Source organism: Streptomyces sp. NPDC101191 (genome assembly GCF_044767915.1).
In the GTDB taxonomy this organism is placed as follows: Bacteria; Actinomycetota; Actinomycetes; order Streptomycetales; family Streptomycetaceae; genus Streptomyces.
This window is the reverse complement of sequence record NZ_JBIWOU010000001.1, coordinates 782012-896298: the sequence shown is the minus strand read 5'-3', so window position 1 is coordinate 896298 and position 114287 is coordinate 782012. Positions and strand designations below refer to the sequence as shown.

96 protein-coding genes and 1 riboswitch (2 of these 97 running past the window's edge) are annotated in these 114287 nt (G+C 73.4%); of the genes, 57 read left to right on the top strand and 39 right to left on the bottom strand.

Going from position 1 to position 114287, the window contains the following annotated elements:
• Nucleotides 1–11, top strand: partial view of a SigB/SigF/SigG family RNA polymerase sigma factor gene (locus ACIRQF_RS03950; protein WP_404088606.1) — the end only. 928 nt of this gene lie to the left of the window's left edge; the window shows 11 of its 939 coding nt (coding positions 929–939); the start codon falls outside the window, past its left edge; the stop codon is at nucleotides 9–11.
• Nucleotides 12–126: 115 nt separating this feature from the next.
• Here the strand turns inward: ACIRQF_RS03950 and ACIRQF_RS03945 are convergent, their stop codons facing one another.
• The 3 genes from ACIRQF_RS03945 to ACIRQF_RS03935 form a co-directional block, all read right to left on the bottom strand.
• A complete protein-coding gene (locus tag ACIRQF_RS03945) occupies nucleotides 127–627 on the bottom strand; it encodes a hypothetical protein (protein ID WP_382482899.1) in 501 nt (166 codons plus the stop codon).
• 207 nt (nucleotides 628–834) lie between these two features.
• The gene (locus tag ACIRQF_RS03940) at nucleotides 835–1413 is read right to left on the bottom strand and encodes an SRPBCC family protein (protein WP_404088602.1); all 579 of its coding nucleotides are present in this window, start codon (nucleotides 1411–1413) and stop codon (nucleotides 835–837) included.
• A 120-nt stretch (nucleotides 1414–1533) separates the two neighbouring features.
• A complete protein-coding gene (locus ACIRQF_RS03935; RefSeq protein WP_404088599.1) occupies nucleotides 1534–2922 on the bottom strand; it encodes a glycosyltransferase 87 family protein in 1389 nt (462 codons plus the stop codon).
• Nucleotides 2923–3395: 473 nt separating this feature from the next.
• Between ACIRQF_RS03935 and ACIRQF_RS03930 the strand changes: the two genes are divergently transcribed.
• Together ACIRQF_RS03930 and ACIRQF_RS03925 are read left to right on the top strand one after the other, a co-directional pair.
• On the top strand, nucleotides 3396–4550 hold the full coding sequence (locus ACIRQF_RS03930; RefSeq protein WP_404088596.1) for a molybdopterin-dependent oxidoreductase: 1155 nt from the start codon (nucleotides 3396–3398) through the stop codon (nucleotides 4548–4550).
• Between the two features lie 5 nt (nucleotides 4551–4555).
• Entirely contained in the window at nucleotides 4556–4969 is a 414-nt protein-coding gene (locus ACIRQF_RS03925) for a hypothetical protein (RefSeq protein WP_376636833.1), read from the top strand.
• Here the strand turns inward: ACIRQF_RS03925 and ACIRQF_RS03920 are convergent.
• Genes ACIRQF_RS03920 through ACIRQF_RS03910 form a run of 3 tightly spaced genes read right to left on the bottom strand, consistent with a single transcriptional unit; the run spans nucleotide 4942 to nucleotide 6943 of the window.
• The gene (locus ACIRQF_RS03920; RefSeq protein WP_404088592.1) at nucleotides 4942–5607 is read right to left on the bottom strand and encodes a class I SAM-dependent methyltransferase; all 666 of its coding nucleotides are present in this window, start codon (nucleotides 5605–5607) and stop codon (nucleotides 4942–4944) included. The two genes, ACIRQF_RS03925 and ACIRQF_RS03920, sit on opposite strands and share 28 nt — an antisense overlap.
• On the bottom strand, nucleotides 5604–6239 hold the full coding sequence (locus ACIRQF_RS03915; protein WP_404088589.1) for a DUF2064 domain-containing protein: 636 nt from the start codon (nucleotides 6237–6239) through the stop codon (nucleotides 5604–5606). The genes ACIRQF_RS03920 and ACIRQF_RS03915 overlap by 4 nt, the downstream gene beginning before the upstream one ends.
• Complete coding sequence (locus ACIRQF_RS03910; protein WP_404089514.1) at nucleotides 6236–6943, bottom strand: glycosyltransferase family 2 protein; 708 nt, start codon at nucleotides 6941–6943, stop codon at nucleotides 6236–6238. The genes ACIRQF_RS03915 and ACIRQF_RS03910 overlap by 4 nt, the downstream gene beginning before the upstream one ends.
• A 134-nt stretch (nucleotides 6944–7077) precedes the next feature.
• Between ACIRQF_RS03910 and ACIRQF_RS03905 the strand changes: the two genes are divergently transcribed.
• Together ACIRQF_RS03905 and ACIRQF_RS03900 are read left to right on the top strand one after the other, a co-directional pair.
• Entirely contained in the window at nucleotides 7078–7815 is a 738-nt protein-coding gene (locus ACIRQF_RS03905; protein WP_376636835.1) for a response regulator transcription factor, read from the top strand.
• Nucleotides 7812–8936 (top strand): sensor histidine kinase, encoded by a 1125-nt coding sequence (locus tag ACIRQF_RS03900; RefSeq protein WP_404088585.1) that lies wholly within the window; start codon nucleotides 7812–7814, stop codon nucleotides 8934–8936. Before ACIRQF_RS03905 ends, ACIRQF_RS03900 begins: the two co-directional genes overlap by 4 nt.
• Nucleotides 8937–8950: 14 nt before the next feature.
• Here the strand turns inward: ACIRQF_RS03900 and ACIRQF_RS03895 are convergent, their stop codons facing one another.
• Complete coding sequence (locus tag ACIRQF_RS03895; protein ID WP_404088582.1) at nucleotides 8951–10009, bottom strand: NAD-dependent epimerase/dehydratase family protein; 1059 nt, start codon at nucleotides 10007–10009, stop codon at nucleotides 8951–8953.
• Between the two features lie 195 nt (nucleotides 10010–10204).
• Here ACIRQF_RS03895 and ACIRQF_RS03890 point away from each other — a divergent pair, with 195 nt between their 5' ends.
• Complete coding sequence (locus ACIRQF_RS03890; protein WP_389751567.1) at nucleotides 10205–10768, top strand: DM13 domain-containing protein; 564 nt, start codon at nucleotides 10205–10207, stop codon at nucleotides 10766–10768.
• Between the two features lie 337 nt (nucleotides 10769–11105).
• Nucleotides 11106–11387 carry a hypothetical protein gene (locus tag ACIRQF_RS03885; RefSeq protein WP_376636839.1) on the top strand — a complete coding sequence of 94 codons (282 nt, stop codon included), beginning with the start codon at nucleotides 11106–11108 and terminating at the stop codon, nucleotides 11385–11387.
• 104 nt (nucleotides 11388–11491) lie between these two features.
• Here the strand turns inward: ACIRQF_RS03885 and ACIRQF_RS03880 are convergent, their stop codons facing one another.
• From ACIRQF_RS03880 to ACIRQF_RS03855, 6 genes are all read right to left on the bottom strand, one after another.
• The gene (locus tag ACIRQF_RS03880; RefSeq protein WP_404089512.1) at nucleotides 11492–12808 is read right to left on the bottom strand and encodes an amidohydrolase family protein; all 1317 of its coding nucleotides are present in this window, start codon (nucleotides 12806–12808) and stop codon (nucleotides 11492–11494) included.
• A gap of 336 nt (nucleotides 12809–13144) precedes the next feature.
• Nucleotides 13145–13846: a GntR family transcriptional regulator gene (locus tag ACIRQF_RS03875; protein ID WP_404089510.1), complete on the bottom strand. Its 702-nt coding sequence runs from the start codon at nucleotides 13844–13846 to the stop codon at nucleotides 13145–13147.
• A gap of 220 nt (nucleotides 13847–14066) precedes the next feature.
• Nucleotides 14067–14318 carry an EF-hand domain-containing protein gene (locus ACIRQF_RS03870; protein ID WP_376636841.1) on the bottom strand — a complete coding sequence of 84 codons (252 nt, stop codon included), beginning with the start codon at nucleotides 14316–14318 and terminating at the stop codon, nucleotides 14067–14069.
• Between the two features lie 236 nt (nucleotides 14319–14554).
• Nucleotides 14555–17356 (bottom strand): alpha/beta hydrolase family protein, encoded by a 2802-nt coding sequence (locus ACIRQF_RS03865; protein ID WP_404088577.1) that lies wholly within the window; start codon nucleotides 17354–17356, stop codon nucleotides 14555–14557.
• A 221-nt stretch (nucleotides 17357–17577) separates the two neighbouring features.
• On the bottom strand, nucleotides 17578–18081 hold the full coding sequence (locus ACIRQF_RS03860; protein WP_382482915.1) for an NUDIX domain-containing protein: 504 nt from the start codon (nucleotides 18079–18081) through the stop codon (nucleotides 17578–17580).
• The gene (locus ACIRQF_RS03855) at nucleotides 18078–18251 is read right to left on the bottom strand and encodes a hypothetical protein (RefSeq protein WP_404088573.1); all 174 of its coding nucleotides are present in this window, start codon (nucleotides 18249–18251) and stop codon (nucleotides 18078–18080) included. Before ACIRQF_RS03855 ends, ACIRQF_RS03860 begins: the two co-directional genes overlap by 4 nt.
• A 238-nt stretch (nucleotides 18252–18489) precedes the next feature.
• On the opposite strand from ACIRQF_RS03855, the gene ACIRQF_RS03850 reads away from it, so the two are divergent.
• Nucleotides 18490–19488 (top strand): aldo/keto reductase, encoded by a 999-nt coding sequence (locus ACIRQF_RS03850; RefSeq protein WP_404088570.1) that lies wholly within the window; start codon nucleotides 18490–18492, stop codon nucleotides 19486–19488.
• 31 nt (nucleotides 19489–19519) lie between these two features.
• Here the strand turns inward: ACIRQF_RS03850 and ACIRQF_RS03845 are convergent, their stop codons facing one another.
• Complete coding sequence (locus ACIRQF_RS03845; RefSeq protein ID WP_389751579.1) at nucleotides 19520–20005, bottom strand: VOC family protein; 486 nt, start codon at nucleotides 20003–20005, stop codon at nucleotides 19520–19522.
• Nucleotides 20006–20196: 191 nt separating this feature from the next.
• On the opposite strand from ACIRQF_RS03845, the gene ACIRQF_RS03840 reads away from it, so the two are divergent.
• From ACIRQF_RS03840 to ACIRQF_RS03830, 3 genes are all read left to right on the top strand, one after another.
• Complete coding sequence (locus ACIRQF_RS03840) at nucleotides 20197–20772, top strand: PadR family transcriptional regulator (RefSeq protein ID WP_382482921.1); 576 nt, start codon at nucleotides 20197–20199, stop codon at nucleotides 20770–20772.
• 92 nt (nucleotides 20773–20864) lie between these two features.
• Complete coding sequence (locus ACIRQF_RS03835; protein ID WP_404088566.1) at nucleotides 20865–22586, top strand: acyl-CoA dehydrogenase family protein; 1722 nt, start codon at nucleotides 20865–20867, stop codon at nucleotides 22584–22586.
• Nucleotides 22587–22710: 124 nt separating this feature from the next.
• Nucleotides 22711–24468, top strand: a complete 1758-nt coding sequence (locus ACIRQF_RS03830; protein ID WP_404088563.1) for a protein kinase — start codon at nucleotides 22711–22713, stop codon at nucleotides 24466–24468.
• Between the two features lie 105 nt (nucleotides 24469–24573).
• Here the strand turns inward: ACIRQF_RS03830 and ACIRQF_RS03825 are convergent, their stop codons facing one another.
• On the bottom strand, nucleotides 24574–26406 hold the full coding sequence (locus ACIRQF_RS03825; RefSeq protein WP_404088560.1) for a glycoside hydrolase family 15 protein: 1833 nt from the start codon (nucleotides 26404–26406) through the stop codon (nucleotides 24574–24576).
• Nucleotides 26407–26662: 256 nt separating this feature from the next.
• Between ACIRQF_RS03825 and ACIRQF_RS03820 the strand changes: the two genes are divergently transcribed.
• Nucleotides 26663–28975, top strand: a complete 2313-nt coding sequence (locus ACIRQF_RS03820; RefSeq protein ID WP_404088558.1) for an MMPL family transporter — start codon at nucleotides 26663–26665, stop codon at nucleotides 28973–28975.
• 350 nt (nucleotides 28976–29325) lie between these two features.
• Nucleotides 29326–29481, top strand: a riboswitch (cyclic di-AMP (ydaO/yuaA leader).
• Between the two features lie 4 nt (nucleotides 29482–29485).
• Nucleotides 29486–30286, top strand: a complete 801-nt coding sequence (locus tag ACIRQF_RS03815) for a transglycosylase SLT domain-containing protein (protein ID WP_376628426.1) — start codon at nucleotides 29486–29488, stop codon at nucleotides 30284–30286.
• Nucleotides 30287–30358: 72 nt separating this feature from the next.
• On the opposite strand, the gene ACIRQF_RS03810 is transcribed toward ACIRQF_RS03815, so the two are convergent.
• The 5 genes from ACIRQF_RS03810 to ACIRQF_RS03790 form a co-directional block, all read right to left on the bottom strand.
• Entirely contained in the window at nucleotides 30359–31186 is an 828-nt protein-coding gene (locus tag ACIRQF_RS03810; protein ID WP_382482925.1) for an aldo/keto reductase, read from the bottom strand.
• Nucleotides 31187–31262: 76 nt separating this feature from the next.
• Nucleotides 31263–31688, bottom strand: coding sequence for a heme-binding protein (locus tag ACIRQF_RS03805; protein WP_382482926.1), 426 nt, complete (start codon nucleotides 31686–31688; stop codon nucleotides 31263–31265).
• Nucleotides 31689–31760: 72 nt separating this feature from the next.
• Entirely contained in the window at nucleotides 31761–32996 is a 1236-nt protein-coding gene (locus ACIRQF_RS03800; RefSeq protein WP_404088553.1) for an MFS transporter, read from the bottom strand.
• 311 nt (nucleotides 32997–33307) lie between these two features.
• Nucleotides 33308–34867 (bottom strand): DUF4139 domain-containing protein, encoded by a 1560-nt coding sequence (locus ACIRQF_RS03795; RefSeq protein WP_404088550.1) that lies wholly within the window; start codon nucleotides 34865–34867, stop codon nucleotides 33308–33310.
• 7 nt (nucleotides 34868–34874) lie between these two features.
• The gene (locus ACIRQF_RS03790; protein WP_404088548.1) at nucleotides 34875–37010 is read right to left on the bottom strand and encodes a DUF4139 domain-containing protein; all 2136 of its coding nucleotides are present in this window, start codon (nucleotides 37008–37010) and stop codon (nucleotides 34875–34877) included.
• A gap of 153 nt (nucleotides 37011–37163) precedes the next feature.
• Between ACIRQF_RS03790 and recQ the strand changes: the two genes are divergently transcribed.
• A complete protein-coding gene (gene recQ / locus ACIRQF_RS03785; RefSeq protein ID WP_404088545.1) occupies nucleotides 37164–39182 on the top strand; it encodes a DNA helicase RecQ in 2019 nt (672 codons plus the stop codon).
• Between the two features lie 612 nt (nucleotides 39183–39794).
• Here recQ and ACIRQF_RS03780 read toward each other — a convergent pair.
• Entirely contained in the window at nucleotides 39795–40490 is a 696-nt protein-coding gene (locus ACIRQF_RS03780) for a type 1 glutamine amidotransferase domain-containing protein (RefSeq protein ID WP_376628413.1), read from the bottom strand.
• A gap of 699 nt (nucleotides 40491–41189) precedes the next feature.
• On the opposite strand from ACIRQF_RS03780, the gene ACIRQF_RS03775 reads away from it, so the two are divergent.
• On the top strand, nucleotides 41190–41987 hold the full coding sequence (locus ACIRQF_RS03775) for a polysaccharide deacetylase family protein (protein ID WP_389751601.1): 798 nt from the start codon (nucleotides 41190–41192) through the stop codon (nucleotides 41985–41987).
• A 3-nt stretch (nucleotides 41988–41990) separates the two neighbouring features.
• Here ACIRQF_RS03775 and ACIRQF_RS03770 read toward each other — a convergent pair whose 3' ends face one another.
• The 3 genes from ACIRQF_RS03770 to ACIRQF_RS03760 form a co-directional block, all read right to left on the bottom strand.
• Nucleotides 41991–43271, bottom strand: coding sequence for a glycosyltransferase (locus ACIRQF_RS03770; protein WP_404088541.1), 1281 nt, complete (start codon nucleotides 43269–43271; stop codon nucleotides 41991–41993).
• 141 nt (nucleotides 43272–43412) lie between these two features.
• Nucleotides 43413–43970: a YciI family protein gene (locus ACIRQF_RS03765; RefSeq protein WP_404088538.1), complete on the bottom strand. Its 558-nt coding sequence runs from the start codon at nucleotides 43968–43970 to the stop codon at nucleotides 43413–43415.
• A 157-nt stretch (nucleotides 43971–44127) separates the two neighbouring features.
• Entirely contained in the window at nucleotides 44128–44571 is a 444-nt protein-coding gene (locus ACIRQF_RS03760; protein ID WP_376628406.1) for an Lrp/AsnC family transcriptional regulator, read from the bottom strand.
• Nucleotides 44572–44672: 101 nt separating this feature from the next.
• Here ACIRQF_RS03760 and ACIRQF_RS03755 point away from each other — a divergent pair, with 101 nt between their 5' ends.
• From ACIRQF_RS03755 to ACIRQF_RS03745, 3 genes are all read left to right on the top strand, one after another.
• Entirely contained in the window at nucleotides 44673–45662 is a 990-nt protein-coding gene (locus ACIRQF_RS03755; RefSeq protein WP_404088535.1) for an SMP-30/gluconolactonase/LRE family protein, read from the top strand.
• Between the two features lie 49 nt (nucleotides 45663–45711).
• The gene (locus tag ACIRQF_RS03750; protein WP_404088532.1) at nucleotides 45712–46440 is read left to right on the top strand and encodes an aspartate/glutamate racemase family protein; all 729 of its coding nucleotides are present in this window, start codon (nucleotides 45712–45714) and stop codon (nucleotides 46438–46440) included.
• Nucleotides 46441–46642: 202 nt separating this feature from the next.
• Nucleotides 46643–47953, top strand: a complete 1311-nt coding sequence (locus tag ACIRQF_RS03745; RefSeq protein ID WP_376628401.1) for an MFS transporter — start codon at nucleotides 46643–46645, stop codon at nucleotides 47951–47953.
• Between the two features lie 10 nt (nucleotides 47954–47963).
• On the opposite strand, the gene ACIRQF_RS03740 is transcribed toward ACIRQF_RS03745, so the two are convergent.
• Nucleotides 47964–48620: a lysophospholipid acyltransferase family protein gene (locus ACIRQF_RS03740; RefSeq protein WP_382487157.1), complete on the bottom strand. Its 657-nt coding sequence runs from the start codon at nucleotides 48618–48620 to the stop codon at nucleotides 47964–47966.
• A gap of 269 nt (nucleotides 48621–48889) precedes the next feature.
• On the opposite strand from ACIRQF_RS03740, the gene ACIRQF_RS03735 reads away from it, so the two are divergent.
• Nucleotides 48890–49342: a YbhB/YbcL family Raf kinase inhibitor-like protein gene (locus ACIRQF_RS03735; protein ID WP_404088527.1), complete on the top strand. Its 453-nt coding sequence runs from the start codon at nucleotides 48890–48892 to the stop codon at nucleotides 49340–49342.
• A gap of 228 nt (nucleotides 49343–49570) precedes the next feature.
• Here the strand turns inward: ACIRQF_RS03735 and ACIRQF_RS03730 are convergent, their stop codons facing one another.
• Both ACIRQF_RS03730 and ACIRQF_RS03725 read right to left on the bottom strand, forming a co-directional pair.
• Nucleotides 49571–50680, bottom strand: a complete 1110-nt coding sequence (locus ACIRQF_RS03730; protein WP_404088524.1) for a hypothetical protein — start codon at nucleotides 50678–50680, stop codon at nucleotides 49571–49573.
• Between the two features lie 526 nt (nucleotides 50681–51206).
• Entirely contained in the window at nucleotides 51207–52205 is a 999-nt protein-coding gene (locus tag ACIRQF_RS03725) for a LacI family DNA-binding transcriptional regulator (RefSeq protein WP_404088521.1), read from the bottom strand.
• A 223-nt stretch (nucleotides 52206–52428) separates the two neighbouring features.
• Here ACIRQF_RS03725 and ACIRQF_RS03720 point away from each other — a divergent pair, with 223 nt between their 5' ends.
• The gene (locus tag ACIRQF_RS03720) at nucleotides 52429–54930 is read left to right on the top strand and encodes an RICIN domain-containing protein (RefSeq protein WP_404088518.1); all 2502 of its coding nucleotides are present in this window, start codon (nucleotides 52429–52431) and stop codon (nucleotides 54928–54930) included.
• A gap of 76 nt (nucleotides 54931–55006) precedes the next feature.
• On the opposite strand, the gene ACIRQF_RS03715 is transcribed toward ACIRQF_RS03720, so the two are convergent.
• Both ACIRQF_RS03715 and ACIRQF_RS03710 read right to left on the bottom strand, forming a co-directional pair.
• Nucleotides 55007–55873, bottom strand: a complete 867-nt coding sequence (locus ACIRQF_RS03715) for an alkaline phosphatase family protein (RefSeq protein WP_404088515.1) — start codon at nucleotides 55871–55873, stop codon at nucleotides 55007–55009.
• A gap of 68 nt (nucleotides 55874–55941) precedes the next feature.
• The gene (locus tag ACIRQF_RS03710) at nucleotides 55942–58080 is read right to left on the bottom strand and encodes an alpha-galactosidase (RefSeq protein ID WP_404088512.1); all 2139 of its coding nucleotides are present in this window, start codon (nucleotides 58078–58080) and stop codon (nucleotides 55942–55944) included.
• Nucleotides 58081–58259: 179 nt separating this feature from the next.
• On the opposite strand from ACIRQF_RS03710, the gene ACIRQF_RS03705 reads away from it, so the two are divergent.
• The 8 genes from ACIRQF_RS03705 to ACIRQF_RS03670 all read left to right on the top strand — a co-directional run bounded on the left by ACIRQF_RS03705 (nucleotide 58260) and on the right by ACIRQF_RS03670 (nucleotide 68866).
• Nucleotides 58260–59450, top strand: a complete 1191-nt coding sequence (locus ACIRQF_RS03705; protein ID WP_404088509.1) for an ROK family protein — start codon at nucleotides 58260–58262, stop codon at nucleotides 59448–59450.
• 141 nt (nucleotides 59451–59591) lie between these two features.
• On the top strand, nucleotides 59592–60875 hold the full coding sequence (locus tag ACIRQF_RS03700) for an ABC transporter substrate-binding protein (RefSeq protein ID WP_404088506.1): 1284 nt from the start codon (nucleotides 59592–59594) through the stop codon (nucleotides 60873–60875).
• Nucleotides 60872–61963: a carbohydrate ABC transporter permease gene (locus ACIRQF_RS03695; protein ID WP_404088503.1), complete on the top strand. Its 1092-nt coding sequence runs from the start codon at nucleotides 60872–60874 to the stop codon at nucleotides 61961–61963. The genes ACIRQF_RS03700 and ACIRQF_RS03695 overlap by 4 nt, the downstream gene beginning before the upstream one ends.
• A gap of 7 nt (nucleotides 61964–61970) precedes the next feature.
• Nucleotides 61971–62816 (top strand): carbohydrate ABC transporter permease, encoded by an 846-nt coding sequence (locus ACIRQF_RS03690; RefSeq protein WP_382485862.1) that lies wholly within the window; start codon nucleotides 61971–61973, stop codon nucleotides 62814–62816.
• A gap of 216 nt (nucleotides 62817–63032) precedes the next feature.
• A complete protein-coding gene (locus ACIRQF_RS03685; RefSeq protein ID WP_404089508.1) occupies nucleotides 63033–64955 on the top strand; it encodes a glycoside hydrolase family 5 protein in 1923 nt (640 codons plus the stop codon).
• A 43-nt stretch (nucleotides 64956–64998) separates the two neighbouring features.
• A complete protein-coding gene (locus ACIRQF_RS03680; protein WP_404088499.1) occupies nucleotides 64999–66759 on the top strand; it encodes a beta-galactosidase in 1761 nt (586 codons plus the stop codon).
• A gap of 208 nt (nucleotides 66760–66967) precedes the next feature.
• Entirely contained in the window at nucleotides 66968–67690 is a 723-nt protein-coding gene (locus tag ACIRQF_RS03675; protein ID WP_404088496.1) for an HAD family hydrolase, read from the top strand.
• A 249-nt stretch (nucleotides 67691–67939) separates the two neighbouring features.
• Nucleotides 67940–68866 (top strand): LLM class F420-dependent oxidoreductase, encoded by a 927-nt coding sequence (locus ACIRQF_RS03670; protein WP_404088493.1) that lies wholly within the window; start codon nucleotides 67940–67942, stop codon nucleotides 68864–68866.
• Between the two features lie 259 nt (nucleotides 68867–69125).
• On the opposite strand, the gene ACIRQF_RS03665 is transcribed toward ACIRQF_RS03670, so the two are convergent.
• Nucleotides 69126–69680, bottom strand: a complete 555-nt coding sequence (locus tag ACIRQF_RS03665) for a helix-turn-helix domain-containing protein (protein WP_404088490.1) — start codon at nucleotides 69678–69680, stop codon at nucleotides 69126–69128.
• 189 nt (nucleotides 69681–69869) lie between these two features.
• On the opposite strand from ACIRQF_RS03665, the gene ACIRQF_RS03660 reads away from it, so the two are divergent.
• Together ACIRQF_RS03660 and ACIRQF_RS03655 are read left to right on the top strand one after the other, a co-directional pair.
• A complete protein-coding gene (locus ACIRQF_RS03660) occupies nucleotides 69870–70994 on the top strand; it encodes an aryl-sulfate sulfotransferase (RefSeq protein WP_404088488.1) in 1125 nt (374 codons plus the stop codon).
• A complete protein-coding gene (locus ACIRQF_RS03655; RefSeq protein WP_382485875.1) occupies nucleotides 70991–72349 on the top strand; it encodes a uracil-xanthine permease family protein in 1359 nt (452 codons plus the stop codon). Before ACIRQF_RS03660 ends, ACIRQF_RS03655 begins: the two co-directional genes overlap by 4 nt.
• 163 nt (nucleotides 72350–72512) lie before the next feature.
• Here ACIRQF_RS03655 and ACIRQF_RS03650 read toward each other — a convergent pair whose 3' ends face one another.
• On the bottom strand, nucleotides 72513–73007 hold the full coding sequence (locus tag ACIRQF_RS03650; protein WP_404088484.1) for an Lrp/AsnC family transcriptional regulator: 495 nt from the start codon (nucleotides 73005–73007) through the stop codon (nucleotides 72513–72515).
• A 323-nt stretch (nucleotides 73008–73330) separates the two neighbouring features.
• Here ACIRQF_RS03650 and ACIRQF_RS03645 point away from each other — a divergent pair, with 323 nt between their 5' ends.
• The 4 genes from ACIRQF_RS03645 (at nucleotide 73331) to ACIRQF_RS03630 (ending at nucleotide 77054) form a co-directional block, all read left to right on the top strand.
• Entirely contained in the window at nucleotides 73331–74206 is an 876-nt protein-coding gene (locus tag ACIRQF_RS03645) for an EamA family transporter (protein WP_382485877.1), read from the top strand.
• Nucleotides 74199–75404, top strand: a complete 1206-nt coding sequence (locus ACIRQF_RS03640) for an aromatic amino acid transaminase (protein WP_382485879.1) — start codon at nucleotides 74199–74201, stop codon at nucleotides 75402–75404. The genes ACIRQF_RS03645 and ACIRQF_RS03640 overlap by 8 nt, the downstream gene beginning before the upstream one ends.
• Before the next feature lie 282 nt (nucleotides 75405–75686).
• Nucleotides 75687–76100 (top strand): VOC family protein, encoded by a 414-nt coding sequence (locus tag ACIRQF_RS03635; RefSeq protein ID WP_376628363.1) that lies wholly within the window; start codon nucleotides 75687–75689, stop codon nucleotides 76098–76100.
• Between the two features lie 255 nt (nucleotides 76101–76355).
• Nucleotides 76356–77054, top strand: coding sequence for a D-Ala-D-Ala carboxypeptidase family metallohydrolase (locus ACIRQF_RS03630; RefSeq protein ID WP_404088479.1), 699 nt, complete (start codon nucleotides 76356–76358; stop codon nucleotides 77052–77054).
• Nucleotides 77055–77124: 70 nt separating this feature from the next.
• Here the strand turns inward: ACIRQF_RS03630 and ACIRQF_RS03625 are convergent, their stop codons facing one another.
• Nucleotides 77125–78048: an NADP-dependent oxidoreductase gene (locus ACIRQF_RS03625; RefSeq protein ID WP_404088477.1), complete on the bottom strand. Its 924-nt coding sequence runs from the start codon at nucleotides 78046–78048 to the stop codon at nucleotides 77125–77127.
• 129 nt (nucleotides 78049–78177) lie between these two features.
• On the opposite strand from ACIRQF_RS03625, the gene ACIRQF_RS03620 reads away from it, so the two are divergent.
• The 5 genes from ACIRQF_RS03620 (at nucleotide 78178) to ACIRQF_RS03600 (ending at nucleotide 84238) form a co-directional block, all read left to right on the top strand.
• On the top strand, nucleotides 78178–79212 hold the full coding sequence (locus ACIRQF_RS03620; RefSeq protein WP_404088474.1) for a GlxA family transcriptional regulator: 1035 nt from the start codon (nucleotides 78178–78180) through the stop codon (nucleotides 79210–79212).
• A 197-nt stretch (nucleotides 79213–79409) separates the two neighbouring features.
• Nucleotides 79410–79997: a TetR/AcrR family transcriptional regulator gene (locus ACIRQF_RS03615; RefSeq protein ID WP_404088472.1), complete on the top strand. Its 588-nt coding sequence runs from the start codon at nucleotides 79410–79412 to the stop codon at nucleotides 79995–79997.
• Between the two features lie 255 nt (nucleotides 79998–80252).
• Nucleotides 80253–81608, top strand: a complete 1356-nt coding sequence (locus tag ACIRQF_RS03610; protein ID WP_404089506.1) for a lamin tail domain-containing protein — start codon at nucleotides 80253–80255, stop codon at nucleotides 81606–81608.
• A gap of 226 nt (nucleotides 81609–81834) precedes the next feature.
• Complete coding sequence (locus ACIRQF_RS03605; RefSeq protein WP_376628354.1) at nucleotides 81835–82512, top strand: macro domain-containing protein; 678 nt, start codon at nucleotides 81835–81837, stop codon at nucleotides 82510–82512.
• Nucleotides 82513–82582: 70 nt separating this feature from the next.
• The gene (locus ACIRQF_RS03600) at nucleotides 82583–84238 is read left to right on the top strand and encodes an ADP-ribosyltransferase domain-containing protein (protein WP_404088469.1); all 1656 of its coding nucleotides are present in this window, start codon (nucleotides 82583–82585) and stop codon (nucleotides 84236–84238) included.
• 72 nt (nucleotides 84239–84310) lie between these two features.
• Here ACIRQF_RS03600 and ACIRQF_RS03595 read toward each other — a convergent pair whose 3' ends face one another.
• Both ACIRQF_RS03595 and ACIRQF_RS03590 read right to left on the bottom strand, forming a co-directional pair.
• Complete coding sequence (locus tag ACIRQF_RS03595; RefSeq protein ID WP_382485889.1) at nucleotides 84311–84832, bottom strand: SMI1/KNR4 family protein; 522 nt, start codon at nucleotides 84830–84832, stop codon at nucleotides 84311–84313.
• 13 nt (nucleotides 84833–84845) lie between these two features.
• Nucleotides 84846–93440 carry a DNRLRE domain-containing protein gene (locus ACIRQF_RS03590; RefSeq protein WP_404088465.1) on the bottom strand — a complete coding sequence of 2865 codons (8595 nt, stop codon included), beginning with the start codon at nucleotides 93438–93440 and terminating at the stop codon, nucleotides 84846–84848.
• A gap of 283 nt (nucleotides 93441–93723) precedes the next feature.
• Between ACIRQF_RS03590 and ACIRQF_RS03585 the strand changes: the two genes are divergently transcribed.
• From ACIRQF_RS03585 to ACIRQF_RS03565, 5 genes are all read left to right on the top strand, one after another.
• Entirely contained in the window at nucleotides 93724–94254 is a 531-nt protein-coding gene (locus tag ACIRQF_RS03585) for a hypothetical protein (protein WP_404088463.1), read from the top strand.
• Nucleotides 94251–95453, top strand: coding sequence for a peptidoglycan recognition protein (locus ACIRQF_RS03580; protein WP_404088461.1), 1203 nt, complete (start codon nucleotides 94251–94253; stop codon nucleotides 95451–95453). The genes ACIRQF_RS03585 and ACIRQF_RS03580 overlap by 4 nt, the downstream gene beginning before the upstream one ends.
• Nucleotides 95454–95585: 132 nt before the next feature.
• Nucleotides 95586–96059, top strand: a complete 474-nt coding sequence (locus ACIRQF_RS03575) for a hypothetical protein (RefSeq protein ID WP_376628343.1) — start codon at nucleotides 95586–95588, stop codon at nucleotides 96057–96059.
• Between the two features lie 80 nt (nucleotides 96060–96139).
• Nucleotides 96140–96724: an RNA polymerase sigma factor gene (locus tag ACIRQF_RS03570; protein WP_404088456.1), complete on the top strand. Its 585-nt coding sequence runs from the start codon at nucleotides 96140–96142 to the stop codon at nucleotides 96722–96724.
• Nucleotides 96725–96734: 10 nt separating this feature from the next.
• Entirely contained in the window at nucleotides 96735–97418 is a 684-nt protein-coding gene (locus ACIRQF_RS03565; RefSeq protein WP_404088453.1) for a hypothetical protein, read from the top strand.
• Nucleotides 97419–97579: 161 nt separating this feature from the next.
• Here the strand turns inward: ACIRQF_RS03565 and ACIRQF_RS03560 are convergent, their stop codons facing one another.
• The 4 genes from ACIRQF_RS03560 to ACIRQF_RS03545 form a co-directional block, all read right to left on the bottom strand.
• A complete protein-coding gene (locus tag ACIRQF_RS03560; RefSeq protein ID WP_382485902.1) occupies nucleotides 97580–98368 on the bottom strand; it encodes a crotonase/enoyl-CoA hydratase family protein in 789 nt (262 codons plus the stop codon).
• Nucleotides 98369–98469: 101 nt separating this feature from the next.
• Entirely contained in the window at nucleotides 98470–99045 is a 576-nt protein-coding gene (locus ACIRQF_RS03555) for an antibiotic biosynthesis monooxygenase (RefSeq protein ID WP_376628336.1), read from the bottom strand.
• An 85-nt stretch (nucleotides 99046–99130) separates the two neighbouring features.
• A complete protein-coding gene (locus ACIRQF_RS03550; protein WP_376628334.1) occupies nucleotides 99131–99472 on the bottom strand; it encodes a GNAT family N-acetyltransferase in 342 nt (113 codons plus the stop codon).
• Nucleotides 99473–99541: 69 nt separating this feature from the next.
• Nucleotides 99542–100465 (bottom strand): pirin family protein, encoded by a 924-nt coding sequence (locus ACIRQF_RS03545; RefSeq protein WP_382485906.1) that lies wholly within the window; start codon nucleotides 100463–100465, stop codon nucleotides 99542–99544.
• Between the two features lie 87 nt (nucleotides 100466–100552).
• On the opposite strand from ACIRQF_RS03545, the gene ACIRQF_RS03540 reads away from it, so the two are divergent.
• From ACIRQF_RS03540 to ACIRQF_RS03480, 13 genes are all read left to right on the top strand, one after another.
• Complete coding sequence (locus ACIRQF_RS03540; protein ID WP_404088449.1) at nucleotides 100553–101050, top strand: carboxymuconolactone decarboxylase family protein; 498 nt, start codon at nucleotides 100553–100555, stop codon at nucleotides 101048–101050.
• A gap of 346 nt (nucleotides 101051–101396) precedes the next feature.
• Nucleotides 101397–102377, top strand: a complete 981-nt coding sequence (locus ACIRQF_RS03535) for a LysR family transcriptional regulator (RefSeq protein ID WP_404088447.1) — start codon at nucleotides 101397–101399, stop codon at nucleotides 102375–102377.
• Between the two features lie 146 nt (nucleotides 102378–102523).
• Complete coding sequence (locus ACIRQF_RS03530) at nucleotides 102524–104125, top strand: M4 family metallopeptidase (protein WP_382485485.1); 1602 nt, start codon at nucleotides 102524–102526, stop codon at nucleotides 104123–104125.
• Between the two features lie 395 nt (nucleotides 104126–104520).
• Complete coding sequence (locus tag ACIRQF_RS03525; RefSeq protein ID WP_376628327.1) at nucleotides 104521–105183, top strand: hydrolase; 663 nt, start codon at nucleotides 104521–104523, stop codon at nucleotides 105181–105183.
• 5 nt (nucleotides 105184–105188) lie between these two features.
• Nucleotides 105189–105713 carry a DoxX family protein gene (locus ACIRQF_RS03520; protein ID WP_404088445.1) on the top strand — a complete coding sequence of 175 codons (525 nt, stop codon included), beginning with the start codon at nucleotides 105189–105191 and terminating at the stop codon, nucleotides 105711–105713.
• Between the two features lie 119 nt (nucleotides 105714–105832).
• A complete protein-coding gene (locus ACIRQF_RS03515) occupies nucleotides 105833–106441 on the top strand; it encodes a Dps family protein (protein ID WP_404088443.1) in 609 nt (202 codons plus the stop codon).
• Nucleotides 106441–107868 (top strand): dihydrolipoyl dehydrogenase family protein, encoded by a 1428-nt coding sequence (locus ACIRQF_RS03510; RefSeq protein WP_376628322.1) that lies wholly within the window; start codon nucleotides 106441–106443, stop codon nucleotides 107866–107868. Before ACIRQF_RS03515 ends, ACIRQF_RS03510 begins: the two co-directional genes overlap by 1 nt.
• A gap of 148 nt (nucleotides 107869–108016) precedes the next feature.
• Nucleotides 108017–108970 (top strand): alpha/beta hydrolase, encoded by a 954-nt coding sequence (locus tag ACIRQF_RS03505; RefSeq protein WP_404088441.1) that lies wholly within the window; start codon nucleotides 108017–108019, stop codon nucleotides 108968–108970.
• Between the two features lie 17 nt (nucleotides 108971–108987).
• A complete protein-coding gene (locus ACIRQF_RS03500; protein ID WP_404089504.1) occupies nucleotides 108988–110853 on the top strand; it encodes an amidohydrolase in 1866 nt (621 codons plus the stop codon).
• Nucleotides 110854–110868: 15 nt separating this feature from the next.
• The gene (locus ACIRQF_RS03495; RefSeq protein ID WP_404088440.1) at nucleotides 110869–111603 is read left to right on the top strand and encodes a GPR1/FUN34/YaaH family transporter; all 735 of its coding nucleotides are present in this window, start codon (nucleotides 110869–110871) and stop codon (nucleotides 111601–111603) included.
• 55 nt (nucleotides 111604–111658) lie between these two features.
• Nucleotides 111659–111973: a GNAT family N-acetyltransferase gene (locus tag ACIRQF_RS03490; RefSeq protein ID WP_376628316.1), complete on the top strand. Its 315-nt coding sequence runs from the start codon at nucleotides 111659–111661 to the stop codon at nucleotides 111971–111973.
• Nucleotides 111974–112032: 59 nt separating this feature from the next.
• A complete protein-coding gene (locus ACIRQF_RS03485; RefSeq protein WP_404088438.1) occupies nucleotides 112033–112758 on the top strand; it encodes an alpha/beta fold hydrolase in 726 nt (241 codons plus the stop codon).
• Between the two features lie 337 nt (nucleotides 112759–113095).
• A complete protein-coding gene (locus ACIRQF_RS03480) occupies nucleotides 113096–113932 on the top strand; it encodes an alpha/beta fold hydrolase (protein WP_404088436.1) in 837 nt (278 codons plus the stop codon).
• 298 nt (nucleotides 113933–114230) lie between these two features.
• On the opposite strand, the gene ACIRQF_RS03475 is transcribed toward ACIRQF_RS03480, so the two are convergent.
• Nucleotides 114231–114287, bottom strand: partial view of an MFS transporter gene (locus ACIRQF_RS03475; RefSeq protein WP_404088434.1) — the 3' end only. Its footprint extends 1461 nt past the window's final position; the window shows 57 of its 1518 coding nt (coding positions 1462–1518); the start codon falls outside the window, past its right edge; it ends in the stop codon at nucleotides 114231–114233.

Below are 114287 nucleotides of genomic sequence, written 5' to 3'. Positions count from 1 at the left end.
ACGACAGCTGACCAGGCCGGCGCCGAAGACAGCCGACCAGGCGGAGACCGCACCCTTCCGGCACTCGCTCCGTGCCGGCAGGGTGCGGTCTGTCGTGAGGGTGCGGTCCGTCGTGGTGCGAGGCCGTCACGCCGCCGCTGACGGTGGTACAGCGTGCGCGCCCCGTACCGGAGCGGACTGCGTGGGCTGGTGGCGCGTCCAGGGCGCGCTCGGCGGCGCCTGCTGATGCTCGACCACGAGACGGTGGTGCTCGACCGCGAGCTCGCGGCCGTCGGCGTCGGTGAAACGGCCCGTCGCCTCGTAGACGCCGCAGTGGGCCCGTCCGACCGGCAGGCGCTCCGGGGGCAGCCGGACCTCGTAGGGACCGCCGGGCCGGAAGCCGCCGAGGACCGTCCGCGTGCTCCCGAGCACGCTGCCGCCCCACTCCCGCGTGTCCTCGAAGGCGAGGCCGTCGATCTCCCGGCCGAGCCGGAAGGTCAGGCCCAGACTCACCACCGAGCCCTCGGGGAACACCAGGGGTTCGCGCCCCTCCGTGTCACCGAGGGGCACTTCGACGCGCCCCAGCTCCTCCGTGTGCAGGCAGACGTCCAGCAGTTCGAAGTCGTTCTCGACCCGGTCGTCGTTCACGAGGGGTCACCGCCTTTCGGCGCGGGGGCGGTGCACCGGGCCGGGCTCGGCCGGCCGCGGAGGGCGCAGGGGTCTACGGCGAGTCTACGGCGACCCCGGTCCGGTGGACCGTCGCCGGAGGTACCAGGGGTGTCAGGGGTGCCGGCGGGCTTCACGAGCACGGCGGGTCTCCCCGGATCGGGCCGGTCGCCGATGCCGGGACGGGGGCTACATGTGGCCCGGAGGTACGGGACCAGGGGGCACCGCCGGGTCGGCCGCGGCATCGCCCGGGGAGGCCGGGGCCGCAGGGGGTGCCGGGGGTGCCGGAGACGCGTGCGCCGGCCGGGGAGGGGCGTCGCCGGGGCGGAGCCTGCCCCGCCAGGCGCCGGTGGCCCGGTCCCGGTCCTCCATGAACTGCTTGAACCGGTACAGGTCACCCTGCACACGGCTGTCGACCATGCCCAGCGCGGCTCCGGCCTTCTCGGCCAGGCCCTGCGGCTCGACGTCCATCGCCAGGCTCACCCGGGTGTGGTCGTCGTCGACCCGCAGGAAGGTGACCACGCCCTTCTGCCGTACGTCACCGCCCACCGTGCGCCACGCGATGCGCTCGTCGGGGAGCTGGTCGACGATCTCGGTGTCGAACTCGCGGGTCACCCCGGCGACCTTGGTGCGCCAGTGGCAGAGCCGGTCGTCGATCTGCCGGACCTCCTCCACACCGTCCATGAAGAGGGGAAAGTCCTCGAACTGCGTCCACTGGTCGTAGACCTGCCGGAGGGGAGCCTCCACCTCGACCGTGTCGTGCACCATCGCGGGTCATCTCCCTCGGTCGGCACCTTCGCCGTCGGCAGCGCGGCTACCCGCGAGCCCGTTCCGTAACCGTCACGACGAGACCCGCCGAAGCCCCGAAGAGGCGGACGCCACGGCGCGTCACCCACCGCGGACCTGGCCCCCGACCGGCGCCCCGGAGCACTCCGTACGAGGGTCGGGGCGCCCCCTGACCCACGCGCCGGCGGCGGCGGCGAGACCCGCCGTGGCGTAGGCCGCCGTCACCGACGCGCCCCCGGCCCACGTCCCCGCGAGATAGGCGACCGCCCCGGCCACGGCGACGCCCAGCCACTCCCACCGCCCGTCGAGCGCCACGAGCGCGACGAGCAGCAGGGCGTACCAGGAGTAGCCGGGCGTCAGGAGCAGGAACGCCGCCCCGGTCGTCAGCAGGGCACCCTGCCAGGGCCGTTCGGAATCCCCGCGTACCACCACCCGCACGGCCACCGCAGCCAGGCCCAGCAGCGCGGCGGGCAGCGCCCAGGCGTCCGGCAGCACGAGCCGCAGCAAGGCGTACCGGCCGCCCGCTCCGGCGTCGTCGTAGCCCTCCTCCCGCGCGTACCCGCCGAGGTAGCCCAGGACGGAGCCGTCGGACGCCAGCACGTACGGGGTGTACAGCGCCGCGACCGTGACGGCCGCGGACCCGAGGACCACCAGCGCCGTACGGGGCCGCCGCGACGCACCGGACAGCGCCCCCGGCACCAGCAGCGCCGGCAGCAGCTTCGCCGCGACGGCCAGCCCGAGCAGCACCCCGCCCGGCAGCCGTCGCCGTGCCACGGTCACCAGCGCCGCCAGGGACAGGAGCACCGCCAGGACATCGACATGGGCGTTGTTCACCCCCTCCACCGGCACGGCGGGACACCAGGCCCACCAGGCCGCCCGCCGCGGATCGCCCCGACGGCGCAGGACTCCGACCAGCAGAGCGGTGACGGCGAGGGACAGCAGGGCGCCGCCGGCCTGGAGCGCCTTGTGCCGTACGCCGGGCGGCGAGAGCCGGTCGACGAGCAGGAACCAACCCTCCGCGGCCGGCGGGTAGACGGTGTGGACCCCGGGCCGGTTGATCCGCGTGCACAGCCCGCCGCCGAGCGCGGACAGGTCGGTGCCGTGCGCACACGTGGCCCTGTCGGGGAAGAGCCAGCCGTCCCGGAGCCCGACGAGCGCGGGGTCCGCGGGCGCGTGGTCGTACGGGGAGATCCCGGCGGCCTGCACTCGCCCGTCCCACGCGTAGCGATACGAGTCCGTACTGGTCAGCGGCGGCGCCACGAGGCCGGTGAGGGTGACCAGGACCGCCCCGGCGAGCACCGACGGCACGACGGCTCGGGCCGGTACCCGGCGCAGGACCACCACGGCCACGACGAACAGCACCCAGGCCACGGCGTACGGCCCCAGGACCGCGACCCCGCGCTCCCCGCCGCGCAGCAGCGTCACGAGCGACGTGGCCAGGGCGGCGAGCAGGAACGCGGTGAGGACGACGACGCGGGTGGGGTGTGTCATGGGCGCAGCCTGGCAGCGCCCACGGGCACGCGGGGCGCGACCCGGCGGGGCGTTCGGGTTCCGTAAGGAGTCGGGCGCGGGGTGGGTGCAGCGGGGCGGCGACGGTTGTGTCCGCGCCGTCCGCGCCGTCCGCGCCGTCCGGGTTCGGTAGGGGGTCGGGCGCGGGGTGGGTGCAGCGGGGCGGCGACGGTTGTGTCCGCGCCGTCCGCGCCGTCGGCGCCGTCCGGGTTCGGTAAGGGGTCGGGCGTGGGGTGGGTGCAGCGGGGCGGCGACGGTTGTGTCCGGCCGTCCGCGCCGTCGGCGCCGTCCGCGCCGTCGGCGCCGTCCGGGTTCGGTAAGGGGTCGGGCGTGGGGTGGGTGCAGGGGGAGCGGCGACGGTTGTGTCCGGCCGTCCGCGCCGTCCGGGTTTCGTAAGGTGTCGAACGCCCCGTACGGCGCCGGGCGGCGGTGTCATGGGCGGTATGACTTCGCGTATGCCTCGGCCGCGGTTCGCGCCGCCGCCGTTCCGGCCTCCCGTCCTGTCCGGACGTCTGCACGACGCGCGCACGGCGACCGCCGTCGGACGGTGGCTGGGCGCGGCCTTCGCGGTGTGCTTCGCGACCGGGCTCGTCAGCCACTACCTGCAGCACCCGCCGGGATGGCTCGCCGACCTCCTGCCGTCCCGGCCGGTGTGGGGCTACCGGCTCAGCCAGGGCCTGCACATCGCCACCGGGCTGGCGGCGATCGTGCTGCTGCTGGTCAAACTGTGGGCGGTGTACCCGCGGCTCTTCGTGTGGCCGCCGGTCCGGTCCGTGCGGCACGCCCTCGAACGCCTCTCCGTCGCCGTCCTCGTGGCCGCCGCCGTCTTCCAGGTGTTCAGCGGACTGCTCAACATCGCCGAGTGGTACCCCTGGCCGTTCTCCTTCGTCCCGGTGCACTTCGCCGTCGCGTGGATCGCCGCCGGTTCGATCCTGCTGCACATCGCCGTCAAGGCTCCCGAGATCAGGGCCCATTGGGGACGCCGCTCGCCCGGCACGCGCGAACTGCCCGCCGAGGACGTGCGCGACCGCCGGTCCCTGCTGCTCGGCATGGGCGCCGCCGTCGGCGTGGTCACGCTGACCACGGTCGGCCAGACCCTCACCCCGCTGAAGGCACTCGACCTGCTCGCCCCACGGCACCCGGACCACGGTCCCCAGGGCCTGCCCGTGAACCGGACCGCCGCCGCGGCCGGGGTGTCCGAGCGCGGCGTGGGGGAGTGGCGGCTCGAGCTCGTCGGCCCCCGGCCCTGCACGCTCACGCTCGACGCGCTGCGCGCCCTGCCGCAGACCCACGTCCGGCTGCCGATCGCCTGCGTCGAGGGCTGGAGCGTCGCGGCCGACTGGGCCGGGATCCGCGTACGCGAGCTGATCCAGCGGGCCGGCGGCCGGCCCGGGACGGCCGCGCTGCGCGTGACCTCGCTGGAGGTGAGCGGTGCCTACCGGGTCATGGAGATGGGCGCCGACTACGCCGAGGACCCTCTCACCCTCCTCGCCCTCACCCTGAACGGGCAGACGCTCTCCCTGGACCACGGCTTCCCGGCACGCATCATCGCGCCGAACCGCCCCGGCGTCCTGCAGACCAAGTGGGTCCACCGCCTGGAGGTGCTGTGAGGAACGTGAGTGCGCTCCGGTACGCGCTCGGCGGTACCGGGCTCGTCCTGATCGGCGTCGGGGCCTGGCAGCTCGCCGACCTGCCCCACGCGCCGGCCGTGCCGGTCTGGCTGACCGGAGCGGTGGTGCTGCACGACGGTGCGATCGCGCCGCTCGTGCTCGCCGTCGGGCTGCTCGTCGCTGCCCGCCCCGCCCGCGGCGTCCTGCGGGGCGCCCTGATCGTCATGGGCAGCGTCGTCCTGGTGACGCTGCCGCTCCTCGTACGCCCGGGGGAACCCCCGAACCCGTCCGCGCTGCCTCTTCCGTACGGCCGGAACCTGGCCGTCGTCCTCGCGGCCGTGGCCGTGACGGCAGGTGCGCTCCTTCTCGTACGGAGACGCCGGGCGCGGTCTCAGCGGCGCGACGCGGACGACGCCTGACGTATCAGCGCGACGAACGGGCGCCCGTCGAGGGCCCAGTGCTCGGAGACCGCCCAGCCCGCGCGCCCCGCGTGGGCGGCCAGGGCGCGGACGCCGACGCGGGCCCACGGGAAGCGGGCGCCCCGGCCGCCGCGGCCGTCGTCCACCCGCACGGCGCACCGCTCGTCCACGTCCGCCGGCGCGCACTCGACCAGGGTCGTCCCGGTGGGCGACACGACCTGCCGCAGGCGCCGGAGCAGGGCGACGGGGTCACCGCCGATGCCGATGTTGCCGTCGATCAGCAGGGCGGTGTCCCAACGGCCCTCCGCGGGAAGCGGATCGAAGACCGACCGGCACAGGGCCGTGCCGCCGAGACCTGCGGTACGGGCCACCGCCTCCGGGCTGATGTCGATGCCCATCGCCCGCCCGCCCTGGGCGGCGAGGGCGGCGACCAGCCGCCCGGGGCCGCAGCCGATGTCGAGGACGGCACCGCGGCAGCGGTCCAGGACGGAGCGGTCGGCCCGGTCGGGTGCCTCGCACCAGCGTTCCACCTCCAGGGGCAGCAGCCAGCCGTCGTCCCGCCGCAGGAAGAGCGGCCCGCGGCCGGTCCGGAGGGCGTCGTCGTACGGATCGGCGCGCCACGCCGTCGTCGCCGTCACCGGCCGGCTCCCGCGGGAGCCGCCGTCAGCACGGAGTGCCGCTCGGCGAAGCGGGTGGCCGGCGCCTCGGCCGCCACCCGCCGCGCGTCGTCGGCGGTGTCCACGTCCCGCAGCACCGGCAGCGTGCCGACGCGCAGCCCGGCCGCGCGCAGCCGCCCCTGCTGGACGGCGCCCGTGTCGGGCCGCGACATCGGCACGCCGAGCAGCAGGGCCGGATCGGGCCGGGCGAGGCCGAGGGCCCAGAAGCCGCCGTCGGTGGCGGGGCCGAACCACGCGTCGTACGTCTCCCAGCACAGGGCCGGTGCCACCAACTCGGGTGTGAGCTGCGGGGTGTCCATGCCGACGAGCAGGGCAGGCCGTTCACGGCAGGCGGCGAAGGCCGCCGCCAGCCGTGCGTCGAGCCCGCCGGCCGCCTGCGGGACGACCTCGAAGCCGGGCGGCAGCCAGGGGCCCGGCTCGCCCTCCAGGACGAGCACGTGCCGCTCGGCGGGAACCCGCCGCACGACGGTGAGCGTGTCGGCGAGGGCGGCCTCGGCGAGGGAGGCCGCCTCCCCGGGGCTGAAGGGGGGCGTCAGGCGGGTCTTCACCCGGCCGGGCAGCGGCTGCTTCGCGATGACGAGGAGGGAGGTCACGGGCGGCCGCCGTCCTCGGGCGTGACGACGGCCGCGGGCCCCCGCGCGATCGCGGGCTCGTCGAGGACCCCGCGCATGTCGCGAACGGCCTGCCACGTCCCCTTCCAGGTGCCGGTCACCTTGGAGCGGCCGGCCCGGGGCCGGTAGGGCACGTCGACCTCCCGCACGCGCCAGCCGGTGTCGGCGGCACGGACGACCATCTGCAGCGGATATCCGCTGCGCCGGTCGGTCAGGCCGAGACCGAGGAGCGCCTCGCGCCGGGCCGCGCGCATCGGCCCCAGGTCCCGCAGCCGCAGCCCGGTACGGCGGCGCAGCAGTCGGGAGAGGGCGAGGTTGCCGACCCGGGCGTGGGCCGGCCACGCGCCGCGCCGGGTGGGGCGGCGGCGCCCGAGGACGAGGTCGGCCGAGCCGTCGGCGACGGCGCCGACCAGGCCGGGCAGCAGACCGGGGTCCAGGCTGGCGTCGCAGTCGCAGAAGCAGACGAACTCGGCGTCCGCGGCGAGGAGCCCGGCGTGGCAGGCGGCACCGAAGCCGCGCCGCGGCTCGTGCACGACGGTCGCGCCGAGCGCGGCCGCGAGGTCGGGGGAGCCGTCGGTGGAGCCGTTGTCGACGACGATCGCCCGCCAGCCGGCGGGGATGCGCGCCAGGACCCAGGGCAGGGCCTCGGCCTCGTCGAGACAGGGGAGGACGACGTCTACGGTCATGGGGATCACACGTCCCACCGTAGGAACCACGGGGCGGCCCGAGGCCCCGGAGGACCTTACGAAACGCGGACGTCGCGTTCCGTACCCCCGGCCGGCCGTGACCGCCGCTCCGTCCGGATGCGACGCTGTGCGGCATGAGCGAGAGCAGCGGCGGACCGGCGGACCCGGCCCGGATCCTGGTGGTGGACGACGACCCGACGGTCGCCGAGGTGGTCACCGGCTACCTGGAGCGGACCGGCTTCGCCGTCGAGCACGCCGCCGACGGCCACGACGCCCTGCGGCGGGCCGGGGACCGCCGGCCGGACCTGGTCGTCCTCGACCTGATGCTGCCGGGCCTGGACGGCCTGGAGGTGTGCCGGCGGCTGCGGGCCGCCGGTCCGGTGCCGGTGATCATGCTGACCGCCCGGGGTGACGAGGAGGACCGGATCACCGGCCTCGAGGTCGGCGCGGACGACTACGTGACCAAGCCGTTCAGCCCGCGCGAACTGGTGCTGCGCGTCGAGTCCGTGCTCCGCCGGAGCCGCGCCGCGGCCCCGGGACGGCCCGTCCCGGCGGTGCTGCGGGCGGGCCCGCTCGTCGTCGACCCGGAGACCCGCCGGGCCACCCGTGCGGGCGTCGAACTCGCGCTGACGCTCAGGGAGTTCGACCTCCTGACGTACTTCCTGGAGCGACCGGGCACCGCCCACACCCGGGAGGAGCTGATGCGCCGCGTGTGGGGCTGGGACTTCGGCGATCTGTCGACCGTCACGGTGCACGTACGCCGCTTGCGATCGAAGATCGAGGACGACCCGGCCCGCCCCTCGCTGATCCGGACCGTGTGGGGCGTCGGCTACCGCTTCGAGCCGGGACCGGGAGAGGACCCCACGACGTGAAGGACGTCCTGCTCATCGCCGGCTTCGCGCTCGCCGGGGCGCTGTGCGCCGCCCTTCCCGGGGCGGTCGTACTGCGCCTGGTGCGCCGCCGCTCGGTCGCCGTCTCGCTGACCGTCGTCGCGGCCGTCACCGTGACGGCCATGCTCGCCGGAACGCTCGCCGTCGCCCAGGCGATGTTCCTGTCCGCGCACGACCTGTGGGTGGTGACCGTCGTCGTCGCGATGGCCGCCCTCGTCTCGCTCGGCACCGCGCTCGTCCTCGGCCGGTGGGTGGTGGCCCGCAGCCGTGCCCTCGCCCGGGCCGCACGCGACTTCGGCGACGGCGGCAGCTTCTCGGCCCCCGACGGCACCGCCACCGCCGAACTCGCGGCCCTCACCCGCGAGCTGGCCGCCACGAGTGCCAAGCTCGACGCCTCGCGCGGCCGCGAACGCGCTCTCGAGGCGTCCCGCCGCGAGCTGGTCGCCTGGATCTCCCACGACCTGCGCACCCCGCTGGCCGGTCTGCGGGCGATGGCCGAGGCCCTGGAGGACGGCATGGCCGCCGACCCCGCCCGCTACCACCGGCAGATGCGCACCGAGGTCGAACGCCTCACCGCGATGGTCACCGACCTCTTCGAACTCTCCCGCATCCACGCCGGTGCGCTGACCCTCAGCCCGAGTCGCATGTCGGTGTACGACCTGGTCGGCGACGCCCTGAGCGGCGCCGACGCGCTCGCCCGCGAGCAGGGCGTACGCCTGGTGGGGGAGGGCGTCGAGGCCGTGCCGGTCGAGGTCGACGGCAAGGAGATGACCCGGGTCCTGGCCAACCTCCTCGTCAACGCGATCCGCCACACCCCGGCCGACGGCACCGTCGCGGTGGCCGCACGCCGCCTGGACGACGCCGTGGTGCTGTCCGTCACCGACGGCTGCGGCGGCATCCCCGACGAGGACCTGCCCCGGGTCTTCGACACCGGCTGGCGCGGTTCCGACGCCCGCACCCCGCCCGGCGCGGGCCTCGGCCTCGCCATCGTCCGCGGCATCGTCGAGGCGCACGCGGGCAGCACCCGGGTCCACAACGTCCCGGGCGGCTGCCGCTTCGACGTGACGCTCCCCGCCGCCGGGAGGTTCGTTCTCGGGGGCTGACGGCGGGGTGGGCCTCAGACCGCCGCCGAAGCCCGCTGCCCGGCCCGTGCGAACTCCGCCATGCCCTCGGCGAAGCCCACCTCCGCGCGCCAGCCGAGGTCCCGCCGCAGCCGCGCCGGGTCGGCGGTGATGTGCCGGACGTCCTCCAGGCGGAACTCGCCGGTCACGACCGGCTCGGGGCCGCCGTGCGCCCGCGCCAGCTCCGTCGCCATCTCGCCCACCGTGTGCGGGTGCCCGCTGCCCGTGTTGTAGGCGGTGAGCGCGCCGGCCGGGAAGGCGTCGACGGCCTCCAGGGCGAGGACGTTGGCCGCGGCCACGTCGCGCACGTGGACGAAGTCCCGGCGCTGGCCGCCGTCCTCGAACACGCGCGGGGCCTCGCCCCGGGCCAGCGCCGAGCGGAAGAGGGAGGCCACGCCGGCGTACGGGGTGTCGCGGGGCATGCCCGGCCCGTAGACGTTGTGGTAGCGCAGCGACACCGCCGTGCCTCCCACGGCCCGGGCCCACGCGGCGGCCAGGTGCTCCTGGGCGAGCTTGGTCGTGGCGTACACGTTGCGGGGGTCGGCCGGTGCCTCCTCGCCGACCGGACCGGGGGTGAGGTCGGCGCCGCATTCGGGGCAGCGCGGTTCGAAGCGGCCCGCGGCCAGGTCGCCGGGGCGGCGGGCGCCCGGGCGGACGAGGCCGTGCCGGGGGCAGGTGTAGCGCCCCTCCCCGTAGACGACCATCGAGCCCGCGAGCACGAGCCGACGCACCCCGGCCTCCGCCATCTGCGCGAGAAGGGTCGCCGTGCCGAGGTCGTTGCAGCCGACGTACGCCGGGGCATCGGCGAAGTCCTTGCCGAGGCCGACCATGGCGGCCTGGTGGCAGACCGCGTCGACGCCCGCCAGGACCGCCCGTACGGCGGCCGCGTCGCGCACGTCCCCGTGCGTGAAGGCGGCCGCGGACGGTTCCGGGCCGGCGGCGTGCGCGCTCGGCAGCAACGCGTCCAGGACGACGGGTTCGTGCCCCGCGGTCAGCAGGGCGGTGACGATGTGCGAGCCGATGAAGCCGGCTCCTCCGGTGACGAGTACGCGCATGAGCCGCACGCTACGGACATCCCCCGCCCCGGCGGGGCCGGCCGCGCCGCGCGTAAGACTTCCGTCATTCCCCGGGGCCCGCGAAGCGCCTCGCCGGCGCCGTAAGGGTTTCGTCATCCGGTGGCGCCTTCCGGAGGGGCCCGTCCGCGCGTTGGATGAGGCGTCGGAGCCGATACCGAGGACAAGGGGAGCACCGTGGAACGCCGCGGAAGGAAGCTGTGGGGGGCCGTCGTCGTCGCGTCGGTGGTCGTCGTGGCCGGACTGGTGTGGTTCAAGCCCTGGGCCCTGTGGATCGACGAGACGGTGCACGACGCGCTGCCCACCGGTCCTGCCGTGTCGGCCGCTCCCGCGGCCTCGTCCACGAGCGGCCCGGTCGCGAGCCCGTCCTCCGGGACACCGGCCGCCCCCACCGTCGTCGCGCGCGGCACCTTCGTCAGCCACGAGCACGCGACGACCGGCACGGTGAAGGTGGTCCGCCTCGCCGACGGAAGCCACGTGCTGCGCTTCGAGGGCCTGGACACGAGCAACGGGCCCGACCTGCGCGTCTGGTTGAGCGACGCTCCGGTCAGGGCGGGGATCGAGGGCTGGCGCGTCTTCGACGACGGCCGGCACCTGAACCTGTCCCGGCTCAAGGGCAACAGGGGCGACCAGAACTACCCCCTGCCCGCCGGCCTCGACTGGGCGGCGTATCCGAGCGTCAGCATCTGGTGCGACCGCTTCGACGTGTCCTTCGGCGCGGCCGCCCTCGCCCCCGCCTGACCTCCCGACGCCGACCGTGGAACGGGCGGGCCGGGCGCGGCCGGGCAGCCCGAAGCGCGCGGAGGGCACGGTGTGGCCGTGCCTCCCCGGCCTCACGACGTGTGGGGGTGCGATCACGAGGGCGTCTGCCTAGCCTGTTCGTACACGCCCGTCGAGGCGTCGCCGGGGCCGTCGAGGGCCCCGTTCGTCCGCCCGCCCGCGACCTGCCGGGAGATCCTCCCCGACACGCCCCGTGGAAGGATGCATGCAGCACGTTTCTCCCGATACTTGGTGAGCCGCCTGTCCCGACCTCCCCGCCGCGCGGCGGGGTCCACCGCGCGGCCGGAAGGAGATCGTCATGCTCATCAGTCACGCCTTCGAGGACGGCGTCCTGCACGTGTCGCTCCTGCGCGACCTCGACGTCACCAGCCGGGCCGCGGCGTTCCTGGAGACCGAGGCCCTCCTCCACTCGCACCGGCCACGTCTGGTCCGGGTGCAGCTCCCCACGGCCGACCCGTCGCCCGCCTCCCTCAGTGCGCTGTCGCGGGCCCGGCGGCTCTGCGAGGCGCTCGGCATCCCGCTCACCGTCGTCGGCCCCGTGCAGGCCCCGCGCCGCCCGCCGCACCCCACGGCGGCGTAGGGCGGAGCGGGCGGGGCAGCGGGTCGCTCAGTGGCGCTCCATGCCGATCGGCTCTCAGAGGGCCTCCACACAGATCGGAGGGCCTCCACGCGGATCGGGCTCGCTCAGGCGAGGAACGCGCCGTCGCGGGCCACCACGCGGCCGCCGTGCACGACCAGGTCGCGCCGCGGCATGTCCACCACGACCTGGGGCAGGCACTCGCCCCGCACGAGGACGAAGTCGGCCGGCGCGCCGGGCGTGAAGTCGGCGTGGGGGAGGTGCATGACGTCCGCGCCGCCGTGCGCGGCCACGCGGTAGCAGTCGGCGAGCTCGTCGTCGAGACGGATGTCCGTCACCCAGCCGAGGATGTGCGCGCGGTGCAGCATGTCCGCGTCGCCGAACGGGCTCCACGAGTCGCGCACCCCGTCCGAGCCGAGTCCCACGCGCACGCCGTGCTCGCGGAGCCTCGCGATCGGGAGCACGAGCGAGTCGGACGGGGCGACCGTCGTCAGCGCGATGTCGAGCTCACCCAAGTCGGCGGCGATGGAAGCGAGTTCGGCGTCCGACAGGGCGGGCAGGCAGAACACGTGGCTGACCGTGACCTTGCCCGCGAGACCCAGGGCGCGCGTGCGGTCGATGATGCCGCGCAGCGTCGTGACGCCCTTGGCGCCGCGGTCGTGCAGGTGGATGTCCAGGCCGACGCCGTGGCGCTCCGCGATGCCGAAGACGAGGTCGAGCTGCTCGTCCAGCGCCTGGTCGAAACCGATCGGGTCGATGCCGCCGATCATGTCGACGGTCCCGGTGCGCGCCGCCTCCTCCAGGAGCCGCGCCGTGCCCGGGGTGCGGATCACGCCGTGCTGGGGGAAGGCCACGATCTGGACGTCGAGTGCGTGACGCAACCGCTCGCGGGCCTCGTTCAGACCCTCCACGCCGGCCAGGCCGTAGGCCGGGGCCACGTCGGCGTGCGCCCGCATGGCCCGGGTGCCGCGGGCCACGGCGTGGGACATCAGGCCGTACGCGCGCTCCGCGACCGGGCGGCGCTGGCTGTGGAACAGCTCCACGTCCTGCGCGACGTAGTCGGCGAGGCCGCTCGCGGGCTTCCGCGACACCCAGGAGCCGCCCCAGGTCGTCTTGTCGGGGTGGATGTGCGCGTCCACGAGCGACGGCAGGGCGATCCGCCCGCCGCCTTCGACGACCTTGGCGCCCCGCGGAGCCGGTCCGTCGCTGATGCGGCCGTCGACCACCACGAGATCCTGCGTGAGCGCCGCGCCGAAGGGGCGCACCTGGCGGAAGACGACGGCCCGGGACGGGCGCTCGGCGCTGTGCGCCGCGGCGGGGGAGGGTGCGGTCCCGGCGCCGGGTGCGGCCGCCGCCTGGGCCGGCGTGGCGGACGCGGCCGTGGCGGCCGTCGTCCCGGCGAGGGCCGCCGCGCCGGCCAGCATCGTACGGCGCGACAGGGAGCCGGTGGCCGTGGCGGAGGGCGAACCGGAACAGGAGGGGGAGTGCACGGGGTCTCCTTGGGTGCGGAGGGCGGGACGAGGGAGCGGAGCGCCGGAAGGAGCCGTCGCGGGACGGCGAGCGACGTACGGGGGAGCTCCTCGATCTGGGGCCGACGACGACCGCCACTCGTTTTGTATACCAAATGCATCTGGGCTTACAAGGGTCCTGTGCCAGGCAAGGATTTTCCCCAGCGGGAGTGGAGGTCCTCCTGGGATTGGTATACAAAGAGCCCCGTGGAGGGCCGGCTCCGGCCTCGCACGGGGCTTTCGCCGAACTGCTCAGACCTCGCCGAAGAGCGTGCGCAGGGCCACCGCCCTGCTGTCGCGCACGTGCAGCAGTGTGCTCGCGGCCGCCGCCTCCGCGTCGCCGGCCGCGATGTGCCGGTGCATCTCGGTGTGCTGGGCCCGCATGTGCGCGGGCTCCGCGCGCAGCCCGAAAAGCAGCCGCAACTGCCAGCTCAGCTGCTCCATCGTCCGCGCGAGCAGCGGATTGCCGGCCATGACCACGACACCCTCGTGGAACTCCGTGTGCGCGGCCACCTCGCGCGTGCCCTCGTCCTCCTCCGCCGCCGATTCCGCCCGCCGCAGGCTCGCATCGAGACGGGCGAGCCCCTCGACCTGCCCGGCCGCCACCGCCCGTGCCGCGAGCCGCGACGCCTGTACGGCGAGCGGCTCCCACACCTCGTACAAGTGCTCCACGTCGGCGCGTTCCAGACGCCGTACGCGGACGCCGCTGTGCGGCAGCAGTTCGAGGAGCCCCTCGGCGACCAGCGCGCGCAGCGCCTCGCGCACCGGGACGCGGGACATGCTCAGCTCCTCGGCGACCTCCCGCTCGACCAGCCGCGCGCCCTGCGCGTAGCGCCGGTCGACGATCCGCTGCAGCACGGCCTCGCGGGCCTGCGCGCTGAGCGAGAGGGCGGCACCGCCCGAACGCGGTCCGTCGCCCGGCGCCGCCGGGCCGCCCGCCCCGCCGTCCCCCACCGCCGCGCCCCCGCCGTCCGCCGCCACCTGCTTCGAACTCTTCACGTCCACTTCCGTCCCTCGCCGCGCATGCCCGCCGAGAATACGTCCGCCCGCCGGCGCCCACCGCCCGACGGACGACGTGGTCCGCGGCCGGTGACCCGTACCGACGACAGCTTCGCCGTCGGAGGTCGCCGGACATGAAGGCGCGGCGCCGGCCGAGGATGTCACCGGCCCCGGCTCACCAGCCGAAGCGGCGGTTCACGAGGGTCGCGAACTCCTCGAAGCTCAGGACCCGGTCGCCGTTCTGGTCGGCCTCGTCGAACAGGGCCGAGGAGTCGTCGGCGTCGCCGACGCCCCAGACCGGTATCACGCCCCGCGCGGCGAGAGTGGGGCCCTTGGACCGGAGGGCGGCGATGACCTCGGTGCGTGTCAGGGTGCCGTCCTGGTCGAGATCGAGCGCGTCGAAGAGGATCCGGGCCTTGTCACTCATCGTCTGTCCTGTCCGCTGGGAGCTCCGGGCGCCGGACCGGCCGACGCGGTGTCGTGCGGAAGGACGCCGGGACGCCCCGCGGAGTTGCCTCCGGGTGGCCACCGGACCCGATCGCGGGTCCGGTGGCCACCGGCCGACGCTGCCGCCCTCAGCCGGGGACAGCGGTCACGCCGTTCATGCCGGTCGGCCGCGCACGACGGTCACCGCCGTCACCGGAGTCGTGACGGTCGTCCCGGTCACGGCACGTTCCGTACCGTGCCCGTGATCTCCGGGCCCTGGACCCGCTCCCAGTTTCCGTCGTAGGTGAACATCGCGGCCCGCAGCGACTCCGCCGGCTCGGCGACGGCGTCCCGCACGGTGGGCACCCGCACCTCGGTGCTCGTCCGGCCGGCGGGCACGGAGAACGCCGCGTACGCGTCGGCGACGACCGGCTGCGACAGCGGCCGGGGCGGATCGGGCACGAAGAAGAAGGTGTCCTCGACCCAGCGCCGGTCGACGTCCGCCGTCGACAGCTCCGCGCCCCCGGCGACCGGACGGAACTCGAACCCGCCCATGATGTCCGCGTCGGCGGCCGTGGACAGCGTCACCCGCCAGGTCAGGGCCTCGCCCTCGGCCACGTCGTCGGCGACGGGTGTCACGGACACCTTCGGCATCGGGTCGTCGTTCCGCGCGGTCACCCCTCCGCGGTGCGAACCGACCACGGCGCCGCGCACCGCCTTGACGAAGGCGTCGTGGGTCTCGTCGTAGCCGTAGCGGTCGTTGCCCTTCACCTCGACCGGTACGTCGATGTCCTGGCGGCCCGGGCGGACCGTGACCAGGCGGGACGTGACCTCGTCGGTGCCGGGCGTGGGCACGAACAGACGCACCTGGCCGTTGCCCTTGCCGGAGACCCGCACCGGGACGCGGTAGGTGCGGACCCCGGAGTCGCCCTCGTCGACCGTCAGCCGGCCGACGTCCACGCGGGCCAGGGCCGCGGGGCTCACCGCCGGCGTGCCGGGGCGCCAGCCCCAGGCGTCGAGGAGCCAGGCGCGGCCGGTGGCGGTGCGCGGGGTCAGTTCCAGCGCGCCGATCCGCTGGAGGTCCAGGCCGGCGCGGGCGGCGGCGGCCAGCGGTACACGGATCTCACGGGCCCAGTGCGAGGCGGTCCGCTCGGAGCCCGGCAGGCCGTCGACCCGGACCCGGCCGAGCTGCGCGCGGCGGCCCGACGCGTCGGTCACGGCGACGTCGAGGACGGTCCCGGTGCTGTTCGGCGGCACCACGAGACGCATGGCCAGGGAGGTGGCGCCGGCCAGGGACACCGGACGCGCGGAACGGACCGCGAGCGGGGTGCCCGCGCGGGTCCAGCGCATCGCGACGGCGTCGCGTCCCGGCTCGGAAGAGGTCTCCCAGTACGCGAAGTGCGGTGAGCGGCCGGGCTCTTCGGGCGACAGACAGGCCTTGGCCGCGTCCGGGTCGATCTGTGCGCACAGGCGGCCGGCCCCGGACACGGAGACCGACGGGCCGGGCAGGAAGGCGGGCGTGCGGCGAGCGCCGACGGCATGCGTGATCACCCGGGCCGGGTCGGCCGAGGGGGCGCGGCGGCCGGTGCCGTCGAGCAGCGGACGGATCCGGTCGTCACCGTCGACGAACAGCCGGGCGGCCGCCGCGATGTAGGTGGCGCCCGCGGTCTGCTGCTGCGCGGCGGTCAGCCGGGTCGGCGTGCCGGGGGAACAGACGGGGTCGGTGCCGTCCTCGGACGAGAAGTCGTCCATGGCGGGCGCCTTGGCCTGGCCCGGGGTCCACTCGCTGTTGAAGTAGTTGTGGTTGGCGCCGACCACGTAGACCGAGCTGTGCAGCGCGGCGCCCTGGCTGACGCCCCGGGTGCCGTCGGCGTAGATCTGGCCCTGGAGGTCGGAGACGTCGCCGTCACAGCCCGGCAGGAGCGTCACGGAGGGCACGTCGGGCGCCGGGTTCTGGCCGAAGATCGTGGGGCCGATGAGGACGTTGCCGCGGATCTTCCACCGGACCGGGCCGCGGTAGGCGTCCTGGTCCGCGGGCGGGGCGTAGAGGCTGTCGACCGCGGCCCGGTTGACGCCCTCGCCGCCGCGGGAGTGCCCGACGAGCAGCACGCGCGACAGGTCCGCCGCGGCGAACCGGCGTACGGCGGCCGGGGCGGTCGCGGGCTTCGCGGCCCAGTCCGCCCAGCGCGCCAGGTGCAGGCGGACCAGGGAGGAGCGGGCCTGGGCGCCGCCGTCCTCGGCCCGGTGGTCCTGGCCGTTGATGCCGTTGGCGGATATGGACAGCGTCACGTAGCCCTGGGAGGCCAGCAGCCGCTGGGCCTTGAGATAGCCCTCGTGGCTCGGTATCGGCTTCATGCCGGACGGGCACGGCCACGCGCCGTTCACGTCCTCGGTGCCCGGTGTGTAGCAGGTGCCGTGCCGGCCGTGCAGGAACAGGGCCACCGGCCGCTTCCCGGGTGCGTCGGCCGGACCCACCACGGCGGCGCGCATCTCGACGGGCTCCGCGAACCCCGGCAGCCGCACCGGCGCGAGGTCGTACGTGCCGCTCACCGTGCGGAAGCGGCCGGGCCTTCCGGGGTCCACCGGGTTCGCCGGCAGCGGGGCCTCGGCCCGCGCGGCAGGGGGTGCCGGGGGTGCCGTGCGGGCGGACCGGGCCGGGCCGGTCCCGTCCAGGTCCCGGCCGCCGGCGGTCACGCGCAGCCGTGTGCCCTCCCGGAACCGCTCGTCGCCCAGTGGCAGCCGGAAGGACCGGCCGTCCGGCTGGGGGACGGGATACCCGAGCAGCCGCCCGTCCGCCCGGAACTCGACCCGGGCGTCCCCCATGGGGACCCGCTCGTCCGCCGTCCACACCAGGTGCCGGGCGGCGCCGCTCCCGGTGATCCGCCATCCGTCGGGCATCCCGGTGTCCGTCTCCGGGGTCCCCGCGGGCGTCGCCGACGCCGGTCCCGGTGAGGGCTGGGCGTACGCCGCTCCTGGCGACGCGCCCGCCAGCGCGAGTAGCGCCACGGCGGTGGTCACGCCGCGTGTGACACGTATCAAAACGTCTTCCTCACGATCCGATTCGTCGGGGCACCACCGGGAGACCCGACATCGGACCCCCCTGGTCCCTGGCGCCCCTCTCGTTCCCGGAGGACGGTGGCGGGGACCCGGAGGTTGCGTGACCCGTCAGATGTGGCCGATCTCTGATGTGACGTCAGCGACACGTGAGGAAAGGGGAACAGGGCGGCCCCGCCGGCCCGCGGAACCGGACGGGGCCGTGACTAGCCGTCCCAGTCCCAGGTGTCGAAGTAGGCCGCCGTGCCCGTGCGGCGGGCGTCCATCACGGCGGTGAGCCGGTCGAAGTCCCGCACCGGCATGAGCTCCCGCCACTGTTCCACCGGCAGGACCCGCACCTCGTCGTGCTCCGCGGGGGAGAGCGTGATGCCGTCGATCTGGCGGTCGGTCAGCCGGCCGCCGTCGAACACGTACCCCGCCGACGCGTGCGGCCACGCGGCCCCCGGCAGCCCGAAGACCGCCGCCAGCATCCTCGGCGGGCCGGACACCACGAGCCCCGTCTCCTCCGCCGTCTCCCGCACGGCCGTCTCCCACGGGCGCTCCCCGGCCTCCGCGGTACCGCCCGCCCACTGCCAGGGGTGCTCGGGGCTGTACACGGACCGCAGGTGCAGCGGCCGGTCACGCTCGTCGGTGAAGAACACGCAGCCGAACACCGTCGCCTTCGGCAGCGACGCCGCGTACTCCTCGGTCGGCAGCCAGGTCTCGCTCACGCCGGACCCCCTCCCCGTACCTCCGGGGCGTCCCAGCCGAGCTCGGTGTACGCGGTGCCCGCGCGCACGCCCTCGATCGCGGCCCGCGTGGGGCCGACCATCGGGTCCGGCAGGCCGTCGAGCGGCCACCACCCCCATCGCGTGCACGAAGCGGAGCCGGATGCGGACACGGCACTCACCTCTCCCTCGGTTGCGGTCAGCTGACTTCTCGATGTCTTCCGGACCAACGACCGGGCGGCGCCTTTCGGCCGCACCTCTTTCGGACGATCCCTTGGCGCGACACCGCCCGTGGTGCCCGCCGGGGCCGAGGAGCGGCCGCCCGGTGGTTAGGGTCGGGCCGAGGGCCGGGCGGGCCGTCGCGCCCGCCGTCGCCCCGAACGTCACCGCCGCACCGCCGAAGGGGAAGTCATGATGCCGGCCGAGCACACCACCGGAACCGCGGCCGGCCCGTCGCCCGCGCGGTTCGGCCTCGGGACCGCCGCCGTCGGGCGCCCCGGCTACATCACCCTCGGACGCGAGCTCGACCTGCCCCCCGACCGCAGCGTCCGGGCCCTGCGCGAGCGCACGCACGCCCTGCTCGACGCCGCCTACGCCGCGGGCGTGCGGTACTTCGACACGGCACGCTCCTACGGCCGCGCCGAGGAGTTCCTCGCCGGGTGGCTCGCCGCCCGTCCCGAGGCCGCCGCCCAGGTGACGGTCGGGAGCAAGTGGGGTTACACCTACACGGCCGGCTGGCAGGTGTCCGGCGTGTCCGCGCACGAGGTCAAGGAGCACTCGGTGGCGGTGTTCGACCGTCAGATCCAGGAGACCCGGGCGCTGTTCGGCCGGAATCCCGACCTCTACCTGGTGCACTCGGTGACCCCGGACAGCCCGGCGCTCTCCGACCCCGCGCTGCACGCCCGACTGGCGGACCTGGCCGCCGAGGGCGTCCGGGTGGGTCTGTCCACCAGCGGTCCGGCGCAGGGCGACACCGTCCGTGCGGCGCTGGACGTGACGGTGGCCGGCGCGCCGCTGTTCGCGGCCGTGCAGTCCACCTGGAACCCGCTCGAACCGTCCGCGGGACCGGCGCTCGCCGAGGCGCACGCCGCGGGGTGGCGGGTCGTCGTGAAGGAGGCCATGGCCAACGGCCGGCTCGCCGACCGCAACGCCACCGGCCCCGACACCGCCGCCCTGCGTGCCGTCGCCGCCCGTGCCGGCACCGGCTGCGACGCCGTCGCCCTGGCCGCGGCGGCCGCGCAGCCCTGGGCGGACGTGGTGCTCTCGGGCGCCGCGACGGAGGAGCAGCTCGCATCGAACCTCAGGGCGGCCGCCCTCGCGCTCGGCCCGCAGGACCTGGCCGGCCTCGCCGTCCTGGCCGAGCCCGCCGACACCTACTGGCGTACGCGCGCGACCCTCGCCTGGACGTGACGAGCGTCGGGGCGCGGGCGGCGGCCCGAGGTCAACCGTCGTTCGCCGGCGGCTCCATGGACCGCAGGGCCTCCTCGGCCCGCTTCTCCATCTCCTCCTCCGACACGTCCTCGACGTGCGTGGCGATGTTCCAGCGGTGCCCGAAGGGATCCTCGAACTGGCCGGTGCGGTCGCCGTAGAACTCGTCCCTGACCGCCCGCAGCTCCCTGGAACCCCGGGCGAGCGCCTCGGCGAAGACGGCGTCCACGTCCTCGACGTACGCGTGGAGGGTGATGGGCGTGCCGCCGATCGCCTTCGGTGAGCGGAACTCCATCTCCGGGTACTCGTCGGCGAGCATGAGGACCGAGTTGCCCAGCTCCAGTTCGGCGTGGCCGATCCTCCCGCCGGGGGCGGCCATCCGCATGCGCTCCGTCGCGCCGAGCACGGAGACGTAGAAGTCGATCGCTTCCGCGGCTCCGTCGACGCAGAGGTACGGCGTGACGCGCGGATATCCCTCGGGGATGGGCCGGACGGCCATGGTTCCCGCCTTTCCTGGCATGGGCTGTGACAGCTACTGCGACCACTGATAGCCCGCACGTTCCCTCGCCCGCGGGCGCCGCGCGGCAGCCCGCCACCGGATGCCCCGAAGGGCCCCGTCCGGGGTGAGCCGCGTCTCATCGGAGCCGGTCCGCCTTGCTATGCAACTCGTTGCATAGAAGGATCGAGGGCATGGCGCTCGAACACGCGATCCTCGTCTCGCTGCTGGAGAAGCCCGGATCCGGTTACGAACTGGCCCGGCGCTTCGAGCGGTCCATCGGGTACTTCTGGACCGCCACCCACCAGCAGATCTACCGCGTGCTCAAGCGCATGGAGGGCGACGGCTGGGTGGACGCCAGGGAGGTGCCCCAGCAGGGGCGGCCCGACAAGCGGGAGTACTCCGTCGCCGACCTCGGCCGGGCGGCACTCTCCTCCTGGCTGAACGAGCCGATCGAGCCCGAGAGCGTCCGGCACGACCTCGCGGTCAAGATCCGCGGCGCCGCCTTCGACGACCCGGCCGCCCTGGTCCGCGAGGTCGAGCGGCACCGCCGGGCGCACACGGAACGTCTAGCCCACTACCTCTCCGGCGAGACCCGCGACTTCACCGGACCCGAGGCCCGCATGCCGGAGGCGCCGGACGGCGCACTCGACGCCGAGCGGGAACTCCAGCACGTCGTGCTCCGCGGCGGCATCGCGTACGAACGCATGATGATCGCCTGGCTCGACGACGTCCTCGCCACCCTCGGGCGCTTCGCCACCGGGCACTGACCCCGGCGCCCACCCCGCCGCACCCCGCACGACCACCCCCGGCCGCCGGCCGGGGCCCTCAGCCGACATCCGACAGCCGAAAGGCGGCAACCATGGCCGACCCGCTGCTCTTCAACCCGCGGACCTACGACCCCGCGCACTTCGACCCCGAGACCCGCCGGCTGCTGCGGGCCACCGTCGACTGGTTCGAGGAGCGCGGCAAGCGCCGGCTGATCGAGGACTACCGCACCCGCGCCTGGCTCGGCGACTTCCTCGCCTTCGCCGCCAAGGAAGGCCTCTTCGCCACCTTCCTCACCCCGGGCTCCGCCGCCGAGGGCCAGGGCGACAAGCGCTGGGACACCGCACGGATCGCCGCCCTCAACGAGATCCTCGGCTTCTACGGCCTTGACTACTGGTACGCCTGGCAGGTCACCATCCTCGGCGTCGGGCCGGTCTGGCAGAGCGACAACGCCGCCGCCCGTGCCCGCGCCGCCGAACTCCTGTCCCAGGGCGAGGTGTTCGCGTTCGGCCTGTCCGAGAAGACCCACGGCGCCGACATCTACTCCACCGACATGCTCCTGGAGCCGGACGGCGACGGCGGCTTCCGCGCCACCGGCTCCAAGTACTACATCGGCAACGGCAACGCGGCCGGCCTCGTCTCCGTCTTCGGCCGCCGCACCGACGTCGAGGGCCCTGACGGCTACGTCTTCTTCGCCGCCGACAGCCGCCACCCGGACTACCACCTCGTCAAGAACGTCGTCGACTCCTCGAAGTTCGTCAGCGAGTTCCGCCTGGAGGGCTACCCGGTCGCCGCCGAGGACGTCCTGCACACCGGGCGGGCCGCTTTCGACGCCGCCCTGAACACCGTCAACGTCGGCAAGTTCAACCTGTGCACCGCCTCCATCGGCATCTGCGAGCACGCGATGTACGAGGCCGTCACCCACGCCCACAACCGCGTCCTCTACGGCCGCCCCGTCACCGCCTTCCCGCACGTGCGGCGCGAGCTGACCGACGCCTACGTGCGGCTGGTCGGCATGAAGCTGTTCAGCGACCGCGCCGTCGACTACTTCCGCTCGGCGGGCCCGGACGACCGCCGCTACCTCCTCTTCAACCCGATGACGAAGATGAAGGTGACCACCGAGGGCGAGAAGGTCATCGACCTCATGTGGGACGTCATCGCCGCCAAGGGCTTCGAGAAGGACAACTACTTCGCCCAGGCCGCCGTGGAGATCCGCGGACTGCCGAAGCTGGAGGGCACGGTCCACGTCAACCTCGCGCTGATCCTCAAGTTCATGCGCAACCACCTGCTCGACCCGGTCGCCCACGAGCCCGTCCCGACCCGCCTCGACGCGGCCGACGACACCTTCCTCTTCCGGCAGGGTCCGGCCCGCGGTCTGGGCTCGGTGCGCTTCCACGACTGGCGGCCCGCCTTCGACGCGTACGCCCACCTGCCCAACGTCGCCCGCTTCCGCGAGCAGGCCGACGCCCTCTGCGCGTTCGTCACCACCGCCGCCCCGGACGAGGCGCAGAGCCGTGACCTCGACCTCCTCCTGGCCGTCGGGCAGCTCTTCGCCCTCGTCGTGCACGGGCAGCTGGTCCTGGAGCAGGCCGGCCTGACGGGTCTCGACGAGGACGTGCTCGACGAGCTGTTCGCCGTCCTCGTCCGCGACTTCTCCGCCCACGCCGTCGAACTGCACGGCAAGGACTCCGCGACCGCCCCGCAGCAGGAGTGGGCGCTCGGCGCCGTCCGCCGCCCGGTCGTCGACGAGGCCCGCACCGGGCGCGTCTGGCAGCGGGTGGAGAGCCTCTCGGGCGCCTACGAGATGCCCGCGTAGCCGGAGAGCCGTGGCCGGCGTGCGGCCCCCCGCCCGGGTCTTCGGACCCGGAGCCGGGGGCCGCACCCCCGCAGGCCACGCCCGCGCACCGGACTGTCACCCGCACCGCCTACGATGACCGCCCATGAACACGAGTGACGACGACGGCAGACCCCTGGTCGACGGACGGTTCCGCCTGATCTCCCGCCTCGGCAGCGGCGGCATGGGCACCGTCTGGCGGGCCCGCGACATCGCCCTCGACCGCGATGTCGCCCTGAAGGAGGTCCGGCCGCCCGACCCCGCCGTCGAGGAGGCCAATCCCGGATTCGCCGCGCAGCTGCGCGAGCGCGCCGTCCGCGAGGCCCGGGCCCTCGCCCGCCTGTCCAACCCGCACGTGGTGACCATCCACCACATCGTGGACCCGCTGGACGGCTCGCACCCGTGGATCGTGATGGAGCTCGTCGAGGGGCGCTCGCTCTACGAGCGCCTCGCCGAGGGCCCGATGCCCGTCCCCGAGGTCGTGACCCTCGGCCGCCAGGTCCTGTCCGCCCTGCGCGCCGCCCACGCGGCCGGCATCCAGCACCGCGACGTCAAGCCGGCCAACGTCCTGCTGCGGCCCGACGGAAGCGCGGTGCTCACGGACTTCGGCATCGCCGTGTTCGACGAGGCCACCTCCCGGCTCACCTCCAGCGGCGACCTCATCGGCTCCGCGGAGTTCATCGCCCCCGAGCGGGTGCGGGGCGAGGAGGGCAACCCGGCATCCGACCTGTGGTCGCTCGGCATGCTCCTGTACGTCGCGGCCGAGGGGCATCACCCGCTGCGCCGCGCCACCAGCCTGGCCACGGTCGTCGCGGTCCTGGACGACCCGATCCCGGCGCCCGTGCGCTCCGGGGCCCTCACCCCGGTGCTCGACCGGATCCTCGTCCGCGACCCGGCCCTGCGGCCGGACGGCGTCCGGCTGGACCAGTTGCTCGCCGAGGCGGAGACCCGGGCCGGGGCCGGACCTGACCAAGGGGTCCCGGCTGCCGGACCTGGCCAGGGGGTCCCGGCGGCGCCGGCCGACGCCGTGACGAGCGCCCCGGGCCCGTACACCCCGCCCTACGCCCACCCCGCCTACGGGCCGCCCGCCGGCTACGGGCAGCCGCCCGCGACGCCCGGTCACCCCGCGCCCGGCGGCTTCGGCCCGCCCGTACCGGCGCCGACCGTCCCCGCCGGGGCGCCACGCCCGGCCGGCGGCCGTCCGGCCCGGCGTGTCGCCGTCCTCTCGGGCTCCCTCGCCGTGGCGGCCCTCGTGGTGGTCGGTGTCGTCAACCTCCTTCCGGACGGTGGAGACAAGGGCGACGGGGCGAAGGGCGGTCCGGCGTCGACGAGCAGCAGCCGGAAGCCGGGCGGGGCGACCGGCGGCGCCACGCCGGGGACGTCCGCGCCGCCCACCCCGGCGTCGGGCGGCACCCTCCTGACACCGGCCTCGGCCCGTACCGTCATCGAGGCGTTCCGCAAGGCCGCCGGGAGCACGACGATGAAGGATCTGACGATCTACGAGGAGTACGCCCTCGCCGCCATCCCGACCCGGCCGGGTGCCAAGTCCTACGACTCGTGGGAGTACCGCGGAGGCGTCGCACGCAAACTCGGCCCCGGCGGCACCATCAACGCGGGCTTCGCCGACGACCAGCCGATGGACATGGCGGCCATGCCGTGGGACACGCTGCCGGCCCTGATCAAGCGCGGCGAGAAGGAGCTGAAGGTGGACGACCCGAACATGCGTTACGTCGTCGTCGAACGCTGGACCTTCAACGAGGACCGTCCCACGATGCGCTTCTACCTCACCAACGAGTACAGCGCGACCGGCTACCTCGCCGCCGACGACAAGGGCAAGGTCGTGTCGAGCCATCCGGCGGACTGACACCACGGCTTCCGGACCGTTCGGTCCGGGAGCCGTTCTCCTGCCGGGCGGTGCCCCGCGGTTCCGTCGTCGAGGGCATCGAGGGCATCGACGGCGTCGCCGGGCCTAGGCGGGGCTCGCGCGGTCCAGGACCTCGTCCAGGGTGGTCGCCGCCATGATGAGCGAGAGATGGGTGAACGCCTGCGGAAAGTTGCCCAGTTGTTCGCCGCTCGGGCCGATCTCCTCCGCGAACAGACCGACGTGGTTGGCGTACGTGAGCATCTTCTCGAAGGTGAACCGGGCCGGGCGCACCCGCCCGGCCCGGGCCAGCGCGTCCACGTACAGGAAGGTGCACAGGCTGAACGTGCCCTCCGCGCCCCGCAGGCCGTCGGGGGAGGCGCCGGGGTCGTAGCGGTGCACCAGGCTGTCCTGGACCAGGCCGCGTTCGATGGCGTCCAGGGTGCTCAGCCACGCCGGGTCGGTCGGGTTCAGCAGGCCCGCGCGCGGGATCAGGAGCAGGGAGGCGTCGAGGACGTCGCCGCCGAAGTACTGCACGAGGGCCTGGCGCTTCTCGCTCCAGCCGCGGTGCATGATCTGGCCGAAGATCTCGTCCCGCGCGGCGCGCCAGGCGTCCAGGGCGGCCGGCCGGCCGAACTCCTCGGCGAGCCGCAGCCCGCGGTCGAAGGCCACCCAGGACATCACCCGGCTGAAGGTGAAGTCCCGCTGCCCGCCCCGGGTCTCCCAGATCCCCTCGTCGGTGCTGTCCCAGGACGCCGCCAGCCAGTCGAGCAGACCGGACACGGCCTTCCAGCCGTGGTACGTGGGCTGCGGGTCGAGGCCGCGTCCCTGGGCGAGGGCGTACATGGCCTCCCCGTAGATGTCGAGCTGGAGCTGGTCCGCCGCCCCGTTGCCCACCCGCACCGGCGCCGAGCCCCGGTAACCCTCGAAGTCCTCCAGGATCTCCTCGGGGAGCCACGGGTCCCCGTCCACCCGGTACATGATCTGCAGCGGGCGCCCGCCCGCGGAGGGCGCGCCGGCCCGCTCGGTGACACGGTCCGTGAGCCAGCCGGTGAACGCGGCCGCCTCCTCGACGAACCCGAGGTCCAGCAGCGCCCGTACCGCGAGCGAACCGTCCCGGATCCACGTGTAGCGGTAGTCCCAGTTGCGCTCGCCGCCGACGAGCTCGGGAAGCCCGAGGGTGGCGGCGGCGATCGGGGCGCCGGTGGGCAGGTAGGTGAGGAGCTTCAGCGTGATGGCCGAGCGGTGCACCATGTCCGGCCAGCGGCCCCGGTACCGCGCGGTCCGCACCCACTCCTGCCAGAAGTCGACGGCGTCCCACAGCGCCGCCTCCACCCCCTGCTCGTCCGGGAGCGGCGGGACGGGCGCGTCCGGGCCCGCCACGGTGAACGAGGCGCCGGCCTGGCTCCCTTCGGTGAGGGTGAGGCGGCCGTGGACGTCGTAAGGACCGTCCTGCTCCAGCGGGACGTTCGTCTGGAGGAAGGCGGTGATCCCGGGGGCCCGGAACGTCGCCGTCCGCCCGTCGACGTGCGTCTCGTGCGGATTGCTGCCGAAGCCGAACCGGGGCCGGCACTCCAGGGCGAAGGTGACGTTCCCGCGGGTGCACCGCATCACCCGCAGGATGGCGTGCTCGTCGGTGGGCCGGCCGGTCCGGTCGGGAGGCATCCAGTCGATCAGCTCGCCCACGCCGTCGGCCGACAGGAACCGGGTCACCAGCAGCGCCGTGTCGGGATAGTAGAGCTGCTTGACCGTCACGTCGGAGCCGTCGACCGAGAGCCGGAAGTAGCCGCCCTTGTCGTGGTCGAGCAGCGCCGCGAAGATGCCCGGCGAGTCGAAGCGGGGCGCCGCGAACCAGTCGACCACGCCCTCGTCGGACACCAGGGCGGCGGTCTGCAGATCCCCCACCAGGCCGTGATCGGCGATGAGCGGATAGCGCTTCATGGTTCCACTATCGGCGACGCGCCGGGAAGGCGACATCGGAGGACGCCCCGCCCGTCCGCGGCGTCCCGCCCCTCCGCGGCGGCCCGGCGGGCGCGTGCCGGGGGCCCGGTCGTCGGGCGGGTGGCGGGCGGGTGGCGGGCGTCGAGATGCCGCCGCCGAGGGGAAGGCGAACAATTGACTCCAGGACCGGCACATCCGCACATCGTCGGAGCAGTGTTTCCGCTCGGGGATTTTCCTATCCGGACTCGGCGGTGCCATGAACGCAGCAAGCCCGGCCCAGGGCAGCGGATCATCAGCGCGCAAGGCCACCATCAGCCCCAAGGCGCAGAAGAGCTCTCTCTACCGGCTGGGGCGCTGGTGCGCCCGGCACTTCGTCGTCGTCATCGTCCTGTGGCTGGCGGCCGTCGCCGGACTGCAGATCGCCGACCGCGCGTTCGGCGGCCAGTATTCCGACAACTTCTCGCTCCCGGGTGTGCAGTCCACCGAGGGTCTCGACGTGCTGGAGGCGCACGACCCCGCGGCCGGCGGTTACGGCGCGCAGATCGTCCTCAACAACCCGTCCGAGGCGCTCACCCAGGACGCCTCCACGGTGAACTCGACCGTCGCGTCGCTCCAGAAGCTGCCCGACGTCATCAACGTCCAGAACCCGCTGCCGCCTCCGGGCACACCTCCGCCGACCCCGCCCCCCAACACGCCTGACACGGGCCCGCTTTCCACGGACGGCAAGACCGCGTACATCACCATCCGCTTCAGCGTTCCGCCCTCCACCCTGGGCACCGACTACCTGAACGGCGTGGACACGGCCGTAAAGCCCCTGCGCGACGCCGGCGTCACCGTCGAGTACGGCGGTTCGCTCGGCGAACTGGCCCGGCCGTCGGCCGACGACCGCACCAGCGAGGCGATCGGCTTCGCCGTCGCGATCGTGGTGCTCCTGATCGGCTTCGGCAGCATCATCGCCGCGGTCATGCCGCTGGTCACCGCCCTCATCGGAGCGATCTGCGGGCTCGCGCTGCTCGGTCTGACGGCGGCTGCCTTCACCTTCGGGACGGTCTCGCCGACCCTGGCCACCATGATCGGCCTGGGCGTCGGCATCGACTACGCCTTGTTCCTGATCACCCGTCACCGCCAGAACATCATGAACGGGCACGATCCCGCCGACTCCGCGGGCCTGGCGACGACGACGAGCGGCCGGGCGGTGCTCGTCTCCGGCTGCACCGTGATCATCGCGCTGTCCGGTCTCTGGGTCTCCGGCGTCACCTTCATCGGCAAACTCGGCCTGGCGGCCGCCTTCACGGTCGTCACCGCGGTCATCGCCGCGCTCACCCTGGTCCCGGCCATGCTCGGACTCGTGGGGCGCCGCATCGACCGCTACCACGTGCGCAAGCCCGTGGCGGAGACCGACGCGGAACCGGGCGCCACCCCGCACGGCACCTGGCACCGCTACGCCCAGCGGGTGGAGCGGCGGCCCTGGTACTTCCTGGTCGGCGGCGTGGTCGCCCTGGTGATCCTGGCCTTCCCGGTGTTCTTCATCCAGCTCGGGCACATCGGCGACGGCGCCGACCCCAAGTCGTTCACCGACCGGCGCGCCTACGACCTGATCTCCACGGCCTTCGGTCCCGGCGCCAACGGGCCGCTGACCATCGTGGTCGACCAGACCTCGGTCCCGGCGTCCGATCGTTCGGCGCTCGCGAGCAAGCTCCAGCAGTCGCTCGCCAACGTGCCCGACGCGGCCTCCGTCACCGCGCTGAAGCCCACCTCCGACGGTGACGTCCTGATCGGCACCGCCTACTCGGTCGCCTCGCCGCAGGACGAGAAGACCACCGAGCTCACCAACCACCTGGTGGACGACGTGCTGCCGGACGCGGTGGCCGGTACGGACGCGAAGACCTACGTCACCGGCACCACGGCCGCCCAGGTCGACTTCCTCGACATCGTCTCCAGCCGGCTGCCACTGATCATCGCGGTGGTGGTCGCGCTCGCCTTCCTGGTCATCCTGATCGTCTTCCGCGGGCTCCTCGTCGCCGTCAAGGCCGCCGTCCTCAACGTGCTGTCGATCGCCGCGTCCTACGGCGTCGTCGTGGCCGTGTTCCAGTGGGGCTGGGGCGGCCCGGCCCTGGGCGTCTCCGGCAAGGTGCCCATCGAGAGCTATGTGCCGATGATGATGTTCGCCATCGTCTTCGGCCTCAGCATGGACTACGAGATCTTCCTGCTGTCCCGGGTCCGCGAGGCGTGGCTGCGCACCGGCGACGCCGAGGCGAGCGTCGCCCATGCCCTGGAGATCACCGCGAGGGTCATCACCTGCGCCGCGCTGATCATGGTGAGCGTCTTCGCGGCCTTCATCGTGTCCGACAACATCGTGATCAAGATGCTCGGCCTGGGCCTCGCGGTCAGCGTCCTCATCGACGCCACCATCGTCCGGCTGCTGCTCGTTCCCGCCGTGATGACCCTGCTGGGCGCCCGCGCCTGGTGGACCCCACGCTGGCTGGACCGGATCCTCCCGCACCTCGACACCGAGGGGGAGGCGGCGCTGGAGCAGGACCAGGAGTCCGGCCACGAGCCGGCCCGGTGACCCGCGACGTGCACATTCGGACAAAGAGGTAGATGTCCTGCTATTAAGCTCCAATGCCGGAATGCTCAATGAATTCCGGCATTGGAGCTTTTCTGTGCCGGTAGCGCGCAAAGGTCGGACTGCGTGATCTGAGTCACGGCCTTTCCGGCCCGGTGAATTCTGTCGCGACGTCAGATCGGCACCCTGGGGGAGCGGTTGGCGCGGTGATGGTGAAAGGTGGGAATGATCCTTTTTCTTTTTCCGAATGATCGATTTGCTTTGATTAATTTCTGTCTTGTTTTCGCCGGAAGAATTCGCTTACGGTCACCCGGCAACCGGACGGAAACGCCGAATCCTGCCACCGACCGGGTACCGCACACACGACCACTTCAGGCAGGAGCGGGGGACCCAGGTTCTCCGCCGCTCCCGGGCTCCGGGGGCGGCTCGGGGTGAAGCCGTGCCCAGGCGCGGCCGGGCATCTCCTGCCCGAACCCGACAGCTCACCTCGCAGGCGGAGGAGAGGACCCCGCCATGCGTGGACACGCCAAGCACCGCCGTTCCAAGAAGTTCCCGCTCACCCGCGGCATCGCCGCCGTCGGCATCACCGGCAGCGCCGCACTGGCCCTGCCGCTGGCCGGAGCGACGACCGCGGGTGCGGTCACTCCGCAGGCGGCGCACACCGTCGCAGTCGAAAAGGCGACGGTCCAGGTCACGCAGGTGGCGAAGGCGTCCGGAACGGTGCGGTATTCGGTCGTCGCCGGTGACTCCCTTTCCAAGATCGCCCGGAAGTACGCGGTAAAGGGCGGCTGGAAGAAGGTCTACCAGGACAACCGGACGGCCGTCGGCGCCGACCCGGCCCTCATCCGCCCCGGCATGCGGCTGACCGTCGACGCCCGAGGCGCCGCGCTCTCGGGCGTGAAGCCCGCGGCGGCCCGGACCGCGACGACGGCGGGCGCCGCGAGCGCGGGAGCCGTGGTCCAGGCCGTGGCTCCGGCCAAGGCGACCTCGTACCCGGACAACCTCGACGGGTGGATCCGCGAGGCGCTCGACATCATGGCCAAGAAGGGCATCCCCGGCAGCTACGACGGCATCCACCGCAACATCATGCGCGAGTCGTCCGGCAACCCGCTGGCCATCAACAACTGGGACTCCAACGCCGTCGCCGGCACCCCCTCCAAGGGCCTGCTCCAGGTGATCGACCCGACCTTCCGGGCGTACCACGTCGAGGGCACGGCCGACGACCCGTACGACCCCGTCGCCAACATCGCGGCGGCCTGCAACTACGCGGCCGACCGCTACGGCTCCATCGACAACGTCTTCGGCGCCTACTGACGCCCGCGGACGCGAGGACGTGCTCCCGCAACCGGCCCCTCGGCCGGGTGCGGGAGCACGGTCGTTCCGGGCTCAGTTCAGGGTGTCCGGGTCCGGGCCGGTCCGCAGCCCCTGGTCGAGCGCGGCGACGGCCGTCATCTCGTCCGCCGAGAGGGCGAAGTCGAAGACGTCGATGTTCTCGCGGATACGCGCCGGCGTGACGGACTTGGGGATCACCACGTTGCCGAGCTGCAGGTGCCAGCGCAGCACGACCTGCGCGGTGCTCTTGCCGTACCGGGCGGCGATCTCCCGGAGCACGGGCTCCTCCAGGACGGCGCCCTGGGCGAGCGGGCTCCAGGCCTCGGTGACGATCGAGTGGCGGGCGTGCAGCTCACGGAGCGCGCGCTGCTGCAGGCCGGGGTGGAGCTCGATCTGGTTGACCGCCGGGACGAGGTCGCTGCCGTCCAGGAGCCGGTTCAGGTGCGCGGGCTGGAAGTTGGAGACGCCCGCCGTGCGCACGCGGCCGTCGGCGACGAGCTTCTCGATGGCCTTCCAGCTGTCGAGGTAGAGATCCCGGGCCGGGGCCGGCCAGTGGACGAGGTAGAGGTCCACGTGGTCGAGGCCGAGCTTGGCGAGGCTCGCGTCGAAGGCCCTGAGGGTGGCGTCGTGGCCCTGGTCGGCGTTCCACAGCTTCGTGGTGACGAACAGTTCGTCGCGGGCGAGGCCGGAGCTCGCGAGGGCCTTGCCGACGCCCGCCTCGTTGCCGTAGATCGCGGCGGTGTCGATCGAGCGGTATCCCGCCTCCAGCGCCGCGGTGACGGCGGCGGTCGTCTCCTCGTCCGGCACCTGGAAGACGCCGAAGCCGAGCCGCGGCATCTCCGTGCCGTTGTTGAGGGTGACGGTGGGGACGGAGTGGTTCATGACGTTCCTCGGATCTGTGGTGCGGGTGTCTGCGTGGGGGGTGGGGGCCCGGGGCGGTGGCCGGGCCGCGGGCGGGTCAGACGAGGGCGGCCACGGCCGCGGCGGCGAAGGCGTGGTCCTGCTCGGGGGCGCCGCCGCCCACGCCGACGGCGCCGATGAGCCGTCCGTCACGGTGGACGGGCAGGCCGCCGGCGATGAACAGCAGCGGCCGGTCGAGCGCGGTGGTGAGGCTGTGGAACGGGCCGTCGGGCTTGACCAGGTCGACCAGGTCGGCCGTGGGGGCGTTCAGCTGGAGCGCCGTGTAGGCCTTGCGGGTGCTCGTCTCGCCGGAGATGAGGACGGCGCGCTCGTCACGGCGGAAGGCCAGCAGGTGGCCGCCGGCGTCGAGCACGGTGACGCTGACCGTGACGCCCGCGGCGTCGGCGGCCCGCCGGGCGGCGGTGAGCAGGACCTCGGCGTCCTGGGAGGTCAGCGGGGCGACGGCGGCGGTGACGGTGCTCATGAGGGGTGCTCCATGCGGTCGTACGGAAGTGCGGAGGAGGGAGGGTGCAGGGGGAAGGCGCGGGCGAGGGGGTCAGTGCCCGAGGCCCGCGGGGACCTGCCGGGCGTCCGGGACGGCCGCCGAGGTCACGGAGTCCGCGGACCCGGCGACCATCCTCGACCTGCGGGTCCGCCGGTCGAGGAACGCGGCGAGGAAGGCCAGCAGCAGCGCGGAGGCGGCGAGGAGGCCGCCGACCCAGTTCGGGGACGTGTAGCCGAGGCCCGTGGCGATGACCACGCCGCCGAGCCAGGCGGCCAGGGCGTTGCCGAGGTTGAAGGCGCCGATGTTGGCCGCGGAGGCCAGCGTCGGTGCGGCGGAGGCCTGGTCGAGGACCCACTTCTGCAGCGGCGGGACGGTCGCGAAGCCGAGCGCGCCGATCAGGGTCAGCGTGATCGCCGCGAGGACCTTGTCGTGGGCGGTCGCCGTGAACAGGAACAGGACCAGGGACAGGGAGCCCAGCGCGACGAAGAGCATGGGCATCAGGGCCCGGTCGGCGAACTTCCCGCCCAGCAGGTTGCCCAGGAACATGCCGACGCCGAAGAGGACCAGCAGCCAGGTGACGGCGCCCTCGGTGTAGCCGGCGACCTCGGTCATCATCGGCGTGATGTAGGTGATGGCCGCGAAGACGCCGCCGTAGCCGAGCACGGTCATGGCCATGGCCAGCCAGACCTGGACGTTCCGGAAGGCGGCGAACTCGGCGCTGATCCTCGCGGCCGGCGGCCGTCCCGTCTCGGGGACGAGACGCGCCACGCCGAGGAGGCCGAGGACGCCGAGCGCGGCGACGAGCAGGAAGGTGACGCGCCAGCCGATCGCCTGGCCGATGTACGTGCCGCCGGGGACGCCGACGATGTTGGCGACGGTGAGGCCCATGAACATCAGGGAGATCGCGGAGGCCTTCTTCTCCGGCGCCACGAGGTCGGCGGCGACGACGGACCCGATGCCGAAGAACGCCCCGTGGGCGAGGGAGGCGACGACCCGGCCGACGAGCATCAGGCCGAAGCTCGGCGCGAACGCGGAGAGCGCGTTGCCGACGATGAACAGGCCCATGAGGAACATGAGCATCTTCTTGCGGGACACCTTCGTCCCGAGCACGGTCAGGAGCGGCGCGCCGAGGACGACGCCCAGGGCGTAGCCGGTCACCAGCCAGCCGGCGGTGGGGATCGAGACCCCGAAGTCGCCGGCCACCTGGGGCAGCACGCCCATGATGACGAACTCGGTGGTGCCGATTCCGAAGGCCCCGATGGCCAGGGCCAGGAGCGCGAGAGGCATGGGACGAACCCTTCCGGGGTGTGTTTGCGCAGAAGCCTTACGAGCGAGAACAATAGTTGCAGACGCCGGATAAATGCAAACGGAGTGAGTTGCGGAGCAGGTTAACCCTCGTTTGCAAGTAATGGGATGCGCCCTGCCCGGGGCTTGTCCATGCGGGTGTGCAGGCCCTGGGCAGGGCCAGCTAGCCCTGCTCAGCGGCCTGCTCAGGTCCGGGCTCACGGCCTGGCCTGCTCGATGCCGACCGTCCATCGGCCGACATCGAGCAGAAGCGGGAGGGGACGGGAGGGGACGGGAAGGGACGGGTAGGGCGCCTAAAGGCCGCTGACCTTCGCCGTCGCCGAGAGCTCGTAGACCAGGGTGAGCGTGCGGCGGCCGCCCGGCGGGAGGGAGACGGCCCAGGAGGCGATGCCCTCCGCGTCGACCGCGTCCGGGGCCGGGGAGCAGGCCTCGCCGCGGACGCGTACCTCCACCGCGGACACCTCGGAGACCGGGATCCGCTCCCGGACCACGACCACCCGGTCGCCCCGCTCGCCCGGCGCGGCGAACCGCGACAGGTGCAGCCGGACCGTACGGGTGACCACGGTGCGCTGGGTGAGGCCGGTGGTGTCGCGGGACTCCTCGGTCCGCCGGACCACCCGGTGGTCGTCACCACTGCCGAAGGCGAGCTCGACGGGCGCGCCGGGCGCGGTGAAGTCGAGTGTGCCCCGCCCGGTGAAGCCGCTCCCGCGCACCAGGTCCACGGGCCCCGCGAGCAGAGCGTGGCCGGACCGGTTGGCGCCCCGCACCACCTGGGTGACCAGCGGCGACAGCTCGGGGGAACAGGCGTACTCGCTGCTCACGGCCGTCGTGAAGGAGGAGACGGGCACCCGGTGCGCGCGGCCGTCCGCCGGCACGGAGACCGGCGCGGGAGCGCTCAGGACCCGCACCTCGCCGCCGTCGTCCACGCCGGGGAGCCCGAGCACCGGGGCCGGGCCGAGGTCCCCGATCTCCTCCTCGCGCAGCTCGACGTCGACCGTACGGCGCTCCGCGGCGGAGCGGTCGGTGAGCGTCAGCCGGTCCTCGGTGAGCCGCGGCGGATCGGTCGCCAGGGCCGACCGCGCCGTCGACAGCGTCAGCCGTACGTCCGACCAGTCCTCGCCCGTGTGCTGCCAGACCACCGCGTCGGTCTCCAGGGTCAAGGAGTCCCCGTCCAGCACGGCCCGGTACGCCGGCCGCCACAGCGCGCAGGGCGTGAGGTGGCTCAGTCGCAGCCCGGCGGCCCCAGCGGTCGCGCTCTCGACGGTCAGGTCGACGTACGCGAGCAGTTCGGCGGGCTCCGACTCGGCCAGCCCCCTCGCCCGCTCGACCTCGCCCAGCTCCGCCTCGAGCGCCGACAGACGGGCCTCCGCGGCGCGCAGCTCCTCGCCGTACGCGTCGCGCTCCGCGTCGACCCGGTCCAGCTCGGCCGACCAGCGCGGCGCCTCGCTCTCCCCGTGCCCGGTGCCCTCGCCGATCTCCCGCAGGAGGTCGGCGGCGAGCCGGCCGAGCAGGTCGAGACGGGTCCGCAGCCGGTCGCGCCGCCGCTTCAGGGCGGACTGCTCCTCCGTGAGCGCGTGGACGCGCCGGCGGAGCGCGGAGTCGCCGGCGGACGGGCGCGGCCCGCGCGGCGTCCAGGCACGCACGATCCGCGCGTCGAGGACGCCGGCCGCGTGTTCGGCGGTGAGTTCGGCGTGCAGGGTGCGGTCGACGGCCGTCGCGGCGACCGGACCCAGGCGCAGGCGCTGGACACCGGCCGCCAGGTCGAGCACGGTGCGGCGCTCGACGTGGGCGCGGTCCTCCAGGCAGGTGACGGCCGTGACGGGAAGGGGGATGGGCTGGGGATCCGTGGACATGGGCTCGTCAGCTCCTGCGGTTGCCGCCGGTCAGGGCCTTGCCGGCCGGGATACGGATCTCGTAGCCGCCGTCGAGGGCGGTGCTGCCGCCGGCGGGCAGCTCCACCCGCCAGACGCGCGTGCCCGGGGCGTGCTGCTCGGGTCCCTGGCCGTCCTCGGGCGTGACCCAGTCGGCCCGCTCCTCGATCCGGACGTCCGGCTCCGAGGTGACGGGCACGCGCTCGCGGACCTCGACGGTGACCGGCCGGGAGAGCCGGTTCGCGAGCTCCACGTGGACGCGGTGGTCGAGCACGGAGATGTGGTTGCGCAGCCCCGCGGTCGACTCGTACAGGTGTGTGCGCCGGGTGACCCGGATGCCCTCCGCCTGCCCGAGCCCCACCCGCCGGACCCCGCCGGGCGCGAGCGTCGGCAGCGCGGCCGTCAGCAGGAAGTCGTCGTCGACCGTGACCTCCACGGGCCCGGCGAGGAGCGCCTGGTCGGTGGCGTTGGAGACCACCAGCGTCGCGTACACGGCTGGCTCGACCGACGGCACGGACAGGTACTCGGTGCGCAGGCCGACCCGCAACTCGGCCACGGTGACCGTGTGCCAGGTGCCGTCCGACGGGATGTCGGCGGGGGCGGCGGCGTCGAACCGGTGGTCGAAGGACCCCGCCGACTCCCGTGGCCGCACGGCGTGCCCCGGCAGCGGGAGCGACGCCACCGTCTCCGCCCGGCGGCGGTGTTCCGTCGCCACCGGATCGAAGGACGCCTCGGGGAACAGCCTGCCCCGGCGGCCGCCCGGCTCGTCAGGGCCGGTCAGTACCAACCCGGCGTAGTCGAGCTCCGCCCCGCTGGGCTGCGGCGGACCCGGCGGGGGCGGCGCCACGGGCGGCGGGGCGGCGGCCGGCGCGGGTGCCGCGGCCCGGGCCTGCGGCGGCGGGGCCATGCCGGGAGCGGCGGGGGCAGCCGGTGCGCCGCCGAACGCGGGTGCCGCGGAACGGCTTCGGGTGCCGGTCGGACCGCCGGGTCGCGAACGGTAGATCTCCGGGGGCCCGCCGTACGCGCCGCCGGGCGCGGGGGGCGGGGGCGGCGGCGCGCCGTAGGCGGGAGGCGCAGTCACCGGCACGCCCGTCGTCGGCGGCGGGGGCGGTGCCGCAAGGGGGACGGGAACGGGACCGCCGGCGACGGCCCCGGGCAGCGCGGCCGGCGCGGCCGGCCGGGGACCCGCGGCGTCGTAACCGGTGAAGAGGTCGGCGAGGCCCGCCGGCGGCTCGCGCCAGCCGGACGGCGTCGCGGCCGGCTGGCGGCGGCCGATCCGCATCGAGCGGAGCTTCGGCAGGTCCGTCCGGCGCCGCAGGTCGGCGGTGGCGAGGGCGAGGCGCACCCCGGTCCAGTCCTCGCCGGTGCGCTGGGCGACGGATGCGCGGAGCACCAGACGCCCGGTGCCGTCGCCCTGGCGGTGGTCAAGGCGGTACGTGGGCACCCAGACGGCGCCCGGCACCCCGTACTCGAGCTCCAGCTCCACCTCGCCGGGGCCCTCGGACGGGCCGTCGGGGAGGTCGAGGGTCAGGACCGCCGCGACCGTCGTCCGCACGGCGTCCTGCGGCGCGTCGGTGGAGGCCCGGGCCAGCCGGTCCGCCGCGAGGTCGAGCTCGTGCCCGGTCTCGCGCAGCGTCTCCTCCAGCTCGGCCAGGCGGGTGTGCAGCGCGGTCAGCCGCTCGTCGACGAACGACGCGAGGTCCAGCCACGCGTCCACCGGGGTGCGGCGGTGCGGCTCCTCGCGCCGACGGGCCGGCGGGACCGGGGTGATGCCCTCGGTCTCCCTGATCAGGGTCGCCTGCCGGTCCCGGCGGCCCTCGGCCGCCGCGTACGCGTCACGCAGCCGGTCGACCTCACGGCGCAGCTCGTCGGGCGACTCGCCGTCGACCGGCTCGGCCCGCGTCTCCACCCGCGCCTCGGTGACGCGGACGCCGGGTACGTCGCCCAGCACGCGCGCCCGCAGGGACCCCGGGTCCAGCGAGCGCGGCAGTCCGGTCACCCGCAGCCGCCCGCCGGGCGGCAGGGTGCCCCGTGCCACCCGGCGGCAGAGCGCGCCCTGCGCGTACACCACGACCGACGCGAGGGTCGACCCCCACGTCCGTGCCGGCCCGGTCCCCGCCGTCATACGTCCCCCTGCCCCGCCCGTCGCCTTCGCGTGCTGGGCGAAGCCTATGGCCTGTCCGACCCGGCCGGAGCGGTCCCGGAAGCCGCTCGCACGGTTATCCACAGGTTCCGGCGGGCGGGCCGGGGTGTCGGTGCGGGCCGCTAGGCTTTTGGAATGACCCTCACCGACGCCTCCTCCGAGACCTCCGACGCCTTGCAGGTGCTCCGCCGCGTCTTCGGTTACGACTCCTTCCGCGGCGAGCAGGAAGCGATCATCGAGCAGGTCGTGTCGGGCGGGGACGCCCTCGTGCTGATGCCGACCGGCGGCGGCAAGTCGCTGTGCTATCAGATCCCGGCTCTGGTCAGACAGGGCACGGGCATCGTGATCTCGCCGCTGATCGCGCTCATGCAGGACCAGGTGGACGCGCTCACCGCGCTGGGCGTGCGGGCCGGCTTCCTCAATTCGACGCAGGACCCGTACGAGCGGCAGGCCGTCGAGCAGGCCTTCCTCGCCGACGAGCTCGACGTCCTCTACCTCGCCCCCGAGCGGCTGCGCACCGAAGGCACGCAGCGACTGCTCGACCGGGGCACGGTGTCGGTCTTCGCGATCGACGAGGCACACTGCGTCGCCCAGTGGGGCCACGACTTCCGGCCCGACTACCTCGGCCTCTCGATGCTGCACGAGCGCTGGCCCAAGGTGCCGCGGATCGCGTTGACCGCGACCGCCACCGAGGCCACCCGCGCCGAGATCGCCCACCGGCTGGGGCTGCAGGAGGCCCGGCAGTTCGTCGCGAGCTTCGACCGGCCCAACATCCAGTACCGCATCGCGCCCAAGGCCAACGCGCTCAAGCAGGTCCTCGACCTGATCCGCACGGAGCACGAGGGCGATGCCGGCGTCGTCTACTGCCTCTCGCGCTCCTCGGTCGAGAAGACCGCCGCCTTCCTCGTGGAGCACGGGATCGACGCCGTGCCGTACCACGCGGGCATGGACGCGGCCTCGCGGGCGGCGAACCAGGCGCGCTTCCTCCGCGAGGACGGGGTCGTGGTCGTCGCGACCATCGCCTTCGGCATGGGCATCGACAAGCCCGACGTACGCTTCGTGGCCCACCTCGACCTGCCGAAGTCGGTCGAGGGCTACTACCAGGAGACCGGCCGCGCCGGGCGTGACGGCGAGCCGGCCACGGCCTGGCTCGCGTACGGACTCCAGGACGTGGTCCAGCAGCGCAAGCTCATCGACGGCTCCGAGGGCGACGAGGCCCACCGGCGTTCGCTCGCGGCGCACCTGGACGCGATGCTCGCCCTGTGCGAGACGGTCGAATGCCGTCGCGTGCGCCTGCTCGAGTACTTCGGCCAGGCGGCCGAGCCGTGCGGCAACTGCGACACCTGCCTGACCCCGGCCGAGTCCTGGGACGGGACGGTCGCCGCGCAGAAGCTGCTGTCCACGGTGTGGCGGCTGGCCAAGGAGCGGCGCCAGAAGTTCGGCGCCGGCCAGATCATCGACATCCTGCAGGGCAAGAAGACCGCCAAGGTGATCCAGTTCGACCACGACAGCCTCTCGGTGTTCGGCGTCGGGGAGGACCTGTCCATGGCGGAGTGGCGCGGCGTCGTCCGGCAGTTGCTCGCGCAGCGGCTGCTCGCGGTGGAGGGCGACTACGGGACGCTCGTCCTGACGGACGGCAGCGGCGAGGTGCTCGGTGGCCGCCGCAGCGTCCACCTGCGCAAGGAGAAGGCACCGGCCGCCGCCTCCCGCAAGACCTCCGGCACCCGCTCCGGCAAGGGCGCCGCCCGCGTGCCGGTCGACCTGCCGACGGGCGCCGTGCCGGTCTTCGAGGCGCTGCGCGCCTGGCGGGCCGCGACGGCCCGCGAGCAGGGTGTCCCGGCGTACGTCGTCTTCCACGACGCGACCCTGCGGGAGATCGCGACCCGGCTTCCCGGCACGGTCGACGAGCTGGGCACGATCGGCGGTGTCGGCGAGGCCAAGCTGACGAAGTACGGCGAGGGCGTTCTCGCCGCCCTGGCCGAGCACACCGCCGGGGCCCCCGCCCCGGCCGCCGACGGGCCCACCGTGCCGGCCCCCGCGGCCCCGCCCGCCGAGACCGCCGCGCCCGCGCGGCGGCAGGCCGCGCCGGACGAGGAACCGCCCTTCGACCCGTTCGACCCGGAGGAGGAGCCTCCGTGGGACGACTGGGAGTGACCCGACGGGGCGAGCGGGCGGGACCGGGCGGGCGCTGACGCATCCGCCCGATGCGGCGGGAGCCGCGGGACGCGGACGGGGGCTGGCCAGGCGGACGGGGGCTGACTGAGCGGACGGGGGGCTGCCCGGGCGGACGGGGGTTGCTTGAGCGGACGGGAGCCGCCTGAGCCGACGGGGTTGCTTGAGCGGACGGGAGCCGCCTTAGCGGACGGGGGATGCCCGAGCGGACGGGAGTCGCCCGAGCCGACGGGAGCCGCCCGACCCGAGGGGAGCCGCCTGAGCGGACGGGAGCCGCCCGAGCCGACGGGAGCCGCCTGCGCCGACGGGGGATGCCCGAGCGGACGGGGGGATGCCCGAGCCGACGGGGGGATGCCCGAGCCGACGGGAGCCGCCTGCGCCGACGGGGGATGCCCGAGCGGACGGGGGCTGCCCGAGCCGACGGGAGCCGCCCGAGCCGACGGGAGCCGCCCGAGCCGACGGGGCCTGACGGACGTGCACGGTCACCCCCGTCAGTCGGCGACGTCGTCCGTCGTGGTGCGCCGTACGGCGTACCGGGCGAGGCACGCGCAGGCGGCGGCCAGGCCTTCTTCGAGCCGGTCGGCGCCCGTCGCCTCAGGCCAGCTTCTTGAGGACCTCGGCCGCGAGCGGGGCGGAGGAGGCCGGGTTCTGACCGGTGATCAGATTGCGGTCGACGACCACGTTCGGGGCCCACGGCTCGCCGGCCCTGACGTCGATGCCGGCCTCCACGAGGCGGGTCTCCAGGAGCCAGCGGGCCTTGTCGGCGAAACCGGCCTGCGTCTCCTCGGCGTTGGTGAAGGCGGCGACCCGGTATCCGGCGAAGGCGTTGGTGCCGTCCTCCGCCACGGCCGCCAGGAGGGCCGCGGGGGCGTGGCAGACGACGGCGAGCGGCCTGCCGGAGGCGAGCGCGTCGACGAGCAGCCGACCGGAGGTCGCGTCCACGGCCAGGTCCTCCATCGGGCCGTGGCCGCCGGGGTAGAGGACGGCGGCGTAGTCGTCGAGACGCACGTCCTCCAGGCGGATCGGGTTCTTAAGCTCGGTGAAGGAGTCCAGGATCGCGGCGATCCGGTCGGCGCCGTCCTGCCCGCCGTTGACCTCGGGGGCGAGGCTGCCCTGGTCCACGGTCGGCACGACGCCGCCCGGGGTGGCGACGACGACCTCGTGCCCGGCGGCCGTGAACGCCTCGTACGGGGCGGCGGCCTCCTCCGCCCAGAAGCCGGTGGGGTGCTCGGTGCCGTCGGCGAGGGTCCAGTGGTCGGTGCCGGTCATCACGAAAAGGATCTTCGACATGGGTCTCTCCAGGGAGGGACGGGCCACTCGGGGCCCGGGGGATCGAGGACGCGCACTCCGACGCTCCGCGAGCGCTGACACTTCGTACGCGGATCGTCGGTGCGGCGTTGTCCTCGAACCTAGGCGCCCCGCACAGGCCTGACCAATGGGGAAACCGATGCCTGCCATCGGCTTTCCGATGGGCCTCCGGGGAATATTGCCTCGGCGCGGCCACGACGGGAGGCCGACGGCACGGCCGCGGCGACGCGACGGCGAGGCCGCCCCCACGCACGCGTCCACCTGGGTGGCGGGGCCCCTGGATCAGCCGGCGGCCCGGGCTCGTGCCGGCCTCCTCGTCGAAGCGGCGCGCGAACGTGCGCAGGATCGTCCGCGCGTGCTCCGCCGGCCCCGTCAGGGGCAGCGGTTCGTGCAGGTGCTCCAGCGCCCAGGCGGGGTGGCCGAGAGGCGTTCGCGGGCGCCCGGGCACCGGTTGCTCGATGTGCCGAGCCTGGCCGCCGTCCCGCCACGGGGGACGACACAGGCCCGCGCCGCGTGGTGAGGCGAGCGGGAAGGTGCCTGGTGGGGACTCGTTCCGGCCGGGCCCCTTCCCCCGCGGCGCAACTCGTCTTGACCTCGTGGCCTTCGGGTGAAACCTTCCGGCCGTGTGATCCGTCCTCACCTCTGGGAGACGGTCAAGAACATACGGGGAGTGGGCATTCCATGGGGCTGAAGGGCAAGTACACCGCGCAGATAGCCGTGGTGGCCTCGGCGGTGGCACTGAGTCTGGCGGCCTGGGGAGCCGCCGCGCTGACGGACACCGAGGCCACCGCCCAGGCGGGGGACGGCGGGAAGGGGCGGACGCCCGCGTCACAGGGCACGGCGCCGGCCCAGGTGCCGCCGGTGAAGATGCCGGAGAGCATCGCGCACGCCGCCGAGGCGGGTGGGTCGGCCGTGAACATCACCATCGACGACGGCCCCGACCCGCGCTGGACGCCCAAGATGCTCGACATCCTCAAGGAGAACGACGTCAAGGCCGTGTTCTGCATGGTCGGACCGCGGGCGCAGGAGTACCCGGCGCTCGTGAAGCGGGTCGTCGCGGAGGGGCACCGGCTCTGCGACCACACCGTCACCCACGACACCACCATGGACAAGAAGTCCGTGGCCTACCAGAAGCAGCAGATCCTCGAGGCGAAGAAGATGATCGAGGACGCGGCCGGCGGCGCGAAGGTGGAGTACTACCGGGCGCCGGGCGGCGCCTTCACCCCGGACAGCCGGCGGATCGCCGCCACGTCGGGCATGCGGCCGCTGGGCTGGAACGTGGACACCAAGGACTTCGAGAGGCCGGGCACGGCCGCGATCGTGCACACCGTCAAGAGCGAGCTGTCCAACGGACCGACGATCCTCTTCCACGACGGCGGCGGCGACCGCGCCCAGTCGGTCGCGGCCCTGGAGCAGGTGCTCCCGTGGCTCAAGGAGCAGGGCCACGCCTTCAGCTTCCCCGTACGCTCGACCCCCTGAGCCTCAGCGACGCCCCCGGGGCTCGTCGCCGTCCCGCTCCAGGCCGTCGAGTGCCGCCCGTACGCGCGCCACGCCGTCCTCCTGCCGCAGCCGTGCCGCCAGGGCGGCGGCGCGCCGTCGGTACGCCGGGTCGCGGGTCGCGGCGGTCAGCGCCTCGGCGAGGGGCTGCGGCGTGGTGAGCCGGGCCAGTGGTACGGGGCCGGGCGAGACGCCGAGGGCGACGAGCCGGGCGGCCCAGAAGGACGCGTCGAACCACATCGGCAGCGGTACGGCGGGCACCCCTGCCCGCAGTCCCGCGGCCGTCGTCCCGGCGCCCCCGTGGTGCACGACGGCCGCCACGCGCGGGAACAGCAGCGCGTGCGGCACCTCGCCGATGCCCATCATGTCGTCCTCGTCGCCATCGGGCCCGCCGGCCTCCAGCCCGCTCCACCCGGCCTGGATCACGCCGCGCAGTCCGGCCGCCCGCAGCGCCCGCACGATCAACGCGCTGACCCGCTCCGGCTCGGCCACGGTCAGACTGCCGAGCCCGACGAAGACCGGGGGAGGGCCCGCGTCCAGGAAGTCACGCAGCCGCTCGGGCAGTTCGGCGCCCGGCGGGGTCCGCGACCACCAGTAGCCGTCGACGGTCAGGCCCGGGCGCCAGTCCGGCGGGCGCGGCACCACGAGCGGGCTGAAGCCGTGGTGGACCGGCCGCGCCCGTCGGGCGCCGGCCGGGCTCCGGCGGCCACCGCCACCGAGCTCGCCGCGGACCTCGCGGGCGGCCCTGGCGAAGACGAGTTCCAGCGCGGTGTCGACCGCGTGCCCCGCGAGCCGGTTGCCCGCAGCACCCAGGGACCGCGTGCCGACGACGGACGGCGGGAACGCGCGGGTGGGCGCCAGCGGTTGCAGATGGAGATCCCTGCTGGGCAGCCCCAGACCGTCGGCGACGGCACGCCCCAGCGGAGCGACGGATCCCGACAGCAGGAGCACGTCGCTCGTCCGCGCCGCCGCCACCATCCCGGGCGCGAGCTCCCCGGCCAGCCGCCGGGCCATCCTCAGCATCGTCGCCAGCCTCACGGCTCCGGTCCGAATGGTCCGGAGCCGCCGCCCGTCCTCCGAGTCCAACTCGGCCCGCGGGTCGACCGGCAGACCGAGGAAGCCGAGCCCGGCCTCGCGTACCAGCCCGGCGAACGACTCGTGGGTCACGAGCGTGACCTCGTGCCCCGCCCGCATCAGCCCGTGCCCGAGTCCGGTGAACGGGGCGACGTCCCCCCGCGAGCCCGCTGTCATCAGTACCACACGCATCGTGAGCAGTATGCCGGATCCCCACCCGGGAGCCGCGAGCCGCGGCGCGAGCCGCGCGGCGGGTCGGCCGGGTGGCGGTTCGTCCGGTGGGTCACCGGGGTCGGGTGGCCGCCCGATCGGCCGGGTGGTCCGGTGGCCCGCTCAGGTCCGGCGTCCGCCGAACTCCCAGTCGTGCACCTCGATGTCGGCGTATCGGTCCGCCGTCAGGATCGCGCGGGCCGTCCCGGCGTCGGGGGCGCCGAGCAGCGCGGCGGTGCCCAGCCAGCCGGTGCCGTCGTCGGACAGCAGGGGACCGTAGGCGATCAGCTCGACCCGGTCGTGGCCGGACGGGAGGTCGAGGTCGGCGGGCAGGCCCGCGCCGAGTCCGATGACCAGGAAGCGGTTGCCGCCGGTGCGGTCGCCGGGGAAGTCCCACATCGTGCGCCCCAGGGTGTTGCGCCAGCGGCGCAGCATGACGTCACGGTAGACGCCCGCCTGGTAGTTCGGCTCGTCGAAGGCGAACGCGCGGGCGGCGGCGAGGTCGGGCAGATCGACGATGTGCACGCTCCCGCTGGGGGTCTCGCCGTCGGGGCCGAACGTCGGGCCGCGGGCGATCAGCTCCTTCTCGAAGCGGTCCATGTAGGACCAGTGCGCTTCCAGCAGCTCGTCGCGCAGCGGCAGGGAGCCGGGCCGGTCGCGGTGATACGTGAGGAACTCCATGATCCCAGGATCTCCCCGAGGGGCGGCCGGGTCCATCGGTTTCCCCGCGAACCGGCGCCCGGCCCGGGCCGCTCGGGCGGCGATCCGGCATGATCAGGAAGCCCCGCCCGTGTGCCCAAGCCACGGCAGACGCACACCCGGGGAGTCGTCCCGCCGATCAGGCCGGGTGGGGCGAGACGGGGCGTTCGAAGAAGGTCTCCAGGACGACCGTCGCCTGGGTCCCGCTCACGCCGTCGATCGCGTAGATCCGCCGCAGCACGTCCTGGAGCTGCTCGGTGGTCGTCGTCCTGACCTTCACGAGCACCGAGGCGCTCCCGGCGATGACGTGCGCCTCGAGGATCTCGGGCAGGCCGGCGAAGTCCTCCGCGGAGTCGCCCATCCACGCGGTCGAGTCGACCATCACGTACGCCAGGACGCCACCGCCCACCGCTGCCGGATCCACCTCCACCGTCGTCCGGCGGATGACCCCGCGCTCCCGGAGTTTGCGTACCCGCTCGTGCGCCGCGCCCGCCGACAGTCCGACGGCCTGTCCGAGGGTGGCGTAGGGCTGGGTGGCGTCCCGCTGAAGCTGTGTCAGCAGCTCCCGGTCTATGTGATCCACGACTCTCCGTTCGGTGTTTCCTTGCGAAGACCGTACCTCATCCAGCAATCTCGCCATCGGGCCGAAGAGTATTCGGCTCGACGACGGGGAGGACCACGACCATGCCCACCGAACGCCCTTCGCTGTACGAGATGTTGGACGAGCGCTTCCGCACCGGCCGCTGCATGAACGGGGACGACGGACTGGAGGTGCTGCACACCGGCTGCCGTTGGGCGGAGGGCCCGGTCTATCTCCCGGCGTGGCGGCAGCTGATCTGGAGCGACATCCCCAACGACCGGATGCTGCGGTGGGACGAGGAGACGGGCGCCGTCAGCGTCTTCCGCCGCACGGCCGGCCACACCAACGGCAACACCCTCGACCGCGAAGGCCGGCTCGTCACCTGCGAGCAGGGCAACCGGCGGGTGACGAGGACCGAGCACGACGGCACGATCACGGTCCTGGCCGACCGCTGGCAGGGCAAGCGGCTGAACAGTCCGAACGACGCGACGGTGAAGTCGGACGGCTCCGTCTGGTTCTCCGACCCGGACTTCGGCATCACCAGCGACTACGAGGGCTACCGCGCCGAGAGCGAGATCGGCGCGAACAACGTCTACCGCATCGACCCGGACACCGGAGAGGTGCGCCTGGTCGCCGACGGCTTCGGGGCGCCCAACGGTCTGGTGTTCTCCGCGGACGAGAGCCGGCTGTACGTCTCCGACACCCGGGCCGGGGACGTGCGCGTCTTCGACGTCAGGGACGACGGCACGCTCTCCGAGGGCAAGGTCTTCGCGGACGCCTCCGCCCGTCCGGACGCCCGCTTCGACAACCTCCGCTTCGACGACGGCGGGCGCCTGTGGGTGGCCGCGATGAACGACGGCGTGCACTGCTACGACCCCGACGGCACGTTGATCGGACGCCTGAACGTTCCGGAGGCCGTGGCGAACATCTCCTGGGGTGGGGCCAAGCGCAACCGCCTCTTCATCGCCGCGGAGACCAGCCTCTACTCGGTGGTCATGGCCGTCACGGGCACCCACCCGACGGGCCCGGGGCACCGCCCGTGGCGCCAGGGCGTGCCGCCGCAGACCATGTCCGCACCGGCTTCGGCGCGCTGACGGCGGGCGCCCGGCGGGACGTGCGCGGGAGCGTGGCAGAGTGGGGCGCATGAAGGTCATCGGATTGATCGGCGGCATGAGCTGGGAGTCGACCGCCGTGTACTACCGGCTCCTCAACGAGGGGGTCCGCGACCGGCTGGGCGGACTGCACTCGGCCAAGTGCCTGGTCTATTCGGTCGACTTCGCGGACATCGAACGGCTCCAGGCGGCCGGCCGCTGGGACGAGGCCGGGGAGGTCCTCGCGGCCGCCGCCCGCTCGCTGGAGGCAGCCGGCGCGGAGTTGCTGCTGATCTGCACGAACACCATGCACAAGGTCGCCGACCAGGTGTCCGCGGCCGTGGACGTCCCCCTGCTGCACCTGGCCGACGCCACGGCGACGGCCGTGCGCGGGGCCGGACTGAGCCGCGTCGGGCTGCTCGGCACCGCGTTCACCATGGAGCAGGACTTCTACCGCGACCGGCTGACCGCACACGGCCTCGACGTCCTGGTGCCCCACGCGGACGACCGGGCCCTGGTCCACCGGGTGATCTACGACGAACTCTGCCTGGGCGTCATCCGGGAGGAGTCCCGCACCGCCTACCGCGCGGTCATCGACCGGCTGGTGGCCTCCGGCGCCGAGGGGGTGATCCTCGGCTGCACCGAGATCGAGCTGTTGGTCGCGCCGGAGCACAGCCCCGTGCCGGTGTTCGCCACCACCCGCCTGCACGCCGAGGCCGCGGTCGCCGCGTCGCTGGGGGCGGGCCTGAGCGGCGAGGTGCGGGTGGGGGCGGACTTGTAGCGGCGAGTGGCGGGTGGGGCCGCCCCGCCGGCAGGGGTGTGGCGGGGCCTGCCGGTACGGGTGGGGGCGACGCCTGCCGATACAGGTGGGGGCGACGCCTGCCGGTAAGAGTGGGGCGGCGCCTGCCGGTACGGGTGGGGCGAACGGTTCTCTGCTCAGCGCACGGTGCGTACGGGGCTCCGCGGGCGGGCAGAGCGTGATCATGACTGAGACGCCGGAGACCACCGCCCCTCCCACCCCCCGGGGCACCGCCCTGCCGCCCCGCAACCCCTTACGTCAGCTCCTCGCCGCCTCGGTCGGCAACGCCGTGGAATGGTACGACTGGTACGCGTACACCTTTCTCGCCGCCCACCTCGCGCGCGAGGTCTTCCCGCCCGGCACGGGCAACTCCCTGGTCCCGCTGCTCTCCACCTTCGCCGTCTTCGCGGTCGGATTCTTCATGCGCCCGGTCGGCGGGCTGCTCATGGGCGCGATCGCCGACCGGCGCGGCCGGCGTACGGCGCTCACCGCGACCATCCTCCTGATGGGAGGCAGCAGCCTCCTCGTCGGTGTCACCCCGACCTACGCCGCGGCCGGAGTCCTCGCCCCCGTCGTCCTCGTGGCCGCCCGTCTGCTCCAAGGCCTCTCGGTGGGAGGGGAGTTCGCGGCGTCGACCACCTTCCTGGTGGAGTCCGCGGGACCCGGCCGCCGCGGCCTGTTCTCCTCCTTCCAGTACGTCTCCACCTCGATCGGCCAGCTCGCCGCCTCCGGCGTGGCCGCGCTGCTCGTGGCGGAGCTCGCCGAGGACGACATGAACGCCTGGGGCTGGCGCGTACCGTTCCTCCTCGGCGCCGTCCTCAGCCTCGCCGGGTTCTGGATCCGACGCGGGGCCGAGGAGACCCGCGCCGCCCACCGCGCCGAGGAGCGCCGGCCCGGTCTCCTGGACGCGCTCCGGCACCACCCGCGGGCGTCGCTCCTGATCTGCGGCATCACCGCCGGCGGCACGCTCGCCTACTACACCTGGACTTCGTACCTGCCGACGTACGCGGAGCTCAACACCGGCATGGCGAAGGCGGACGCGCTCCTCGCGGGCACCGTATCCCTCGCGTTCTTCGCCGTCCTCCAGCCGATCGGCGGCCTGCTCTCCGACCGCTTCGGCCGCAAGCCGTCCCTCCTCTTCTTCGGCCTCGGCTTCGCCGTGCTCGTCGTCCCCCTCCTGCACGCGCTGGACGGCTCGTTCCGCTCGCTCGTCCTCGTCCAGTGCGCCGGCATGGTGCTGCTCACCGGCTTCACGTCCATCTCCGCTGCCGTGAACGCGGAGATCTTCCCGGCGCGCGTACGGGCCGCCGGCATCGGCTTCCCGTACTCGCTGACCGTCGCGCTCTTCGGCGGCACGGCTCCGTACGTCGGCACCCTGCTGAAGGAGCTGGGCCGGCCGGGACTGTTCCCCTGGTACGTGGCGGCGTTGTGCCTGCTCTCCTCGACGGTGTACCTGCGCCTGCCGGAGAGCGCCCACGAGCCCCTGGACCGCTGACCGGCGCCCACTACGCGGCGACCGGCTCCCCGAGGCTCTCTACGGCGGATCGCCATGCCGCCGTCACGGCCGAGTGCGCCTGGGCGGTCCCCGCCGCGCCGTCGCCGCTCAGCAGCACCGGCGCCCCCACGTGCACATGGAGCCCGGGCCGCCGCAGGGGCGCGGTGACGAGTCCGGCCAGCTGCTTCGCCGTGCCGCCCGACACCACGCGTCGCGCCCCCGCCTGACCGATCGGCACCACCGGCGCCCCGGTGCGCCGTGCCAGGCGCGCGATCCCGCTGCGGAACGGCCCCGGGGGCGCCTCGCCGGCGTCCCTGCGCAGCGGCAGACCGCCCTCGGCGTAGATGAGCACCAGCCGACCGGCCGCCAGCGCCTCCGCGGCGAGGTCGAGCGCCTCGGCGGCGCGAGCACTGCCGCGGTGCACCGGGATGTGCCCCTCGGCGGCGAGCGCCCGGCCCAGCCACGGAACGCGCCACAGCCCCGCCGTGGCCGCGACGACCGGCTCGACGCCGAGGCGGTGCAACGCGGCGAGGACGACGGCCGGATCGGCCAGTGAGGTGTGGTTGGCGACCACGATGCTGCCCGGGGCGAACCGGGCACACGGGTCCGTGCTCACGGTGAGCCGGCCCACGGCCGGGACCAGAGCTGCGGCGACGCTGCTGAGCACGTCATCTCTCCCCGAAGTCGGCGACGTTACGCCCTCCATGCTCGCCGCCGCCCGCCCGGCCGCCCTGAGCGGCGCTACTCAACCTCCGGCCACGCCGTACTCAGACGGGCCGCCGGTTCCCCGGGCGGGACGTCCCTCGGGGGCGGCGTGACGGGGACGACCTCGACGCCGGACCGGCGCCCCCCGGGCGGGTGCCTGCGGTTCGGCCGATCGGAGGGATTGCCGGGCGGACCGGTGCCGGCGCCGGCGGACCGGGTAGGGCGGCGGCCATGAGCCGAATCGCACTCACCAGCGGCGCCTTCGACGACCACACGGTGATCCCGGTGAAATACAGCGGCGAGGGCGAGAACGTCTCCCCGCCGCTGACCTGGTCGGGCGTGCCCGACGACGCCACGGAACTGGTGCTCCTCTGCGAGGATCCGGACGCGCCGGGGGCGACGTTCGTGCACTGGCTGGTGACCGGGATCGATCCGGGTACCGGCGGGGTCATGGAGGGACAGAAGCCCCAGGGCGGTCTGCCCTGGCCCAACGGCTTCGGGCGCGTCGGCTGGGCCGGGCCGATGCCGCCGCCCGGACACGGGCCGCACCGCTACTTCTTCCGTCTCTACGCCCTGTCCGCGCCCCTGCCCCTGCACGGGAACCCGGGCGCCGAGGACGTGCACGCCGCCCTGAAGGGCAGGGAGCTGGCGTCGGGCGTCCTGGTGGGGACGTACGAGCGCTGAGGACGGACGTGAGGGGCCGGGAGGCGTTCCGACGGGGCCCTCCCGCACCCGGACGAGGTCGTGACGCGGCCCTCACCCACCGGCACGAGGTCCTGAGGAGGCCCTCACGCACCGGCACGAGGTCCTGAGGAGGCCCTTGCGCACCGGGACGAGGTCGTGACCAGCCCCCGCACGCCCGGATGACGTCGTGACGCGCCGCCGGGCGTGGCTCTGCTCACCGCTGCCGGGTCACGGGGGCCGTGGGGACGGTGTGCCCGCGTCCGCGTACCGCAGCAGCGCGCCCACCTGCTCGGGCAGCCGCAGCTCGGGCTCCGGTACGACGACCAGCTCGGCGCCGGTGCCCACGAGGGCCCTGACCAGGGCCTCGTCGGCGGGTTCCTCGCGCGGGGCCCGTACGCCGAAGGAGACCAGTTCCGCCTCGGTGAGGGCCAGCTGGGTGGGCAGCGCCCCCACCCAGAGCCGGCGCGCGGACACCGGCGGACGGTTCAGGAGCAGCGCCGCGACCTGCCCCCGCTGCAGCGCGGCCACGACGGCGGCCAGCCCCTCCGAGACGGGACCGCCCCCGGCGCGCCGGCTGACGAAGAGGTCCACGAGCTCGCGGTCGTGCACGGCCATGCGGCCGCGGAAGACGTGGTCGAGCTGAGGCTCCAGGAGAGCGCGTCCGGTGTCGGTGGGGGTGGGGCCGCCCACGCGGACGACCCGGTTCCGCAGGCCGCGGGGCAGGCGTCGGAGGAGCACGTTGCAGGCCCACTCGTCCCCGCCCACGACGACGGCGTCGGCACGGGCGTGCCGCGCGCGTTCGTCCAGACGGTGCCCGAGCCGGACGGCGGCGCGGTGCCAGGTCGCCACCGCCACCCTGCGGCGCAGCCGCTCACCCGGGGTGACGGTGGACGCGGGCCAGGTGCCGGCCTCCGCCTCCAGGGTGACCCAGCCGTGGGTGTCGGCGGTCGGCAGGCCGCCGTAGTGGACGACCACCGCGAGGTACGGGATCTCCGGGACGTGCTGGGTGACCAGGGGCATCGCGTCCGGCAGGGTGCCGTAGCGCGCCGAGTCGTGTGCGGGCGGGCTCGGCAGCTCCCCGTCCAGGACCAGGGTGTCGTGGGCGGCGAAGACGGCCTGGCCGTGCGCCCCCGGCAGCTCCGCGTCGGAGCCGACCACCTCCTCCAGCGCGTTCAGCAGCGCCCGCCCCGCGCCCTGCCGTGACAGGCTCTCGCGCAGGCGCCGCCAGCGCAGGTCGATCGCGCGCTCGGGCCGGTCGACGTCCCGGGACGTGTCCAGATAGACGGAGACGTACGGGCCGGGCTCCGCGTAGAGGGGCTCAAGGAACGCCAGCCGCATCGCCACTCCTCGTCGGGGTCTCCCCTTCGGGTCCTCACCTTCGATGATGCGCCCTCGGCCGCGAACCCCGGCATGCGCCCGTCGCCCTCGCGATCGCCCTCGCGATCGGCCGCCGGCGTCGGTGCGGGGGTGTGCGGTGCAGGGTGTGCGGTGCGGGGTGTGCGGTGCGGGGGTGTGCCGGACGGCCGAGCCGACCGCTCGCCGAACCGCCGGGACACCGTCGGCGCCCCGGCACGGTCGGTCACGCCCGGACGACGGCCGTGGCGGGCCCTCCCTCTGCGCCCGTCGCACCCCCCGGGCTCCAGCAGGGCGTCCCGGCGGGGCCTGCGCCCTTCGATGACAGGGGCGCCCGGCACGGCCGGAGCCGTCCCCGCTCACCCTTGCGGCGCGCTTCCCGGCCCACGGACGGTCAGCCGTCACGCGGTCCGCCGGGCGCCCCGCCCACCAGGCCCGTACGGCGGTCCGGCCCGCCGCGCTTCGGCCGACGGATCCCACGGCGGCGGGTAGCACACGCCCACGCCACCGGTCACCCGGCGCGGGCCGTGCTTCCGCCGATCAGCAGCTCGGGCCGCAGGAGCCGGGGCGGCGGGGCGGGCGTGCCGGGGGAGGCGACGGCGCGGAGGGCGACCTCGACCGCCTGGCGGGCCATCTCCCTTTTGGGCAGGACGACTCCGGTGAGCGGGGAGCGGGACAGCAGGCCAGCGGGGGTCTCGTCGTGGGCCACCACGGAGAGGCCGTCGGGAACCGGGCGCCCCAGGGCCCGGGCGGCCTCGACGGCGGCGGCCGCGAGAAGATCGTGCGTGGCGAAGAGGGCCGTCGTGCCCGGGGCCGCGCGCAGGGCCTCGGTGGCGGCGGCGAAACCGCTCCTGAAGGTGGGCTCCGCGGCGAGGTGGACGGATCCGTCGGCCACGGTGATCCCGTCCTCGGCGAAGGCGCGCCGGAAGCCCGAGACACGCGCACCGTGGGCGGGGCTGGCGAGGACGGCCACGCGCTCGTGGCCGAGCGCGCGCAGATGGCGGCCGGCGAGATGGCCGCCGTGTTCGTAGTCGATGGTCACCACGGGGAATCCGGCGGGGAGTTCGGATTCCCAGGCGCACAGCACGACGGGGAAGCGGACGTCCGCCAGGAGTGGGAGATGCCCGGTAAGGCCCTGGTCGCCGGCGATGAGCAGGGCGTCCACCGAGCGGCTGGTCAGCCCGGCCAGATGGCGGCGGGCGCGCTCCCCGTCGAGGCGGGTGGTGCACAGCAGCAGGCGGTAGCCGCGCTCTTCCAGGGCGTCCTCGACCTGCTCGACCACGTCGGCGTAGAAGGGGGTCGAGACGGTCGGCACGAAGAGGCCGACGGTCCGGGTGCTGCCGGTGGCGAGCGAACGGGCCACGAGGTTGGGCACGTAGCCGAGTTCGGCGATCGCGGCACGCACCCGCGCCTCGGTGGCCGGGCGTACCGCCACCCGGCCCGAGATGACGTTGGAGACCGTCTGCTTGGTGACTCCGGCCCGCTCCGCCACATCCTGCATGGTGACCATGGCGCCCCCGTCGTGCCGTTCGCGATTGGCTGGCAACGTAACCGTGGTCCCTGGCCAGGTCAAGGCGGCTCCCGGCCGTCCGGGGCAGCCCGGAGGGAGGGATGCGGGCGGGCCCAACTCCCTTGCGCCAAGCGGGATCCGCTTGCTGCCCCCCTCTTGTTTTACCGGTCAAAAAGGCTCTAGGGTCCGTGCCACCCCGGCTCCCCCCAGCCAAGGAGTACTCGTGAACGCTCCTCGCACCAGACTGGTCGGCGTGCTCGCCGCGGCGGCCCTCGCCCTGGCGGCCGGCGGCTCCCTGGCCGCCCCTGACGCCTCCGCCGCCGCTGCCCCCACGCCCGCCGCCGTCGCACCGACCTCCGCCACCTACACCGTCACCGTCGGCGCCAAGGGCTCGTGGACCCACCCGGACGACACCCCGGCGAGCCCGTACATCGACAAGGACGGCACCTTCTACTACCAGCAGGCCCACGCGCTCTACGGAGCCGGCGACCCCCGCAAGTGGAGCTTCTTCACCGGCGGCGACCTCGACACCGCCACCCGCTCCGCCGCCATCAGCGACGCGGTCGACCCGAAGAACCCCAACGACCGCAACAACGACACCACCTGGCGCTGCAACAACAGCCCGACCGGTGTCAGCTCCACCCAGGCCCCCGCCGGCAGCGGCTACGCCCACCGCAACTACTGCGACCTCACCGGGATGTGGGTCGACCCGGACACCGGTGACTGGTACGGCCTCGTCCACAACGAGTTCACTCCGCAACCCTTCGGTGACGGTGTCCACTTCGACGGCATCGACTACGCCGTCTCCACCGACCAGGGCCGCACGTGGACCGTCAAGGACCACGTCATCACCTCGCACCACAGCACCGTGCGCGGCGACACCACGGCCTTCCCGCAGCAGACCTACCACTACGGCACGGGCGACCCGCGGCTCTTCGTCGACACCGCCTCCGGGTACTTCTACGCCTTCTACGGCTCCCGGATCGTGAACAAGGGCGGCGGCTGGGCCGCCTTCTACGGACACGTCGCCCGCGCGCCCCTCTCCGGCAAGATGGCGCCCGGCTCGTGGAAGAAGTGGTACGACGGCACCTGGACCGAGCCCGGCGTCGGCGGCCGTGAGTCCACGATGGTCCCCGTCGGGGCGGGCAGCACCACCGGCTACGTGCCGAAGGACAAGGAGTACGACCCCGCCAACGCCGGGACCGTCGGCCAGCAGGTCGCGAGCGGCCTGACGCCGCCCACCTCCCCGCTGTTCGTCATGGACATCACGTACAACGCCCACCTCGGTCTCTACCTCGGCGAGCCCCAGGCCGTGGACCAGAGTGGCAACGCCCCGCAGGAGCTGTACGCCACCGCCGACCTGACCACCCAGAAGTGGTTCCGGCTCGGCGACACCGGCAGCTACCGCAACGCCTCCTGGTACCGCTGGTTCCTCGACAGTGCCACCAGGACCGGCTCCGGGATCGTCGGCAGGAACTTCCGCTCCTACTGCTCCTTCGGCTGCTCCGGCAACTCCTCCGGCGAGTACGTCGACCTGACCGTCGACTCCGGCGCCCCGGCCGCTCCGGTCGACACCTCCACGAGCTACCGCATCACCAGCGGCGGCGGCCGGGTCCTGGCCCAGGTCGCGGGCGGCACCGCCACCACCTCCCTCGCCACCGCGACCGGGTCGGCCCTCGAAGCGTGGACCTTCTCCGCCAAGGGAGACGGCTCCTACCGCATCGCCAACGCCGCCACCGGGAACCTCCTCGGCGTCGACGCCTCCGGCCCGGGCACCCGCGCCTGGGGAACCAGGCCCACGGTCACCCCGGCGGCCGCCGGCACGGGGCAGGACTGGTTCGTCATCCGGGGCGCGTCCCCGGCCGACAACGGCCCCACGGGCACGTACAAGCTCGTCAACCGCTACAGCGGCCTCGTCGTGGGTCTCTCCTCCGACCCCGGCCGTCCCGCCGAGACCACCCCCGTCCGCAGCTGGAGCAACGCCACCGGCAACCCCGTGGGCGGCAGCCGCACCGGAGCGGAGCAGACCCTGACGCTGACCCCCACGGGCCAGGCGCCGGAAACGGTCACGGTCACCGACCCGGGCCCCCGGTCCACCACCCTGGGCAGGACCGTCTCCCTCCAGATCGCGGCCACCGACTCCCGGAACAAGCCCCTCACCTTCACCGCCACCGGTCTCCCGGCCGGACTGGGCATCAGCTCCGCGGGCCTCGTCACCGGCACGCCGACCACCGTCGGCACCTCCACCGTCACGGTCACCGCCTCCTCCGGCACCGCGACCGGCACCGTCACCTTCACCTGGTCGGTCGCGGCCGGGCTCGACGGAGTCCACACGCTCACCGTCTCCGGAAAGGCCCTCGACAACCCGAACAGCAGCAGCGCCAACGGCACCCAGCTGATCACCTGGGCCGCCAACGGCGGCGCCAACCAGAACTGGACCCTCACGCAGCAGACGGACGGTACCTACGAGCTCAGGAACGGCTCGTCCGGCAAGTGCGCCGACGTCGACGGCGGCTCCACCACCGCCGGCGCGCGGGTCATCCAGTGGACCTGCCACGGCGGCGCCAACCAGCGCTGGAACATCGTCCGGCAGGCGTCCGGCGCCTACGCGATCACCTCGGCGGCCGGCGGACTGGCGCTGACCACCGCCTCCACCGCGGGCGGCGCCCTGGTGACCCAGCAGCCCGACACCGGATCCGCCCTCCAGCGGTGGACGGTCGGCTGACCGCCCGAGCGAGGAGACGCCCGACCGGGCCCCGGGCATTCCCGCCCGGGCCCCGGAAGCGCGTCGGTCGGGCCGGTCAGACGCCGACTGTCGTGACCGCGCCGAACGGGACGCCGTCCAGGGTCCAGTGCGGGTCGGGCGCGATGCCGAGAGCGGTGTACACGTGGGCGGCGACATCGGTGTGGTGGAGGGCCGGCGGGACCTCGCCGGCGGGCAGACCGGGACCGCACGCGGCGATCCAGGCCGTGCGCTCCAGCGCGCTGCGTCCCCCGTGGCCGCCCTCGTCCCGGTGCCCGTGATCCGTCACGACGATTACCGTCCACCGCTCGTGCGGCGGACGCCGCCGCAGCGCCCCGAGCAGCCGGCCCAGGCGCCGGTCCGCGGTCTCGATCGAGCGGCGGTACTCCGCTCCGCACCCGAGGAAATGGGCGGTCTCGTCGACGGCGCCGAGGTAGACGAAGCCCGCGTGCAGCACCTCGTCGAGGCCGAGGAGGTGCTCCGCCTCGACGGTCACCCGCTCGTCGGCCTCCTCCCAGGCCTCGGGCGTGTCCGCGCGGGGGGCGACGTAGGCGAGCCGGGTGGGGGAGAGGAAGAGGGGGCCGCCCTGCTGCGCGAGGAAGAGCGGTGCCCAGGCCCCGACGGCGAAGGTCCGCCGCCCGCACTCGGCGGCGAGGCGGGTCGTGAAGTCGGGAAAGACGTCGAGGCGGTTGCCGTCGAGGCGGTTGCCCCACACCCCGTGCTTGGCGACCCCGACGCCGGTCACGACGGTCGTCCAGCAGGGACCCGACATCGTCGGCGTCCCGTCGTCCACCTCGACGGGCGCCAGAAAGCCCGCGCGGGCTGTTCCGTCGAGGTGGGGGGTGTCGAGCTCGGGCAGCAGGTCGAGGCGTACGCCGTCGATGCCGACCACCAGCACGCGGGCGGTGTCCGGGGCGATGTCCATGAGGCATCCAGGGGTGTGTCGTGGGTGGTGTGGTGCGGGGATCCAGGCGCCGGGACGCGGGGGCGCACTCAGGAGTCGACGCGCCGTAGCCTGATCAGGCTGCTGGCGTAGTCCCCGGCCGGTAGTCGCGGATCGATGCCCCGGCCGATCAGGACGGCCCCGCTGTATTCCCGCTTCAGGTCCAGGTCCACGTAGCGCGCACCGGGATCGAGGGCCGGCAGCCGGACGGGGGCGGGGTGGTGCCCGAAGCGCGTGGTGGGGCGCCGGACGAGGAGTACGTGCTCGCTGTCGTCGGGGGCCGCGTAATGGACGGCGGTCACCGGCCCCGACGGTGCGACGCGATGCTGGACGCCCCGCTGCACGAGAGGGCGGATCTCCTTGTAACGGGCCACGAGCTCGGCGGCTTCGGCGAGTTCGTCCTCCGACCAGCGCGTCAGGTCGCCGCCGAGCCCCAGCGCGCCGGCCATGGCGACGTGGAAGCGGAAGCGCAGCGGGGTGCTCCGTCCCGTGGCGGGGTTCGGGCTGTCCGTGACCCACGCGGCCATCGCCTGGGCGGGGAAGAGCTGCGAGAAGCCGTGCTGGATGTCGATCCGGTCGACCGCGTCGGTGTTGTCCGAGGTCCAGGCCTGGTCCGTACGCGCGAGCATGCCGAGGTCCACGCGCCCGCCGCCGCCCGCGCACGCCTCGATGCGCAGACCGGGATGGTCGGCGCGCAGTCGGTCCATGACGCGATGGACCGCCCTGGTGTGGTCGATCCACACCCGGTCGGGGTCGGGGCTGCCGTCCCCACTGGCTTCCGTGAAGGGACGGTTGGCATCCCACTTGAGCCAGTCCACGGCGTTCTCGCGGACCAGACGGTCGAGGGTCTCGTACGCCCAGGTCTCCACCTCGGGCCGGGCGAAGTTCAGCACCAGCTGGTTGCGGAGTTCGGTCGCGTCGAGGTGCGCGGAGTGGACCGTCCAGTCCGGATGGGTCCGGTACAACTCGCTGTCCGGGTTGACCATCTCGGGCTCCACCCAGAGTCCGAACTCCATGCCGAGACGGTGCACCTCGTCGGCGAGCGGCCGCAGGCCGCGGGGGAAGGCCTCGGGGCGCGGTGTCCAGTCGCCGAGCCCGGACCGGTCGTCGCGGCGGGTGCCGAACCAGCCGTCGTCCAGGACGAAGAGCTCCGCGCCGACCCGGGCGGCCAGGTGCGCGAGACGGATCTGGCCCGCCTCGTCGACGTCGAAGCCGGTGGCCTCCCAGGAGTTGTAGAGGACCGGCCGGTCCCGCCCGGGCTCCGGCAGTACGTGCCGGCGTACGTGCGCGTGCCAGGCGCGACTGGCTCCGCCGAACCCGTGCCGGGTGTAGAGGCCGCCGTACACGGGGGTGCGGAGGGTCTCGCCGGGCCGCAGGGTCCAGCCGATCCCCTCGTGGCCGAAGCCGCCGGTCCAGGTGGTGCGGCCGACCGGATCGCGATGGACCGTGACGCGCCAGCTCCCGCTCCAGGCGAGCGCGGTGCTCCACACCTCGCCCCGTTCCTCGTCCGCGGTGCCGTCGTCGAGGGCCAGCCAGGGGGCGGCATGGTGACCGGTGAGCCCGCGACGGCTCGTCAGGACCAGTTCGGCGACGGGCAGTCGGTCGCGCTGCAGCTGGAACTCGCTGTTCCAGCCGCCCACCAGATGGCTGAGCCGGTAGTCGGGCAGCGCGGGCGCGGTCCAGGAGGCGGAGTCGAGCCGGTTCACGGTGATCGGAGCCCGTCGGTCGGACGCCCCGTCCTCCGCCGCCCCGGCATGGGAAAGCTCCGTCCAGCGCTCGACCACGTCGCTGTCGGGCCGGACGCGGTAGCAGAGTTCCGCCCGCAGCGGGCGGCGGCGGTCCTCCAGGCGCAGGCGCAGTTCGCCGCCGTCGACGGTGTGGCCGGCGAAGTGCCACTGGGCGCCGCGGGTGCCGTCGGCGAAGCGGACCTGGAGGCCGGCGGGTCCGAAGCGGGCCCCCGTCTGGGGCGCGAGTTCGTCGGCGGCGGCGTCGGCCTCGAAGCTGCTGGCGGCGGGAGAGGGCGCCTCCGGCAGCGCGGCCAGGGCCTCGGTGTCGAGCGGTGCGCCCCAGTACACGTGCCGGGGGCTGCCGTCGGCGGCGACGCGGAGCGCGTACACGCTGTGCGCTGTGCGCAGGACCGCGAGGCCGAGGTCGGGATCGAAGCTGACGGGCGGGAGCGTGACGGGCACGGACGGATCCCCTGACGTGCGGTGAGAACAGGAGCGAATCCCGGGCGACTTGATGACCGGCTCGCTGAAGTCGCCTACCAGTGACCGGAGATGGGCACGGAGGCGGACCCGAGCGTAGGGCGGGCCCAACTCCCAAATCAATACTGGAAGAAGTTATTTATTTGCTCTACGTTGCCTCCGTGTTTCGACATCACTCCCAGCCTCTGGTCAGTGCACCCGCCGAGACCGCGGTCCTCGCGCTGCTCCTCGCCGAAGGACCGCTCAGCAGGGTGGAACTGGCCCGGCGCACGGGACTCTCCTCGACGGCCGTCACCAAGGCGGCCCGCCCCCTCATCGACGACGGCTACCTGTACGAACTGCCGCCGGAACGCACCGCGCCCGGGGCCGGCCGGCCGGTCAACCCGCTCGCGGTCGCCCCCGACCGGGAGTACTTCGTCGGGCTGAAGATCAGCGCCGACGAACTCTTCGGTGCCGTCTGCGATCTGCGGGCCGGCATCCGGGCCACCGCCGGCCGCCCGCTCGACGTCTGCACCCCGGAGGCCGTCGCCGCCCAGGTCGCCGGTCTGGTCGACGAACTCCTCGACACCGACCCCGCGTTCCGGGACCGTACGCGCCACCTCGGCGTCGCGGTCAACGGCGACGTGGACCGCGACAGCGGACGCCTCCGCCACTCCGGCCTCCTCGGCTGGCGCGACGTCCCGCTCGCCGGGCTGCTCGCCGCCTCCACCGGACTGACGGTCACCGTCGAGAACGACGTCAGGGCCCTCACCGTCGCGGAGCACTGGTTCGGCGAAGGCATCGGCACCGGCTACTTCGCGCTGGTCACCATCGGCTCCGGCATCGGCTCCGCCCTCGTGGTCAACGGGCACCTGCTCCGCGGGGCCTACGGCGTCGCGGGCGAGGTCGGGCACCTCTGCGTCGACCCGAACGGACCGCGCTGCCGCTGTGGCGCACGCGGCTGCGTCGAGGCGATCGCCTCGACCGACGTGATCCTCGCGGCGGTCCGCGAGGCCGCCGGGAACCCGCGCCTCACCTTCCCCGAGGTCGTCGAGATGGCCCGGGAGGGCCGTGTCGAAGCCCGAGAGGCCTTCGCCAGGGCCGGACAGGCCATCGGGGTCGGCATCGCCGCACTGGTGAACCTCGTCGGCCCCGAGCGGGTCGTCGTCAGCGGCGAAGGCGTCGACGCGTACGACCTGTTCAGCCGCCACATCCAGGAGGCGTACGCCGCCCACGCCTTCGGGGCGGCGTCCCGCTGCCCGCTGTCACTGCGCCCGCTGCCCTGGGAGGAATGGGCCCGCGGGGGAGCCGCCGTGGCCATCCAGGCACTCTTCCCCCAGCCCGGGGGCGCCTCCACGACCGGCGCCGGCTGACCCCCGGGGCGACCCGTCGCCCCGCGCAGCCGTCGCGCACGACTCCCCGGCCGCCGCCCTCCTCCGCCGGCAAGCACTGACGAAGGCGCCGACCAGGGAGCACATCCGCCCCGCACACACCCTCACAGAAGGACATGCGACATGAGCGCACGCAGATCCGAGCTTAGCCGACGCGGATTCCTCACCGGATCGCTGCTCGTCGCCGCAGGAACGGTCCTCACGACCGCCTGCAGCACCGACCCCACCGGCGGCTCCTCCTCCGGCGCCGGGACCACCCTCAACGTCTGGTACCACGCCTACGGCGAGGCCGGCACCCAGCAGGCCGTGCTCCGCTACGCCACCGCCTTCACCAAGGCCAACCCCGACATAGCCGTGAAGGTGACCTGGGTCCCCGGCGACTACGCCGGCAAGCTCAACGCGACCCTGCTCACCGACGCGGCCCCCGACGTCTTCGAGATCGGCGACTTCAGCGAGAGCCTCGCCCGCCGCGGCCAGATCGCCGCGCTCGACGACGTGTACGGCGCGGCCAGGAGCGACTTCAACGCCACCGCCCTCGACTCGGTCACCGTCGACGGCAAGCTCCACGGCGTCAAGATGATCGACGACGTCATGATGCTCTACTACCGCAAGAGCGCCCTGGCGAAGGCCGGCATCACCCCGCCGACGAGCTACGACGGGCTCGTCGCCGCGGCGAAGGCCCTCTCCACCGGCAAGAGCAAGGGCCTGTTCGTCGGCAACGACGGCATCGGCGACAGCCCCATCCTCGCCGTCTGGTCCAACGGCGGCGACCTCGTCACCCCCGACGGCAAGGTGGCCTTCGGGTCCCCGCGGGCGCTCGAGGCACTGACCGGCCTGAAGCGTCTGCACGACGACAAGTCGCTGCTGCTCGGATTCACCACCGACTGGTGGGACCCCGCCGCCTTCACCCAGGGCGTCGTCCCCATGCAGTGGTGCGGCCTGTGGGCCATGCCCGCCGTCTCCACCGCGCTCGGTGACGACTTCGGCGTCCTGCCGTGGCCCGCCTACCGGGCCGGCGGCACCTCCGCCGTCCGGGTCGGCGGCTGGACCAGTTGCGTCAACGCCAAGGGGCGGAACGTGGCGGCGGCGAAGAAGTTCGTGCAGTGGCTCTGGGTGCAGCAGTCCGACCTGCAGAAGGACTTCGCCGAGGGCTACGGATTCCACGTCCCGCCGCGCACCTCCGTGGCGGCCACCGCCCGGAAGCTCTCCGCCGGCCCCGCCAAGGAGACCACGGCACTGGCGGCGAAGTACGGCAAGCACAACCCGGGCACCTGGGACACCGCCGTGAGCAGCGCCTTCAGCGCGGCCGCCGCGAAGATCGCCGGCGGACAGGGCGACCCGGCCGCCCTCCTCGCCGACGCGGTGAAGAAGGCGCAGAGCGAGATCGACAAGCAGCTCGGCCGATGAGCCCGACGAACCCGGCGAGGCCGGCGACCGACCCCACGCCTACGCCCGGGCGCGGCGGGCGTGCCGAACACGCAGGGCGCCCCGCGGACATCCCGCGGGGCGCCGCCCGCGCGGCCCGTACGACCCGCGCGGCCCGTACGACCCCCGCCGACCGGGCCCGCGCCGACCGGGCCCGTGCCGGCGGGCACCGGGTGGGGCGGTCCGGCCGCATCGCGTTCGTCGTGCTCACCGCGCCGATCGTGATCGGACTCGGCATCTTCAAGTACGTCGCGATCGGCTGGAGCTTCCTGCTCAGCCTCAGCGACGCGCGCGGCACCATCGCCCTCGGTCACTGGGTCGGACTCGACAACTACCGCACCCTCCTGTCCGACCAGGCCTTCCGGGACTCGCTGCTCCAGATCCTGCTCTTCACCGTCTTCATCGTGCCGGTCACCTTCGCCGCCTCCCTCGGGCTCGCGCTGCTCGTGCACCGGATCCGGCGCGGCCGGGCCCTGCTCCGCACCACCTTCCTCGTCCCGGCGGCCGTCTCGTACGTCGCGGCCTCCCTGCTGTGGAAGATGTGCCTGTTCAACGGCCTGCCGGCGGGCCTCGCCAACATGATCGGCGGCTGGTTCGGCGCGGAGCCGGTGGCCTGGCTGCAGTCCACCTCGCCGCCGCTCTACTGGGTCGTCCTGGTCACCCTGCGCCTGTGGCTCCAGGTCGGCTTCTACATGGTGCTCTTCCTGGCCGGACTCCAGGCCGTCCCGAAGGAGCTGTACGAGGCCGCCGCCCTCGACGGCGCCACGGGCCGGCGCCTGCTCACCGGGATCACGCTGCCCATGCTGCGCAACACCTCCGTCGCCGTCCTGATGCTGCTGTTCATCGCCGCCTTCCAGGCCTTCGACGAGTTCTACAACCTGTTCAACAGCGGCCTCTCCGGCACCGGCACCGCACCCGTCCAGACCCCACTGGTCCACCTCTACAACACCGCCATGGGCAGCCAGAACTACGGCCTCGGCTCCGCCGGAGCCTTCGTGCTCACCGCCCTCGTCGTCGGAGTGACCCTGCTCCAGGGACGGTTCACCGGATTCGGCAGGAGCGGAGAATGAGAAGCGCATGATCACCCTGCCCGGACTCACCCGAGCCGCGCGGCTCCTCCTCCGCGGCCTGCTCGTCGGCCTCCTGACCACGGCCTTCCTGACGCCCTTCTACCTGATGTTGCGCAACTCCCTCATGGACGCCCGGAGCCTGACGGCGCCGGAGTGGACGTGGTGGCCGTCGACCCCGCACTTCGAGAACTTCTCCGCGCTCTTCGACGACCCGGCCGTCGCCATGGGGCAGGCCCTCGGCAACTCGCTGTTGATCGCAGCCGTCACCGCGCCCGTCTCCACGCTCCTGGCCTCGGCTGCCGGCTACGCCCTGGCCAGGATCCCGGTGCCCGGGCGCGGGGTGCTGCTCGCCCTGATCGTGGCCACGCTGATGATCCCCGGCTCGGTCACGTTCGTACCGACCTTCGTCGTGGTCGGCTCGATGGGCGGCGTCAACACGCTGTGGGGCATCATCGTGCCCGGCCTCTTCAACCCGTTCGCGGTCCTGCTCTTCCGCAACTTCTACCTGCAGTTCCCGAGCGAGATCGAGGACGCCGCACGGCTCGACGGCCTCGGCTGGCTCGGCCTCTACCGCCGGATCGCCCTGCCGAGCTCCGGAGCGATGCTGGCCTCGCTCGGCGCGCTGTCCTTCATCGACAGTTGGAACTCCTTCCTGTGGCCGCTGGTCATCGGCCAGGACCCGTCCGCCTGGACCGCGCAGATCGCGTTGTCCACCTTCCTCACCTCGCAGACCATCAACCTGCCGGGCCTCTTCGCCGGCGCCGTCGTCACCGTCACGCCCCTGGTCGTCATGTTCCTCGTCGCCCAGCGCTACATCGTCGAGGGCATCGCCACCAGCGGCCTCAAGGGCTGACCCCGTACCGCACCCGCCCGACGTCCCACCCGCACCGCACCACACCACGTCCCGCCGCACCGCCCGACGTCCCGCCGCATCGCACCACGGCCCACCCGCACCCGCCCGACGTCCCACCCGCACCGCACCACACCACGTCCCACCGCACCACACCACGTCCCACCGCACGGCAGGTACCCGTTCCCTCATCCGCAAGGAGCCCCCGTGACACCTCGTATGACCGTGCTCCGACGCGCGGCAGCGGCCCTCGCCGCGTCGTCCGCGCTCCTCATCGGCAGTCTCACCCCCACCGCGACCGCGGCCGACCCGGCGCCGCCGCCCCAGGTCCTCACCGGCGCGCAGCTCGCGGCCTCCTGGACCGCCCCGCTCTCCACCCGGGGCCGGTACGTCGTCGACGCCGACGGCAACCGCTTCAAGCTCAAGTCCGGTAACTGGGCCGGCGCCCAGGGCACCTGGCAGGGCAGCGGCGACACCGGCGACGTGGCCAACCACCAGGCGCGCCAGAACTCGCACAACCTCCCGCTCGGCCTGGACCGCAAGCCGATCGACCGGATCCTGGCCGACTTCCACGCCATGGGCCTCAACAGCATCCGGCTGCCGTTCGCCAACGCGCTGGTCCACGACACGAGCATCGTCCCGGACTCCGCCGTCGCCGCCAACCCGCAGCTCAGGGGCAGGACCCCGCTGCAGGTGTTCGACGCCGTCGTCGGGGCCCTGACCGCGGACGGCTTCGCCGTCATCCTCAACAACCACACCACCAGCTACCGCTTCTGCTGCGGGCTGGACGGCAACGAGCGCTGGAACAGCGGGCAGTCGACGCAGGCGTGGATCGACGACTGGGTCTTCCTCGTCAAGCGCTACCAGGCCGACAAGCGGGTCGTCGGATCCGACCTGCGCAACGAGGTCCGCCGCGACACCTGGAACGACCCCAACTGGGGCTGGGGCAACGACCACGACCTCAACAAGGCGCTGGAAGAGGCCGGCAACAGGATCCTGCAGACCGATCCCGACATGCTGGTCATCATGGAGGGCATCAACTGGCAGGGCATCCCGACCGACCTGACCAGCCACGGCCGACCGACGCTCACTCCGGTCGCCACCCTCTCCAACACCCTCGTCCGCTCCGACAAGCTCGTCTACTCGGCGCACTTCTACGGCTACACCGGCCCGAACCACACCGGCGCCACCGGCACGGGCGAGACCCACGACCCGCGCTACGAGGAGTTCACCCCCGAACAGCTCGCCCGGGTCGTCGACGACCAGGCCCTGTTCGTCACGCGGTCCGGACAGCATTTCACCGCGCCCGTGTGGATCAGCGAGTTCGGCGCCGCCGGCCGCGGGGACGCCGACACCCCGGAACGCGCCTGGTTCGGCAACTTCACCGACATCATGGTCAGGAACGACACCGACTTCGCGATCTGGCCGCTCGTCGGCTGGACCGACGCCAACGGCACGCCGCAGGACAACTGGGCCATGGTCAACTACGCCGCCGACGGCACCCGGCTCGGCGTCATGGACGCCGGCGACTGGCGCGCCACCGACTGGTACAAGCTCGTCAACGCCCCGGGCAGGAGCGGACAGGTCGCCCCGACACCGCGCTGGAACATGCTCAACCTCGACCACGCCGACTACAACGTCTCCGCCGCCATGCTGGCGAAGCCGGACTGGTCGCCCGGCAACCGCAAGGGCAACTGCCCCGACACCCAGCGCCTGGTCGGCCTCGGCCGCAGCGACAGCCGCGGCCTCTGCACCGACGCCGGACAGCCCGCGAAGGGCGCCGGCGCCTGGACCGTGGTCACCGACGAGCGGTACGTCACCGGCGGCGACTGGGCCGGTGGCTACAACAAGCTCCAGTGCCCGGACCGGACCTTCGCCGTCGGCTACAGCGTCAACGGCAACGCCATGTCCGCCCTCCTCTGCGCCCCGGCGGCGACCGCCCTGCCCACCACCGGCCGCGTCCTCTGGTTCGACCACGGCGACAACCGGCCCGCCACCGGCGGCTCGAACGCCAGCGACTGGGCCCCCGGCTACTACAAGGGCCAGTGCGCCGACCACGAGTACCTCGCCGGCGTCGCCTACACCTGGAAGTGGCTGCACTACGGCGTCCCGGACGCCGTGCTCTGCCGCTCCCTCGTCTGACCCCCGCCACCCGCACCCGCACGCACCCTAGGAGCACCCCGGCATGCCCCGACTGGAGATCGCCGAGGACGGATTCCGCCTCGACGACCACCCGTTCCGCATCATCTCGGGCGGACTGCACTACTTCCGCGTCCACCCCGGACACTGGGCCGATCGGCTCCGCAAGGCGCGGCTGCTGGGACTCAACACGGTCGAGACCTACGTCCCCTGGAACCTCCACGCCCCCCGGCCCGGTGTCTTCCGGCTGGACGGAGGTCTCGACCTGCCCCGCTTCCTGGAACTCGCCGCGGCCGAGGGCCTGCACGTCCTCCTGCGGCCCGGCCCGTACATCTGCGCCGAATGGGAGGGCGGCGGCCTGCCCTCGTGGCTGCTCACCGAGGAGGGCATCGAACTGCGCAGCAGCGACCCGCGCTTCCTGGCCGCCGTCGACGGCTATCTCGCCGCCCTCCTTCCGCCGCTGAAGCCGTACCTGGGCGACGCCGGCGGGCCGGTCCTCGCGGTCCAGCTGGAGAACGAGTACGGGGCCCACGGCGACGACGCCGGCTACCTCGCCGACCTCGCCGGTCTGCTGCGCGCCCACGGCGTGGGCGTCCCCCTCTTCACCTGCGACCAGCCCGCCGACCTCGCCCGCGGCGGCCTGGACGGCGTGCTGCGCACCGTGAACCTCGGCAGCCGCGTCGCGGCGGGCCTCGACGCGCTGCGCACGGTCCAGCCGACCGGTCCGCTGATGTGCTCGGAGTTCTGGATCGGCTGGTTCGACCGCTGGGGCGGCATCCACACCACCCGCGACGCCGCCGACGCGGCGGCCGACCTGGACCGCCTGCTCGCCGCCGGGGCCTCCGTCAACATCTACATGTTCCACGGCGGCACCAACTTCGGCCTCACCAACGGAGCCAACGACAAGGGCACCTACCGCCCCACCGTCACCTCCTACGACTACGACGCCCTCCTCGACGAGGCCGGCGACCCCACCCCCAAGTACACCGCGTTCCGCGAGGTCATCGCCCGCCACGCGCCCGTCCCGGGCGAGCCCCTGCCCGCCGCCGCACCCAAGGCGGCTTACGGCCCCGTGCCCCTCACCCACACGGCCGGCCTCCTCGACCAGGCCGACGCGCTCGCAACCCCGGTGACAGCGGCCGACCGCCCGCTGACCCTGGAGGAACTCGGCCGGCCCTTCGGCTTCGTCCTCTACGACACCGACCTGCCGACGCCCGGCCCGGCCCTCCTGCACGCCGAGCGGGTCCACGACCGCGCCCAGGTGTTCGTCGACGGCCGGCCCGTCGGCGTCCTGGAACGCGAGAACCACGAGCACGCCCTCGCCTTCACCGTCCCGCGCCCGGGCGCCCGGCTGACCGTCCTCGTGGAGAACCAGGGCCGGGTGAACTACGGACCCGGGCTGTACGACCGCAAGGGACTGCTGGGCCGCACCACGGTCAACGGGCAGCCACCGGCCGCCTGGCGGAGCCGCGCCCTGCCGCTCGACAGCCTGGACCCGCTCGTCCTCCACCCCGCCGCGGAACCGGCGCGGCCGCCGGTGGGACCGGCGTTCCACAGCGGCACCTTCCCCGTCGACGAGCCCGCCGACACCTTCCTCCACCTCGACGGCTGGACCAAGGGCCTGGCCTGGATCAACGGCTTCCCGCTGGGCCGCTACTGGTCCCGTGGCCCCCAGACCGCCCTGTACGTCCCCGGGCCCGTCCTCCTCCCCGGCACCAACACGATCACGGTCCTCGAACTCCACGCGGCCGCCACCGCCGAGGTCCACCTCCGCGCCACGCCCTCCCTCGGCCCCACCGAGGAATGACCGACGGCCGACCGAGGACCGCCCCTCCGATCGCCCGCCCCGCCCGCCCGTTCCGCCCATTCCATTCGCCCGCCCGCCCGCCCGGCCCGTCCGCCCGCCCCGTCCGCCCGCCCGTCCCGCAGCCCAGCCACCACCCGGCCGGCCTTAACTCCGTCGCCCCGCACGGGCGATGGGACGGGCGTGGTCGACCGACCCCCAGGGAGCCCCCATGCCCGACGCACTCCAGGCCGTCCTCTTCGACATGGACGGGACACTCGTCGACACGGAGCGCCTCTGGCTCCGGGCGGTCGAGGAGGAGGCGCGTGCACTCTGCCTCGACCTGACGGACGCGGACCTCCCGCACGTCGTCGGCCGGGCCATCGAGGACACGGCCGCCCACCTGGTCGCGCGCACGGGCGGCCGCGCCGGGCCGGCCGCGACGGGTGCCTCCCTGGAGAACCGTTTCACGCACCTCGTCCGCGGTGCGGTGACGCCCCTTCCGGGAGCCGAGGCCCTGCTCCGCGCGCTCGCCTCGGCGGGCGTGCCCACCGCCCTGGTCTCGGCCTCGCCCCGCCCCGTGGTGGACATCGTCCTGTCCGTCCTCGGCGGCCACCGCTTCACGGCCACGGTCGCCGCCGGTGAGACCCTCCGCACCAAGCCCTTCCCCGACCCCTACGAGGCGGCCCTGGCCGCCCTGGGCGTCGCCCCGGCCGCCTGCGTGGCCGTCGAGGACAGCCCGGCGGGCATCGCCTCGGCGGAGGCCGCGCGGTGCGCGGTCCTGGCCGTCCCCTCGCTCACCGCCGTCCGGCCGGCACCACGCCGGACGGTGGTCGGGAGTCTGCTGGACGTGGACGTCGCCCTCCTCCGGGGTCTGGCGGCAGAGAGGTCGGCCGGCCCGGACCGGCCGCGCGCCGGGCGGGTGAGCGACGAGCGGGCCGGGGGAGAGGGGTAGGCCGTGCGCGTCGGCCCAGGCATCCGGATCCGTCCGGAGTGACGGGCGCGCGGTGCGCGGCGGAACCCTGCCGGGGGGAGGGCAGCGGGGCGGAGCGCGTGATCGTGTCCGCAGGGCCCTCTGGGAGACGCCGGGTCCTGCCGGCGGACGGCGCCGTGATCAACGAGCTGCTGAACAAGGGCCGTCCGTGACACGTGTTGTTCACACGGGAGAGGAATGCCGGTACCGGGGAGCCCTGTTGCGGCGTACATGACTCTCGGAGTAACGCTCAGCTCGACCTCCCGGCAGCTCCCCGTCGACACCACCGTACGGCTCGCCCGCGAGGCGCGGGACGCGGGTCTGCACTCCGCGTGGTTCGGTCAGTCCTTCGCGTACGACTCGCCGTCGCTGGCCGCGATCGTCGGGCGCGAGGTGCCGGACCTGCACGTCGGGACCTCGGCGATCCCCGTCTTCGGCCGCCATCCGCTGCTCGTCTCCAGCCAGGCCCAGACGGCCCAGGCCGCCACGGGCGGCCGCTACCACCTCGGGCTCGCCCTCGGCACCCCGCATCTCACCGAGACCGCGTTCGGCCTCCCTTACCGGCGGCCGATCGGTCTGCTCCGGGAGTTCCTCATGGCTCTGCGGCCCCTCCTGGAGACGGGCGAGGCCGATTTCCACGGCGAGCTGCTGACGGCCACGACGCCGTACCCGGCGGCCGTCCCGGGGGCGCAGCCACCGGTGCCGGTGCTGGTCGCCGCCATGGGGCCGCAGGCCCTGCGGGTCAGCGGCGAACTCGCCGACGGCATCCTGCCGTTCCTGGCCGGACCGCGGGCGCTCGCGGAGCACATCGTCCCGGCCGTGACCGCCGCCGCGGAGTCGGCGGGCCGCCCGGAGCCGCGGATCGTGGCCCTGGTGCCCGGCGCGGTCACGTCCGACGCCGAGGGGGTGCGGCGGCGGGCCGCCGAGGCGCTGGAACTCTACGAGCGCATTCCCTCCTACCGGCGCGCCCTCGACCTGTCGGGCGCGGACCGGGCCGCGGACCTGGCCGTCCTCGGCGACGAGGAGACCGTCGCCGCCGAGGTGCGGCGCTACCGTGACGCGGGGGCGACCGAGGTGGTGTTCACCGCGACGGACCTGAGCGGCGAGGAGGACCGGCGCCGGACGTGGAAGCTGCTCGGCGAACTGTCCGGCGGCTGACCGGACGCACCCCCACGGTCGGGCCGTTGACGGGGCGCACCCCATCGGTCGCACTCCCACCGGACGGAACCCCGACCGGTCGCGCCGTTGCTCGGACGCACCCCTGACCGGACGTGCCGTTGCTGGGACGCACCCCCCACCGGCCGCACCCCTGACCGGCGCGCGGCGTCCGGTCGCGGCCGGTGTCCGGACGGCCTGCGTGAAACACGGGGCCGTGGCGCCCGGCGCTGCGGCGAGTGCCCGCGGCCTTGGCGGGGTGTCAGGACCCCAGCACCTCCACATGGTCGCCGATCGCGACCACCAGCACGCGCGAGCCCGCTTCGGTGGTGCGCCAGCGGTGCCGGACGCCGCCCGACAGGAGCAGGGTGTCCCCGCGTCCCAGCCGGTGCACCCGGCCGTCGGCCTCCACCTCCACGGAGCCGTCCGCCACGTACATCAGTTCGTCGTTGCGGTGCCGGAACTCGCGGTCCGCCTCGTGCTCGCCCACGAACTCCAGCGCGTGCAGCTGATGACGGCCGCGCACCACCGGCCGCACGCGCGCCTTCCGGTCGAGGCCGCTGTCGTCGCCGGACCGCACCACGTCGACCGTGCGGGTCTCGTCCGAGGCCGCGAGCAGCTGGACCGCCGTCGTGCCGAGGGCGTCCGCGATCCGCTGCAACGACCGCATGCTAGGGCGGGCCCGGTCGTTCTCGATCTGGCTCAGGAACGGCGAGGAGAGCCCGCTGCGCTCCGCCACCTCGGCGAGCGTCAGGTCGAGCGCCCGGCGCCTGCGGCGTACGGCGGCTCCCACCCGGGGTGTGTTCGCGGCATCCATGGATCGTCCCGTCCTCCCCGCCCCACGGCACCGTACTCCCTGGTCGGCGGCGCCTGACGGCACCCTACGCGGCGTACGGCGGCGACCCCGAGCCGGTTTCGTACTCCTGACACACGCTCGTCACACAACGCCTCTACCGTCAAAGTCGGTTGCTCTCATCAAAGAAAGTTTGAAGCGAGGAGTTCCGATATGTCCCCGATCGACCAGAATTCACGCCGCCGACGCCCCACCGGGCTCATCGCGGTCGACGAGACCGCCGCCTTCCCCGGCTACACCCTCTTCGCGCCGCTCACCGGCACCGGCGAGGTCTACCTCGTCGACCTCCACGGCCGCACCGCGCACCGGTGGAACCTGCCGTACCGACCCGGCCGCCACGCCCGGCTGCTCGGCGACGGCACCCTCGCCTACAACGGCGTCCTCCCGGGGGAGCGGGCCCTCTTCCCGATGTGGCACAAGTACCGGGGTGGCGTCATGCTCCACGCCGCCCCCGACGGGACCGTGCTCCGGGAACACCGCGACCCCCTCCAGCACCACGACGCCCACCATCTCGACGACGGCCGCATCCTCTACACCGCCCTGGAGGCCCTCACCGGGTCCGAGGCCGCGGCCGTGCGGGGCGGGGTGCCCGGGTCCGAGGCCGCGGATGGTGTCGTCTGGGCCGACACCATCAGGGAGGTCGGTCCGGACGGTGAACTCCTGTGGTCCTGGCGCGCCGCGGAGCACCTCGACCGCGCGTCCTTCCCCCTGCACGAGGCGTACGCCCGTGAGCACTGGCCCCTGATCAACAGCGTGACTCCGCTGCGGGACGGCAACATCCTGGCCAGTCTGCGCAGCGTCTCGGCCGTCGTCGTCATCAGCCGCCGCACCGGCGAGATCCTGTGGCGCAGCGGTCCCGGCACCGTCAGCCAGCAGCACGCGCCCACCGAACTGGACGACGGACGCCTGCTGGTCTTCGACAACGGCGTCTTCCGGCCCGGCAACGACGTGCCGTACTCCCGGGTCGTCGAGATCGACCGGACCACCGGCGCCGTCGTGTGGGAGTACCACGACCCGGCCCGAGAGTTCTTCTTCGCCCCCTTCATGGGCTCCGCGCAGCGTCTGCCGAACGGCAACACCCTCGTCACCGACTCCCCGTCCGGGCGCCTCTTCGAAGTGACCGAGGACGGCTACCTGTGCTGGGAGTACGTCGTCCCGTACTTCGCCGGCTACGCGGAGAGCGAGGTCCGGGGGCTCTTCCCGTCCCAGCCCAACGCCGTCTTCCGGTCCTACCGTTACGCCGCGTCCGACATCCCGTGGCTGGAGGCCACGTCATGACGTCCACCCCCGCCGGCCCGCCCGTCACCACTCCCGGCGCCGGGACCGACCCCGCCCCCTCGGGCGAGGCCGTCGACGCGCGGGTGCCGCTGCGCCGGCTCGCCCCGCTGGCGGCCCAGCACGTCCTGGCGATGATCGCCGCCCCGGTCTCCACCGTCTTCCTCGTCGCCGGCACCCTGCGGATGCCGCCCGGCGCCACCGCCTCGCTGCTCAGCGCCGTCCTGCTGCTGTGCGGCGCGGGCGCCCTGCTGCAGTCCCTCGGCGTGTGGCGGATCGGTGGTCGCCTGCCGTTCGTCATGCTCCCCGGCGGCGCCGCGACCGCGCTGTTCCTCCAGATCGCGCAGGAACACGGGGCGCCGACCGCGACCGGCGCCGTCCTCCTCGCGGCGGCGCTGCTGCTCGCCGTGCTGCCGCTCTACGCCCGCGTCGTCCGGTTCTTCCCGCCCCTGGTCATGGGCGTGACGGTGCTGCTCATCGGGATCGCGATGATCCGGGTCGCCGCCCGGCTCGTCACCGGACCGGACGGTGCCGGAGAGCCGCGCGCGGTGCTTCTGGCCGCGCTCACGGTCGCCGCCACCGTCGCGGCGTACGTGCTGCTGCGCGGCGTCTGGCGCCAGACCTCCGTCCTCCTCGGGATGGCGGCGGGAACCGTCGTGGCGGTGACCACGGGGCTCGGCGCCTTCACCCCGGTGGCGGGCGGCGGCTTCGCCCTCCCCGCCCTGCTGCCCTTCGGGACACCCCGGTTCGACCTGGTGGCGGCCCTTCCGCTGCTGGTGTTCAGCCTCACGACACTGGCCGAGATCACCGGACAGACCGTGCTCAACAGCGAGACCGTCGGCCGGACGCCCGCTCCTGAACGGGACGTTCCGCGCGTCGCCCGTGCCGACGCGCTCGTCTCCCTGGCAGGCGGTCTCTTCGGTACGTCCCTGATGGTCACCAGCGCCGAGAACATCGGCATCGGCCGGCTCACCGGAGTCCGCAGCCGCTTCGTGACCGCCGGGGCGGGAGCCCTCCTGGTCGCCCTCGGTCTGGCCACGCCGGTCTCCCGGGCGCTGGCCGGTCTGCCCGAGGCCGTCGTGGGCGGCTCGTCGCTCGTCGTCTACGCCGTCATCGCCGTGATGGGCGTGGAGATGCTCCGCCGCGCCGACCTGTCCGGCACGGGGACGGGGAACCTGACCGCCGCCCTCGCGCTCACCGCGGGATTGCTGCCCCTGCTCACGCCGGACCTGTACGCGGGGTTCCCCGCCTGGGCCCGCACGATCCTGGGCAGCGGCGTCGTCGCCGGCACCCTGACGGCGGTCCTCCTCACCGCGCTCCTCGGCCGGTTCGGTCCCAGGAGACGCGCGGAGGAGTGACCCCGGCCCACCCCGGCCCACCCCGGTCGCCCGCGCGGGCAGGACGAGGGCGATCGTACGGTAGGGGCCGTGGGCAGATGCCCGGTGTCGCGACGGACGTGACCCGGTTGCCGTGGGGTGAACCGCGGAAGTCGGGCCCGGTCCGCGGCCGCGGTGGGCGCCCTCAGCTCCCGGCGCCGCCCGCCCGCGACCGGGGCGCCACGCCCGGGCGCGGGTAGACCCGTGACTGCTTCACGCTGCCGAAGGCGAAGCTGGACTCGATCGAGGCGATGCCCGGGATCGCGTGGATCCGGGTGCGGACGAAGACCTCGTAGGCCTCCAGGCTCTCGATGACGACCCTGAGCAGGTAGTCGCTGCTGCCGGCCATCAGATAGCAGTCCTGGATGTGGTCGATGAGCCCGACGTGCTGTTCGAAGACGTTGACCGCCTCGGCCGTGTGGCGCTCCAGGCGGATCCGTACGAAGACGGTGATCGGCAGGCCGAAGGCGACCTGGTCGACGGTGGCCGTGTAGCCGCCGATCAGACCCTGCTCCTCCAGCCGGCGCACCCGGCGCAGGCAGGGGGAGGGGGACAGGCTGATCCGGTCGGCCAGGTCCTGGTTCGACAGACGTCCGTCCGCCTGCAGCTCGTGGATGATCCGGAAATCCACGGCGTCCATCGGCTACCCCGGTCGTTCTCGGCGATTCTTGGCAGATTCTGCCCCCACGCTATGCCTGGAGGGCAGAACTGGCAATCGCCTGCCCCGCCGAAAGCCCTAGCGTTGCTTCCCGGGGGCACAACCGCGTACCGGTTCCGCCCCGACGACTTCGGGACGGTTCGAGCGGGAGGAACGGGGCGGTGGCCGCAACACGATCGGTGGGGGCGCTAACGGTGGGGACACCGGCCCCCGTCCTACCGCCCACGACCGGGCACGACGGGGACTCCGCTCCCGGGAAGCCCGGAGCCGGACCGCTCCGGAGACTCTCCCCGCAGACCGTGGGCATGGTCGCGCTGGTGCTGACCGTGGGCATCTGGGCCGCGTTCGCGCTCAGCGCCCGCGCCCTGAGCGCCTCCACCCTGCTGCCGGCCGATGCCGCGCTGCTGCGGTTCGGGGTGCCCCTCGTGGTCCTGGCCCCCGCCCTGTGGCGGCGACGGCGCCGGCTGGCCGCGGTCCGGCCCGGCCCCGCCGCCAAGATCATCTGCGGTGCCGGGGTGCCGTTCTTCCTCGCCGCCATGTACGGCGGCTCCCTGACCTCGGCGGCGTTCGTCGGGGCGATCGTGCCCGGCATGGTCCCGCTCTTCGTCTCCGCCCTCGTGGTCGCGGGCGGCAAGAGCGCGCCGCGGGGCACGCAGGCGGCCGGCCTGGCCCTGATCGTGGCCGGTGTCGTGGCCCTGGTGTGGCGCTACACGGCCGCCCTGGACGCGGACGTCCTGCTCGGCACCGGAACGCTGCTCGTCGCCAGTGGCCTCTGGGCCCTCTACACGGTGGGCCTGCGGGAGGTGGACCTCGACCCCGTCGGCTCCATCGGACTCCTCTGCCTGCCCTCCTTCGTCGTCATCGCCCTCCTCGCCCTCACCGGAGTCCTGCCCACCGGCCTCGCCCACGCCGCCGGCTCCGACATCGCGCTCTTCCTCGTCGTCCAGGGGCTCGGCGTCGGCCTGTGCGCCGGGCTGCTGTACGCCTTCGCGATCCGCCGGCTCGGCCCGGAGCGCAGCTCCGTCGTCGGCAGCCTCAGCCCGGTCGCCGTCGTCCTGCTCGCCGTGCCCCTGCTCGACGAGTCGCCGACCCTGCCCGTCCTGATCGGCGTCCCCCTCATCACCCTCGGCGTCGCCCTCGCCAACCGACGCTCCCGAACGAAGGCGCCCGCCGATGCTTGAGCTGCTGCCCGTCCCGCCCGCCGACCCGCTGTGGGACCTCACCGCCGAGTACGCCGCCGACCCGCGCCCCGAGCGTCTCGATCTCGTCCTCGGCGTCTACCGCGACCACACCGGGGTCACCCCCGTCATGGCGGCGGTCAAGGAGGCCGAGATACGCCTTGCGGAGCGCTCCGGCTCCAAGGAGTACCTCGGTCTGTCGGGCAACGCCGCCTTCAACCGCGCCATGCTCACCACGGTGCTCGGCACCGGGACCCTCACCGAGCGCGCGACCGCCGTGCAGACCGTGGCGGGCACCGGCGCCCTGCGTCTCCTCGCCGACCTCGTACGGCAGACGCGCCCCGGCACCACGGTGTGGATCAGCGACCCCGCGTACGTCAACCACCGCCCCATCCTCGAAGGCGCCGGCCTCACCGTCCGCACGTACCGCTGGCTCGACCCCACCGGGCGGTCCGACGCCGCGGGCATGATGGAGGACCTCGCCCTGGCCGGGGCCGGGGACGTCGTCCTGCTGCAGGGCTGCTGCCACAACCCGACCGGAGCGGATCCCTCCTTCGAGACCTGGGAGGAGCTGGCCGGACTCGCCGCGACGAACGGCTGGGTCCCCTTCGTCGACCTCGCCTACCACGGCCTCGGCGACGGCCTCGACGCCGACCTGCGCCCCACCCGAATGCTGGCCGAACGCCTCCCCGAGGTGCTCGTCGCCGTCAGCTGCTCCAAGAACTTCGGCCTCTACAGCGACCGCACCGGGTGCGCCGTCGTCGTCGGCTCCTCGACGCGGGCCCTCCGGCACGTCGAGACGGCCCTGCAGAACGCCGCGCGCACCCTCTACTCGATGCCGCCGGACCACGGCGCCGCCGTCGTCGCCACCGTGCTGGAGGACGAGCGGCTGCGGGCCGCCTGGCGCGCCGAACTCGACGCGATGCGCCACCGCATCACCGCCAACCGGGAGGACCTCGTCGCCCACCTGGGCGCCCTCGGCCACGAGCGGCAGGCGCGGGCCCTCGCCGCACAGAAGGGCATGTTCTCGATGCTGCCCCTCGGCCCGGAGGGGATGCTGCGGATGCGCCGCCGCTCCGGCATCTACGGCACGACCGCGGGCCGCATCAACATCGCGGGCGTCCCGGCCCACCGGATCCCCTTCCTGGCCCAGGGCATCGCCGACGCCCTGCGGACGCCGAGCGCCGCGGAGACCGTCTGACGCGCGGGCGTGGTGACACACGGACGCACGGATGCACGGGGCGCACGGATGCAGGGGGCGCACGGACGCACGGGACGCACGCACGCCCGGGGCGCCGCCGGGCGGGGGTGCCCCGTCCGCGTCCGCGGGCCCGGCCCCGTCCGCGTGCCCCGGTAGGGGGCGGCAGCGCGGAACCGAGCGAACGACCAGACGGGCGACCGGACCCCTCAGAACACCGGATTCCGGTCATGGCGCCCGTAGGCTGCCGCCCGTACCGGTCCGTCATTCCGAAGGGAGCACCCCTTGGCATCGCGTCTCAACCCGTACATCAGCTTCTCCGGCGACGCGCGGCAGGCGCTGGAGTTCTACCGGACCGTCCTGGGCGGCACGCTGAACGTGAGCACGTTCGGCCAGTTCGGCTCCGAGGCCCCGCCCGGGTACGAGGACAAGGTCATGCACGGCATGCTGGAGACCCCCAGCGGCTACACGCTGATGGGCGCGGACACACCGCCCGGCATGGAGCACAGGCCCGGGACCAACTTCTCGGTGAGCCTGAGCGGCGACGACGGGGACGAGCTGCGCGGCTACTGGGAGAAGCTCTCCCAGGGCGGCACCGTCGCCGTTCCCCTGGAGAAGCAGATGTGGGGCGACGTGTTCGGGATGTGCGTCGACAAGTTCGGCATCACCTGGATGGTCAACATCACCGAGCAGGGCTGAGCCGGCCGACGGCGCGCGGGCGGCCCGTGTGGCCGTGCGCGCCGTCGCCGACGCGCCCCGGGGGTGAACGAGGCGCGAGCTTCATTGGGCCGACAAATGACGCCTGTTCCCGCGTGGTTGACGCGCGTCGACCCGGGCGGCCAGTCTTCGGGGGCGGCCCCACTCCGCGGTCCGCAAGGCTCGCCCGGTGATGGAGGTTCGATGCCCGGATCCACCGCTCAGTCCCGGCCCGTACGTCTGCTTCTCTCGATTGTCATGTTCCTGTCATCCGTGGTCTTCGGGATGGTGGCGACCACCGGCACCGCGCACGCGGACGGCTGCTACACCTGGTCGCGCACCCTCTCCCAGGGCGCGTCCGGCGCGGATGTGACCGCCCTGCAGATCCGCGTGGCCGGATATCCCGGCTACGGCGGCGTGCTCGACATCGACGGCTCGTACGGCCCCGCCACCGCCGCGGCCGTCAAGCGCTTCCAGTCCGCCTACGGACTCGCCGCCGACGGCGTCGCGGGCCCCGCGACCTTCAGCAAGATCTACGCCCTCCAGGACGACGACTGCACCCCGGTGCACTTCTCCTACGCCGAGCTCAACGACTGCAACTCCACCTGGGAGGGCGGCGCCGTGAGCGCGGCCACGGCCAAGGCCAACGCACTGCGCACCATGTGGAAGCTCGAGGCCCTGCGCCACGCGCTGGGGGACCGGTCCATCACCGTGACCAGCGGATTCCGCAGTCACGCCTGCAACGACGCCGTCGGCGGGGCCACGTCGAGCCGGCATCTGTACGGCGACGCGGCCGACCTCGGGGCCGGACCGCACGCGCTGTGCACACTCGCCCAGCAGGCCCGTAACCACGGCTTCAACGGCATCCTCGGGCCCGGCTACCCCGGACACGGCGACCACACCCACGTCGACCACCGCGCCGCCCGGTTCTGGTCGGCGTCCGCCTGCGGGATCTGACCCGTCCCGGTCACCGCGCCCCGGCCCGTCGGTCGCCGACGGGCCGGGGCGTGCGGAACGCGGGCGGCGATCAGGCGACCGACAGGACGATCTTGCCGGTCGTCCGGCCCCGCTCGCCGATCTCGTGCGCCTTCGCCGCCTCGGCGAGCGGCACCACGGTCTCGACCACCGGACGCAGCGCGCCCCGGTCCACGAGCGCGGCGATCTCGCGCAGACCCAGGTGGTCGGGCTCGACCAGCACCCACAGGGCCCGCACCCCGTCGTGCGCGGCCGGCACGTCGTCCGGACCGGGGAGCGTGACCAGCCGGCCACCGGGCCTGAGCACCTTCAGGGAGCGCACGGCCGTCTCGCCGCCGAGGCCGTCCAGCACGACGTCGACGTCCGAGACGACGTCCTCGAACCGCTCCTCGCGGTAGTCGACCACCTCGTCCGCGCCCAGCTCCCGGACCAGGTCGTGCTTGGCGGCGCTCGCGGTGCCGATGACGTAGGCGCCGCGCGCCTTCGCGATCTGCACGGCGAAGTGACCGACGCCGCCGGCCGCCGCGTGCACCAGCACGCGCTCCCCGGGGCGTACGTCCGCCGCGTCCACCAGGGCCTGCCACGCGGTCAGCGCGGCGAGCGGCAGGGCCGCGGCCTCCACGTGCGACAGGGAGGCCGGCTTGCGGGCGAGGTGCCGGGCCGGGGCCACCACGTACTCGGCGTAGCCCCCCGCCTGCCGCGGGAACAGCGGCATGCCGAAGACCTCGTCACCGGGGCGGAAGATCCCGACGCCCGGACCCACGGCCTCGACCGTGCCGGACACGTCCCAGCCGACGGCCGGCAGCTCGCCCCACTCGATGAGGGCCCCGCCGGCGCGGGTCTTCCAGTCCACCGGGTTCACGCCGGCCGCGTGCACCCGCACCAGGACCTCGTTCAGGCCCGGCTCCGGCCGCTCCACCTCGCGCTCGACCAGGTTCTCGGGTCCGCCCCACTGCTCCACGACCACCGCGCGCATGTTCTCTCCGCCTCTTCCGTCTCGATCGGTGTCCCGCCGGATCCCTTCCGGCGGCGACACGGAAGACGATCCGGCACCCGGCCCCGTCGTGGTGTTGGCCGTTTGGCCATGATGTGACAGGATCTGGCCATGGAGGAAACACGGGACACGAGCACCGGCGGCGAGCGGGCCGGAGGCGGGCCGCACGCTCCGCGGCGCAGGCACCGCGTCGCCGTGCTGGCCCTTCCCGGCGTGCCGCCCTTCGAGCTCGGCATCCCCTCCCGGGTCTTCGGCAGCGTGGAGGACGCCGAGGGCCGGCCCCTGTACGAGGTCGTCGTGTGCACCGCCGACGGCGAGCCGGTGCTCAGCGACGCCGGCTTCGTCGTCCAGCCCGCCGCCGGCCCGGAGGCCCTCGCCGCCGCCGACACCGTGATCCTCCCGCCCACGCACGCCATGCCCGAGCTCGCCGAGGGCGGCCCGCTGCCGCCCGAGGTCGGCGCGGCGATCGCCGGGATCCGGCCCGGCGCCCGGCTGGTGTCCATCTGCTCCGGCTCGTACGTGCTGGCCGCCGCCGGGCTGCTCGACGGGCGGCCCGCCACCACGCACTGGAACCTCGCCCCGGAGTTCCGGCGCGCCTATCCCAAGGTCAGGGTCGACGAGGAGGTGCTGTTCGTCGACGACGGCGACGTGCTCACCTCCGCCGGCGTGGCCGCCGGCGTCGACCTCTGCCTGCACATGATCCGGCGTGACCACGGCGCCGCGGCCGCCAACCGGGCCGCCCGCATGTGCGTCGTGCCCCCGTGGCGCGACGGAGGGCAGGCCCAGTTCATCGACCGCCCGGTGCCCGAGCCCACCCTCGCCAGCACCACCGCCACCCGGGCGTGGGCCCTGGAGCGCCTCGGTGAGCCGCTGCCCCTCGACAAGCTCGCCGAGCACGCGCGCATGAGCCTGCGCTCCTTCACCCGCCGCTTCCGCGACGAGGTCGGCATGACCCCGGGGCAGTGGCTCACCGCGCAACGGCTGGAACTGGCCAAGCAGTTGCTGGAGACCACCGATCTCTCCATCGACCTGGTCGCCCACCGCGCGGGCCTCGGCTCCGGCAACTCGCTGCGGGCGCACATGAAGACGGCCTTCGGCGTCTCGCCCGCCGCGTACCGCCGGGCCTTCAGCTCCGCCCCCGCGTAGGTCGGGCGGCGGGCTCGCGGGCCGGTCATGGCAGGGCGAGGGCGAGGGCGCCGGTGAGCCGGGCCGGTCAGGGGAGGGCGAGGGCGCCGGTGAGCCGGGCGAAGGTACGGAGAGGGCCTGAACGGCCCGATACGAGCGAGGGACGTCGTGACGGGAGGCGGGCACGGGGGACCGGCGGTCCGGATAGGGTTCGTGACATGGCGTCTCGCAGTACTCGGATCCTGGAAGCGGCCGCCCGGGTCATCGCCCGGCGCGGCGTCCGCGGCCTCCGCGTGGAGGAACTCGCGGAGGAGGCAGGGGTGTCCACCGGCCTGATCTACTACCACTTCAAGGACCGCACCGGAGTACTGCGCCAGACGCTGGAGTTCATCAACGACCGCGCCGAGCGCTACACCACGGCCGAAGAGCCGGGCGCGGAGCCGCTCGGTCCCCGTGAGGAGCTCGACCAGGTGCTGCTCCTCGAACTCCAGGACGCCCCGCAGGTGCGCGAGAACAGCACCGCCTGGGGCGAGCTGCGGGCGAGCGCCGTGTTCGACCCCGTCCTGCGCGAGGACCTCGCCCGCGCGACGCTGGTGTGGGTGCAGGAGGTGGCCGCCCTGCTGGGGCGGGTCCACCCCCTCGCACCGGCGGCCGGCCTCGCGAGGGCGGCCGAACGTCTCACCGCCCTGCTCGAAGGCCTGAGCATGCGCTGGCTCAGCGGCGGCCTGGCCGTCGGTCACGCGCGCGCCCTCATGACGGAGGCCATCGAGGCGGAGCTCGACGGGCTGCGACAGCCCGTGGCATAGCGCCCCCGGGCCCGCCCGGCCCCGGCGAGGCGGCGGCCGGTGCGCGTCGACCTGTCGTTCGACGTGCGTTCACACGGCAACCGGGCCGATGCCGACCGCCGTTCGGCATCGGCCGGGAGCCTCGTCTCGCCCAGACCCCACTCCCCTCCTCCACCCAGGACGGACACCGTGCCCGAAGTACGCGCTCCCCGCGGGCGTCGTCGACTCGACCCCCTCCGCCGCGCCTCGCTCCGCCTCGCGGTCGCCGGAGCCACGATGGCGGCCGCCGCGGCCCTGCTCACTCCCTCGGCCCAGGCGGCCCCGGCGGACGACGTCCGCATCAACGAGGTGGTCACGACCGGCAGCGTCAACGACTCGATCGAGCTGTTCAACAAGGGCACGGCCGCCGTCGACGTCTCCGGCTGGGTCCTCAAGGACGACAACAACAGCTCGAGGTTCACCGTGCCGTCCGGCACGACGCTCGCCGCCGGGGCCGCCCGCTCCTTCGACGTCTCGGCGTCGTTCGGACTCGGCTCCGGCGACAAGGCCCGCCTGTACCTGCCCGGCGGCAGCACCCTGGTCGACAGCTTCACCTGGACCAGCCACTCCGCCCCGTCCTGGTCGCGCTGCCCCGACGGCACCGGCGCCTTCGGCCAGGCCTCCCTGACGCTCGGCTCGCCGAACGACTGCGGCACCGGCGGCGGTACGGGCCCGGTGGCCTGGCCCGGTGGCAGCTCCGTGGCGACGGCCGACGGCTCCGACGTCTTCGGCTCCGACCTCAGCGGCCTGTACGAAGAGGGCTCCGTGCTGTGGGGCGCCCAGAACTCCGGCAAGCTGTGGCGCCTGGTCCGTGACGGCTCCGGCGGCTGGCGGCCCGACACCGCGAACGGCTGGACCTCCGGCAAGACCCTGCGCTTCCCCGGTGGCACCGGTGCGCCGGACAGCGAGGCCGTCACCCTGACCGCCGCAGGCGCCGCCGGCGGCGCGTACGTCGCGAGCGAGCGCAACGGCGACGCTTCCGGCACCAGCCGCCTGTCGGTCCTCCGCTACGCCGTCGACACCGGCACCGGCACCACCCTGACCGCCACGAAGGAGTGGAACCTGACCGCCGGCCTGCCGGCCGTCGGCTCCAACGCCGGCTTCGAGGCCATCACCTGGATCCCCGACGCCACGCTCACCGCCGCGGGCTTCAAGGACGAGTCGACGGGCGCGGCCTACGACCCGAACCGCTTCGGCGCGCACACCGGCGGAGTCTTCTTCGTCGGGGTCGAGGGCACCGGGTCGGTGCACGGCTACGTGCTCGAGGACGGCGGCGCCGCCACCCGGATCGCCACGATCAGCAGCGGCATGACCGGTGTGATGGAGCTCCAGTGGGAGCCGCAGGCAGCGCGCCTGTGGGTCGTCTGCGACGACACCTGCTCCGGCCGGCACCGGACCATGAAGATCGCGACCGGCGGCAGCTTCGCCACGACCGCCGTCTACGACCGTCCGACCGGCATGGCCGACCTGAACAACGAGGGCTTCGCGCTCTCCGCGGCCGACGAGTGCGTCGGCGGCACGAAGCCCGTCTACTGGGCCGACGACGGCAACACGGGCGGTCACGCGATCCGCAGGGGCACCCTCACCTGCTGAACCGGGCGAGGCCCGCCCGCCCCGCGGGACGGAGGGCGTCCGACACGGCGACCGCCGGCGTCGGGCGCCCTTCGGCATGCCCCGGACGACACGGCCCGGACCGGGGAAACCGCCCGTGCCGGGACGACATGAGGGCACGTCAGCGTCACTTTCCACCAGGGCCGTTGTCAGTGGTGCCCACTAGCGTCGGGGGTGTTGGAAGAGGCTTCCTGACAGGGGGTACGTGATGGCTGAGGGCTGTGTGGAGACGACGCTCAGGGTGGTTCTGGCGGACGTCAACGAGGGCGTGGTGAAGGCATGGCGGGCGGCGTTCGCCGACACGCCGGGCATCGAGATCCGCCGGGGTTCGATCCTCGACGAGAACGTGGACGCGTGGGTCACCCCGACGAACGCGGCGGGCCGGATGGACGGCGGGGTCGACGCCGTGATCAAGCGGCATCTCGGGGCGGGCATCCAGCTGCGGGTGCAGCGGGCCGTCCGGGACCGGTTCGCCGGGAGCCTGCCGGTGGGCAGCGCCGTGTGCGTTCCCTCGGGCGCGGCGGTCCCCCGGTTCCTGATCTCGACCCCGACGATGGTGGGCTCCTCGCAGAACGTGAGCGAGACGCTGAACGTGGCCATGGCCTGCGCCGCGGCCTTCCAGGCCGTGCACCGGCAGAACCGGCGGGCGCCGGGCAGCATCCGCTCGGTGGCACTGGTCGGCATGGGGGCACAGACCGGCCGGGTGCCGGCCCGGGTCTGCGCCAACCTGATGTGGACCGGCTACACGCTCTTCCACGACCACTGGTTCGAGGACGACGACGAGCTGCGCGCCACGATCACCGCCCAGCTCGCCGGCATCGACCAGGCGCCGGCGACGACCAGGGTGCGGATCATGCCGCCCAAAGGGCATTCCTTTCGCCGCTGACCCCGGCTCCGCCGCGCCCGCCACCGGCCCCCTTCCCCCCTCGGACACGACGACCGGGAGCTCCTCCTCCATGAGCGACGCCAGCACGCCCACCACGCCCGCCCCGTCGCAGCCCGACGCGGCCGACCCGCTGGGCCTGACCGGCCTGTTCACCGGCGGCGGCGAGCCCTGGCTCCCCGTTCTCCAGCCCGTCATCGAGGCACGGCCGGGCGCCGCCGAGTTCATCGGCCCGGGCCGCAGCCCCCAGGTCGTCCCCGTCCGGGAGCTGACCTTCCAGGCGCTCAAGCCCAACCCGCCGCACAAGTGGAAGGTCGTCGCCTTCGGGCAGAACCCCTATCCGCGGCCGGAGAGCGCCACCGGCATCGCGATGTTCGACAACACGTTCAACGACTGGAAGGACAGCCAGTTCGGACGGGTCGTCAGCATCCGCTGCCTCATCAAGGCGGCGGCCATGTGGAAGTACGGCATCGCCAAGAAGACGCCCGTCGGCGAGGTCCGCGCCCTGCTGAAGGAACGGGAGACGGTCCAGCCGCCCGAGTGGTTCCAGGCGATGCTCACCCAGGGCGTGCTGCTCCTCAACGCCTCGCTGACCGCCAGCGCCGACGGCGCCGTGGCGACCGACCAGCACACCGCCTTCTGGCGCCCGGTGGCCGAACGGATCGTCGAGGAGATCCTCCGGGCGAAGCAGGAGGCGGAGGACGAGGAGGACCGCGGGGTCGTCTTCGCCTGGTGGGGCGCCCACGCCCGCGCCCTGAAGCGGACCGTCCTGCGTCTGCAGAAGAAGTACCCGGGCGTCCAGGTCCGGCACATCGACCACGCCAACCCGGCGGCGCAGGGCGATCTCTTCTGCGAGGGCGACCACTTCACCACGGTCAACGACGCCCTGCTGTCGCTCGGTGCCCACCCGGTCGACTGGCTGCCGAGCAAGGGCTGGAACGAGCCGGCCGCCGGTGCCGGCGGCGCGGGCGCCGGCAAGGGAGGCCCGGACGCCGACGTCGCCGCGCGCATGGGCGCCTTCATCGCCTCCACGATGGAGCTGCACCAGCTCTACCTGGAGCGCCTCACCAGCGTCCAGGACGAGGGCCATGTCCTGCCCCCGGTCACCGGCGTGTTCGACACCCCGCTGATGCCCTTCGAGGACGCCGTCGCCCCGGTGACCGGCGTGCTGTCCGGGCTCGGCCGGCACATCGACCGCTCACGCGAGTTCGGCAAGCGGCGGGCGGACGAGGCCGCCGGGGGAGGGCTCTCGGCCGACGCCATCGCCGCGCTCTTCCTCTACACCTGCGAGTCGGGCTTCTACCGGACCGTCAACGCCGTGCTGCGTTCCCCGGACCGCAGCCGCGTCGTCCCCTACCTGCCGTACCTGCGCCTGCTGTTCTCGGCCGTCTCCGGACTCCCCGCCCAGAACCGGCCGCTGTGGCGCGGTGTCGGTCTGGATCTGCGCCGGCAGTATCCCGTCGGCGGGACGGTGACCTGGTGGGGTGTCTCCTCCTGCACCTCCGAGCTGAGCGTCGCCCGGTCCTTTCTCGGCAGCCGTGGCAAGCGGACGCTGTTCGAGGTGACCCCCGCCCGCGCGGTGGGGATCCGCAGCTTCTCCGCGTTCACCGGGGAGGAGGAGTACATCCTCGCTCCGGGCACCCAACTGGAGGTCACGGACGTGACGACCGAGCGGGGCGGGCTGTGCACGGTCAAGCTGACCGAGCTGGACGCCCGGCTCGTCTCCTGACCGCATGGGGAAGCGACGGTGCCCCCGGCCACCAGGGCCGGGGGCACCACCGCGTTCGCTCTGCCGGCAGGATCAGGAGAGCGACTCGTACGACGGTCCGTCAGGCGCGCGGTCGCGCGCGCACAACGTCACGTCCCTGCCCTTGAGATAGGCGAGCAGCCACTCGCCGAACGTCATCTCGTAGAGGGTCCACGCCGGGCTGTCCATCTCCTGGACCACGACCCGCCAGGGCGACGAGGCGTCGTCGGGAACACGAAGGAAGATCCATTCCCCCGTCACCGCCGACGCCACCGGCATCAGCGCGCCGGGGTCCGCCCCTACCGGACCGGGCAGCAGCTCCGCCATGTCCTCCTCGCGCCAGAGGTCGAGATCGCCCCTGATGGTCTTTCCCAGACTGTGCAGAAGGTGTCCGGCCGGGTGCTCCAGGTACAACTGCCCGTTGATCGTGATCGAGCCGTAGGCGTCAACGATCTCACGGAAGTCCGGCGGGAACTCGATGCCGAACTCCTGCTGCAGTTCGTTCCACGGAGTCGGATCCGACCAGTTGAACCTGGGCTCACCCAGCAAGGCCTGGATCTGCGAGAGCGTTGCCACTACTGGTCCCCTCCTAGCACGTCGAGCCTATGCCGCTCTGGGAGTTGATGGCGGTGCACGAGAACGTTCCCGCGATGTCCCCGTTGGGCGCGTACGCGGTCATCCCCACCTGGACGAGAGTGGGAACGGCCGAATGGGGATCACCGTAGACCGGCACGACCGACATGATCAGCTTGTTGTCGCCGGTCAGATGCTTCCACCCGAAGGCCTCCACCTTGCTGGCCATCCTCGCGTTCGCCCTGCCGTGCAGGGCGACCAGGTTTCGGACATCCTGACCGGTACCTGCGCCCCAGTAACCTATCAGGTGGCCGGCCTGCGGCTTCCCGCCGCCTGCCCGGATTTCCTCCATTCCCTCCGGACTGACGGACGGTTCGCATTCGGGGCACTTCGGCAGACCGTTCGCCCCCGTCCGGGACCTGCGGTCGTCCTTGTCGAGGTACGCCCAGGCGCCGGTCGCGCGGCAGCCCTTCCGTCCCGTGTGATCCGTGTACTCCTCGAGACCGCCGTAGATCCGGCCGCCGTCGATCAGGGGCATCGGGTCGCACGTGGGGTTGTTGGTGTCGGTGACCCTCGGCGCGGGCCTGGGCTGGGGGCCCGGCGACGGCTGGGGGGTGGGGCCCGGACGCGGTTCGCTGTCGTTCGAACTGCCGGAGTCGACCTCGTCCGCGGAGGGCATCAGCATGTCGCCCAGGGCCGTCCCCGCGTCCGCAAGGTTCTGCTGCCCCTGCGGCGTGGCCGCGTACAGCGCGGTGACCAGTGCCGCACCGGCCCACCAGATCAGCGGGATGGCGAAGTGGCCGTCCAGCTCGACGAAGCTGGTGGGGTTGCCGCCGCTGAAGGCGTAGCGGTTCCCGGTGAACGGGTCCGCCCCCAGGCTCATGTCCGCGAGGGCGCCGTTGTACATGTCCCGGGTGGTGAAGCGGTTGAGGCCCGGGTTGTAGTTGCGGAAGCCCATGTCGTACGTGCCGGACTGGGCGTCCCATCGCTTGGCGTTGAAGCGGTAGGGGTTGTACTCCTCCTTGTCCGGCTGACCCGCCTCGGGCTTGTCGATGCCGGTGAACTCGGTGGCGTCGTTGTTGCCGTAGGCGGTGTAGCCGTAGGTGGCCTTGGTGTCGCCGTTCTTGTCGGTCAGGGTCTCGACGTCGGTGTGGCTGTTGTAGCCGTAGTAGCCGTCCTCGGTCGTGCCGTCGGCGTTGTGCTTGCTCTGCGACAGGCGCTCGCCCCACGGGCTGTACTGGAACGACTTGGTCAGCGCGCCGGCGACCTTCTCGTCGAGGACCTCGCCGGACAGGCCCAGGTACTCGAAGTCGGTCGTCTTGCCTTCCGCCGTCTTCGACGCGGTGCGGTCCAGCGGGTCGAAGGTGTACGTCGTGGACTTCATCGCGCCGTCGGCGGCCAGCTTCTGGGACTCCACGACGTGGTCGAAGCCGTCGTAGACGCTCCGCTCGACGACCTTCCCGCCGGAGCTGACCGACTGCTGGCGTCCGAAGGGGTCGTAGGCGTAGTTCGCGCCGACACCCGACGTCGTCGCGGTCAGCAGCCGGTTGCGGTCGTAGCGGAACGTGGTGCTGGTTCCCTTGACGGTCTGGCTGATGACGTTGGCGTTGTCGTCGTGGTCGTACGTCTCCGTACCGGCGCCGTTGCCCGTCTTGACCGACTTGACGAGCCGGCCGGCCGGGTCGTAGGTGAAGTCGGTCGTGGAGTCGAGGTACGCCGCACGGTTGTCGGCGTTCATCTTCCGCGCGACGTCCTGCGCCTTGTTGCCGTTGGAGTCGTAGGCGTAGGTGTGCGAGGCGACCAGCGTGGTGCCGTCCGCCTTCTTCTCCGTCGTCGACTTCAGCGCACCGTCGAGGTAGTAGGTGTAGTCGACGGTGTTGCCGTTGTCCTTGGTCTCCTTCAGCTTCTGGGCACGGTCCGTGTAGGTGTACGCCGTGACCTTGGGGTCGGTGTCCGTCGCGGACGTGCCGACGGACACCGTCCTGACCTTCTCCCGCAGGTCGTAGGTGTACTTCGAGAACTGGCTGGGGTGGCTGACCGTCTCCGACTGGCCGTTGGCGTCGTAGGTGTACGACGTCGCCTTCTTCTCCACCCCGGACAGCGACTCCGTCACCTTCCGGACCTGGTTGAGGTCCGTGTAGGCGACGGCATAGGCGTCGACCTTCGCCCCGGACGACGTGTCGCCGATCGAGGTCAGGTTGCCGTTGACGTCGTAGGAGTAGTCGAAGGTCCGCTTCTCGGTGTCGGCCTCCGCGGCGTTGTCACGGACCAGCTTGACGCCGTCCGCGACCACGACGCCGGCGCTGTTCTGCACGAGCTTCAGCGTGGTGGTCTCGCTCTGCTTGAGAGCGTAGTTCCCGAGGCTCACCCAGGTGCCGGCAGCCGCGTTCTGGTCCTTGGTGACGGACGGTTCGGTCGTCGTGCCGTGCGCGAGCGTGTACTTCGCGGTCGTGGCGGCCCCGGTCACCTTCGGGTACTTCACGTACGCGGTGTACGTGCCGTCCTTGGGGATGTCGAGCGTCCACGTGAAGGTGTCCGTGCCCGTACCGGCCGCGTGGGTGCGGTGGTCGTAGCCCTGCTGCCCCGTGACGTTCCCGGTGGCCCACGTGCCCGTGGCGGTGGTCTGCTGGGTGTCGGAGTTGTCCGCCAGGACCACCGACCGGCCCGCCGGAACACCGTCGTCGGAACGGGACCTGACCTTGCCGTCAGGGTAGTACGACCACGTCATGGTGCGGTTGGAGGAGCCGCCCGCCGAGGTCAGCGTCCGGGCCGTCTGCTGGCCCACGTCGTTGTAGTCGTAGGTGGTGGCGATGTCCCACGGGTCGGTGGAGCTCTTGGTCCAGCCGTTGTCGAAGTACGAGAAGACGGTGTCGTTGCGGACCGTCTGCCCCTCCGAGGGCGGCATCGAGGTCTTCGCGACCCGGCCCACGGCGTCGTACTCGGTCTCGGTGTACACGTTGGGGTCGCTGTGGCCGGCGTCCGCCGGGTCGTACGGCTGGTACTGGCGCTTGGGCCGGTTCAGCGCGTCGTAGTCGGTGCGGACGGTGAAGGCCGTGGTGGTCCCCGCGTCGACCGCCCGTGGGGTGATCACCTTGGTGGTGTTGCCGACCTGGTCGTACTCGTACCGGGTGGTCCGGTAGGTGATCGGCGAGGTGCCGCTGTGCGGGACCTTGACCTCGGACTGCTTGCCCCGCTCGTCGTAGCTGACGAGCGTGGTGTTGTTCTCGGCGTCCGTCGTGGAGACGACGAGGGAGTCCTTGTCGTAGGCCTTCCTGGTGACCTTCCCGGCGGCGTCCGTGACCGAGGTGACCCGGTGGTTCAGGTCGTAGCCGGACAGCCTGGTGTAGTCGGCGGGGTCGGCGGTGAGGTTCTTCTTCGGGTCGACGACCTTGGTGGTGTTGCCGGCGTCGTCGTACTCGTAGCTGACCTTGTCCCCTTCGGCGTTGGTGACCGAGGTGAGCTGGTAGATCTCGTTGTAGTAGTTGGTCGTGACGAAGTCCGTCGCGTCCGCGGTGGTGAGCGTGCCCTTCGGCTCGGTCGTCGTCCTGAGGTTGCCGACCTTGTCGTAGGTGTAGGTGGTCTTCCGCTCGTCCGACGTCGTGGTGTACTTCGGCGCGGTCGCCGAGGTCGTCTGGTCGGCCGCGTCGTACACGGCGGTGGACACCGCTCCGTTGGGCGCCGTCGACGTGGTGATGTTGTCGTTGGCGTCGTACACGGGAGCGGGCGCGGAGATCAGGTCGCCGGCGGCCTGGTCCTTCGGCTCGGTCTTGACCAGCGGACGTCCGAAGGTGTCGTAGGTCTGCGTGACCTTCTTGCCCAGGGCGTCGGTGACCTCGGTGACCTGGCCACGCTCGTCGTAGACGAACGTCGACGACTTGTTCAGCGCGTTCGTCATCGTCCTCGGGAAGCCCGTGGGCCCGAAGTCGCTGTTCGTGTCCGCGTTGCCGTTGGCGTCGGTCGCCCTGGTCAGGTTCCCGTACGTGTCGTACTCGTACGACGTGGTGTAGTCGCCGGCCGTCGAGGTGGCGACGCCCTTGGGGTCGGTGACCGTCTTCAGGTTGCCGAAGGTGTCGTAGCCGAACTGCCACTTCCGGCCCTCGGGGGAGGTCTTGGTGAACAGGTCGGCCGCGTAACCGTCGGCGCGGGTCTGGTACACGTACCGGGCGGAGTTCGCCGGATAGGTGCCCGGGGCGCAGTCCGAAGAGGGCGGCACGCCGGCCTTGTTGTTCTCCGCGTCGCGCTTCCAGAGCGGGTAGCCCGTCCTCTGGTCGTAGCAGTACGCGGTCTTGGCGCCGTTGTTCTCCTCGGTGTAGGTGACGTTGTTGTCCGCGTCCCACGCCAGCTTCATGGACTGGGACTTGGCGTTGGTCGACTGGACGGCGCGGCCGAAGTCGTCGGTGACGTAGGCCGAGGCGTGCGACTCGGCATCGGTGACCGTGGTGTCGGTGAACTTGGTGTTGGCGGCGTTCACCGCGTACGCGAAGCCCGTGGTGCCCTGGAGACGGTCGGTGATCGTCTTGGTCCACCAGTGGTACTTCGGGTCGTCACCGGCCTTGGGGGCGTTGTAGGCCATGGCCGTCGCGTTGCCGCGCGGGTCGGTGGCCTTGACGAGCTTGACGTTCTTGTTGCCCTGCTCGGCGTCGTACTCGAAGCCGAAGACCTTCGGCTGGGCGGAGCCCGCACCGTCGGTGATCCTGGTGAGCAGGCCCTTGTCGGAGTACTCGAAGGTGATCCTGCGGCCCGAGATGTCGGTCATCGACCTGATGTGGTCGGTGATCTTCGGGCCGACGCCGTCGGACTTGGTGTAGTACTCGACCGTCAGCGACTGGCGGCCGGCCGGGTCGGTGACGTACGAGAGGAACTTGGTCGGCTTGTTGTTGGACTTGCGTTCCTCGTACGTGTACGTCTGGGTGTTGCCGTTCTTGTCGACGAGCGACGTCATGTAGCCGTCACAGCCGAACAGGAAGCGGGAGCCGTCCGGACGCGTCATCGTCCAGGCGTCCGGGACCGGGTCCTTCAGCGGCGTGCAGTCGAGGCCGGGCTTCGCCGTCAGCTTGTAGTGGACGCCGGCCGGGGCCTTCCAGGAGCCGTCCGGCTGTTCGCGGAAGACGTGGGTCGTGCCGTCGCCGTCGGGGAGCCTGATCTCGGTCGGGTGCGGCTTGGGGTGGAACTCCAGCGGTGCGCCGAGCCGGACCGGGCCGGCGGCCTGGAAGGACCAGCCGTGGCCGGAGACCGTGTCGGAGGTGTCGAGGCTGTTGTACGCGAACCGGGCGAAGGTGGTGACTCCCCGGCCGGGGTTGGTGAACGCGTTGTACTGCCAGACGCTGTTGCCCGAGGCCAGGTTGTTCATGACGGTCGAACCGGCGCCGGTGTTCTTGCCCGTGTAGGCGTAGAACTTCTCCATGCCGAGCTGGTTGGAGGTCGGGTCCTCCACCGCCACGTTCTGGCTCAGACCGGGGATGCCGGCGGTGCCCGAGGTCCACGTGCCGGCCGTCTTGTCGAGGACGTCCCAGGTCAGCACGTAGTCGGTGCGCTTGTTGCCGTTGTCCGAGTTGATCGGCGTCTTCACGACGGCCTGCAGGTTCACCGAGGCGCCGGGGGCCACGTCGGCGGGCAGGGCGGTCCGGACCTGGTTGCCGCCGTTGGTGACGTCGGTGCCGTCCGGCAGCGTCCACCGGTAGGTCAGGACGTGGTCGGCCGCCCTCCACGTCGCGGCGGTGGTGTTGGTGAGCGTGAAGTCGACCGCGTAGTCGGTGTTCGGCGTCATCCGCGCCGGCGTCTGCGGTGCGTAGTACGTCGACTCCGTGGTCGAGTCGATGTAGGTGACGACGATCCGGGGGCGCAGTCGCTGCTCCGTGCCCTCGGAGGACAGGAACAGGGTGCGCTCCTGCGCCGCGGCCTCGTCGGCCATCTTGAGGACCACGCCCCGCTGGGAGGCCGGGGTGGTCACCCAGGACTGGGCCATCGAGACGACGCTCCAGTCGTGCCGGGCCGGGTCGTTCGTCTTCGCGCCCGTGTCACCCGCCACGGCACCGAAGTCGCCGCCCGGCGTGGTCCAGGAGGTGGCGGCGTCGGCCTTCGTCCAGGTCGCGGCGGACTCGTCGAAGTCACGGGTCAGCGGGCGGAGTTCGTACACCGCCCCCGCGGTGTCCTGGGCCGTCTGCGTGCTCCACAGGCGCACCTTGGCGTCCAGCACCCGGGCCGTGGCCGGGATGCCCAGGGCCGGGAACTTCAGCAGGGCGCGGGTGTCGCCGTAGGTGGCGGAGTTGTTGCCGACGCTCAGCCAGTTCTTCGGGCCGCCGTCGTCGATCGTGTCGTGGGTGAGGGCCGGGCGCGCCGAGGACAGGGTGGTGTCCTGCGTGGCGTCCAGGACCTTCGTCGTCCGCCCGGCCTTCGGCAGCCGGACGAGCTGGGTGGGCGCGGCGACGACCTGTCCGTCCTTCGTACGGACCGCGACCATGTAGTAGTAGGCGCGGCCGAACGGATCGGGGTCGTCCGCCTTCGTCGGCACCGCGGTGCTGTCCGTGAACGAGGTGGTCCCCGGCTTCACCGGTGCGACGAGCGTCGCGGCCGACGGGGTGAAGGTCTGGCTGATCGAGCGGTGGACCTGGTACTCGACGAGGTCGTCGCCGGTGCCGATCGGGTCCTTGTCCTGGTACGCCGACCAGTTCAGCTCCGCACCCGTGTCGTGGATGACGGACGGGGCCGCGAGGTCCACGCCCTGCCGGCCGAAGGTGAGGACGAGACGCGGGTAGTTGGCGACCTCGCCGCCGTAGCCGAACTCGCTGCCCTCGTAGCGCGGACCGCCCTTCGGGCCGTTCGCGGACTCGTCACCGGCCTTGATCACGAAGCCGTTGTTGGCGTACGTGCCGTCGAGCCACTGCTGGACCGTCTTCGTGACGGGGAAGCTGTGCCAGGTGTTCAGCTCGCCGGGCTGCTTGGTGACCGCGCCGCCCTTGGTGAAGCGGACGGCGTCGGCGAGCACGGCCGTCGTCGTCGAGGCGGGGGCGTCGCCGAGCACGACCTTGCCGAGCGTGCCGGCCCTGAACGGGTGGGTGCCCAGCGTCTTCCACACCCCGGCGGTGCCGGCCTGCTGGTTCACCAGGTACTGCTTCGACCCGCCGTCGTAGGTGACGGTGTACGGCGCGTTCGTGGCCCGGTCCGCTGCGGGCACGTAGTGCGCCTCGACCTGGTAGGTGCCGTCCTCCGGCAGGCTCGGCTGCCAGGTGTACGTGTCACCCGCGACCGAGTCCTTGTTGTACTGGTACGTCTGGTTGACCGCGTACTGGGTGTACGCCGTGTTCGCGGACGCGGGCCAGGCGCCCACCGCGGCGGTGCGGCCGGCCTCGGCGTTGTCGACCAGCACCGAGGTGCCGGACAGCTCGCCGGTGAGCCCGTTGGCGCTGTTCCAGGTGGCCTGGTCCTCGGTCCACGCCTGGGTGGCGCGGTGCGCCTCCAGCTGGACCTCGGTGTCACCCGCCGTGTGGGTCTGGTCGAAGTACAGCCGCAGGTCCGCGGAGTCCACCTTGGTGCCCGCCGGGACGCCGGCGAGCGGGAAGCGCAGCAGCGCGCGCGAGGTGCCGGTGGAGGTGTTGCCGACCGAGAGGCGCCAGTTGTCGTCGTAGTTGGTCGTCGGGCCGTCCGACGAGATCATCACGTCCTGCGCCGTGGTCGGCGTCGGCGCGATGGAGATCGTCGGGTCGATCGTGACCGGATAGCGGCGCTCCGGCGCGGCGAGCCACTTCGCGTCCGGCGTGACCGTCAGCTGCCAGCCCTTGCCCGCACGGCTGAGCTTCTGCCCGACCGCGGCGCTGTAGCCGGTGCCGTACGGTGACCCGGGATCCTTCCCGGCGTCCGTCATGAACGCGGCCGGGATCACCAGGACCGGAGCCGCGCCCTCACCGTAGAAGCCGATCGAGCCGTCCGCCGCCGCCTTCGGCGTCAGCCCGCCCGCGTCCAGCGTGAAGGTGAACGTGACGGGGCCGGCGGGCCGGCTGCCGAGGACGATGTTCTCCTTCACCCGGCCCGGGCCCACCTGGTAGGTGAGGTCGGCGCCGGGCACCGCGTTCCGGTACGTCACCGTGTCGCCGGTGGCGAGCGGGGTGAGCCTGCCCGCGCCCTTCAGGCCCAGGGTCACGGCGTGACCGTCGGCGGCCTGGAAGCGGAGCAGTCTGCTCGCGTCCGCACCGAACCACGTGCTCGCGGCGTTGGTGGTGTTGGCGAAGGGGAACGCCGCCGTCCGGCCGGCGGTCACCGTCGGGTCGATGTCCTTCCAGGAGGCTCCGGCGCGATAGGCGGTCGGGACCGCCGACACCTCGGCCTGGACCCGGCCGTCGGACAGCTGCCAGTAGCGGGCGGTCGCCGTGCGCCGACCGGTCAGCTCCGCGACCCGCTTCGGCTTCGGGGCGGCCTTTCCGCGGGGCAGCCGCTCCCGGCTGGGCAGCACCGGGGTGCCGCCGGTCGAGGGCTGTTCGGGAGCCGTGTCGCCCGGTTCGGTGTCCGAGAACCAGCCCTTGAGGGTGTCGACGACACCCCCGCCGTCGTCCCCGGAAACCCCCGCGGTGTTCGTCGCCGCCGCATACGCGGCTTGCGGCAGCGTCGCGGAGGTCATCGCCGAAACCACGAGACAGGCCAGAGCCCGTCCGAATCTCACTTTCACGCCGGTCCTTCCTTTGACCGAAAATGCCGCCCCGGGTTCCGGTGCGGGCGGGGGGCTTTCTAATCAGAGGCATCAGGGCACGTCAACCACATTCAGAATTCGGGCATGTGACGGTCTGTCGGCAGATGACGGGAGTCGGGGGGAAGCTGATTCGCCCGATTCGTTCGCTCCCTGGATTTCGCCGAACTCGGTGGTGTATAACGCAGCGGAATTTCCGCCGAGCGAAAGAGAAGTCATGCCGCCCACAGAAGCCCCGGTGGACCCGGAAGGATCCGGGAACCCCGAAAAGCCCGAAATCGAGAGGGAATCGAACCGGCGCGGCCGCCGGTTCACGGTGGTCGCCGCAGGGGCGCTGCTGTCGGTGTGCGGCGCGCTCCTCGCTTACGGAAGCGTCGGCGCCGGCGGTCCCTCGGAGGACGAGCGGGGGGCGGCCGGCGGCCGGTCCGGGGCCCACGCGACGGAGGTGGCGTACGAGGTCCTCGGTGAGGGCACCGCCGACATCTCCTACCGGGCGGCCGGCGTCGAGGACCTCGTCAGGAACGCCCGGCTGCCGTGGCGGAAGACCGTGCGGCTGCCGCAGGGCGCCACCCCGGCCGTCAGCGTCACGCTCGGCGAGAAGGGCGGCCGTGCGAGCTGCGGCCTCACCGTCGCCGGGCGCCACGTCCAGAGCTCCACCGTGGAGGGCGTCTTCGGACGCGGCACCTGCGCGGGGGAGAGCTCCGGGACTCCCACCCCCACCCGTACCGACCTCCAAGGAACCCCGTGATCCCGAACCTCCTCGGCCGGACCGCCCGCGCCGCCACCCTCGCCGGACTCGCCGCGGTCGTCGTGGCGTCCACCGGCCTCGTCGCGCCCGCCGGGAGCGCCGCCACGCCCGCCCCGGCGCTCGCGGCCGCCGCCACCGGGGCGGAGCGCGGCGGCCTCGCGAGCATCGCGCTCGACGGCGCCGACGGCGACCGGCGCGGCCTGTCGGCCCGGCGCACCGCGCCCTTCAGCATGATCGGGCTCACCTGGGCCGACCCCCGAGCGGAGCTCGGCGGCACGGCGGAGGTCCGCACCCGGGACCACCGCACCGGCCGTTGGTCCGCCTGGCGGACGCTCGACCAGGACGTCCGCACTCCCGACGCGGGGTCGGACGGCCGGTCCGCCGGTGGGCGGGCCGGCACCCAGCCGCTGTGGACCGGACTCTCCGACGGAGTGCAGGTGCGGATCGACGCCGGAGCGAAGCTGCCCGAGGGCCTGCGCGTGGAACTCGTCGACCCGCGGGCGGGCGGCACGCCCGCCGGTGCGCGGACCGCCGGCGCGCCGCGGACGCCCACGTCGGTGGCGGGTGCGGCGGCCGCGGCGGCCGAACGCCCCGCGATCACGCCCCGGTCCGGCTGGGGCGCGGACGAGTCCCTGGTCGTCGACCCGCCGACGTACACGACCGAGACGAAGGCCGTCTTCGTCCACCACACCGCCGGCACCAACGACTACACCTGCGAGCAGTCGGCCGACGTGATCCGCGCGATCTTCCTCTACCACGTGCAGGGGCAGGGCTGGAACGACATCGGCTACCAGTTCCTGGTCGACAAGTGCGGGACCGTCTTCGAGGGGCGTGCGGGCGGCGTCGACAGGCCCGTCCTCGGTGCCCAGACCTACGGCTTCAACACCGACACGACCGGTATCGCCGTCCTCGGCAACTACAACGAGGCCGTCTCCACGCAGCCGGTGCTCGACGCGATCGCGGGCGTGGCCGCCTGGAAGCTCGGCCTCTACGGCCACGACCCCGCCGGGACGGTCGCCCTCGTCGCCGCCGCGGACAACGGCCTCTACAAGAAGGGCCAGGTCGTCACCCTCTCGCGGATCTCGGGCCACCGGGACGGCTTTCCCACGGAGTGCCCCGGCGCGAACCTGTACGCGGACCTGCCCGCCGTCCGGCAACTCGCCGCGGCGCAGCCGGACCCGGGCGCCCCGCTCGACTGACGTACCGTCATGTCGCCTGTGAGCAGCGTCACCTTGCCGCCCCGTGATGTTCCGGGGGCGGGATCCGCTTGATCATCCGGCGGGGTCCACCGGATCCCGCCGCGACGGGTCGACGGGCAGGGGTGAACAGGGATGGATCGCGAAGAGCGGGCACCACGGGCGGCCGAGATGGAGCGGTGCGCGTCCGAGTTCGTCGGACGCGTCACGGCGCGGGCGCGCCTGCCGCTCGACTACAGCGTGACCAGCCTGGCGGTCGTCGACCGGCTCATCGACGGGCTCAGACGGGGCGGGACCCGGCGCCACGACGTGACGGGCCCGCTGCTCGGCCTCGGCGCCTACGTGGGCGAGGTGCTGGTGCGTCAGGCCGGGGCGGTGTGGGTCGACCTGCCCCCGGACCACCCCGTCCGCACCGCCTTCGAGCACCCCGTCGCCGTACGGATGCCCGACGGCCGGCTCTGGAACCCCCTCGGCCGGACCGTGAACCGCTTCGAGATCGGCCCCCAGGAGTCCCTCCGGACCTACTTCCTCACCCTGCACGGACGCCGCCCACCACGGCCGCGGCGCACCGGCTGCCCCTCGGACGGGCTGACGGCGGGCCGCTGCTGACGGTCTGACAGGATGAGAGTCTTCCGGTTCCACGGGCGCGGCCGGAGTTTCCTGACGGGACCGGCTGTGAAGAGGGACGTGTGAGCGAGGAGGCCGGCAGCCGCGCGCCCGCGGAGCCCTGCGACTTACGACTCGGCGAGGCCGTCGAACGGGCCCAGCGCGGCGACGAGGAGGCCTTCGCCGAGGCGTACCGGACGGTGTACCCCGGCCTCCTCGGCTACGTGCGCGGGCTGGTCGGCGCGGACGCCGAGGACGTCGCCGCCGAGGCGTGGCTGGAGATCGCCCGCGACCTCGGCCGGTTCCGCGGCGACGGTGCGGGATTCCGCGGCTGGACCGCGACGATAGCCCGTCACCGGGCCCTCGACCATCTGCGCCGCGAGCGCTCCCGGCCCCGCCCCGCCCCGGTCGAGCAGGACCTGCTCGACCTGCCGGCCGCCGTCGACACCGCCGGCGAGGCGCTGGAGAGCCTGTCGACGGAGCAGGCGCTCGCGCTGGTCAAGAGCCTGCCGCGGGACCAGGCCGAGGCCGTGCTCCTCCGGGTCGTCGTGGGCCTCGACGGGCCCACCGCGGCCCGGGTGTTGGGGAAGCGTCCCGGTGCGGTACGGTCCGCGGCACACAGGGGGCTGAAGCGACTCGCACGGGAACTCAAGGGAAGAGCGAGGTGACGGAATGCCGATGGATCACGAACACCGCGCCCTGGAGGACGCGTTGCGCTCCGCGCTGACCCGGGACGGGTCGCACCCGGAACCCGACCTCCCCACCCTGGCCGCCTTCCGCACGGTCCTGCACGTGGACCTGCCCAACCGCCGTCGGGACGACTGGACCCCCGTCGCGGTCCGCCGGCGTGGCGGGCGCTCCCTGCGCGCCGTTCTGGCCGGGCTGGTCGCCAGCCTGACGCTCGGCGGGGTCGCGCTCGCCTCCGGCAACCTGCCCGGCCGCCTGTCCGACGGCCCGGCCCCGGGCCACGACCCCACCACCTCGGCCCCGCCCCACCCCGAATCCATCCCGGCTCCGCACACGCCGCCCCCGGGCCGGCCGGGCGCGGAGGCACCCGATCCCGACCCGGACCGCGAGGAGCCCGAGCGGAAGGCGAAGGGCAAGACGAACGGGAAGGGGAAGGGCCGCGGGCGGGGGGAGAACCAGGGGCAGGCGGAGAACCCGGGTCAGGGGCAAGGCCAGGGGCAGGGGCAGGGGCAGGGGCAGGGGCAGGGCCAGGGGCAGGGCCAGGGCCAGGGAAGGGGTGTGGTCCCGGACGCCGATCGGGAAGCGAAGAACGGGTGGCGGAAGAACGGCAAGGCGGAACCCCCGGCCGTGAAGCCGCGGACGGCACCCGGCCCCGCCCGCCCGGCAGCGCGCTGACTCCCGAGACGTTCCGGCACCGCGCACCGCGCCGACCGGCGCCGGCTCCGCTCCGGCCGGCGCCGCGCCGCCGGCCCAGGGGCGTACCCGCGACCGGTCCCAGGACCACCCCGACCGGCCCCGGGTGTGTGTCCCCGACCGGTTCCGCCGGGCCGGTCCGGTCACCCGCCGAACGAGCCGTGCCTTCCCTCTCCCGCGGTGAAGCGCGCCGCGCCCGAAAGGGTCTCGCCGGACGACAGGGCCACCATGCCGTGCCGCAGCTCGCCCGCCAGGGCCTCGGACTCGGGCAGCCCGTGCTGCTCCCGTACGGACATGCGGTCGTGACGCAGGCACAGCTGAGGGAAGGCCGCGATCTCCCGGGCCAGCTCCTCCGCCGCGGCCCGCGCCCTGCCCGGCGGAACGAGGCGGTTGGCGAGGCCCATCGCGTACGCCTCGGCCGCCGGTACGGGCCGGCCGGTGAGCACGAGATCCATGGCGCGGCTCTCGCCGATCAGCCGCGGCAGCCGTACCGTGCCGCCGTCGATCAGGGGGACACCCCAACGGCGGCAGAACACCCCGAAGACCGCGTCCTCCTCGGCCACGCGCAGGTCGCACCAGAGGGCCAGTTCGAGCCCGCCGGCCACGGCGTGCCCGGCGACCGCGGCGATCACCGGCTTGGTGAGCCGCAAGCGGGTCGGCCCCATCGGGCCGTCGCCGTCGGGGGCCACCCGATTGCCGCGCTCGGTGCCGATCGCCTTGAGGTCGGCGCCCGCGCAGAAGGTCCCGCCCTCGCCCCACAGCACGGCGACCGAGGCGTCGGGGTCCTCCTCGAAGGCCCGGAAGGCATCGCCCAGCCGGCGCGCCATGGGCCCGTCCACGGCGTTGCGGGCGGCGGGCCGCGACAACACCACGGTCGTCACGGGCCCGTCGTGTTCGACGCGGACGCCGGATGTCGACGAGTCATCGGTCATGGGCGCATTCTGGCGGGGCCGCGAGCGGGGGGCCAGGGCCACGCGTGGGGGAGAGACGGTGTGCCCGCCGCGGGCCCCCGCGCGGGCGGCCCCGCACGCCGCTATGAGGTCAGCCAGCGGCGCAGCAGCCTGCTCACGGCGGGCATCGCCACGTACGTCATCAGCACGTTGAAGACGCAGGCGACGACCGCGCTGCTGAGCAGGAGGGGCAGTGCGGTCAGGTGCGGGGTGAGGAAGAGGCCGCCGAAGAGGGAGATCGGGTAGATCGCCAGGGTCGCGCTGATCGCCATCTTCCACCGGGGCGGCGCGGGACGGGTCGAGCCCGGCTTGGCGAACCAGGTTTCCATGCCGGTGAGCCTGCGCCGGGCGATCTCGGTGTGGTGGTGCCCGTCGCAGTCGGCGAACCAGGCCGCCCGCTCGGGCGACTCCTGCCAGGTCCGGCACGCCTCCTGGTCCCGGAAGCGGTGGACGAGGAACCAGGGGGCGTCGCCGCCCGAGGAGCGGAAGAGCCCGTAGCCGAGATGGCCGGGGAAGGCGGCGGCGCTCTCCAGGATGCCCTTCGCCCACCGCTCGAAGGAGGCTTCGTAGCCGGGCTCGACGCGGCGGGCTATCAGCAGGGTCACCTCGCCCGTGTCGGCGGGGACGGTCGTGTGCTCAAGGCTGACGGCGGTCAACACAGACTCCTCTTGATCTCACCGCGCCCGCCCACACTGTACGCGTCACCCGCCGCGGGCCGGCCCCTCCGGTCGACGGGGCCGCCCGTCAGCGCCCCAGGCGGGCGTCGAGCCACTCCAGGACCTCGGGGGTCACGGGGTCGGTGATGTCGGCGAACTCGTCGTGCTTCTTGAGGAACTTCGCCACGTACGGGCAGACCGGGACGATGCGCATGCCGGAGGCGCGGACGTCGGTGAGGGCCTGCTCGACGAGGATCGAGGCGAGTCCCTGGCCGGCGTAGGCGTCGTCGACCTCGGTGTGGAAGAAGACCCGACGGTCGTCACGGTCGCGGTACGCGGTCAGGCCGGCGCGCCGGTCGTCGACGAGGATCTCGTAACGGTGACGGGCGTCGACGTGACGGACGACGGGGGTGGCGCTCTGCTCGCTCATGGCGGTCCTTCCGGGGCGGGGTGCGGATCGGGGGGATCGGTGCGGGTCGGTGCGGGTCGGGGAGGGAGGTCAGCGGCGGGAGGGGTTCCGGCGGGGCGCGATGACGGCGTTCGGCAGGGCGGGGGCCGGCAGGCGGTCACCCGGGTAGCCGTCCACGTCGCCGAAGCGGTCGGAGGCCCGCTCCCACTCCTCCCGCGCCTCGACGATGTCCTGGTGGCTGCGTCCGATGAAGTTCCACCACATCACGATCTCCTCCTCGAAGGGCGTGCCGCCCAGGAGGACGGTCCGGGCCGGCCGGTCGGAGGCGTTGGTGAGGGTGAGGGTGGTGCGGCCGGGGGCCGCGTAGCCGAGCTCGGCGGGCCGCAGGACGGTGCCGTCGAGGCGTACGTCGCCCTCGTCGACGAGGAGTCCGTGCTCGAACTCCGGGTCGACGTCGAGGGTGACGGTGGCGCCGGCGTCGATCAGGAGCTCGGCTCCGAGGAGCGGGCTGAAGGTGCGTACGGGCGAGGTCTCCCCGGCGAGCGTGCCCAGGAAGACCCGGAGCTCCGCCCCGTCGACGCGCAGCGCCTCCGGCGCGTGGTGCTGGAAATCGCGCGGGGCGTGCCGGTGCGCGTCGGGCAGGGCCACCCAGAGCTGGACGCCGTGCAGGACGGTGGTGTCGGGGGTGGAGACCTCGGTGTGGGCGATGCCGTGACCGCCGGTCATGAGGTTGAGTTCACCGGGGCGCACGAAGGCGTGGCTGCCGAGGCTGTCGCGGTGCTCGATCTCGCCGGTGAAGAGCCAGCTGACGGTCTGCAGTCCGGTGTGCGGGTGCGGGGCGACGTCCATGCCGCCGGAGTCGGCGACCCGGTCGGGGCCGTAGTGGTCGGCGAAGCACCAGGCGCCGATCAGTGTCCTGGCCCGCTGCGGCAGCGTGCGCCGTACGCGCATCGCGCGCGGTCCGCCCAGCGGGACGTCCCGGGCGGTGAGGACCTCGACCTCCGTGGCAGCCATGTCCCAGCCCCTCCTCATCCATGTAGTTTCATTTTCAACAAGTATGGATGATCATAGTCGAGACGACAACACGCGAAGGAGTGCAGGGTGAGTGAGACGGTACAGGTCACGGCGGCCCCCGCGGTGGGGCGGATCTACCTCGACAAGCAGAGCCCGGCGGCGTACCAGGCGCTCGTGAAGACCGCCGACACCGTCCGCGCGACGGCCGCCGAGGCGGGCCTCGACCGGATCCTGGTCGAGCTGGTCAATCTCCGCGTGTCCCAGCTCAACGGCTGCGCCTTCTGCCTCGACGTGCACACCCGGGCCGCGCTGCGGGCCGGCGAGACGACCCGGCGCCTGGGCGTGCTGGCCGCCTGGCGTGACACCGGGCTCTTCACCGCCCGCGAGCGCGCGGCCCTCGCCCTCGCCGAGGCCACCACGCACCCCGCGGACGCGCTCGCCCGGGAGCGGGCCTACGAGGAGGCTCGCGAGGTGTTCGACGACGACGAGCTCTCCGCCGTGATCTGGGTGGCCATCACCATCAACGCCTTCAACCGGGTCTCGATCCTGAGCAAGCACCCGGTGCGGGAGGCGCCCGCCGGCTGAGCGCGGCGGGCGACGGGAAGGCGCCGCGGGCGACGGGGCGGGGTGGTGGGCGACGGGAAGGCGCGGCGGGTGACGGGGCGGGGTGGTGGACGACGGACCGGCAAGGGCGCCCCCGTCGCCCACCGCCCTCCCGTCGCCCGCCCCCCTCCAGTCGCCCGCCGCGCCTTACGGCCTTTGCCGCACCGCGGTGCCGGTGCGAAGCCGTGGTGCCCGTACGCAGATTTTGCCGTCCCGTGGTTGCCGGCCCGGCGGGTCCGTCGGACTCTTGGTCACCATGCCCCCGGGCAGTTGGTACTGCTGGTCACGGGGGGTGCAAGGAGCCCTCCGCCCTGAGCGGGGAATGTTCATGCACCTCGAGTTCCGGCACCTCCGTGTCCTGCTCACCGTCGCCGAGGCCGGCAGCATCCGCAAAGCCGCCGCACGGCTGCAGCTCTCCCAACCGGCCACGAGCGCCCAGCTGAAGCGGATCGAGCACGAGTTGGGCGGCCCGCTCTTCACCCGTAGCGCGGACGGCGTGAAGCCGAACGAGAACGGGCAGTACGTCCTGCGCTGCGCGCGGGACCTCGTCGTCGGCTTCGACCGGCTACGCGAGCACGCGCGGTCGGCGGCCCAGGCGGACCGGGAGACGGCCGCGCCGCTGCGGGCGGGCGGAACCGCCGGCCCCCTGGTGTCGTTGCTGATATCCGCGCTCTTCGAACTCGTCCCCGAACGCCGCCTCACCATCGACGCCCGCCGCTCGGTGCACACCCTGATGAAAGCCCTGAGCCTGTCGAAATGCGACATCGCGGTCTTCGGAGAGTTCCCGGGATTCCCCCTGCCGGTCGATGAGTCGGTGGCGACGCGCACACTGCTGCGCGAGCCGGTGTTCGTCCTGCTCGCCGAGGACCACCCGCTGGCCCGGCAGGAGACGGTCAGCCTGTACGACCTCCGGGACGAGGAGTGGGTGATGCCGGAGGCCGACGAGAGCGGGGTGCACGCGTACCTCCATCTCACCTGTCAGTCGGCGGGATTCACCCCGCGCATCGCACACGTGACGTCGGACCTGTCGGTGGCGCGGATCCTGGTCGCAGGCCGGCGTGCCGTCTGCGGCGTGTGGCCGACCGCCGACGTCCCCGCCCAGGGCACCGTGCAGCGGCCGCTCGTGGACGTCCCGTTCCACCGGCGGCTGCGGCTGGCCTGGAACGCGGAATCGGTTCCTCCCGAGCTCGCCGACGCCGCGGGCGGGCGCCTGCTGGCCGCGTACCAGGCGCTCGTGCGGCAGCGGCCGCAGTACCTGGCCTGGTGGGAGGACGGCGGGGAGGAGTTCGCCCTGGGCGCCGACGGGTGACCGGCCGGGCCACGCGTCCCCACCCCTATAGCTCCACAGTTGTATCCCACCTGGGATCACGTCAGGAACATGTCACCTGGTGAACACTTCGCGTCAACGTCCACGGACGTCGTCACCCCCACGACGAGCGAAGGAAACACCGCGTCATGCCCCGTCACCTCCTTGCCCTTTCCACGATGGTCGCCGCCGGTGTGATCACCACGAGCGCCCTGGCCGTCCCGGCCTACTCGCAGCCCCACGCCGCGCCGCACGGGAAGTCCGTCCGCGACACGGCGATATCCCGGGCCGAGGCCAACGTGACCCGGCACGCCGACACCTTCGGTTTCGGCGCGGGCCAGGCGCTCCAGGTCAAGGACGTCGTGATCGACGCCGACGGCACCCAGCACGTCCGCTTCGAGCGCACCTACCAGGGCCTGCCCGTGGTCGGCGGCGACTTCGTCGTCCACCAGAAGGCCGACGGCGCGCTGAAGGGATCCAGCCACGCCAAGGCCCACAAGGTGGCGCTGAGGTCCGTCACTCCGGGCGTCGACGCCAAGGGCACCGCGGCCGGTGCGCTCAAGCGCTCGCAGGGACTGGTCAGCCAGGCCAGGTCCACCCCCGAGCTGATCGTGTGGGCCGCCGACGGCACCGCGCGGCTGGCCTGGCGCACCACCGTGCAGGGTCTGGGCGACAAGGGCCAGCCGCACGGCGAGGTCTTCGTCACCGACGCCACCACCGGTGCCGCGATCGAGAACTACGACAGCGAGCGCGAGGCCAGTGGCACGGGCCACTCCGAGTACACCGGTGACATCACGATCGACACCACGCAGCAGGCCGACGGCTCCTTCGCCCTGATCGACCCGGTCCGCAAGCACGTCACCAAGGACGCGCGCAACGTCTCCGCCTCGTCCCTGAACAGCTCCTCGGGCACGCTGTTCACCGACGCCGACAACGTCTGGGGCGACGGCCGGAAGTTCTCCACCGACCGCTCCACCGCCGCCGTCGACGCGCACGCCAACACCGCGAAGACCTTCGACTACTACCAGTCCACCTTCGGCCGCAGCGGCATCAAGAACGACGGCCGCGGCGCCACCGTGTTCGTCCACGTCGGCACCAAGTGGGACAACGCCCAGTGGTCGGACGCCTGCTTCTGCATGATGACCGGCGACGGCGACGGCGTCACCGACCCCGAGCAGGTCGACCTCGACACCATGGGCCACGAGATGACCCACGGCGTCACCTCGGCCACCGCCAACCTGCGCTACAGCGGCGAGTCCGGCGGTCTCAACGAGGCCACCAGCGACATCCTCGGCACGATGGTCGAGTGGTACGCCAACAGCGCGATCGACACCCCCGACTACCTCTTCAGCGACCAGTCCACCCCGCCGTGGCTGCGCCGGTTCGACAAGCCGTCCCTGGACGGGCGTTCCGCCGACTACTGGTCGAAGTCCGTCGGCCGGCTCGACGTGCACAACTCCTCCGGCGTCGGCAACCACTGGTTCTACCTCGCGAGCGAGGGCAGCGGCACCAAGACCATCAACGGCGTGACGTACAACAGCCCGACGTCCAACGGCTCCACGGTCACCGGCATCGGCAACCAGAAGGCCGCCGCCATCTGGTACCGGGCGCTGACCGTCTACATGACCTCCACCACGGACTACAAGGGTGCCCGCGCCGCGACCCTGAGCGCGGCGAAGGACCTCTACGGCGCCACCAGCACCGAGTACGCCACCGTCGCGAACGCCTGGAGCGCGGTCAACGTCGCCTGACGCGGCTCCGCATCGCCCGATCCGGGGCTCCGCCCCGGAACACCGCCCCGGGCCCGGTCGTCCCGACCGGGCCCGGGGCGGCTTGCGTCCCCAGAGGCGTCAGCACCGGCAGCGGCACCGGGATTGGGTGGGACCGTCACCGGCACCCGCAGCGGCACCGGCGCCGGGATCGGCATCGCGATCGGCACCGGCGCCGGGATCGGCAGCGGCACCCGCCGTGCCCGAGCCGTGCCCGAGCCGTGCCTTGGTCGTCGGGTGGTCCGCCGGCAGTGCGCTGTGGTGCCAAGTCCCGGGCGCGGGAGGTAAAAGCGGTCTGCCGGGTCGGTCGTAGTTTCGAGGGGTGCCCGGCCGTCGAGGCGGCGGGCACGGTGCAAACCGCCCCGAAAGGACCCCTCATGTTCGACATCTCCCAGGTGCAGGCCGCTCCCGGCAAGGACCTGCTCACACCCGACAACGCTGTCATGCTCTTCGTCGACCACCAGCCGCAGATGTTCTTCGGCACCGGCAGCGGCGACCGTGCCGCGATCATCAACAGCACCGTGGGTCTCGCCAAGGCCGCGCGGGCCTTCGACGTGCCGGCCGTGCTGACCACGGTCGCCGCCGAGTCGTTCTCCGGGCCCCTGCTGCCCCAGCTCGCCGAGGTCTTCCCCCGGCACGAGGTCATCGACCGCACCACCATGAACGCCTGGGAGGACGAGGCGCTGGTGGCCGCCGTCAAGGCGACCGGACGCAGGAAGATCGTCCTGTCCGGCCTGTGGACCGAGGTCTGCCTGGTGCTGCCCGCGCTCTCGGCGCTGGAGCAGGGCTACGAGGTGTACGTCGTCTCCGACGCCTCCGGCGGCGTCAGCCCGGCCGCCCACGAGCACGCGCTGCAGCGCATGGTGGCCGCCGGCGCCGTACCGGTGACCTGGGTGCAGGTCCTTCTGGAGCTGCAGCGTGACTGGGCCCGTCAGGAGACGTATGGCGCCGTCATGGAGATCGTCAAGGCCCACGCGGGCGCCTACGGCCTGGGCGTCGTGTACGCGCAGAGCGTCATCGGCGCACACGCGGCCGGCTGACCGCGATGGACACCGGCATTCTGATCCTGCGTCTGCTGGTGGGACTGCTCGTCGCCGGCCACGGTGTGCAGAAGATCAGCTCGCACCTGGGCGGCAGGGGACTCGAAGGCGGCACGGCCGAGTTCCGCGCCGACGGCTTCCGCGGCGGAGCCCTCACCGCCGTGGCGGCCGGCGGCGGCCAGATCGGATCGGGCCTGCTCCTCACCGCCGGCTTCCTCACCCCGCTCGCCGCGACCGGCGCCGTCGGGGTCATGACGGTCGCGCTCACGGTGAAGTGGCGCCACGGTCTCTGGGTGCAGAACGACGGGTACGAGTACCCGCTCGTCCTCATCGGTACCGCCGTCGCCCTCACCGCGACCGGACCCGGCGCCTGGTCCCTCGACTCGGCCCTCGGCCTCACCCCCTACCCGCTGTGGTGGGCCGGGGTCGTGCTCGTGGCGGGCCTCGGCAGCGGGCTGCTGACGCGGCTCGTCCTGCACCGGCCGCCCCCGGCGGCGCCCGCGGACACCGCCGCACCCGGCCGGCACTGAGTCCGAGCCGCACCGCCCCGGGCCCGGCCGCCCACACCCACCGCCCCGGGCCCGGCCGCCCGCCCCTCCCGCCCGGGCAGCCGGGCCCTTCCCTCACCCCTCCCACCAGGAGTCACACGATGGACACCGAAGTCACCCCGTCCGGCACCGGACCCGCGACCACGGCCCCGCACGGCGGCGGCCAGCCGCTGCTGCACCAGAAGGGCGCCGAGACCCAGGCGTTCGGCACGCTCAAGCAGCTGCCGATCGGTCTCGGGCACGACACCCGCATGTACGCCTGCCAGCGGCTGAACCGCGTCCTCGCCGACACGCAGATCCTCCACTCCCTCTACAAGAAGCACCACTGGCTCATGCGCGGGGCGACCTTCTACGCGCTCCACCTCATGCTGGACAAGCACGCGGAAGCCCAGCTCGCCATCGTCGACGCGCTGGCCGAGCGGGTCCAGAGCCTCGGCGGCGTCGCCGTCGGCGACCCGCGCCACGTCGCCGAACTCACGTCGATCCCGCGGCCGCCGGACGGCGTCGAGATGGTCCCCGTCATGCTGTCGCGGCTCCTCGACGCGCACGAGCGGATCCTGATCGACGCACGGGACGCCGCCGCCCGGCTCTCCGCCGAGGGCGACGAGGGCAGTGCGGACCTGCTCGTCTCCGACGTCATCCGGACCGGCGAGGCGCAGGTGTGGTTCCTCGCCGAGCACCTGGTGGACACCCCGCTGGTGCGCGGCTGATGGACGCCGCGTACGACGTCGTCGTGATCGGCGGAGGTCCGGGCGGCGAGGTCGTGGCCGACCGGCTCGTCCGCGCGGGACTGACCGCCGTCGTCGTCGAGGCCGAGGAGGTCGGCGGCGAGTGCTCCTACCGTGCCTGTGTGCCCAGCAAGGCCCTGCTGCGGCCCGGGGCGGCCCGAGCGGCGGCCCGGGCGGTCGGCGGGGCCCGGCAGTCCGTCACCGGAGCCCTCGACGCGGCACAGGTCCTGGCGCGCCGCGACCGTTTCACCGGCCGCGGTGACGACACCGGTCAGGCCGACTGGCTCGACGGCGCCGGCGTCGCTCTCGAACGGGGCCACGGACGCCTCGCCGGCGAGCGCCGGGTGGAGGTGACCGGCGCCGACGGAACGGTCCGCACCCTGCGGGCCCGGCACGCGGTCGTGCTGAGCACCGGCACGGAACCCGTACTGCCTCCGGTCGAGGGCCTGGACCGGATCGACGTGTGGACCAGCCGGCAGGCCACCACGGCCGATGCGGTGCCCGAACGGCTCGTCGTCGTCGGCGGGGGAGTGGTGGCCTGCGAGATGGCCACCGCGTGGCGCTCGCTCGGCGCCGCCGTCACCCTGCTCGTCCGCGACCAGGCCTTGTTGACGGACTGGGAGCCGTGCGTCGGCGAGGAGGTCACCCGGGGCCTCACGGGGCTGGGTGTCACGATCCGCTTCGGGGTCTCGGCCACCCGGGTCGCCCGTGACGCGACGACCCGGACCGTCACCGTGGACACCGACGACGGTGCCACCCTCGTCTGCGACGAGCTCCTCGTGGCCGTCGGCCGCCGCCCGCGCACCGCTGACCTCGGCCTGGACTCCGTCGGGGTGCGGGCCGGCCACTGGCTCCCGGTCGACGACACCTGCCGGGTCACGGCCCTCGACGGCACCTGGCTCTACGCCGTCGGCGACGTGAACCACCGGGCGCCGCTGACCCACATGGCCAAGTACCAGGCCCGCGCCTGCGCCGCGGCGATCGCCGAGCGGGCCGCCGGCCGCCCGGCCGTCCCCGGCGGAGGGCAGGCCTGGAGTGCGGAGGCGGACCGCTTCGCGGTGCCGCAGGCGGTCTTCACCTCTCCCGAGGTCGCGAGCGTCGGTCTCACGGAGCGTGCGGCACGCGAGGCGGGAATCGCGGTACGCGCGGTGGAGTACCGCGTCGACGACGTCGCCGGGGCCGCGCTGTACGCGGACGACTACCGCGGCCACGCCAAGCTCGTAGTCGACGAGAGCCGGGGTGTCGTGGTCGGCTGCACCCTCACCGGCCCCCTGGCGACCGAACTCGTCCACACGGCCACCGTCGCCGTCGTGGGCGAGGTCCCGCTGGAGCGCCTGTGGCACGCCGTGCCCGCCTTCCCGACGGTGAGCGAGATCTGGCTGCGGCTCCTGGAGGCGTACGGGCTCTGAGGCGAGCCCCGCCCGCCCGGGCCGTACCCGCCGGCCCGTGCGCCGGGACCGCACCGTCCCCGACCGGTCGTCCTGCCACTACTCCACCGTTCGCCTGTCCATCGTGTCTCTTTTGGCCGTCTTGCATTCCTGAAAGGAAGAACCCCTCATGACGAACCGTCCGACCCTCGAACCCGCCGCCCAGGCCTTCGCCGACGCCACCGCCCAGCCGCCGTTCCTCTACCAGATCCCCGTGGCCGACGGCCGCAAGGCCGTCGACGACGTGCAGAACGGCGAAGGGGTCACCCTGCCCGACGTCGACGAGGAGTGGACCACCGTCCAGGGCGGCCCGACCGGCGACGTCCGCGTCCGGATCGTCCGCCCTCGCGGAGCCACCGGCGTCCTGCCCGTCGTCCTCTACATCCACGGCGCGGGCTGGGTCTTCGGCAACGCCCACACCCACGACCGGCTCGTCCGCGAACTCGCCGTCGGTACCGGGGCGGCCGTGGTCTTCCCCGAGTACGACCTCTCGCCCGAGGCCCGCTACCCCGTCGCGATCGAGCAGAACTACGCCGTCGCCCAGTGGATCGCCCGCGACGGCCGGCACAAGGACCTCGACGGCACCCGGATCGCCGTCGCCGGCGACTCCGTCGGCGGCAACATGACCGCGGCCCTCACCCTCATGGCCAAGCAGCGCGGCGACGTCCGCCTCGCCCACCAGGTGCTCTTCTACCCGGTCACCGACGCGCGCTTCGACACCGACTCCTACCGCCTGTTCGCCGAGGGCCACTTCCTGCGCCGCGACGCCATGAAGTGGTTCTGGGACCAGTACACGACCGAGGAGGCCGAGCGGGCCCAGATCACCGCCTCGCCGCTGCGCGCCGCCACCGAGCAGCTGGCCGGCCTGCCGCCGGCCCTGGTCGTCACCGCCGAGGCCGACGTCCTGCGCGACGAGGGCGAGGCCTACGCGGCCAAGCTCCGTGCCGCCGGCGTCCCCGTCACCGCCCTCCGCGTCCAGGGGACCATCCACGACTTCGTCATGCTGAACGCCCTGCGCGAGACGCAGGCCGCCGAACTCGCCATCGGCGTCGCCGTCGACACCCTGCGCAAGGCCCTCGCGTGACCGGGGCGTCCACCAGCATGCCCGTGGCGGGCCTCGTTCCCGCCCCGCGGCGGGAACCCGCCCAGGCCGACCTCCTCGTCCGCAACGCCAAGGTGTTCACCGGTGACGCCGCCCGGCCCGAGGCCCGTGCCGTCGCCATCCGCGACGGCCGGGTCGCGGCCCTCGGCGACGACCACGACCTCGCCCACCTCGTCGGGCCGCGGACCAAGGTCGTCGACGCGCTCGGGCGCCGGGTGATCCCCGGCCTCAACGACTCCCATCTGCACGTCATCCGAGGCGGCCTGAACTACGTCCTGGAGCTGCGCTGGGACGGCGTGCGCAGCCTCCGCCACGCCCTGGCCATGCTGCGCGAGCAGGCCGGCCGCACCCCCAGGGGGCAGTGGATCCGCGTCGTCGGCGGCTGGACCGCCGAACAGTTCGCCGAGCGCAGGATGCCGACCGTCGCCGAGCTGAACGCCGCCGCTCCCGACACCCCGGTCTTCGTCCTGCACCTCTACCAGTCGGCCCTGATGAACCGCGCCGCGGTCAGGGCCGCCGGATTCACCCGGGACACCCCCGACCCCCGGGGCGGCCAGATCGTCCGGGGCAGGGACGGCGAACCCAACGGCGTCCTCCTCGCGGCGCCCGGCGCGCTCGTCCTCTACTCGACCCTCGCCAAGGCGCCGGCCCTCGACGAGGCCGGCAAGCGCACGTCGACACGGCATTTCCTGCGCGAACTGAACCGCTTCGGCCTCACGTCCGCGGTCGACGCCGCCGGCGGGTTCCAGAACTTCCCCGACGACTACGCGACGGTCGTCGCTCTCGCCCGGTCGGGGGAGCTGACCCTGCGGATCGCCTACCACCTCTTCCCGCAGACGGCCGGGCAGGAGCTCGCCGACCTGAAGCGCTGGACGGAGACGGTCCGGCCCGGGGACGGCGACGAGTGGCTCCGGCTGAACGGTGCGGGCGAGAACCTGACCTGGGCCGCCGCCGACTTCGAGAACTTCTCCGAGCCGCGCCCCGAACTCGCCGCCGGGTACGAGACCGAGTTCGAGAGCGCCGTCCGGCTGCTGCTCGAGAACGGCTGGGGCTTCCGGCTCCACGCGACCTACGACGAGACGATCCGGCGCGACCTGGCCGTCTTCGAGAAGCTCGCGGCGGAGGGACTGTTCCCCGGCGGCAACCGCTGGCTCTTCGACCACGCGGAGACCGTCTCGGCCGACAGCCTCGACCGGATCGCGGCCCTCGGCGGCGCCCTGTCCGTCCAGAACCGCATGTCCTTCCAGGGCACCGCGTTCCGCGACCGCTACGGCGCCGAGGCCGCCGCCCACACCCCGCCGGTGCGCGCCATGCTCGACCGGGGGCTGACCGTCGCCGCCGGCACCGACGCCACCCGCGTCTCCTCGTACAACCCGTGGGTCGCGCTCCACTGGCTGGTGACCGGACGCACCGTCGGCGGCACCGCGCTCGACCCGGCCGGGAGCCTGATCGACAGGGAGACCGCCCTCGGCCTCTACACCCGGGGCGGCGCGCGCCTAACCGGCGAACAGGACGTCAAGGGAACGCTGCGCGAGGGCTGTTACGGGGACCTCGCGATCCTGTCCGATGACTACCTCACCGTGCCCGAGGACGCCATCCCCGACATCGAGGCCGTCCTCACCGTCGTCGGCGGCCGCATCGTCTACGCGAGCGCGGAGTACGAGGGACTCGACGAGGCCGTTCCCCCGGTCACCCCGGAGTGGAGCCCGGTCGCCCACTTCGGCGGCTACCAGCGGGGTGCCGACCAGGCCTCCCGCGTCGCCGAGGCGGTCGCCGAGTCGGAGCAGTACCAGCGTTGGCGGGTCGCCAGGGGCGCCGCACCCGGGACGCCGCCCTCGTTCGTCGACCCCTGTTTCACGCACTGAACGGAAGATCCCACGATGAGTACCACCTCCCCCGCCGACGGCGACGCCGCACCGGCAGGCCTGGCGGAGGCGCCTCCGGGGCGTCGCTTCGAACCGGACCTCCGGTCGATGACCCGGATCAACCTGCGCCCCATCGCCTCGCCCATGCCCCTGGGTTTCTTCACGGTGGCGATCGCGTCGGTGATGACGGCATGCCTGCAACTCGGGGTCTTCGACGCCGAGGCCCGTGCCGCCGTGGCCCTCTGCGTCCTGCCCGCCTTCGCCCTGCAACTCCTGGTGAGTTTCCTGGCCTTCGGCGCCCGTGACGTGATCGCGGCGACGCTCATGGCCGTGTTCGCCGGCAGCTGGGCGGCCTACGCGCTCGTGCTGTTCAGCGGCGCCGCCGACGGCCTCCGCGTGCTCGGCGTCTTCAACCTCGCGCTCCTCTGCTTCGGCGCGCTGATGACCGCGGTGACCCGGCCCAAGCGCGCGCTGTGGTTCGTGTTGGTCGTCTCCCTGCCCCGCTGGGCGACCACCGGCCTCTCGGGGCTCACCGGCGCCGAATGGCTCACCCGCACCTCCGGCGCCCTCGGCATCCTCGTGGCGCTCGTCGCGATGTACGCGGCCTTCGCCCTGATGCTGGAGGACATGCGCAGCGAGGAGGTGCTGCCCATCGGGCGCAGCGGCCCCGCCCACACCGCCGTCGAGGGCGACCTGGGCGTCCAGCTCCGCAACCTGGAACGCCAGGCGGGTGTGCGCCGCACCCTCTGACCACACCCTCGTACCCCTACCGCCGCGACCACACCGCGAACGCACAGGAGCACCCATGGAACCGCAGGTGACGGACCGACCCGAGAAGTCCCGATACGAGATCCTCGCCGGGGACGACGGCGACGAGACGGCGGGATTCGCCGAGTACTTCCTCTCGGAGGACGAGATCGCCTTCATCCACACCGAGACCGATCCCCGGTTCGCCGGCCGGGGCCTGGGCGGGCTGCTGGCCCGCGGCGCCCTCGACGACGCCCGGGCCCGGGGGCTGCAGGTCCTGCCGTACTGCCCCTTCATCCGGGCGTGGATCCGCAAGCACCCCGAGTACGCCGACCTGGTGCCCGAGGCCCGCCGGGCCCGCTTCGGACTGTGACCCGCACCACCGGCCCGCGTCCGCCGCACCCCGCCCCGCCCCGCACCGAGGAGTTCCCCGTGTCCCCGACCCCCCGTCCCACCGTCGTACTCGTCCACGGCGCCTTCGCCGACGCCTCCGGCTACGCCCGTGTCATCCCCGAACTGACCGCGGCCGGCCTGGAGGTGGTGGCCCCGGCGGTACCCAACCGTGGTCTCGTCGACGACGCCGCGTACATCTCCTCGGTGATACGTGCCGTGGACGGCCCCGTGGTTCTCGTGGGGCACTCCTACGGCGGTGCCGTCATCACCGTCGCCGGCGCGGAGGAGAACGTCCGGGCGCTGGTGTACCTGGCCGGATACGCGCTGGAGGAGGGCGAGAGCCTGGGTGAGCTGCAGGGCCGCTTCCCCGACTCCGGCCTCGCCGACGCGCTGCGCTACACCCCCTTCCCCGCGGTCGGCTCCGAGGATCCGGGCACGGACGTCTCGGTGGCGGTCGACCGCTTCCCGGAGCTGTTCGCGGCGGACGTCGAGCCCGGGCTCGCCGCGGTGCTCGCCGTCTCCCAGCGTCCCCTGGCCGCACGGGCCTTCTCGGAGGCGGCGCCGGTCGCGGCGTGGCGGACCAAGCCCTCGTGGGGCCTGGTCGCCGGTGCCGACCGGACGATCAACCCCGAGGTGGAGCGCTACGGTTACCGGCGCGCCGGCATGACCACCGTCGAGGTCGACTCCTCGCACCTGGTCATGCTCGCCCGGCCGATGGCCGTGGCGGAACTGATCCTGGAGGCCGTCCGGTCCACGGCCGCCTGACCGGGAGACCGCCGGCCCCGGCCCGTCCCCACGGGCCGGACCCCCGTCGACGCGGCCCCGCACCTGCCGAAGGGCGCCGAACCCGGCGCCCACGAGGCGGTCCGGCTGCCCGGTAGGGCCGCCACGGACGTGATGAGCGCACACCCGAGCTCGCCCGGCCCGGCTCGTCCTGTCCGAGGCCGAACCCGAGCCGGTCCGCGTCCGGGCGAACACTGCGCGCCCGTGCAAGGAGCGGTGCGTCGCAGGACAAGAAGAGACACCGACTCGGTCCTAGCGTGACGGGTACCGCACCGCGCCGCCACGCGGACCAGACAACAGAGAGAAACGAGGAACACCCATGCCGTACATCACCGTCGGCCAGGAGAACTCCACCACCATCGACCTGTACTACGAGGACCACGGTACCGGCCGGCCGGTCGTCCTCATCCACGGCTTCCCGCTCGACGGCCACTCCTGGGAGCGCCAGACCGCCGCCCTGCTCGACGCCGGCCACCGGGTCATCACCTACGACCGCCGCGGCTTCGGACAGTCCTCCCAGCCGACGAGCGGCTACGACTACGACACCTTCGCGGCCGACCTGAACACCGTGATGGAGACCCTCGACCTGCGGGACGCCGTCCTCGTCGGCTTCTCCATGGGCACCGGCGAGGTCGCCCGCTACGTCTCCACCTACGGCTCCGCCCGCGTCTCCAAGGTCGCCTTCCTCGCCTCGCTCGAGCCCTGCCTCCTCAAGACCGACGACAACCCGGACGGCGTCGCGCCGCAGGAGTTCTTCGACGGCGTCGTCGCCGCGGTCAAGGCCGACCGCTACGCGTACTACACGGCCTTCTTCAACGACTTCTACAACCTCGACGAGAACCTGGGCACCCGCATCAGCGAGGAGGCCGTCCGCAAGAGCTGGGACACCGCGGCCGGTGGCGGCTTCTTCGCCGCCTCCGCCGCGCCGTCGACCTGGTACACCGACTTCCGCGCCGACATCCCGGCCATCGACGTGCCCGCCCTGATCCTCCACGGCACCGCCGACCGCATCCTGCCGGCCGAGGGCACCGCCCGCCCCTTCCACAAGGCCCTTCCCTCCGCCGACTACGTCGAGATCGAGGGCGCCCCGCACGGCCTGCTGTGGACCCACGCCGAGGAGGTCAACACCGCGCTCCTCGCCTTCCTGGCGAAGTAAGGCCCCGCCGACGAGCCGGGGTGCCGCCGGACCCCCGGCGCCACCCCGGCCCGTCGGCCCCTACCGCAAGCCGCGGAACCCTTCCAGGAGCGCAGACACACCAGACACACCAGACGCGTCGGCCGCGCACTCGGCCCGGGGTCCGGCGATTCGGCCGCTTCCGCTCGGCGCCGGACGCGCCAGTGCCGTCGCCGTCGAGCTCCCGGACGCCCCGCACGCGGCGGCCCTGTCCGAACCCGCCCCGGTCGCCGTCCGATCAGGGCCGCAGTACGGGCGACGAGTTGACGTGGGCCGGCCGCTACGAGTCCGGGGCGCCGTTCGTCGGCCTGGTCGGAACGGTATGCGCACCGGCGGC

Excerpts from the sequence above, each read along its gene's own strand:
- ACIRQF_RS03940 (WP_404088602.1), bottom strand. The coding sequence starts at position 1,413 with ATGGTGCACGACACGGTCGAGGTGGAGGCTCCCCTCCGGCAGGTCTAC.
- ACIRQF_RS03935 (WP_404088599.1), bottom strand. The coding sequence starts at position 2,922 with ATGACACACCCCACCCGCGTCGTCGTCCTCACCGCGTTCCTGCTCGCC.
- ACIRQF_RS03930 (WP_404088596.1), top strand. The coding sequence starts at position 3,396 with ATGCCTCGGCCGCGGTTCGCGCCGCCGCCGTTCCGGCCTCCCGTCCTG.
- ACIRQF_RS03910 (WP_404089514.1), bottom strand. The coding sequence starts at position 6,943 with ATGACCGTAGACGTCGTCCTCCCCTGTCTCGACGAGGCCGAGGCCCTG.
- ACIRQF_RS03905 (WP_376636835.1), top strand. The coding sequence starts at position 7,078 with ATGAGCGAGAGCAGCGGCGGACCGGCGGACCCGGCCCGGATCCTGGTG.
- ACIRQF_RS03895 (WP_404088582.1), bottom strand. The coding sequence starts at position 10,009 with ATGCGCGTACTCGTCACCGGAGGAGCCGGCTTCATCGGCTCGCACATC.
- ACIRQF_RS03885 (WP_376636839.1), top strand. The coding sequence starts at position 11,106 with ATGCTCATCAGTCACGCCTTCGAGGACGGCGTCCTGCACGTGTCGCTC.
- ACIRQF_RS03880 (WP_404089512.1), bottom strand. The coding sequence starts at position 12,808 with ATGCTGGCCGGCGCGGCGGCCCTCGCCGGGACGACGGCCGCCACGGCC.
- ACIRQF_RS03870 (WP_376636841.1), bottom strand. The coding sequence starts at position 14,318 with ATGAGTGACAAGGCCCGGATCCTCTTCGACGCGCTCGATCTCGACCAG.
- ACIRQF_RS03850 (WP_404088570.1), top strand. The coding sequence starts at position 18,490 with ATGATGCCGGCCGAGCACACCACCGGAACCGCGGCCGGCCCGTCGCCC.
- ACIRQF_RS03845 (WP_389751579.1), bottom strand. The coding sequence starts at position 20,005 with ATGGCCGTCCGGCCCATCCCCGAGGGATATCCGCGCGTCACGCCGTAC.
- ACIRQF_RS03840 (WP_382482921.1), top strand. The coding sequence starts at position 20,197 with ATGGCGCTCGAACACGCGATCCTCGTCTCGCTGCTGGAGAAGCCCGGA.
- ACIRQF_RS03835 (WP_404088566.1), top strand. The coding sequence starts at position 20,865 with ATGGCCGACCCGCTGCTCTTCAACCCGCGGACCTACGACCCCGCGCAC.
- ACIRQF_RS03830 (WP_404088563.1), top strand. The coding sequence starts at position 22,711 with ATGAACACGAGTGACGACGACGGCAGACCCCTGGTCGACGGACGGTTC.
- ACIRQF_RS03825 (WP_404088560.1), bottom strand. The coding sequence starts at position 26,406 with ATGAAGCGCTATCCGCTCATCGCCGATCACGGCCTGGTGGGGGATCTG.
- ACIRQF_RS03820 (WP_404088558.1), top strand. The coding sequence starts at position 26,663 with ATGAACGCAGCAAGCCCGGCCCAGGGCAGCGGATCATCAGCGCGCAAG.
- ACIRQF_RS03815 (WP_376628426.1), top strand. The coding sequence starts at position 29,486 with ATGCGTGGACACGCCAAGCACCGCCGTTCCAAGAAGTTCCCGCTCACC.
- ACIRQF_RS03810 (WP_382482925.1), bottom strand. The coding sequence starts at position 31,186 with ATGAACCACTCCGTCCCCACCGTCACCCTCAACAACGGCACGGAGATG.
- ACIRQF_RS03805 (WP_382482926.1), bottom strand. The coding sequence starts at position 31,688 with ATGAGCACCGTCACCGCCGCCGTCGCCCCGCTGACCTCCCAGGACGCC.
- ACIRQF_RS03800 (WP_404088553.1), bottom strand. The coding sequence starts at position 32,996 with ATGCCTCTCGCGCTCCTGGCCCTGGCCATCGGGGCCTTCGGAATCGGC.
- ACIRQF_RS03795 (WP_404088550.1), bottom strand. The coding sequence starts at position 34,867 with ATGTCCACGGATCCCCAGCCCATCCCCCTTCCCGTCACGGCCGTCACC.
- ACIRQF_RS03790 (WP_404088548.1), bottom strand. The coding sequence starts at position 37,010 with ATGACGGCGGGGACCGGGCCGGCACGGACGTGGGGGTCGACCCTCGCG.
- recQ (WP_404088545.1), top strand. The coding sequence starts at position 37,164 with ATGACCCTCACCGACGCCTCCTCCGAGACCTCCGACGCCTTGCAGGTG.
- ACIRQF_RS03780 (WP_376628413.1), bottom strand. The coding sequence starts at position 40,490 with ATGTCGAAGATCCTTTTCGTGATGACCGGCACCGACCACTGGACCCTC.
- ACIRQF_RS03775 (WP_389751601.1), top strand. The coding sequence starts at position 41,190 with ATGGGGCTGAAGGGCAAGTACACCGCGCAGATAGCCGTGGTGGCCTCG.
- ACIRQF_RS03770 (WP_404088541.1), bottom strand. The coding sequence starts at position 43,271 with ATGCGTGTGGTACTGATGACAGCGGGCTCGCGGGGGGACGTCGCCCCG.
- ACIRQF_RS03765 (WP_404088538.1), bottom strand. The coding sequence starts at position 43,970 with ATGGAGTTCCTCACGTATCACCGCGACCGGCCCGGCTCCCTGCCGCTG.
- ACIRQF_RS03755 (WP_404088535.1), top strand. The coding sequence starts at position 44,673 with ATGCCCACCGAACGCCCTTCGCTGTACGAGATGTTGGACGAGCGCTTC.
- ACIRQF_RS03750 (WP_404088532.1), top strand. The coding sequence starts at position 45,712 with ATGAAGGTCATCGGATTGATCGGCGGCATGAGCTGGGAGTCGACCGCC.
- ACIRQF_RS03745 (WP_376628401.1), top strand. The coding sequence starts at position 46,643 with ATGACTGAGACGCCGGAGACCACCGCCCCTCCCACCCCCCGGGGCACC.
- ACIRQF_RS03735 (WP_404088527.1), top strand. The coding sequence starts at position 48,890 with ATGAGCCGAATCGCACTCACCAGCGGCGCCTTCGACGACCACACGGTG.
- ACIRQF_RS03730 (WP_404088524.1), bottom strand. The coding sequence starts at position 50,680 with ATGCGGCTGGCGTTCCTTGAGCCCCTCTACGCGGAGCCCGGCCCGTAC.
- ACIRQF_RS03725 (WP_404088521.1), bottom strand. The coding sequence starts at position 52,205 with ATGGTCACCATGCAGGATGTGGCGGAGCGGGCCGGAGTCACCAAGCAG.
- ACIRQF_RS03715 (WP_404088515.1), bottom strand. The coding sequence starts at position 55,873 with ATGGACATCGCCCCGGACACCGCCCGCGTGCTGGTGGTCGGCATCGAC.
- ACIRQF_RS03700 (WP_404088506.1), top strand. The coding sequence starts at position 59,592 with ATGAGCGCACGCAGATCCGAGCTTAGCCGACGCGGATTCCTCACCGGA.
- ACIRQF_RS03695 (WP_404088503.1), top strand. The coding sequence starts at position 60,872 with ATGAGCCCGACGAACCCGGCGAGGCCGGCGACCGACCCCACGCCTACG.
- ACIRQF_RS03690 (WP_382485862.1), top strand. The coding sequence starts at position 61,971 with ATGATCACCCTGCCCGGACTCACCCGAGCCGCGCGGCTCCTCCTCCGC.
- ACIRQF_RS03685 (WP_404089508.1), top strand. The coding sequence starts at position 63,033 with ATGACCGTGCTCCGACGCGCGGCAGCGGCCCTCGCCGCGTCGTCCGCG.
- ACIRQF_RS03680 (WP_404088499.1), top strand. The coding sequence starts at position 64,999 with ATGCCCCGACTGGAGATCGCCGAGGACGGATTCCGCCTCGACGACCAC.
- ACIRQF_RS03675 (WP_404088496.1), top strand. The coding sequence starts at position 66,968 with ATGCCCGACGCACTCCAGGCCGTCCTCTTCGACATGGACGGGACACTC.
- ACIRQF_RS03670 (WP_404088493.1), top strand. The coding sequence starts at position 67,940 with ATGACTCTCGGAGTAACGCTCAGCTCGACCTCCCGGCAGCTCCCCGTC.
- ACIRQF_RS03665 (WP_404088490.1), bottom strand. The coding sequence starts at position 69,680 with ATGGATGCCGCGAACACACCCCGGGTGGGAGCCGCCGTACGCCGCAGG.
- ACIRQF_RS03660 (WP_404088488.1), top strand. The coding sequence starts at position 69,870 with ATGTCCCCGATCGACCAGAATTCACGCCGCCGACGCCCCACCGGGCTC.
- ACIRQF_RS03655 (WP_382485875.1), top strand. The coding sequence starts at position 70,991 with ATGACGTCCACCCCCGCCGGCCCGCCCGTCACCACTCCCGGCGCCGGG.
- ACIRQF_RS03650 (WP_404088484.1), bottom strand. The coding sequence starts at position 73,007 with ATGGACGCCGTGGATTTCCGGATCATCCACGAGCTGCAGGCGGACGGA.
- ACIRQF_RS03645 (WP_382485877.1), top strand. The coding sequence starts at position 73,331 with ATGGTCGCGCTGGTGCTGACCGTGGGCATCTGGGCCGCGTTCGCGCTC.
- ACIRQF_RS03640 (WP_382485879.1), top strand. The coding sequence starts at position 74,199 with ATGCTTGAGCTGCTGCCCGTCCCGCCCGCCGACCCGCTGTGGGACCTC.
- ACIRQF_RS03630 (WP_404088479.1), top strand. The coding sequence starts at position 76,356 with ATGTTCCTGTCATCCGTGGTCTTCGGGATGGTGGCGACCACCGGCACC.
- ACIRQF_RS03625 (WP_404088477.1), bottom strand. The coding sequence starts at position 78,048 with ATGCGCGCGGTGGTCGTGGAGCAGTGGGGCGGACCCGAGAACCTGGTC.
- ACIRQF_RS03620 (WP_404088474.1), top strand. The coding sequence starts at position 78,178 with ATGGAGGAAACACGGGACACGAGCACCGGCGGCGAGCGGGCCGGAGGC.
- ACIRQF_RS03615 (WP_404088472.1), top strand. The coding sequence starts at position 79,410 with ATGGCGTCTCGCAGTACTCGGATCCTGGAAGCGGCCGCCCGGGTCATC.
- ACIRQF_RS03610 (WP_404089506.1), top strand. The coding sequence starts at position 80,253 with ATGGCGGCCGCCGCGGCCCTGCTCACTCCCTCGGCCCAGGCGGCCCCG.
- ACIRQF_RS03605 (WP_376628354.1), top strand. The coding sequence starts at position 81,835 with ATGGCTGAGGGCTGTGTGGAGACGACGCTCAGGGTGGTTCTGGCGGAC.
- ACIRQF_RS03600 (WP_404088469.1), top strand. The coding sequence starts at position 82,583 with ATGAGCGACGCCAGCACGCCCACCACGCCCGCCCCGTCGCAGCCCGAC.
- ACIRQF_RS03590 (WP_404088465.1), bottom strand. The coding sequence starts at position 93,440 with ATGACCTCCGCGACGCTGCCGCAAGCCGCGTATGCGGCGGCGACGAAC.
- ACIRQF_RS03585 (WP_404088463.1), top strand. The coding sequence starts at position 93,724 with ATGCCGCCCACAGAAGCCCCGGTGGACCCGGAAGGATCCGGGAACCCC.
- ACIRQF_RS03575 (WP_376628343.1), top strand. The coding sequence starts at position 95,586 with ATGGATCGCGAAGAGCGGGCACCACGGGCGGCCGAGATGGAGCGGTGC.
- ACIRQF_RS03565 (WP_404088453.1), top strand. The coding sequence starts at position 96,735 with ATGGATCACGAACACCGCGCCCTGGAGGACGCGTTGCGCTCCGCGCTG.
- ACIRQF_RS03560 (WP_382485902.1), bottom strand. The coding sequence starts at position 98,368 with ATGACCGATGACTCGTCGACATCCGGCGTCCGCGTCGAACACGACGGG.
- ACIRQF_RS03550 (WP_376628334.1), bottom strand. The coding sequence starts at position 99,472 with ATGAGCGAGCAGAGCGCCACCCCCGTCGTCCGTCACGTCGACGCCCGT.
- ACIRQF_RS03545 (WP_382485906.1), bottom strand. The coding sequence starts at position 100,465 with ATGGCTGCCACGGAGGTCGAGGTCCTCACCGCCCGGGACGTCCCGCTG.
- ACIRQF_RS03535 (WP_404088447.1), top strand. The coding sequence starts at position 101,397 with ATGCACCTCGAGTTCCGGCACCTCCGTGTCCTGCTCACCGTCGCCGAG.
- ACIRQF_RS03530 (WP_382485485.1), top strand. The coding sequence starts at position 102,524 with ATGCCCCGTCACCTCCTTGCCCTTTCCACGATGGTCGCCGCCGGTGTG.
- ACIRQF_RS03525 (WP_376628327.1), top strand. The coding sequence starts at position 104,521 with ATGTTCGACATCTCCCAGGTGCAGGCCGCTCCCGGCAAGGACCTGCTC.
- ACIRQF_RS03520 (WP_404088445.1), top strand. The coding sequence starts at position 105,189 with ATGGACACCGGCATTCTGATCCTGCGTCTGCTGGTGGGACTGCTCGTC.
- ACIRQF_RS03515 (WP_404088443.1), top strand. The coding sequence starts at position 105,833 with ATGGACACCGAAGTCACCCCGTCCGGCACCGGACCCGCGACCACGGCC.
- ACIRQF_RS03510 (WP_376628322.1), top strand. The coding sequence starts at position 106,441 with ATGGACGCCGCGTACGACGTCGTCGTGATCGGCGGAGGTCCGGGCGGC.
- ACIRQF_RS03505 (WP_404088441.1), top strand. The coding sequence starts at position 108,017 with ATGACGAACCGTCCGACCCTCGAACCCGCCGCCCAGGCCTTCGCCGAC.
- ACIRQF_RS03500 (WP_404089504.1), top strand. The coding sequence starts at position 108,988 with ATGCCCGTGGCGGGCCTCGTTCCCGCCCCGCGGCGGGAACCCGCCCAG.
- ACIRQF_RS03495 (WP_404088440.1), top strand. The coding sequence starts at position 110,869 with ATGAGTACCACCTCCCCCGCCGACGGCGACGCCGCACCGGCAGGCCTG.
- ACIRQF_RS03490 (WP_376628316.1), top strand. The coding sequence starts at position 111,659 with ATGGAACCGCAGGTGACGGACCGACCCGAGAAGTCCCGATACGAGATC.
- ACIRQF_RS03480 (WP_404088436.1), top strand. The coding sequence starts at position 113,096 with ATGCCGTACATCACCGTCGGCCAGGAGAACTCCACCACCATCGACCTG.